Source organism: Enterobacter cloacae complex sp. P24RS, from assembly GCF_014982165.1.
GTDB classification, from domain to species: Bacteria; Pseudomonadota; Gammaproteobacteria; order Enterobacterales; family Enterobacteriaceae; genus Enterobacter; species Enterobacter quasihormaechei.
On record NZ_JADCKU010000007.1, the window covers coordinates 113,592 to 228,338 of the forward strand.

At 57.0% G+C, this 114,747-nt stretch carries 107 protein-coding genes, 1 tRNA gene and 1 riboswitch (2 of these 109 running past the window's edge); of the genes, 60 read left to right on the plus strand and 48 right to left on the minus strand.

The genetic code is table 11. The annotated features are described in order from the left end of the window. From fldA to ybfF, 3 genes are all read right to left on the minus strand, one after another. On the minus strand, nt 1–290 hold the 5' portion of the coding sequence (gene fldA / locus INF58_RS09685; protein WP_003858653.1) for a flavodoxin FldA. It extends 241 nt beyond the left edge of the window; only the first 290 of its 531 coding nucleotides appear in the window; it begins with the start codon at nt 288–290; the stop codon falls past the left edge of the window. 155 nt (nt 291–445) lie between these two features. Then, nucleotides 446–733, minus strand: coding sequence for a LexA regulated protein (ybfE, locus tag INF58_RS09690; RefSeq protein WP_063866095.1), 288 nt, complete (start codon nt 731–733; stop codon nt 446–448). Between the two features lie 128 nt (nt 734–861). Then, entirely contained in the window at nt 862–1,635 is a 774-nt protein-coding gene (gene ybfF, locus INF58_RS09695) for an esterase (protein WP_193527583.1), read from the minus strand. Between the two features lie 183 nt (nt 1,636–1,818). Here ybfF and seqA point away from each other — a divergent pair, with 183 nt between their 5' ends. Together seqA and pgm are read left to right on the plus strand one after the other, a co-directional pair. Beyond that, complete coding sequence (seqA, locus tag INF58_RS09700; protein ID WP_112792607.1) at nt 1,819–2,364, plus strand: replication initiation negative regulator SeqA; 546 nt, start codon at nt 1,819–1,821, stop codon at nt 2,362–2,364. A 24-nt stretch (nt 2,365–2,388) separates the two neighbouring features. Next, nucleotides 2,389–4,029 carry a phosphoglucomutase (alpha-D-glucose-1,6-bisphosphate-dependent) gene (gene pgm / locus INF58_RS09705; RefSeq protein ID WP_063449358.1) on the plus strand — a complete coding sequence of 547 codons (1,641 nt, stop codon included), beginning with the start codon at nt 2,389–2,391 and terminating at the stop codon, nt 4,027–4,029. Nucleotides 4,030–4,120: 91 nt separating this feature from the next. Here the strand turns inward: pgm and potE are convergent, their stop codons facing one another. From potE to kdpF, 9 genes are all read right to left on the minus strand, one after another. Further along, nucleotides 4,121–5,434 carry a putrescine-ornithine antiporter gene (gene potE, locus INF58_RS09710; protein ID WP_193527584.1) on the minus strand — a complete coding sequence of 438 codons (1,314 nt, stop codon included), beginning with the start codon at nt 5,432–5,434 and terminating at the stop codon, nt 4,121–4,123. Next, the gene (gene speF / locus INF58_RS09715; RefSeq protein ID WP_193527585.1) at nt 5,431–7,629 is read right to left on the minus strand and encodes an ornithine decarboxylase SpeF; all 2,199 of its coding nucleotides are present in this window, start codon (nt 7,627–7,629) and stop codon (nt 5,431–5,433) included. The genes potE and speF overlap by 4 nt, the downstream gene beginning before the upstream one ends. Before the next feature lie 254 nt (nt 7,630–7,883). Further along, entirely contained in the window at nt 7,884–7,988 is a 105-nt protein-coding gene (gene speFL, locus INF58_RS09720) for a leader peptide SpeFL (RefSeq protein ID WP_003858645.1), read from the minus strand. Between the two features lie 278 nt (nt 7,989–8,266). Next, nucleotides 8,267–8,944 (minus strand): two-component system response regulator KdpE, encoded by a 678-nt coding sequence (gene kdpE / locus INF58_RS09725; RefSeq protein WP_193527586.1) that lies wholly within the window; start codon nt 8,942–8,944, stop codon nt 8,267–8,269. Beyond that, the gene (kdpD, locus tag INF58_RS09730; protein WP_193527587.1) at nt 8,941–11,628 is read right to left on the minus strand and encodes a two-component system sensor histidine kinase KdpD; all 2,688 of its coding nucleotides are present in this window, start codon (nt 11,626–11,628) and stop codon (nt 8,941–8,943) included. Before kdpD ends, kdpE begins: the two co-directional genes overlap by 4 nt. Continuing rightward, a complete protein-coding gene (kdpC, locus tag INF58_RS09735; protein ID WP_193527588.1) occupies nt 11,629–12,204 on the minus strand; it encodes a potassium-transporting ATPase subunit KdpC in 576 nt (191 codons plus the stop codon). A gap of 11 nt (nt 12,205–12,215) precedes the next feature. Further along, complete coding sequence (gene kdpB, locus INF58_RS09740; RefSeq protein ID WP_193527589.1) at nt 12,216–14,264, minus strand: potassium-transporting ATPase subunit KdpB; 2,049 nt, start codon at nt 14,262–14,264, stop codon at nt 12,216–12,218. 18 nt (nt 14,265–14,282) lie between these two features. Then, complete coding sequence (gene kdpA / locus INF58_RS09745) at nt 14,283–15,962, minus strand: potassium-transporting ATPase subunit KdpA (protein WP_193527590.1); 1,680 nt, start codon at nt 15,960–15,962, stop codon at nt 14,283–14,285. Further along, nucleotides 15,962–16,051 carry a K(+)-transporting ATPase subunit F gene (kdpF, locus tag INF58_RS21095; protein WP_080473261.1) on the minus strand — a complete coding sequence of 30 codons (90 nt, stop codon included), beginning with the start codon at nt 16,049–16,051 and terminating at the stop codon, nt 15,962–15,964. Before kdpF ends, kdpA begins: the two co-directional genes overlap by 1 nt. 307 nt (nt 16,052–16,358) lie before the next feature. On the opposite strand from kdpF, the gene INF58_RS09755 reads away from it, so the two are divergent. From INF58_RS09755 to nei, 7 genes are all read left to right on the plus strand, one after another. Further along, on the plus strand, nt 16,359–16,565 hold the full coding sequence (locus INF58_RS09755) for a YbfA family protein (protein WP_088207675.1): 207 nt from the start codon (nt 16,359–16,361) through the stop codon (nt 16,563–16,565). Between the two features lie 598 nt (nt 16,566–17,163). After that, a complete protein-coding gene (gene phrB, locus INF58_RS09760) occupies nt 17,164–18,576 on the plus strand; it encodes a deoxyribodipyrimidine photo-lyase (protein ID WP_193527591.1) in 1,413 nt (470 codons plus the stop codon). Nucleotides 18,577–18,586: 10 nt separating this feature from the next. Continuing rightward, nucleotides 18,587–19,330, plus strand: a complete 744-nt coding sequence (locus INF58_RS09765) for a type 2 GTP cyclohydrolase I (RefSeq protein WP_064910841.1) — start codon at nt 18,587–18,589, stop codon at nt 19,328–19,330. 14 nt (nt 19,331–19,344) lie between these two features. Beyond that, nucleotides 19,345–20,001, plus strand: a complete 657-nt coding sequence (pxpB, locus tag INF58_RS09770; RefSeq protein ID WP_102750583.1) for a 5-oxoprolinase subunit PxpB — start codon at nt 19,345–19,347, stop codon at nt 19,999–20,001. Further along, nucleotides 19,995–20,927 carry a 5-oxoprolinase subunit PxpC gene (gene pxpC, locus INF58_RS09775; protein ID WP_112792599.1) on the plus strand — a complete coding sequence of 311 codons (933 nt, stop codon included), beginning with the start codon at nt 19,995–19,997 and terminating at the stop codon, nt 20,925–20,927. The genes pxpB and pxpC overlap by 7 nt, the downstream gene beginning before the upstream one ends. Beyond that, nucleotides 20,914–21,654: a 5-oxoprolinase subunit PxpA gene (pxpA, locus tag INF58_RS09780; protein WP_193527592.1), complete on the plus strand. Its 741-nt coding sequence runs from the start codon at nt 20,914–20,916 to the stop codon at nt 21,652–21,654. Before pxpC ends, pxpA begins: the two co-directional genes overlap by 14 nt. An 18-nt stretch (nt 21,655–21,672) precedes the next feature. Then, on the plus strand, nt 21,673–22,464 hold the full coding sequence (nei, locus tag INF58_RS09785) for an endonuclease VIII (RefSeq protein ID WP_193527593.1): 792 nt from the start codon (nt 21,673–21,675) through the stop codon (nt 22,462–22,464). Nucleotides 22,465–22,548: 84 nt separating this feature from the next. On the opposite strand, the gene INF58_RS09790 is transcribed toward nei, so the two are convergent. Then, nucleotides 22,549–23,832 (minus strand): citrate synthase, encoded by a 1,284-nt coding sequence (locus INF58_RS09790; RefSeq protein WP_006809584.1) that lies wholly within the window; start codon nt 23,830–23,832, stop codon nt 22,549–22,551. Between the two features lie 639 nt (nt 23,833–24,471). Here INF58_RS09790 and sdhC point away from each other — a divergent pair. The 8 genes from sdhC (at nt 24,472) to sucD (ending at nt 34,155) form a co-directional block, all read left to right on the plus strand. After that, nucleotides 24,472–24,876 (plus strand): succinate dehydrogenase cytochrome b556 subunit, encoded by a 405-nt coding sequence (gene sdhC / locus INF58_RS09795; RefSeq protein ID WP_026080740.1) that lies wholly within the window; start codon nt 24,472–24,474, stop codon nt 24,874–24,876. Next, nucleotides 24,870–25,217, plus strand: coding sequence for a succinate dehydrogenase membrane anchor subunit (sdhD, locus tag INF58_RS09800; RefSeq protein WP_003858621.1), 348 nt, complete (start codon nt 24,870–24,872; stop codon nt 25,215–25,217). The genes sdhC and sdhD overlap by 7 nt, the downstream gene beginning before the upstream one ends. Further along, entirely contained in the window at nt 25,217–26,983 is a 1,767-nt protein-coding gene (gene sdhA, locus INF58_RS09805; protein ID WP_003858619.1) for a succinate dehydrogenase flavoprotein subunit, read from the plus strand. Before sdhD ends, sdhA begins: the two co-directional genes overlap by 1 nt. A 15-nt stretch (nt 26,984–26,998) precedes the next feature. Beyond that, entirely contained in the window at nt 26,999–27,715 is a 717-nt protein-coding gene (gene sdhB, locus INF58_RS09810; RefSeq protein ID WP_063866112.1) for a succinate dehydrogenase iron-sulfur subunit SdhB, read from the plus strand. A gap of 238 nt (nt 27,716–27,953) precedes the next feature. Continuing rightward, the gene (sucA, locus tag INF58_RS09815; protein WP_063449342.1) at nt 27,954–30,761 is read left to right on the plus strand and encodes a 2-oxoglutarate dehydrogenase E1 component; all 2,808 of its coding nucleotides are present in this window, start codon (nt 27,954–27,956) and stop codon (nt 30,759–30,761) included. Between the two features lie 14 nt (nt 30,762–30,775). Then, nucleotides 30,776–32,002: a 2-oxoglutarate dehydrogenase complex dihydrolipoyllysine-residue succinyltransferase gene (gene odhB, locus INF58_RS09820; RefSeq protein WP_063866113.1), complete on the plus strand. Its 1,227-nt coding sequence runs from the start codon at nt 30,776–30,778 to the stop codon at nt 32,000–32,002. Nucleotides 32,003–32,119: 117 nt separating this feature from the next. Then, entirely contained in the window at nt 32,120–33,286 is a 1,167-nt protein-coding gene (sucC, locus tag INF58_RS09825) for an ADP-forming succinate--CoA ligase subunit beta (RefSeq protein WP_017384968.1), read from the plus strand. Next, entirely contained in the window at nt 33,286–34,155 is an 870-nt protein-coding gene (gene sucD / locus INF58_RS09830; protein WP_006809578.1) for a succinate--CoA ligase subunit alpha, read from the plus strand. Before sucC ends, sucD begins: the two co-directional genes overlap by 1 nt. 86 nt (nt 34,156–34,241) lie before the next feature. On the opposite strand, the gene INF58_RS09835 is transcribed toward sucD, so the two are convergent. The 4 genes from INF58_RS09835 to INF58_RS09850 all read right to left on the minus strand — a co-directional run bounded on the left by INF58_RS09835 (nt 34,242) and on the right by INF58_RS09850 (nt 39,016). Beyond that, complete coding sequence (locus INF58_RS09835) at nt 34,242–35,012, minus strand: hypothetical protein (RefSeq protein WP_193527594.1); 771 nt, start codon at nt 35,010–35,012, stop codon at nt 34,242–34,244. A 10-nt stretch (nt 35,013–35,022) separates the two neighbouring features. After that, nucleotides 35,023–35,946 carry a transporter gene (locus tag INF58_RS09840; protein ID WP_107534938.1) on the minus strand — a complete coding sequence of 308 codons (924 nt, stop codon included), beginning with the start codon at nt 35,944–35,946 and terminating at the stop codon, nt 35,023–35,025. 64 nt (nt 35,947–36,010) lie between these two features. Further along, nucleotides 36,011–37,963, minus strand: coding sequence for an alkyl/aryl-sulfatase (locus tag INF58_RS09845; RefSeq protein WP_193527595.1), 1,953 nt, complete (start codon nt 37,961–37,963; stop codon nt 36,011–36,013). A 336-nt stretch (nt 37,964–38,299) separates the two neighbouring features. Beyond that, on the minus strand, nt 38,300–39,016 hold the full coding sequence (locus tag INF58_RS09850; protein ID WP_063866117.1) for a GntR family transcriptional regulator: 717 nt from the start codon (nt 39,014–39,016) through the stop codon (nt 38,300–38,302). A 175-nt stretch (nt 39,017–39,191) separates the two neighbouring features. Between INF58_RS09850 and mngA the strand changes: the two genes are divergently transcribed. The 16 genes from mngA to pnuC all read left to right on the plus strand — a co-directional run bounded on the left by mngA (nt 39,192) and on the right by pnuC (nt 55,676). Beyond that, nucleotides 39,192–41,108 carry a PTS 2-O-a-mannosyl-D-glycerate transporter subunit IIABC gene (gene mngA, locus INF58_RS09855; RefSeq protein ID WP_193527636.1) on the plus strand — a complete coding sequence of 639 codons (1,917 nt, stop codon included), beginning with the start codon at nt 39,192–39,194 and terminating at the stop codon, nt 41,106–41,108. A gap of 23 nt (nt 41,109–41,131) precedes the next feature. Next, nucleotides 41,132–43,768 carry a mannosylglycerate hydrolase gene (gene mngB / locus INF58_RS09860; protein WP_193527596.1) on the plus strand — a complete coding sequence of 879 codons (2,637 nt, stop codon included), beginning with the start codon at nt 41,132–41,134 and terminating at the stop codon, nt 43,766–43,768. 680 nt (nt 43,769–44,448) lie between these two features. Beyond that, entirely contained in the window at nt 44,449–46,017 is a 1,569-nt protein-coding gene (gene cydA, locus INF58_RS09865) for a cytochrome ubiquinol oxidase subunit I (RefSeq protein WP_063449338.1), read from the plus strand. Nucleotides 46,018–46,032: 15 nt separating this feature from the next. Next, nucleotides 46,033–47,172, plus strand: coding sequence for a cytochrome d ubiquinol oxidase subunit II (gene cydB / locus INF58_RS09870; protein WP_063449337.1), 1,140 nt, complete (start codon nt 46,033–46,035; stop codon nt 47,170–47,172). Nucleotides 47,173–47,186: 14 nt separating this feature from the next. After that, nucleotides 47,187–47,300 carry a cytochrome bd-I oxidase subunit CydX gene (gene cydX / locus INF58_RS09875; RefSeq protein ID WP_006177208.1) on the plus strand — a complete coding sequence of 38 codons (114 nt, stop codon included), beginning with the start codon at nt 47,187–47,189 and terminating at the stop codon, nt 47,298–47,300. Next, nucleotides 47,300–47,590 carry a cyd operon protein YbgE gene (gene ybgE / locus INF58_RS09880; RefSeq protein ID WP_003858596.1) on the plus strand — a complete coding sequence of 97 codons (291 nt, stop codon included), beginning with the start codon at nt 47,300–47,302 and terminating at the stop codon, nt 47,588–47,590. Before cydX ends, ybgE begins: the two co-directional genes overlap by 1 nt. Before the next feature lie 148 nt (nt 47,591–47,738). Next, nucleotides 47,739–48,143 carry a tol-pal system-associated acyl-CoA thioesterase gene (gene ybgC, locus INF58_RS09885; protein ID WP_003858593.1) on the plus strand — a complete coding sequence of 135 codons (405 nt, stop codon included), beginning with the start codon at nt 47,739–47,741 and terminating at the stop codon, nt 48,141–48,143. After that, nucleotides 48,140–48,832 (plus strand): Tol-Pal system protein TolQ, encoded by a 693-nt coding sequence (gene tolQ, locus INF58_RS09890; protein ID WP_072201887.1) that lies wholly within the window; start codon nt 48,140–48,142, stop codon nt 48,830–48,832. Before ybgC ends, tolQ begins: the two co-directional genes overlap by 4 nt. A 3-nt stretch (nt 48,833–48,835) precedes the next feature. Beyond that, nucleotides 48,836–49,264: a colicin uptake protein TolR gene (tolR, locus tag INF58_RS09895; RefSeq protein ID WP_003858589.1), complete on the plus strand. Its 429-nt coding sequence runs from the start codon at nt 48,836–48,838 to the stop codon at nt 49,262–49,264. A gap of 28 nt (nt 49,265–49,292) precedes the next feature. Then, the gene (tolA, locus tag INF58_RS09900; protein WP_063866120.1) at nt 49,293–50,546 is read left to right on the plus strand and encodes a cell envelope integrity protein TolA; all 1,254 of its coding nucleotides are present in this window, start codon (nt 49,293–49,295) and stop codon (nt 50,544–50,546) included. A gap of 129 nt (nt 50,547–50,675) precedes the next feature. Continuing rightward, a complete protein-coding gene (gene tolB / locus INF58_RS09905; protein WP_063866121.1) occupies nt 50,676–51,968 on the plus strand; it encodes a Tol-Pal system beta propeller repeat protein TolB in 1,293 nt (430 codons plus the stop codon). A 34-nt stretch (nt 51,969–52,002) separates the two neighbouring features. Next, nucleotides 52,003–52,524, plus strand: a complete 522-nt coding sequence (pal, locus tag INF58_RS09910) for a peptidoglycan-associated lipoprotein Pal (RefSeq protein ID WP_003858578.1) — start codon at nt 52,003–52,005, stop codon at nt 52,522–52,524. A 9-nt stretch (nt 52,525–52,533) separates the two neighbouring features. Continuing rightward, on the plus strand, nt 52,534–53,322 hold the full coding sequence (gene cpoB / locus INF58_RS09915) for a cell division protein CpoB (protein WP_193527597.1): 789 nt from the start codon (nt 52,534–52,536) through the stop codon (nt 53,320–53,322). 161 nt (nt 53,323–53,483) lie between these two features. Next, nucleotides 53,484–53,559 (plus strand) — tRNA-Lys (locus INF58_RS09920). Nucleotides 53,560–53,890: 331 nt separating this feature from the next. Further along, entirely contained in the window at nt 53,891–54,934 is a 1,044-nt protein-coding gene (nadA, locus tag INF58_RS09925; RefSeq protein WP_193527598.1) for a quinolinate synthase NadA, read from the plus strand. 22 nt (nt 54,935–54,956) lie between these two features. Further along, a complete protein-coding gene (gene pnuC / locus INF58_RS09930) occupies nt 54,957–55,676 on the plus strand; it encodes a nicotinamide riboside transporter PnuC (RefSeq protein WP_112792589.1) in 720 nt (239 codons plus the stop codon). Here the strand turns inward: pnuC and zitB are convergent. Both zitB and INF58_RS09940 read right to left on the minus strand, forming a co-directional pair. Beyond that, nucleotides 55,673–56,611, minus strand: a complete 939-nt coding sequence (gene zitB, locus INF58_RS09935) for a CDF family zinc transporter ZitB (protein WP_102751474.1) — start codon at nt 56,609–56,611, stop codon at nt 55,673–55,675. The two genes, pnuC and zitB, sit on opposite strands and share 4 nt — an antisense overlap. Nucleotides 56,612–56,710: 99 nt before the next feature. Further along, nucleotides 56,711–57,070 (minus strand): protein YbgS, encoded by a 360-nt coding sequence (locus INF58_RS09940; protein ID WP_063449330.1) that lies wholly within the window; start codon nt 57,068–57,070, stop codon nt 56,711–56,713. A 304-nt stretch (nt 57,071–57,374) separates the two neighbouring features. Here INF58_RS09940 and aroG point away from each other — a divergent pair, with 304 nt between their 5' ends. Next, entirely contained in the window at nt 57,375–58,427 is a 1,053-nt protein-coding gene (gene aroG / locus INF58_RS09945; protein WP_193527599.1) for a 3-deoxy-7-phosphoheptulonate synthase AroG, read from the plus strand. 61 nt (nt 58,428–58,488) lie between these two features. Here aroG and gpmA read toward each other — a convergent pair whose 3' ends face one another. The 7 genes from gpmA to modE all read right to left on the minus strand — a co-directional run bounded on the left by gpmA (nt 58,489) and on the right by modE (nt 66,305). Further along, complete coding sequence (gene gpmA / locus INF58_RS09950) at nt 58,489–59,241, minus strand: 2,3-diphosphoglycerate-dependent phosphoglycerate mutase (protein ID WP_006809557.1); 753 nt, start codon at nt 59,239–59,241, stop codon at nt 58,489–58,491. Between the two features lie 273 nt (nt 59,242–59,514). Continuing rightward, a complete protein-coding gene (gene galM / locus INF58_RS09955; RefSeq protein ID WP_193527600.1) occupies nt 59,515–60,558 on the minus strand; it encodes a galactose-1-epimerase in 1,044 nt (347 codons plus the stop codon). Further along, nucleotides 60,552–61,700 (minus strand): galactokinase, encoded by a 1,149-nt coding sequence (galK, locus tag INF58_RS09960; RefSeq protein ID WP_063449327.1) that lies wholly within the window; start codon nt 61,698–61,700, stop codon nt 60,552–60,554. The genes galM and galK overlap by 7 nt, the downstream gene beginning before the upstream one ends. A 2-nt stretch (nt 61,701–61,702) precedes the next feature. Further along, complete coding sequence (gene galT, locus INF58_RS09965) at nt 61,703–62,749, minus strand: galactose-1-phosphate uridylyltransferase (RefSeq protein ID WP_193527601.1); 1,047 nt, start codon at nt 62,747–62,749, stop codon at nt 61,703–61,705. A 9-nt stretch (nt 62,750–62,758) separates the two neighbouring features. Then, nucleotides 62,759–63,775 (minus strand): UDP-glucose 4-epimerase GalE, encoded by a 1,017-nt coding sequence (galE, locus tag INF58_RS09970; RefSeq protein ID WP_063449325.1) that lies wholly within the window; start codon nt 63,773–63,775, stop codon nt 62,759–62,761. A gap of 201 nt (nt 63,776–63,976) precedes the next feature. After that, the gene (gene modF, locus INF58_RS09975; protein ID WP_193527602.1) at nt 63,977–65,449 is read right to left on the minus strand and encodes a molybdate ABC transporter ATP-binding protein ModF; all 1,473 of its coding nucleotides are present in this window, start codon (nt 65,447–65,449) and stop codon (nt 63,977–63,979) included. Nucleotides 65,450–65,516: 67 nt separating this feature from the next. Next, a complete protein-coding gene (gene modE / locus INF58_RS09980) occupies nt 65,517–66,305 on the minus strand; it encodes a molybdenum-dependent transcriptional regulator (RefSeq protein ID WP_193527603.1) in 789 nt (262 codons plus the stop codon). 127 nt (nt 66,306–66,432) lie between these two features. On the opposite strand from modE, the gene INF58_RS09985 reads away from it, so the two are divergent. From INF58_RS09985 to modC, 4 genes are all read left to right on the plus strand, one after another. After that, the gene (locus INF58_RS09985; protein ID WP_193527604.1) at nt 66,433–66,585 is read left to right on the plus strand and encodes an AcrZ family multidrug efflux pump-associated protein; all 153 of its coding nucleotides are present in this window, start codon (nt 66,433–66,435) and stop codon (nt 66,583–66,585) included. 178 nt (nt 66,586–66,763) lie between these two features. After that, a complete protein-coding gene (gene modA / locus INF58_RS09990) occupies nt 66,764–67,540 on the plus strand; it encodes a molybdate ABC transporter substrate-binding protein (RefSeq protein ID WP_193527605.1) in 777 nt (258 codons plus the stop codon). After that, the gene (modB, locus tag INF58_RS09995) at nt 67,537–68,229 is read left to right on the plus strand and encodes a molybdate ABC transporter permease subunit (protein WP_063866136.1); all 693 of its coding nucleotides are present in this window, start codon (nt 67,537–67,539) and stop codon (nt 68,227–68,229) included. Before modA ends, modB begins: the two co-directional genes overlap by 4 nt. Beyond that, nucleotides 68,229–69,287, plus strand: a complete 1,059-nt coding sequence (gene modC / locus INF58_RS10000; protein ID WP_112792583.1) for a molybdenum ABC transporter ATP-binding protein ModC — start codon at nt 68,229–68,231, stop codon at nt 69,285–69,287. The genes modB and modC overlap by 1 nt, the downstream gene beginning before the upstream one ends. On the opposite strand, the gene INF58_RS10005 is transcribed toward modC, so the two are convergent. Beyond that, the gene (locus INF58_RS10005; RefSeq protein WP_063449319.1) at nt 69,288–70,106 is read right to left on the minus strand and encodes a pyridoxal phosphatase; all 819 of its coding nucleotides are present in this window, start codon (nt 70,104–70,106) and stop codon (nt 69,288–69,290) included. A 120-nt stretch (nt 70,107–70,226) separates the two neighbouring features. Between INF58_RS10005 and pgl the strand changes: the two genes are divergently transcribed. Further along, on the plus strand, nt 70,227–71,222 hold the full coding sequence (pgl, locus tag INF58_RS10010; RefSeq protein WP_063449318.1) for a 6-phosphogluconolactonase: 996 nt from the start codon (nt 70,227–70,229) through the stop codon (nt 71,220–71,222). A 90-nt stretch (nt 71,223–71,312) separates the two neighbouring features. On the opposite strand, the gene INF58_RS10015 is transcribed toward pgl, so the two are convergent. Then, nucleotides 71,313–72,596, minus strand: a complete 1,284-nt coding sequence (locus INF58_RS10015) for a putative acyl-CoA thioester hydrolase (RefSeq protein ID WP_063449317.1) — start codon at nt 72,594–72,596, stop codon at nt 71,313–71,315. 223 nt (nt 72,597–72,819) lie between these two features. Here INF58_RS10015 and hutI point away from each other — a divergent pair, with 223 nt between their 5' ends. The 5 genes from hutI to hutH all read left to right on the plus strand — a co-directional run bounded on the left by hutI (nt 72,820) and on the right by hutH (nt 79,065). After that, the gene (gene hutI, locus INF58_RS10020) at nt 72,820–74,043 is read left to right on the plus strand and encodes an imidazolonepropionase (protein ID WP_193527606.1); all 1,224 of its coding nucleotides are present in this window, start codon (nt 72,820–72,822) and stop codon (nt 74,041–74,043) included. After that, nucleotides 74,040–74,978 carry a formimidoylglutamase gene (gene hutG, locus INF58_RS10025; RefSeq protein WP_193527607.1) on the plus strand — a complete coding sequence of 313 codons (939 nt, stop codon included), beginning with the start codon at nt 74,040–74,042 and terminating at the stop codon, nt 74,976–74,978. Before hutI ends, hutG begins: the two co-directional genes overlap by 4 nt. Nucleotides 74,979–74,997: 19 nt before the next feature. Further along, complete coding sequence (locus INF58_RS10030) at nt 74,998–75,732, plus strand: histidine utilization repressor (RefSeq protein ID WP_064910803.1); 735 nt, start codon at nt 74,998–75,000, stop codon at nt 75,730–75,732. A 127-nt stretch (nt 75,733–75,859) separates the two neighbouring features. After that, entirely contained in the window at nt 75,860–77,548 is a 1,689-nt protein-coding gene (gene hutU, locus INF58_RS10035) for a urocanate hydratase (RefSeq protein ID WP_193527608.1), read from the plus strand. Continuing rightward, nucleotides 77,545–79,065 (plus strand): histidine ammonia-lyase, encoded by a 1,521-nt coding sequence (gene hutH / locus INF58_RS10040; protein ID WP_193527609.1) that lies wholly within the window; start codon nt 77,545–77,547, stop codon nt 79,063–79,065. The genes hutU and hutH overlap by 4 nt, the downstream gene beginning before the upstream one ends. Before the next feature lie 86 nt (nt 79,066–79,151). Here the strand turns inward: hutH and INF58_RS10045 are convergent, their stop codons facing one another. Beyond that, nucleotides 79,152–79,628: a kinase inhibitor gene (locus INF58_RS10045; RefSeq protein WP_131636209.1), complete on the minus strand. Its 477-nt coding sequence runs from the start codon at nt 79,626–79,628 to the stop codon at nt 79,152–79,154. Nucleotides 79,629–79,675: 47 nt separating this feature from the next. Beyond that, entirely contained in the window at nt 79,676–80,983 is a 1,308-nt protein-coding gene (gene bioA, locus INF58_RS10050) for an adenosylmethionine--8-amino-7-oxononanoate transaminase (protein ID WP_193033889.1), read from the minus strand. A gap of 68 nt (nt 80,984–81,051) precedes the next feature. Between bioA and bioB the strand changes: the two genes are divergently transcribed. From bioB to bioD, 4 genes are read left to right on the plus strand one after another with little or no spacing between them, the layout of a single operon-like run. Next, a complete protein-coding gene (bioB, locus tag INF58_RS10055; protein ID WP_063866146.1) occupies nt 81,052–82,092 on the plus strand; it encodes a biotin synthase BioB in 1,041 nt (346 codons plus the stop codon). Further along, nucleotides 82,089–83,246, plus strand: a complete 1,158-nt coding sequence (gene bioF / locus INF58_RS10060) for an 8-amino-7-oxononanoate synthase (RefSeq protein ID WP_193033890.1) — start codon at nt 82,089–82,091, stop codon at nt 83,244–83,246. The genes bioB and bioF overlap by 4 nt, the downstream gene beginning before the upstream one ends. Continuing rightward, a complete protein-coding gene (bioC, locus tag INF58_RS10065) occupies nt 83,230–83,985 on the plus strand; it encodes a malonyl-ACP O-methyltransferase BioC (protein WP_193033891.1) in 756 nt (251 codons plus the stop codon). The genes bioF and bioC overlap by 17 nt, the downstream gene beginning before the upstream one ends. After that, entirely contained in the window at nt 83,978–84,679 is a 702-nt protein-coding gene (gene bioD, locus INF58_RS10070; RefSeq protein WP_193527610.1) for a dethiobiotin synthase, read from the plus strand. Before bioC ends, bioD begins: the two co-directional genes overlap by 8 nt. On the opposite strand, the gene INF58_RS10075 is transcribed toward bioD, so the two are convergent. Continuing rightward, nucleotides 84,642–85,364: an ABC transporter ATP-binding protein gene (locus INF58_RS10075; protein WP_193527611.1), complete on the minus strand. Its 723-nt coding sequence runs from the start codon at nt 85,362–85,364 to the stop codon at nt 84,642–84,644. The genes bioD and INF58_RS10075 overlap by 38 nt on opposite strands. 748 nt (nt 85,365–86,112) lie before the next feature. On the opposite strand from INF58_RS10075, the gene uvrB reads away from it, so the two are divergent. After that, nucleotides 86,113–88,128, plus strand: coding sequence for an excinuclease ABC subunit UvrB (gene uvrB / locus INF58_RS10080; protein ID WP_063449304.1), 2,016 nt, complete (start codon nt 86,113–86,115; stop codon nt 88,126–88,128). Between the two features lie 89 nt (nt 88,129–88,217). Here the strand turns inward: uvrB and yvcK are convergent, their stop codons facing one another. Then, the gene (gene yvcK / locus INF58_RS10085) at nt 88,218–89,126 is read right to left on the minus strand and encodes a uridine diphosphate-N-acetylglucosamine-binding protein YvcK (protein ID WP_063866505.1); all 909 of its coding nucleotides are present in this window, start codon (nt 89,124–89,126) and stop codon (nt 88,218–88,220) included. Between the two features lie 226 nt (nt 89,127–89,352). Further along, nucleotides 89,353–89,486, plus strand: a riboswitch (molybdenum cofactor riboswitch). On the opposite strand from yvcK, the gene moaA reads away from it, so the two are divergent. The 6 genes from moaA to INF58_RS10115 all read left to right on the plus strand — a co-directional run bounded on the left by moaA (nt 89,474) and on the right by INF58_RS10115 (nt 92,947). Continuing rightward, nucleotides 89,474–90,463, plus strand: a complete 990-nt coding sequence (moaA, locus tag INF58_RS10090) for a GTP 3',8-cyclase MoaA (RefSeq protein WP_193527612.1) — start codon at nt 89,474–89,476, stop codon at nt 90,461–90,463. (Overlaps the previous riboswitch by 13 nt.) Before the next feature lie 24 nt (nt 90,464–90,487). Then, nucleotides 90,488–91,000: a molybdenum cofactor biosynthesis protein B gene (gene moaB, locus INF58_RS10095; RefSeq protein WP_063449302.1), complete on the plus strand. Its 513-nt coding sequence runs from the start codon at nt 90,488–90,490 to the stop codon at nt 90,998–91,000. A 3-nt stretch (nt 91,001–91,003) separates the two neighbouring features. Then, the gene (gene moaC, locus INF58_RS10100; RefSeq protein ID WP_063449301.1) at nt 91,004–91,489 is read left to right on the plus strand and encodes a cyclic pyranopterin monophosphate synthase MoaC; all 486 of its coding nucleotides are present in this window, start codon (nt 91,004–91,006) and stop codon (nt 91,487–91,489) included. Continuing rightward, the gene (gene moaD, locus INF58_RS10105; protein WP_193527613.1) at nt 91,482–91,727 is read left to right on the plus strand and encodes a molybdopterin synthase sulfur carrier subunit; all 246 of its coding nucleotides are present in this window, start codon (nt 91,482–91,484) and stop codon (nt 91,725–91,727) included. The genes moaC and moaD overlap by 8 nt, the downstream gene beginning before the upstream one ends. Nucleotide 91,728: 1 nt before the next feature. Beyond that, nucleotides 91,729–92,181, plus strand: coding sequence for a molybdopterin synthase catalytic subunit MoaE (moaE, locus tag INF58_RS10110; RefSeq protein WP_193527614.1), 453 nt, complete (start codon nt 91,729–91,731; stop codon nt 92,179–92,181). A gap of 58 nt (nt 92,182–92,239) precedes the next feature. Continuing rightward, a complete protein-coding gene (locus tag INF58_RS10115; protein ID WP_063866155.1) occupies nt 92,240–92,947 on the plus strand; it encodes a Bax inhibitor-1/YccA family protein in 708 nt (235 codons plus the stop codon). 89 nt (nt 92,948–93,036) lie between these two features. Here the strand turns inward: INF58_RS10115 and INF58_RS10120 are convergent, their stop codons facing one another. The 3 genes from INF58_RS10120 to INF58_RS10130 are packed head-to-tail and all read right to left on the minus strand — an operon-like array spanning nt 93,037 to nt 95,995. Further along, nucleotides 93,037–93,999, minus strand: a complete 963-nt coding sequence (locus tag INF58_RS10120) for a YbhN family protein (RefSeq protein WP_063866156.1) — start codon at nt 93,997–93,999, stop codon at nt 93,037–93,039. After that, the gene (gene clsB / locus INF58_RS10125; protein ID WP_063449296.1) at nt 93,999–95,237 is read right to left on the minus strand and encodes a cardiolipin synthase ClsB; all 1,239 of its coding nucleotides are present in this window, start codon (nt 95,235–95,237) and stop codon (nt 93,999–94,001) included. Before clsB ends, INF58_RS10120 begins: the two co-directional genes overlap by 1 nt. Next, nucleotides 95,234–95,995 carry an endonuclease/exonuclease/phosphatase family protein gene (locus INF58_RS10130; RefSeq protein ID WP_063866157.1) on the minus strand — a complete coding sequence of 254 codons (762 nt, stop codon included), beginning with the start codon at nt 95,993–95,995 and terminating at the stop codon, nt 95,234–95,236. Before INF58_RS10130 ends, clsB begins: the two co-directional genes overlap by 4 nt. Before the next feature lie 133 nt (nt 95,996–96,128). On the opposite strand from INF58_RS10130, the gene INF58_RS10135 reads away from it, so the two are divergent. After that, the gene (locus INF58_RS10135) at nt 96,129–96,539 is read left to right on the plus strand and encodes a YbhQ family protein (protein ID WP_006809522.1); all 411 of its coding nucleotides are present in this window, start codon (nt 96,129–96,131) and stop codon (nt 96,537–96,539) included. Here the strand turns inward: INF58_RS10135 and INF58_RS10140 are convergent. Genes INF58_RS10140 through cecR form a run of 5 tightly spaced genes read right to left on the minus strand, consistent with a single transcriptional unit; the run spans nt 96,501 to nt 102,189 of the window. Next, nucleotides 96,501–97,607: an ABC transporter permease gene (locus tag INF58_RS10140; protein ID WP_193527615.1), complete on the minus strand. Its 1,107-nt coding sequence runs from the start codon at nt 97,605–97,607 to the stop codon at nt 96,501–96,503. The two genes, INF58_RS10135 and INF58_RS10140, sit on opposite strands and share 39 nt — an antisense overlap. A 57-nt stretch (nt 97,608–97,664) precedes the next feature. Then, nucleotides 97,665–98,798 (minus strand): ABC transporter permease, encoded by a 1,134-nt coding sequence (locus INF58_RS10145; RefSeq protein ID WP_193527616.1) that lies wholly within the window; start codon nt 98,796–98,798, stop codon nt 97,665–97,667. Beyond that, nucleotides 98,788–100,527 carry an ATP-binding cassette domain-containing protein gene (locus tag INF58_RS10150; protein ID WP_107534967.1) on the minus strand — a complete coding sequence of 580 codons (1,740 nt, stop codon included), beginning with the start codon at nt 100,525–100,527 and terminating at the stop codon, nt 98,788–98,790. Before INF58_RS10150 ends, INF58_RS10145 begins: the two co-directional genes overlap by 11 nt. After that, a complete protein-coding gene (gene hlyD / locus INF58_RS10155; protein WP_193527617.1) occupies nt 100,520–101,515 on the minus strand; it encodes a secretion protein HlyD in 996 nt (331 codons plus the stop codon). The genes INF58_RS10150 and hlyD overlap by 8 nt, the downstream gene beginning before the upstream one ends. Then, nucleotides 101,512–102,189, minus strand: a complete 678-nt coding sequence (gene cecR, locus INF58_RS10160; RefSeq protein WP_193527618.1) for a transcriptional regulator CecR — start codon at nt 102,187–102,189, stop codon at nt 101,512–101,514. The genes hlyD and cecR overlap by 4 nt, the downstream gene beginning before the upstream one ends. Before the next feature lie 203 nt (nt 102,190–102,392). On the opposite strand from cecR, the gene rhlE reads away from it, so the two are divergent. Beyond that, on the plus strand, nt 102,393–103,769 hold the full coding sequence (gene rhlE / locus INF58_RS10165) for an ATP-dependent RNA helicase RhlE (protein WP_193527619.1): 1,377 nt from the start codon (nt 102,393–102,395) through the stop codon (nt 103,767–103,769). A gap of 97 nt (nt 103,770–103,866) precedes the next feature. Continuing rightward, nucleotides 103,867–106,044 (plus strand): ATP-dependent DNA helicase DinG, encoded by a 2,178-nt coding sequence (dinG, locus tag INF58_RS10170; protein ID WP_193527620.1) that lies wholly within the window; start codon nt 103,867–103,869, stop codon nt 106,042–106,044. On the opposite strand, the gene INF58_RS10175 is transcribed toward dinG, so the two are convergent. The 5 genes from INF58_RS10175 to INF58_RS10195 all read right to left on the minus strand — a co-directional run bounded on the left by INF58_RS10175 (nt 106,031) and on the right by INF58_RS10195 (nt 111,400). After that, nucleotides 106,031–106,534: a fimbrial protein gene (locus INF58_RS10175; RefSeq protein ID WP_193527621.1), complete on the minus strand. Its 504-nt coding sequence runs from the start codon at nt 106,532–106,534 to the stop codon at nt 106,031–106,033. The genes dinG and INF58_RS10175 overlap by 14 nt on opposite strands. Nucleotides 106,535–106,539: 5 nt before the next feature. Continuing rightward, entirely contained in the window at nt 106,540–107,529 is a 990-nt protein-coding gene (locus tag INF58_RS10180) for a fimbrial protein (protein WP_193527622.1), read from the minus strand. A 22-nt stretch (nt 107,530–107,551) separates the two neighbouring features. Beyond that, nucleotides 107,552–110,095 (minus strand): fimbria/pilus outer membrane usher protein, encoded by a 2,544-nt coding sequence (locus INF58_RS10185; protein WP_193527623.1) that lies wholly within the window; start codon nt 110,093–110,095, stop codon nt 107,552–107,554. Nucleotides 110,096–110,119: 24 nt separating this feature from the next. Further along, entirely contained in the window at nt 110,120–110,794 is a 675-nt protein-coding gene (locus INF58_RS10190; RefSeq protein ID WP_193527624.1) for a molecular chaperone, read from the minus strand. 69 nt (nt 110,795–110,863) lie between these two features. Continuing rightward, on the minus strand, nt 110,864–111,400 hold the full coding sequence (locus INF58_RS10195; protein WP_063449285.1) for a fimbrial protein: 537 nt from the start codon (nt 111,398–111,400) through the stop codon (nt 110,864–110,866). Nucleotides 111,401–111,655: 255 nt separating this feature from the next. Between INF58_RS10195 and ybiB the strand changes: the two genes are divergently transcribed. Next, nucleotides 111,656–112,618, plus strand: coding sequence for a DNA-binding protein YbiB (ybiB, locus tag INF58_RS10200; protein ID WP_107534975.1), 963 nt, complete (start codon nt 111,656–111,658; stop codon nt 112,616–112,618). 115 nt (nt 112,619–112,733) lie between these two features. Here the strand turns inward: ybiB and ybiJ are convergent, their stop codons facing one another. The 3 genes from ybiJ to mcbA form a co-directional block, all read right to left on the minus strand. Next, nucleotides 112,734–112,994: a DUF1471 family protein YbiJ gene (ybiJ, locus tag INF58_RS10205; protein WP_107534976.1), complete on the minus strand. Its 261-nt coding sequence runs from the start codon at nt 112,992–112,994 to the stop codon at nt 112,734–112,736. Between the two features lie 285 nt (nt 112,995–113,279). Further along, nucleotides 113,280–113,546 (minus strand): DksA/TraR family C4-type zinc finger protein, encoded by a 267-nt coding sequence (locus INF58_RS10210; protein WP_063449282.1) that lies wholly within the window; start codon nt 113,544–113,546, stop codon nt 113,280–113,282. 117 nt (nt 113,547–113,663) lie between these two features. Beyond that, on the minus strand, nt 113,664–113,927 hold the full coding sequence (gene mcbA, locus INF58_RS10215) for a DUF1471 family periplasmic protein McbA (protein WP_193527637.1): 264 nt from the start codon (nt 113,925–113,927) through the stop codon (nt 113,664–113,666). A 241-nt stretch (nt 113,928–114,168) separates the two neighbouring features. Between mcbA and rlmF the strand changes: the two genes are divergently transcribed. Continuing rightward, nucleotides 114,169–114,747, plus strand: partial view of a 23S rRNA (adenine(1618)-N(6))-methyltransferase RlmF gene (gene rlmF / locus INF58_RS10220; protein WP_063866173.1) — the 5' portion only. 333 nt of this gene lie beyond the right edge of the window; 579 of the gene's 912 nt are visible here — the first part of the coding sequence; the start codon lies at nt 114,169–114,171; its stop codon lies beyond the right edge, outside the window.

A 114,747-nucleotide genomic window follows, 5' to 3' on the forward strand; every position in this document is an offset into this window, starting at 1 on the left:
TACTCCGCATAATCTTCCTGATCGCCGCAGCCGAACAGGGCAACCAGCTTGCCGTTGAAGTCAACTTCTTCCAGCGTCGGGAAGAAATCGTCCCAGTCACACTGGGCTTCACCGTAGTACCAGGTCGGGATGCCCAGCAGCAGGATGTCATAGCCCTCGAGATCTTCTTTGCTGCTCTTGGCGATGTCATGCACATCAGCAACGTCTTTACCGAGCTGTTTTTGAATGTTTTTTGCGATATTTTCAGTATTGCCGGTATCACTGCCAAAGAAAATGCCGATGATTGCCATGAGTAAAATAACCTCTTGAAACTTAATGGTATGGTGGCGCAAATTGTCCACGGATAAGGGCAATAATAGCAGAACAGACAACCCTGCGGAAACAGCTATCACGCAGGACTGCACTCTGTGCTACATCAAAAAGGTAATATTGAGGATTTTCTGACTCACGCCTTGCCGCGTAACGTCTCAAGCTGGGCGATCAGCATCTCTTCGATCAGTTCGCTGCGGCTGATGTTGCGCGCGTCAGCTAACGCGTTAAGCGCATCGACGGCATCGGCATTCAGCTTCAGTTCGACACGCTTAAGCCCACGATTTTTATCGCGTTTAAGCTGGTTGCGTTTATTGATACGCAGCTGTTCATCGCGCGAAAGCGGATTCGTTTTCGGTCGTCCCGGTCGACGCTCATTCGCGAACAGATCTAGTGTCGTACGGTCCGTTTGTTCTTTGGCCATGATTCTGAGACTTCGGGGGATACACGCCGCCCTGCTAATGCCCGGGCGATAAGCGCGCCATCATACATCACCCAAATCCACACGCCAACGACTGGAAGCCCGTCGTCTTCCGGTCGCTGGCTTTTTAATCAATTCGCGGTATCAGTGAGATAGCGGCGAATGGCGCGCAGGACGGCGTCAGGTTTTTCTGCATGTACCCAGTGCCCGGCACCGGCAATGACGTGAGCGCGTGCCTGCGGGAATTGCGCCAGCAGCGCGTCACGGTACGCATCAGTAACGTAAGGAGAGTTGCCGCCACGAATGAAGAGGGTAGGGTGCGGCCAGGCGGGGACGGTTTCCCAGCCCACAATATGCGGATACTGATCCCACAGGACCGGAACGTTAAAGCGCCATTGTCCGTCGACAAATGATTTCAGCAGAAACTGCACCACGCCTTCTTCATCGAGATGCTCGCGCATAACGGCAGCCGCCTGCTGGCGTGTGGAGACGCCTGACGCCGTCACGGCGTTGATGGCAGCGAAAATCTCATCGTGACGGCGAACGTCGTAATTGACGGGCGCAACGTCAATGACCACCAGCCCGGAAATCCGCTCGGGGGCCAGGGCGGTGAGCGCCATCACCGCTTTACCGCCCATTGAATGCCCGATGAGCGTCGCTTTCTGAATATTATTCGCATCGAGGGTGTCCAGCAGATCCTGCGCCATGGCCGCGTAGGTCATCGTTTCCGAGCGCCCGGAAAGACCGTGATTTCGCATGTCAACCTGAAGGATCTCATGATCGGTCACTAAATCGCGCGCCAGCACGCCCAGGTTATCCAGGCTACCAAACAGGCCGTGAACCAGTACGATGGGAGAATTATTGTTCGGCGATTGTGCAGTTTGCGCTCGGGTATTCAATTTCATGGCAAAGTTCTTTTTTTAGGTTTGTCAGGTTAGGGTATCATGTTGACCATTCTGCCGCCCGGGGGCAAGGATCCAGTTTAATCTGACTTTTGCCGCCAACCTGGTTTGACGCTATCCGCTGTTGGGATTTGAACCTATAATCTCAACGACTTGTATTCAGATAAGATATCGCACTGGATTAAGATGAAAACAATCGAAGTTGATGACGAACTCTATCAGTATATTGCCAGCCAGACGCGGCATATTGGGGAGAGCGCGTCCGACATTTTACGGCGCATGCTTAAAATTTCCGCCGCCTCACAGCCCACTCCCGTCACTAAAGATGTCGTGTCTCAGCCGAGCGTTGTTGCACAGGTAAAACCTGCCGTCATGCCGGCAAAAGACAAAGTGCGCGCGATGCGTGAACTGCTGCTGTCCGACGAATATGCCGAGCAGAAAAAGGCGGTTAACCGCTTTATGCTGGTGCTGTCTACACTTTACTCACTGGATCACAGTGCCTTTGCTGAAGCGACAGAGTCGCTGCACGGCCGCACCCGCGTTTACTTCGCAGGTGACGAGCAGACGTTGCTGCAAAATGGCAATCAAACCAAGCCCAAACATGTTCCCGGTACGCCATACTGGGTGATCACGAATACCAATACGGGCCGCAAGTGCAGCATGATCGAACATATCATGCAATCCATGCAGTTCCCGGCGGAATTGATCGAAAAGGTTTGCGGTACAATTTAACCCTTGCATCAGAAGGACCAGGCAATGGCAAATCACAGCCGTGCAGGACAACCTGCACAACAACGCGATTTGATTAACGTCGCTCAACTGACCGCGCAGTACTACGTGCTGAAGCCGGTCGTGGGCAACGCAGAACACGCAGTGAAGTTTGGTACATCTGGCCACCGCGGCAGCGCGGCGCGCCACAGCTTTAACGAACCGCACATTCTGGCCATTGCTCAGGCCATCGCGGAAGAGCGCGCGAAAAATGGCGTCACCGGTCCGTGCTATGTTGGGAAAGATACCCACGCCCTGTCTGAACCTGCTTTTATCTCCGTGCTTGAAGTGCTGGCGGCAAACGGCGTAGACGTGATTGTTCAGGAGAACAACGGTTTCACGCCAACGCCTGCGGTGTCTAACGCTATTCTGGTTCACAACAAAAAAGGGGGCGCGCAGGCTGACGGCATTGTGATCACCCCGTCCCACAACCCACCGGAAGATGGTGGCATCAAGTACAACCCACCTAACGGTGGCCCGGCAGATACCAACGTCACGAAAGTGGTGGAAGATCGCGCCAACGCATTGCTGGCAAATGGCCTGAACGGCGTGAAGCGTATCTCGCTGGATGAAGCCATGGCCTCCGGTCATGTGAAAGAGCAGGATCTGGTGCAGCCGTTTGTGGAAGGGCTGGCGGATATCGTCGATATGGCCGCGATCCAGAAAGCTGGCCTGAAGCTGGGCGTGGATCCGCTGGGCGGTTCCGGTATCGAATACTGGAAACGCATTGCCGAGCATTACAAGCTGGATCTGACCATCGTGAACGATCACGTCGATCAGACGTTCCGCTTTATGCACCTGGATAAAGACGGCGCAATCCGCATGGACTGCTCCTCCGAATGCGCAATGGCTGGCCTGCTGGCGCTGCGTGACAAGTTCGACCTGGCGTTTGCCAACGACCCGGACTACGACCGTCACGGTATCGTTACCCCGGCAGGGTTGATGAACCCGAACCACTACCTGGCCGTTGCTATCAACTACCTGTTCCAGCACCGTCCGCAGTGGGGCAAAGAGGTGGCGGTTGGTAAAACGCTGGTCTCTTCCGCCATGATTGACCGCGTGGTCGACGCACTGGGCCGTAAGCTGGTGGAAGTGCCGGTGGGCTTCAAGTGGTTTGTTGACGGCCTGCACGACGGCAGCTTTGGCTTTGGCGGTGAAGAGAGCGCGGGTGCATCCTTCCTGCGCTTTGACGGCACCCCATGGTCAACCGATAAAGACGGCATCATCATGTGCCTGCTGGCGGCGGAAATCACCGCAGTTACCGGTAAGAACCCGCAGGAACATTACAACGAGCTGGCGGAACGTTTTGGCGCGCCAAGCTATAACCGTATTCAGGCGGGCGCCACGTCTGCGCAAAAAGCAGCCCTGTCAAAACTGTCTCCGGAAATGGTCAGCGCCAGCACGCTGGCAGGTGACCCGATCACCGCGCGTCTGACGGCGGCTCCGGGCAACGGCGCGGCCATCGGCGGCCTGAAGGTGATGACCGAAAACGGCTGGTTCGCGGCGCGTCCATCCGGTACGGAAGATGCGTACAAAATCTATTGCGAAAGCTTCCTCGGCGCTGAACACCGTCAGCAGATTGAGAAAGAAGCGGTAGAGATTGTCAGCGAAGTGCTGAAAAACGCGTAAGTGCGGTTTGTGTGCCGGGCGGCATTGCGTTTGCCCGGCCTACAACAGCGATCGTAGGCCCGGTAAGCGTTAGCGCCACCGGGCTTTTTTTTTAACTATGCTTGTTCTTCAGTTCAAATCTCGGCGACACCAGACCGTACAGCGTCCAGCCCATAAAGGTCACCATCGCGCCATACAGCATTGCTTCCTGGCCGGACGAGTAGAGCGCGTAGAAGCTATAGATCGCGCCAATCAGCGCCACGATATTGGCCACCCGGGCTTTGCGCGGATCCACCTTCGCCACCTTCTGAATAATCACCAGCGCCGCCATCGACAGGATGTACGGAATGATGTTCGTCACCACCGCCAGGTTGACCAGCACGTTAAACTGGCTGTTCAGCGACGGGCTGATGGTCATGAGCGACAAACCGCTCTGGAAAATCACAATCGCCAGCATGCCCTGTACCGGCGCATCCGCTTTGGTGACGCGGGAGAAGATTTTCGGGAAATACCCTTCGTCAGCTGAGGATTTAAACACCTGAGCGATGGTGAACTGCCAGCCCAGCAGCGAGCCGCAGCAGGACATCACCATCAGCCCCATGATGACTTTCCCCACCTCCGGCGTAAACATCTGCGCAAACGCCAGCCCGAACGGTGCCGTGGAGTTAGCCAGATCCATGTTGGGCACAATCCCCGCAATCACGTTGGTCGAGATGATGTAGATCACCGCCGCGCCCAGCGTTCCGCCGAGAACCGCGATGGGTACGTTCTTCTCCGGGTTTTCCACCACTTCAGCATTCGCACAGGCCGATTCCAGACCGAGAAAAGCCCACAACGTCATGGCGATGGACGAGCCCACGGCGGTGAAGAACGGCACGTGGTGCGGGTTCCAGGAGTTGGCGTACAGCGTCGGGCTGAACCAGAACCAGCCGATGATGCACAGACCGACCACCGGGATGATCACGCCCCAGACGGTAATGCTGCTGAGTTGTCCGGTGATGCGCGCGCCGCCAAAGTTGGCGACGGTACAGATCCACAGCACGCCGATGGTTGCCAGCCCTATCTGCACCGGGGTCAGCGTCGCGCCAAACAGCTCCGTGCCGTAACCGACAGCGGAAATGGCTATCGCCACGTTAGCGATCAGCAGCGACACGCCGTAGGTGTAGTTCGCCATAAAGTTACCGGATTTACCGAACGCATATTCGGCATAGCCCCCCATCCCGCCTGACTTGCGGCTGAACATTCCGCACTTGGCAAACGCCCACGCCAGCGCCATCGAGCCCACGGCGGTCACGAGCCAGGAGATAATCGAAATGGTCCCCACCTCAGCAAGCTTGGTAGGCAGCATGATGATCCCGGAACCCATCATGTTCACCATGGTGAGAATAGTGAGTTGCACTACGCCCATCTTGTTAGCTTTACTCATAATTTTTCTCCTTTCAGCAGCGCTGGCTGAGCGGCAGGTTGTTTGATGACGTAGCAGCGCACCTCTTTGCGACCGTCACGCTCTTCGACGTAAACCCCCTGTAACTCCGGCGCAAAGCCCGGCAGCAGGTTGATTCCGTCTTCCAGTGCGGCAAAGTAGCGCAGCACGGAACCGCCCCAGACTTCACCCGGCACCACGCACAGCACCCCCGGTGGGTAAGGCAGCGCACCTTCGGCGGCGATACGGCCTTGTGCATCGCGCAGGGAGACCAGTTCGACCTCACCGCGCAGGTACGCGTAGTTCGCCTCCTGCGGGTTCATCATGACGCGCGGGAAGTGAGACTTACGGAACATCTCTTTTTGCAGTTGTTTCACATTGTGGCGGGCATAAAGGTCATGCATCTCCTGACAAATCTGGCGCAGGGTGTAATCCGCGTAACGATCCGGATGTTGCTTACAGAGAGAGGGCAGAACCTCTTTTAGCGGCACATCGCTCTGGAGCAGTTTTTCGAAGCGCACCAGCTGGGCGACGAGCTGCTGCAATTTGCCCATGTCCTCCGCCGGGGTGAGCAGGAAGAGAATGGAGTTGAGGTCGCATTTTTCCGGCACGATGCCGTTTTCACGCAGGAAGTTGGCAAGGATGGTGGCGGGCACGCCGAAATCTTCGTACTCACCGGTACGGGCGTTGATGCCCGGCGTGGTCAGCAGCAGCTTGCACGGATCGATAAAATACTGATGCTCGGCATATCCCTCGAATGCGTGCCAGCGCTCGCCCGGGACGAAATGGAAGAAGCGCAGATCGGTGGCGATTTCCGCCGTATCCCAGCTTTCCCACGGACGGCCGTCCACCGTCTCCGGCACGAACGGGCGAATAAACTGACAGTTCTGAAGGATCAGTTTCCGCGCGTCGATACCCGTCACGACGCAGTCCATCCACATGTTGCGCCCACTTTGCCCCTCGTGCATGCGGGCGTTGATATCCAGGGCGGCAAACAGCGGATAAAACGGGCTGGTGGAGGCGTGCATCATGAAGGCGTTGTTGAGTCGCTTATGCGGGACATAGCGCGGCTGGCCTTTGATATGGCTGTCCTTCTTATGGATTTGCGAGGTTTGCGAGAAACCCGCCTGCTGCTTATGCACCGACTGGGTAACCAGAATGCCCGGATCGTTTTCGTTCAGCTCCAGCAGCAGCGGCGAGCAGTCGGCCATCATAGGGATAAACTGCTCGTAACCGACCCAGGCGGAGTCAAACAGAATGTAGTCACAGAGGTGACCAATCTTATCCACCACCTGACGGGCGTTATAAATGGTGCCGTCGTAGGTGCCCAGCTGGATCACCGCCAGGCGGAACGGACGTTCATCCCGCGCGCGGCCAGGCGCGACCTCTGACACCAGCTCCCGCAGATAGCTCTCTTCAAAGCAGTGCGCGTCAATACCGCCGATAAACCCGTACGGGTTGCGCGCCGTTTCGAGATAAACCGGCGTCGCTCCTGCCTGTAACAGCGCGCCGTGGTGATTAGATTTATGGTTATTGCGATCGAACAGCACCAGATCGCCCGGCGTGAGCAGCGCATTGAGCACCACCTTGTTGGATGAGGAGGTGCCGTTCAGCACGAAGTAGGTTTTATCGGCATTAAAGACCTTTGCCGCATGCTGCTGGGCGATGCAGGGCGCGCCCTCGTGGATCAGCAGATCGCCCATTGCCACATCGGCGTTGCACAGATCGGCGCGGAATAGCGTTTCGCCAAAGAAATCGACAAACTGATTCCCCGCCGGATGGCGGCGGAAGAACTGGCCTCCCTGGTGCCCCGGGCAGTCAAACGCGCTGTTCCCCTGCTGGACGTAATCGACCAGCGCGCGGAAAAACGGCGGGCGAAGCTGGGTTTCGTACTTCTGCGCTGCCGCTTCAAGCTGGCGTCCATAGAATTCATTGCTGGTGTCAGAGTACTCAAAAACGCCGTGAATACGGGACAAATATTCAGCCGGAACCCTTTCTTCTTTATGGGTGGCAATAAACACCGGAATACCAAATCCCGTGGCGTTTATTTCTTCTATGGCGCCAGTGAAAATATCGCTGACGGCCAGCACCACGGCTGCCACATCAATATAGTCCGATGCGCTGACATCCACAATTTCACGCGACGTGGTAAAGCATTCAGGACAGGCACGGCTGACGGCAATTTTTAACGTTTTCATCTTTTTCTCTTTATTTCAGGCAATATGGGGCCCTCGACTTCTTGCAATAAAGAAATCGATTATTTCCGGGAAAAAAAGCAAAGCGTGGCCGCTGATACGAAATCAGTTAATTGCTTTTTGCTGAGTAGAATTCAGTCCGCCCGGTTGCGGAGAATCTGAATGGCAGAAAGTAAGCGCAGGAGTTCACAGGCAAGCGCCTGTAAAATAGCAAGTTTCAGGAAGACCTGTAAGCAGATGCGCCAGAAGTCGAAGGACTACCGGGCGTTGAAGAGATGAAAGTCAAAACAGTTACGGTGGGCAAACATCATGATATGTGTTGTCCGCCTTATATGGGGCATTAAACGATTATTGTTTTCCATGTTCAGTTTCCTTTCAGTAATTGAAAGCACGGTCATTTTATCCAGGAAAAAGGGATTAACTGTGAATCAGATCACCATTAACCGATCATTTAAGAAATAATTAGTCGTTTTTGATGAATAGCGCAGATCAAAATGCTGTTTTGTTGGCTTGATGTTAAATTGGTGTTTGAATTGTGTTTGGGAAGGACGAATATAGCCATGAAAATAACCTCTGCATTATTTTCATGGCATATTCAGGGGGATGGTTTTCTTTATTTAAGGTCGATTTGAATACTTATTCAGATCATAAACCGATAGCCAATACCGGTTTCTGTTAATAAATGACGCGGACGCGCGGGATCGGCTTCAAGTTTCTGGCGAAGGTGTCCCATATAAATGCGTAAATAGTGACTATGCTCAACAGCATTCGGCCCCCAGACCTGGCTTAAGAGCTGTCGCTGCGTTAGCACTTTTCCATGGTTGTTGAGCAGCACGGCCAGCAGACGAAATTCGATGGGCGTGAGGTGAACCTCTTCTTCTCCCCGCACAATGCGGCGGGCAGCAAGATCGACGCGGATATCGCCAAAGGCGTACACCGGATCAGAAGGGGTTGTGGCACTGTGTCGGCGCAGCGCCACACGAAGCCGGGCCTGTAGCTCGCCAATGCCAAACGGTTTAATCAGATAATCATCCGCTCCGGCATCCAGCGCGGCGATTTTATCCGCCTCTTCGGTGCGGGCTGAAAGCACCAGAATCGGCATCTGGCTCCACTGACGCACTTCGCGAATAAAATCAATGCCGTCGCCATCCGGGAGCCCCAGATCCAGAATCGCCAGGTCCGGCTTGCGGGTCGCGGCTTCGATTAACCCCCGTTGAAGCGTACCGGCTTCATGAACGCGCAAACCGTCGCCTTCCAGCGCGGTACGCAGAAATCGGCTGATAGCGAGCTCATCTTCAACAATCAGAACGTTAATCACATATCCTCTGGTAAATCATCAAGTTCTGGTGGAGTTTCAAGAGGAAGTGTAACACAAAAGCGTGCGCCACCTTCCGGGCGGTTCTCGGCTGAAATGGTGCCGCCATGCACGTCGACAATCGCCTGGCAGATCGCGAGCCCCAGCCCAACGCCCGGAATGGCGGATTCCTTATTGCCGCGCGCAAATTTTTCGAAAATGGCGCGCTCCTGACCCGCCGGAATACCCGGCCCGGTATCCCAGATCTCAAGCCGCAGCGTCTGCGTATCTACCCCGGCGGCGATCCCAATCTGCGCTTTTGCTCCGGCGTATTTAGCCGCGTTTTCCAGAAGATTAATCAGGACGCGCTCAAACAGCGGGCCATCGACGTGAATCAGCGTCAGGGGTTCCGGCATGTCCAGCGCAATATGGCGTCCACCCAGACCCGGCTCCAGCATCTTCAGCGCGCTGCCGACAACCTCTTCAAGCGTAAGCCACTCTTTTTTGAGGTTAAAACCGCCGGACTGAATGCGCGCCATGTCCAGCAGGTTATTCACCAGGCGCGTGGTATTCAGCACGTGCTGGCGAATTTCGCTGGCCTGTACCGCGTGATTCGACCCTTCCGCCGCCAGATCCAGCGTGAGAATTTCGGACTGACCAAACAGCACGGTGAGCGGGGTGCGCAGGTCGTGGGAAAGCGCCGCCAACAGCGAGTTGCGGATGCTTTCACGCTCGCTTGCCAGCCGCGCCTGCTCTTCGCTGGCGGTAAGCGCCAGCCGCTCAAGGGCGCTGGCGACCAGCAGGGTGAAGGTTTCCAGCAGGCGCTGCTGCTCGGGGATCATCAGCTGGCGTTGGTTAGACGGCTCCACGATGACCAGCCCGTGGTTTTTATCCGCGCTGCGCAGCGGCAGGATCTGGTAAGGCACGCCGGGCAGGGTGTCGGTTCCGGCACCGGCGGGTAACCCTTTGTCGAAGCTCCAGCGGGCAATCGCTTCATCCCACGGCGTCATGCCCGAAGGCGAGGTAAGCGGGCGAAGATGTCCGTGCTCGTCAGGGAGTAAAATCAGGTTGCTGGCATGAAACGTTGAGCGGATAAACTGCTCGCTGGTCTGGACGATATCCTGCTGCGTGCGGCCGACCGCCAGCGATTTTGACATTTCGTAAAGATGTCGCGTGCGCTGCTCGCGGTAGCGGGCAATGCGCGCCTGGTAGCGCACGCCCGCCGTCAGGTTCCCGATCACCAGCCCGACGGTAAGCATCACGGCAAAAGTCAGAATGTACTGCACGTCCGAGACGGCAAGCGTCCCGCGTGGCGCAATAAAGAACAGATCGAAGCTGACGACGTTGATCACCGTTGCCAGAACCGACGGCCAGCGGCCGTAAAAGAGGGCGACCACGACGACGCCCAGCAGATAAATCATGACCAGATTGGCGGCGTCGAAGGCGATCAGCCACTGGCTGGCAATCACCGTAATCAGGGCGCAGAGCACCACGGCCACCAGGCAGCCGCGGATCTGCATGCGCCACTTATCGCCAAAAGCGCGGGCGTCCGGCGCGCGGTTGGGCAGGGGAGCGGGTCTGTCATCCAGCGCGACGATGACTAAATCGAGATCCGGCGCGCGGCGGGCCAGCCTGTCGGCGAAAGATTCCCGGCTAAACCAGCGGCGATGCTGGCGACGCCCAATGACAATCTTGCCCAGGTTGTGCTCACGCGCGTAGCGCAGAATGGCTTTATCTTCCTGCGGATCGGAAAGGGTTGCGGTTTCCGCGCCCAGCTCCTGAGCCAGCCGCAGCGCGCTCAGAATGGCGCGGCGCTGATTCTCAGGCAGGGCGTGAAGCTGCGGCGTTTCGACGTATACCGCGTGCCAGACGCTGCCAAACTTTGCCGCAAGCCGGGCGGCGGTGCGGACCAGCTTTTCATTGCCGCTGCCGTGGCCAATGCATAACAGAATGGCGTCCCGCGTGTGCCAGACGCGCTCTCGCCCCTGTAGGTCTCGCCAGGCGCGCATCTGATCATCAACGCGATCGGCAGTGCGGCGCAGGGCCAGCTCGCGCAGAGCAATCAGGTTTCCCTTGCGGAAGAAATGTTCGATGGCGCGTTCGGCCTGGCCGGCAATATACACCTTGCCTTCGTGCAGGCGCTGGCGCAGGTCATCCGGTGGCAGGTCAACCAGAACGACCTCATCGGCAGAATCAAAAAACGGATCGGGAACGGTCTCCCGTACCTGAATGCCGGTGACGCCGCTCACCACGTCGTTCAGGCTTTCCAGATGCTGAACATTCACCGTGGTGAAGACGTCGATACCGGCTTCAAGCAGCTCCTCAACATCCTGCCAGCGCTTCGGATGACGCGAGCCCGGCGCGTTGCTGTGCGCCAGTTCGTCCATCAGAATGAGCGCAGGTCGGCGGGCGAGGGCGGCATCCAGATCGAACTCCATGACCAGCCGCCCGCGATGGTTAATGCGCTGGGGCGGCTGCGTCGCCAGCCCCGTCAGCAGCGCCGCCGTCTCTTTGCGACCGTGGGTTTCCACCACGCCGATGAGAATATCAAGCCCCTGCGCCCGCAGCCGCTGGGCTTCCGTCAGCATGGCGAAGGTTTTCCCGACGCCCGCACAGGCACCGAAAAAAATTTTCAGCTTGCCGCGATGGGCTTCCGCCGTCTGTTCAAGCAGCCTGTCCGGATCCGGGCGCATGGGCTCGTCGGTCATTTAGTTTTTCCTTAGCGCGTCCAGCGCCAGATTCAGCTCAACAATGTTCACTACCGGCATGCCGATGAAGCTGACCAGCGGCTTTTGCGTGTGCTCTGCGACCAGCTTGCTCACCTGTTCGACGGTCAGCTGGCGGGCGGCGGCCACGCGCGGAATTTGCCACGCCGCCGCGTCCGGCGTCAGGCTGTAGTCCAGCCCGCTGGCCGACGCGGTGACCAGTTCAACCGGCACCTCACGGCTGGCCTGCGGATTGGCGGCGCGCAGGGCGGCAACGCGTTCAGCGATGGCTTTATCCAGCGCGGGATTGCTGCCTGCCAGATTGCTGCCGCCGGACGCCATTGGATTATACGGGCTTTCCGCAGTGGCGGAAGGGCGTCCCTGGAAGTAGCCTGCGCCCGTGAAGTTCTGCCCAATCAGGCGCGAGCCCCGGTTTTCACCGTTCTGGATAATCAGCGAGCCGTTGGCCTGGTCCTTAAACCACCACTGGCCGAGCGCCGTGGTCACCAGCGGGTAAAGTCCGCCGGTAATCAGAGACAGCAGAATAAACAACAGTATAGCGGGACGTAACATCGTCATTTGATTCACCTTTAAACCAGCCCAAACAGCGTTAACAGCACGTCGATAACCTTGATCCCGATAAAGGGCACCACCAGTCCACCCAGGCCGTAAATCCACAGGTTGCGGCGCAGCATGGCGGCGGCGGTCAGCGGCTTATAGCTCACCCCTTTCAGCGCCAGCGGGATGAGGAAGACAATGATCAGGGCGTTGAAAATCACCGCGCTCATGATGGCCGACGCCGGGGAGTGCAGGTGCATCACGTTCAGGGCGTTTAGCTGCGGATAGGTCGCCGCAAACGCTGCCGGGATAATGGCGAAATACTTCGCCACGTCGTTGGCGATGCTGAATGTGGTCAGCGAGCCGCGCGTCATCAGCATCTGTTTGCCGATGTGCACCACTTCGATCAGCTTGGTCGGGTTCGAATCGAGGTCGACCATGTTGCCCGCCTCTTTTGCTGCCTGCGTACCGGAGTTCATCGCCACCGCCACGTCGGCCTGCGCCAGCGCCGGGGCGTCGTTAGTGCCATCGCCCGTCATCGCCACCAGACGGCCTTCCGCCTGATACTGGCGAATGAGTGCCAGCTTGGCTTCCGGCGTCGCTTCGGAGAGAAAATCATCCACGCCCGCTTCAGCGGCAATGGCGGCCGCGGTGAGGCGGTTATCCCCGGTGATCATCACCGTTTTGATGCCCATCTTGCGCATTTGGGCGAAACGCTCCTTGATACCGCCTTTAACGATATCCTTCAGGGCTATCACGCCCAGCACGCTTGCTCCTTCCGCCACCACCAGAGGTGTCGCCCCCTGACGCGCCACGTTTTCAACCAGCTTGTCCACCTCAGGCGGGAAGTGGCCATTGTTTGCCTCAATATGTCGACGAATGGCGTCAACCGACCCTTTACGGATCATCCGGTCCTGAATGTTGATCCCACTCATCCGGGTTTGCGCGGTGAACGGCACGAAGGTGGCGTGCAGGCTCTGCACGTCGCGCTGGCGCAGGTTGAAGCGCTGCTTGGCCAGGATCACGATGCTGCGGCCTTCCGGCGTTTCATCGGCCAGAGAGGAGAGTTGCGCCGCATCCGCCAGCGTTTTTTCATCCACGCCGGGGGCGGGTAAAAATTCAGATGCCTGACGATTCCCCAGGGTAATGGTCCCGGTTTTATCCAGCAGCAGCACGTCTACGTCACCCGCCGCCTCCACGGCGCGTCCGCTGGTGGCGATAACGTTCGCGCCCAGCATGCGGCTCATCCCCGCCACGCCAATCGCGGAAAGCAGGCCGCCGATCGTCGTGGGGATAAGGCACACCAGCAGGGCCACCAGCACGGTAACGCTGACCGCCGTGCCGCCGTAGGCGGAGAACGGCCACAGGGTCGCCGTTGCCAGCAGGAAGACGAGGGTAAGCGCCACCAGCAGAATGGTCAGGGCAATTTCGTTCGGCGTTTTACGACGCTGTGCGCCTTCGACCATAGCGATCATCCGGTCGAGGAAAGTTTCGCCCGGGTTAACGCTGCACTGGATCACCAGCCAGTCGGAAAGAATGCGGGTCCCGCCCGTTACGGAGGCGAAGTCGCCGCCGGACTCGCGGATCACCGGGGCGGATTCCCCGGTGATGGCGCTTTCGTCCACCGATGCGCCGCCTTCAATGACCTCCCCGTCGCAGGGGATGATGTCGCCGGCTTCCACCAGCACCACGTCACCTTTACGCAGTTCATCCGCAGGAACGTGATCTATCTCCGCGCCATATTTCGGTTCACGTAATTTGCGCGCGAAAGCGGTCTTTTTTACCCCTTTCAGGCTGTTGGCCTGCGCTTTACTGCGGCCTTCTGCCAGCGCTTCGGCGAAGTTGGCGAACAGCACGGTAAACCACAGCCACAGGCTGATGGCGCCCGTAAAGGCTGCATTGCCTGCCAGGTGGCCCGTTCCCATGGCAATCGCCAGCGCGGTGGTGAGTAAGCTCCCCATCCAGACGATAAACATCACCGGGTTATGCCACTGCACGCGCGGGCTCAGTTTTTTTACCGCATCCATAAGGGCCTGACGAACTAAGGACGGTTCGAGCAGGGCCAGTTGTTTACGACTCATGACAAATTCTCCGCAAAATCAGCGTAAAGAGAGAGTTTCCGCAACCGGGCCTAACGCGAGGGCGGGGATAAAGGTCAGGGCGCCCACCAGCAGGACGGTGCCAATCAGCAGGCCGACGAACAGCGCGCCGTGGGTCGGTAACGTACCGGCGGTGGTCGGCTGGATTTTCTTATTCACCAGTGCTCCAGCGATTGCCATGACGGGAATAATCACGCCGAAACGACCAACGAACATGCAGAACGCCAGCAGACAGTTCCAGAACGGCGAGTTGGCGCTTAGCCCGGCAAAGGCGCTGCCGTTGTTGTTGGCGGCGGACGACACGGCATACAGCACTTCGCTAAAGCCGTGGATGCCCGGGTTAAAGATGCCGCTGCGGCCTGCCTCGGTCATCAGCGCCAGGGCGGTACCGAGCAGCACAAGGGCGGGGGTGACCAGGATTGCCAGCGCGGTTAACTTCATCTCGCGAACGTCGATTTTTTTACCGAGATACTCCGGCGTGCGGCCAATCATCAGCCCGGCGATAAACACCGCCAGCAGAACGAACAGCAGCATGCCGTACAGCCCCGAGCCGACCCCACCGAAGACCACTTCGCCAATCTGCATCAGCCACATCGGAATCATGCCGCCGAGCGCGGTGAAAGAGTCGTGCATGGCGTTCACCGCCCCGCAGGAGGCCGCCGTGGTGACCACCGCATAAAGGCTGCTGGCAAGAACGCCGAAGCGGCTCTCTTTGCCTTCCAGGTTAATATTGCTGTTGGCCCCCAGCGGCATGAAGTGGCTGTTGCCGTTCCATTCGGCCCACATCACCAGGGCTACGCAGACCACGAAGATGAGCGTCATCGCCCACAGCAGCGTGCGGCCCTGGCGGCGATCGTTAACCACATCACCAAAGGCGAAACAGAGCGCGGTGGGGATCAGAAAGATCGCCAGCATCTGCACAAAATTGGTCAGTGCCGTTGGGTTTTCAAACGGATGTGATGAGTTGGCGTTGAAGAAGCCGCCGCCGTTGGTGCCCAGCATCTTGATCGCTTCCTGCGATGCCACCGGCCCCATCGGCAGAAGTCCCCCGGTTCCTTCAAGCGAAGTGTAAGGGGTATAAGGCAGCAGGTTTTGCAGGGTGCCTTGCTGAATAAAGAACAGGGCAATAAGCAGCGCAACAGGAACCAGGATCCAAAGGGTAATGCGCGTGACATCAACCCAGGCGTTGCCGAGCGAGCTGACATTCTGGCGGGCAAACGCGCGCGTCAGGGCGAAGATCACCGCGATACCGCTGGCCGCAGACAGAAAGTTTTGCACGGTTAACCCGACCATCTGGCTGAAGTAGCTGAGCGTCGTTTCACCGGCGTAAGACTGCCAGTTAGTGTTGGTCACAAAGCTGACCGCCGTGTTCAGCGCCAGGTGCCAGGATAAACCCGGTAGCCGTTGCGGGTTCAACGGCAGGCTCCCCTGGAGCATGAGCATCGCAAAAAGGGCAATAAGCCCCACGATATTCAGCAGCAGTATCGCCATCAGATACTGACGCCAGTTCATTTCCCGGTCGTTTATACCTGAAACGCGCCAGAGCACATTTTCAATCGTTCTCGTGCCCGGCAATGGCGCGTTGCCGATCAGCCGCGCCAGCGCGGTTCCCAGCGGCCTGGAGAGCACAAACAGCACCAGTAAAAAGCTGGCAATAAGCAAAAACGCCTGAGCAGCCATCAGAATGCCTCCGCATTAATCAGGGCATAAATCAGATAAGCCATTAACAGGAACACCAGCACGATGCCGGCAATCAGACCTGCACTCACACTCCACCTCCGGGTGACATTTGTAATGGTGCTAACGGTAGGATTTACGGCGCAAAGATTTCGCAAAAATCGGGGGGAGGGGTGTAAAAAAAGTATAAAAATGGAAAGCCCACAATTTAACTATTGATAAGTAAATCGTTAACTTTTTTGTAACTTAATTACGGCGTGAGTGTAAATATTCACTAAATGGATGAAAATAAGTGGTCGGATGAGTAGTAAAATTACACGCAAAGCGATATTATTTTATCCAGCTCACAAATTTTGAATTTTCCGGATGACGTTTCCGGCCAACTATAGGGGAGAAAATATGGATCTTTATAAAGAGTATCCGGCTTATATCGTGTTCATGCGTCGCACTTTCGCCGTAGTGGCTGGCGTGCTGGCCCTGCCGGTGATGCTATTCTGGAAAGATCGCGCACGTTTTTACAGCTACCTGCACCGCGTCTGGGCGAAAACCAGCGAAAAGCCGGTGTGGATGGATCAGGCCGAGAAAGCAACCTGCGATTTCTACTGATACGACGCGACATCGTAGCCATAAAAAAACCGCCAACGACAATGTGGCGGTTTTTTTGTCCCTCGGCATTCGCGGTCCGTTGGGTAATCTTGCAGCCCCTACCCGGGATTTTTATCATACCCTTCTTTGAAAAGTTCGCAATCCACTGCACCTTTATAAATTCCTAATTTTATTGAAATAACTTACTTTTGGCGTTGGTGTTAATTATGATGCCACGTCCCTTTCCGCCATCTCGCAAATGGGCATCGGTCCTGGGAAAGGTGTATCCATAGCCGTAAAGCAGCCCGCCTACCCGGGCTTGTGTCCACCGATTGATCACCGGTGGTGATAGGTGGAGCGGTTAGCAGCAGGGACCGCATAGTGAAACGCTATTTATGCATTGCGTTCATTGTCGCCAGCGTACTCGTTGTAAAGAGTGATAAACCAGATGTGTTTGTTGCCTTTACCTCGATAGCGCAGGACAAGTAGCGTTAAGGCCGCCTCGGGCGGCCTTTTTTATTTCATCCCGTCTACACTTCATGGCAAAGTAGTTCAATGCGTGCCTTTTTCCTTTTACGGCATGCCCTTACGGACATAATGGACAATTGCCAGGAGTTTTATGCCCACCCATCTGGTTTGGTTTCGCGCGGATTTACGCATTCACGACAACATCGCTCTCGCGGCGGCCTGCCGCGCCAAAGACGCGAATGTGCTGGCCCTGTTTATCGCCACGCCAGAGCAGTGGCAGCAGCATGATATGGCGCCCCGGCAAGCGGCTTTGCTCAGCGCGTATCTGAATGACCTGCAACATTCTCTGGCCGAAAAAGGCATCCCGCTTATCTATGAAGAGGTGAACGATTTTGCCGCACAGCTTCAGACGGTGCAGGCAATCTGTAAGCAGCACGCGGTAACGCGTCTTTTTTACAACTACCAGAACGAATTTAACGAGCAGCAGCGCGACCGTCAGCTGGAGAAAACCCTTACGGGCGTGGTTTGTGAAGGCTTTGATGACAGCGTGATGCTCGCGCCGGGCAGCGTGATGACCGGCAATCACGAGATGTATAAAGTTTTCACGCCGTATAAAAATGCGTTTATCAAGCGCCTGAAAGAGGGGCTACCCGAGTGCGTTTCCGCGCCAGCCGTGAGAGGGGATACGATAACGGATCTGCCTGAAATCACAGTGAATTATCCTCAGCAGTCGTTTGATGAAGCGTTATTTCCTGCCAGCGAGAAAGCGGCTATTGCCCAGTTGCGTCAGTTCTGCAAGCAGGGGGCGGCACAATACGAGGCGCGTCGGGATTTTCCAGCGATTGAAGGCACCAGCCGCCTGTCGGCCTGTTTAGCGCTGGGCGTGCTCTCTCCGCGCCAGTGTTTGCATCGGCTGCTGGCGGAACAACCTCAGGCGCTTGACGGGGGCGCGGGCGCTGTGTGGCTGAACGAACTGATTTGGCGTGAGTTTTACCGTCACCTGATGACGTATCATCCTGATTTATGTAAACATCGCCCCTTCATTCGTTGGACCGAACAGGTACAGTGGCAGTCGAATGATAAGCTGCTTCAGGCATGGCAGCGTGGACTCACCGGCTTCCCGATTGTTGATGCGGCTATGCGGCAGCTCAACGAAACCGGGTGGATGCATAACCGTCTGCGAATGATTACCGCCAGCTTCCTGGTGAAGGATCTGCTTATCGACTGGCGAACCGGAGAGCGTTATTTTATGTCTCAGCTGATCGATGGCGATCTGGCGGCGAATAACGGCGGCTGGCAGTGGGCGGCCTCCACCGGAACGGATGCGGCTCCCTATTTTCGGATCTTCAATCCGACCACGCAGGGACAACGATTTGATGCTGACGGCGAGTTTATCCGTCGCTGGGTACCTGAGCTTAAGGATGTTCCCGCCAAAGCCATTCATGAACCCTGGACATGGGCGGATAAACAGCGCGTTACCCTGAACTATCCCCGTCCGATTGTCGACCATAAACAGGCGCGCGTCGCCACGCTGGCGGCGTACGAAGCCGCCCGAAAAGCTTGAGAGAGTGATGATGAAAAACAGTGAACTGGAACGCCTGATTAACGAAAAACTTAACACCGCCTCGTTTAGCGACTACGGCCCGAATGGCTTGCAGGTTGAGGGACGCGACACGGTGCAAAAAATCATCACCGGCGTGACGGCAAGCCAGGCGCTGCTGGATGAGGCGGTGCGTCAGGAAGCCGATGCGGTGATCGTCCATCACGGTTACTTCTGGAAAAACGAATCGCCGATTATTCGCGGCATGAAGCGCAACCGCCTCAAAACGCTGCTGGCGAATGACATCAACCTGTACGGGTACCACCTGCCGCTCGACGCGCATCCTGAACTGGGTAATAACGTCCAGCTTGCGCAGCTGTTGGGGATTACCGTGATGGGGGAAATTGAACCCCTGGTGCCGTGGGGCGAGCTGTCGATGCCGGTACCGGGGCTGGAGCTGGCCTCGTGGATCGAAGCGCGCTTGGGACGTCGTCCGCTGTGGTGCGGCGACACCGGGCCGGATACCGTGAAGCGCGTGGCATGGTGCACCGGCGGCGGTCAGGGCTTTATTGACAGTGCGGCACGCTTCGGTGTCGATGCGTTCATTACCGGCGAAGTCTCCGAGCAGACCATTCATTCCGCGCGTGAACAGGGCCTGCATTTTTACGCGGCAGGCCATCATGCTACCGAGCGCGGCGGCATCCGCGCCCTCAGTGAGTGGCTGACGGAAAATACCGATCTGGATGTGACGTTTATTGATATCCCTAATCCGGCCTGATGAGAGGTAGTTAAGTGCAGCGAGCGCGTTGTTATCTTCTGGGTGAAACTGCGGTAGTTCTGGAGCTTGAGCCTCCGGTGACGCTTGCCACGCAAAAGCGTATCTGGCGCCTGGCTCAGCGGCTGCCCGAGCTACCCGGCGTGGTTGAAGCTATTCCGGGTATGAATAATATCACCGTGGTGCTACGCGATCCGCACACCGGGGCGCTGGATGCCATTGAGCGTCTGCAACGCTGGTGGGAGGAGAGCGAGGCGCTGGAGCCGGAATCGCGGGCAATTGAGATCCCGGTTGTCTATGGCGGCAAAGGTGGCCCTGACCTTGGCGTGGTGGCGGAACACTGTGGATTAACGGAAAAGCAGGTCGTCGAGCTGCACAGCTCAGTCGACTATGTTGTCTGGTTTTTAGGTTTCCAGCCGGGCTTCCCCTATCTTGGCGGGTTATCGCCCCAGCTGCACACCCCGCGCCGGGCTGAGCCGCGCCTGAGCGTACCGGCGGGCAGCGTGGCGATTGGTGGCGAACAAACGGGAATTTACCCGCTCGCTTCGCCGGGCGGCTGGCAGCTTATCGGGCACACGTCCACGCCGTTATTTGAACCCGGCCATGACGCGCCCATACTCCTGCGTCCGGGGGATACCCTGCGCTTTATCCCGCAGAAGGAGGGGGTATGTTAACGCTTATTCGTGCAGGGCTTTACACCTCGGTACAGGATGCTGGCCGTTTTGGCCTGCGTCAGTCCGGCGTGAGCTACTGCGGCGCGCTCGATCGTCCTTCGCTGGAGATTGCCAACCTGCTGGTAGGCAACCCAGGCAGCACGGCGGCGTTAGAAATTACGCTGGGCCAGTGCGTTATTGAGTTTGGTGAGGAAACCTGGTTTGCCTTAACCGGCGCGGGCTGTGACGCAACGCTGGACGGCAAAGCGGTGTGGACCGGCTGGCGATTGCGGGCAAAAGCCGGGCAGCGTCTGACGCTTAAGCGTCCTCTGCACGGCGTGCGCAGCTATCTTGCCGTGGCGGGGGGCATCGACGTGCCGGAGGTGTTGGGCTCATCCAGCACTGACCAGAAAGCGGGAATGGGCGGCCATGAAGGACGGCTGCTGCGCGACGGCGATCGTCTGGCGATTAAGCCCTCAGCGCGCCATTTCACCACCACGCAGGGCGTGAAGCAGCTGCTGTGGGGGAATGTGATCCGCGCCTTGCCGGGACCGGAATATCAGGAGTTTGATGAAGCCTCAAAAGAGTCTTTCTGGCGCTCGCCGTGGAAGATCAGCCCGCAGAGTAACCGTATGGGTTACCGGCTTCAGGGCCAGCCGCTGACCCGAACGACTGACCGGGAGCTGCTTTCCCACGGGCTGCTGCCGGGGGTGATTCAGGTGCCGGGCAACGGGCAGCCCATCGTACTGATGAACGACGCGCAAACCACCGGCGGCTATCCGCGTATTGCCTGCATTATCGAAGCGGATCGCTACCATCTGGCGCAAATCCCTCTCGGCCAGCCGATTCATTTTGTGCAGTGTACGCTGGAGGAGGCGCTGAAGGCCCGGCAGGATCGGCAGCGCTATCTCGAACAGCTGGCGTGGAGGCTCGATGGTAAAGATTGATTTAAACGCCGATCTGGGGGAGGGCAGCGGCGCTGATGCGGCGCTGATGACGCTGGTCTCCTCGGTCAACATCGCCTGCGGTTTTCATGCCGGCGATGCGCAGACCATGCTGGAAAGCGTACGCAATGCTATGAAAAACGGCGTGGCGATTGGCGCTCACCCCAGCTTTCCCGACCGGGAGAACTTTGGCCGCACGGCGATGGATCTCCCGCCAGAGACGGTCTACGCTCAGGTGCTCTACCAGATCGGCGCGCTGGAGGCGATAGTGCGCGCTGAGCATGGCGTACTGCGTCACGTCAAGCCGCACGGCATGCTCTATAACCAGGCGGCGAAAGATCCGGCGCTGGCGGAGGCGATAGCCAGCGCGGTGCGGGACTGCAATCCTCAGCTGATTCTGGTTGGCCTGGCGGGTAGCGAGCTTATTCGTGCCGGAGAGCGGCTGGGGCTGTCGACGCGGCAGGAAGTCTTTGCCGATCGGGGATACATGCCGGACGGCAGCCTGGTGCCGCGCACGCAGGCCGGTGCGCTGATTACCGACGAAAATAAAGCGCTGGCGCAGACGCTGGAGATGGTGCGCGCCGGGCGGGTGACCGCCGTGGATGGAACATCCGCAAATGTTCAGGCCGATACGGTGTGTTTACACGGCGACGGGGAGCATGCGCTCCAGTTTGCGCGACGCCTGCGGGCGGCGTTCTCTGAAGAGGGCATTCTCGTCAGCGCAGATTGATGATAAAAGGACAATAACATGCCTGAAGGTCCGGAGATCCGCCGCGCGGCGGATAGCCTGGAGGCGGCGATAAAGGGTAAACCTCTGACCGATGTCTGGTTTGCCTTTCCTCAACTAAAACCGTTTGAAACAGAGCTTGTGGGACAGACGGTGACCCACATTGAAACGCGCGGCAAAGCGTTGCTCACGCACTTTTCCCATAACCTGACGTTATATAGCCATAATCAGCTTTACGGCGTCTGGCGCGTGGTGGAGGCGGACGAGCAGCCGCAAACGACGCGCGTGCTGCGCGTCCGGTTACAAACGGCGGATAAGGCGATCCTGCTCTACAGCGCCTCTGATATCGAAATGTTAACGCCGGAGCAGCTGCTGACGCATCCGTTCTTACAGCGCGTCGGGCCGGACGTGCTGGACATGCGCCTGACGGCGAGCGATGTTAAAGCCCGGCTATTGTCTCCCCAGTTCCGCAACCGCCAGTTTTCCGGGCTGTTGCTCGATCAGGCGTTTCTTGCCGGTCTGGGAAACTACCTGCGGGTGGAGATCCTCTGGGAAGTGGGGCTGGCGCCGCAGCGCAAGGCGTCGCAGCTGAGCGATGAAAAGCTGGAGGCGCTGTCGCAAGCGCTGCTGGACATTCCGCGGCTGTCATACAATACGCGCGGCATCGTAGATGAAAACAAGCATCACGGGGCGCTGTTCCGCTTTAAGGTGTTCCATCGGGCGGGGAAAAAGTGCGAGCGGTGCGGCGGAGTGATTGAGAAGGCTACGATCTCTTCCAGACCGTTTTACTGGTGTCCCCGGTGCCAGATGTAAAAAAGCCGGGTGGCGGCTACGCCTTACCCGGCCTACATTTCGCACTTGTAGGCCCGGCAAGCGAAGCGCCGCCGGGCGTGTTTTTTAGCGCTTAATGTCAGACTTAAAATCACGCTGCTCGTAGCCGGTGTACAGCTGACGAGGACGGGCGATTTTCATGCCTTCGCTGTGCATTTCGTTCCAGTGCGCAATCCAGCCCACGGTACGCGCCATGGCGAAGATCACGGTGAACATGGAAGACGGAATGCCCATCGCTTTCAGAATAATGCCAGAGTAGAAATCGACGTTCGGGTAGAGTTTCTTCTCGATGAAGTACGGGTCGTTCAGTGCGATGTGTTCCAGCTCCATCGCCACTTCCAGCAGATCGTCTTTGGTGCCCAGCTCTTTCAGCACTTCGTGGCAGGTCTCACGCATAACGGTCGCGCGCGGATCGTAGTTTTTGTAAACACGGTGACCGAAGCCCATCAGACGGAAGGAGTCATTCTTGTCTTTCGCACGACGTACGAACTCGGGAATGTGCTCCACAGAGCTGATCTCTTCCAGCATCTTCAGCGCCGCTTCGTTCGCGCCGCCGTGCGCCGGTCCCCAGAGGGAGGCGATGCCCGCAGCGATACAGGCGAACGGGTTCGCGCCTGAAGAGCCTGCGGTACGAACGGTAGACGTTGACGCGTTCTGCTCGTGGTCAGCGTGCAGGATCAGAATACGGTCCATCGCGCGTTCCAGCACCGGGTTCACTTCATACTCTTCGCACGGCGTGGAGAACATCATGCGCAGGAAGTTGCCGGCGTAGGAGAGGTCGTTACGCGGATACACAAACGGCTGGCCGATGGAGTATTTGTAACACATCGCCGCCATCGTAGGCATTTTGGAGAGCAGACGGAACGCCGCGATATCACGATGACGTGGGTTATTCACGTCCAGAGAATCGTGGTAGAACGCCGCCAGCGCACCGGTGATACCGCACATGACCGCCATCGGGTGAGAGTCACGACGGAACGCATGGAACAGACGGGTAATCTGCTCATGGATCATGGTGTGACGGGTCACGGTGGTTTTGAATTCATCGTACTGCGCCTGCGTCGGTTTTTCGCCGTTCAGCAGGATGTAGCACACTTCCAGATAGTTGGATTCGGTGGCTAACTGATCGATGGGGAAGCCGCGATGGAGCAGGATACCTTCGTCACCGTCAATATAGGTGATTTTGGATTCGCAAGATGCGGTGGAGGTGAATCCAGGGTCAAAGGTGAATACCCCTTTGGAACCCAGCGTACGGATATCAATAACATCCTGACCGAGCGTGCCTTTTAGCACATCCAGTTCAATAGCATCATCACCATTTAGGGTGAGTTTTGCCTTTGTATCAGCCATTTACGGTCTCCTTAGCGCCTTATGCTTAAGACTGCTTTTCACCGGATTTGCCTTCAGCTGTTAATCACCGTTACCAGATTGTTATTTGGCTTACCGCTCAGCTCACGAGGAGAAACCAGGGTACAGAGCTATGGCGCCTTGCAGGTAAACGAATGAAATATCAGTGAAACAACAGCAAATCAGCGTTTTTGCAGTCCGAATTATTCAAACCTGTATATCACTAATAACTGTCCTGATAACTTCGGTCAATACCATCACACTGTTACATAACTATTTGTCAGGTGAAAGAGAGACCTCATAACTTTTGCGCATTATATGCCTTTTCTGATGACGTTTGTAACAATATTGTTTAACATTTGTCAAATCAGATGATTAAAATTTAAAAAGATGTTGTTATCGTGACCCCGATCACTGTTCCAGAGAAAACCCAACAAACTGTATGTAGGTTAATTGTAATGATTTTGTGAACGGCCTATACTGCCGCCAGGTCTCCGGAACACCCTGCAATCCCGAGCCACCCAGCGTTGTAACGTGTCGTTTTAGCATTTGGAAGCAATGTTTTGCATGACGCGCAGTTATAGAAAAGGAACGCTGTCTGACCCGCATCGCAGTCCGGAGGAAGGAAACAATAAGAACAGCATGTGGGCGTTATTCATGATAAGAAATGTGAAAAAACAAAGACCTGTCAATCTGGATCTGAAAACGATCCGATTCCCTGTAACAGCAATAGCGTCCATTCTGCACCGCGTTTCTGGTGTGATTACGTTTGTGGCGGTCGGTATTTTGTTGTGGTTACTGGGAACCAGCCTCTCCTCTCCTGAAGGATTCCTCCAGGCCTCTGCCATCATGAACAGCTTCTTCGTGAAATTTATCATGTGGGGCATTCTGACCGCGCTGGCCTATCACGTTGTTGGCGGTGTACGCCACATGCTGATGGACTTTGGCTATCTGGAAGAGACGTTCGAGGCCGGGAAACGTACCGCGAACATTTCATTTGTGATCACTGTCGTGCTTTCACTTCTCGCAGGAGTTCTCGTATGGTAAGCAACGCCTCCGCATTAGGACGCAACGGCGTACATGACTTTATTCTGGTCCGCGCTACCGCCATCGTCCTCACGCTTTACATCATCTATATGATCGGTTTCTTCGCGACCAGCGGGACGCTGACGTGGGAAATCTGGAGTGGTTTCTTCGGATCGGCCTTCACCAAAGTGTTCACCCTGCTGGCCCTGTTCTCCATCCTTATTCATGCCTGGATCGGCATGTGGCAGGTGTTGACCGATTACGTTAAACCGCTGGCGATTCGCCTTCCGCTGCAACTGATTATTGTTGTTGCTCTGCTGGTTTACGTCATTTATGGATTTGTTGTGGTGTGGGGTGTGTAATGAAACTGCCAGTCAGAGAATTTGATGCTGTTGTGATTGGTGCGGGTGGCGCAGGTATGCGCGCCGCACTGCAAATTTCCCAGAGCGGCCAGACCTGTGCGCTGCTCTCTAAAGTTTTCCCGACCCGTTCCCACACTGTGTCTGCGCAGGGCGGTATCACCGTAGCGCTGGGTAACTCCCATGAAGATAACTGGGAATGGCACATGTACGACACGGTAAAAGGTTCCGATTACATCGGCGATCAGGATGCCATCGAATATATGTGTAAAACCGGCCCGGAAGCGATTCTGGAGCTGGACCATATGGGTCTGCCGTTCTCCCGTCTGGAAAACGGTACCATCTATCAGCGTCCGTTTGGCGGCCAGTCGAAAAACTTCGGCGGCGAGCAGGCGGCACGCACCGCGGCGGCGGCTGACCGTACCGGTCACGCGCTGCTGCACACGCTGTACCAGCAGAACCTGAAAAACCATACCACCATCTTCTCCGAGTGGTATGCGCTGGATCTGGTGAAAAACGCCGATGGCGCCGTGGTGGGGTGTACCGCACTGTGCATCGAAACCGGTGAAGTGGTTTACTTCAAAGCCCGCGCGACCGTGCTGGCGACCGGCGGCGCAGGCCGTATTTATCAGTCCACCACTAACGCCCACATCAACACCGGTGACGGCGTCGGTATGGCTATTCGCGCCGGCGTGCCGGTGCAGGACATGGAGATGTGGCAGTTCCACCCAACCGGTATTGCCGGCGCGGGCGTGCTGGTCACCGAAGGTTGCCGCGGTGAAGGTGGCTACCTGCTGAACAAACACGGCGAGCGCTTCATGGAGCGTTATGCGCCAAACGCGAAAGACCTGGCGGGTCGCGACGTGGTGGCGCGTTCCATCATGATCGAAATCCGTGAAGGCCGCGGCTGTGACGGTCCATGGGGTCCACACGCGAAGCTGAAGCTCGACCATCTGGGTAAAGAGGTGCTGGAATCCCGTCTGCCGGGCATCCTGGAGCTGTCCCGCACCTTCGCCCACGTCGACCCGGTTAAAGAGCCGATTCCGGTTATCCCAACCTGCCACTACATGATGGGCGGTATCCCGACCAAAGTGACCGGTCAGGCGCTGACCGTGAACGAGCAGGGCGAAGACGTGGTCATTCCTGGCCTGTTCGCGGTAGGCGAAATTGCCTGCGTATCCGTTCACGGCGCAAACCGTCTGGGCGGCAACTCCCTGCTGGACCTGGTGGTATTTGGTCGTGCGGTGGGTCTGCATCTTCAGGAGTCCATTGCCGAGCAGGGCGCACTGCGTGATGCAACCGACGACGAAATCGACGCCTCTCTCGAACGCCTCAACCGCTGGAACGGCAACCGTAACGGCGAAGATCCGGTGGAAATCCGTAAGGCGTTGCAGGAATGTATGCAGCACAACTTCTCGGTATTCCGTGAAGGTGACGCAATGGCCAAAGGGCTTGAGCAGCTGAAAGCGATTCGCGAGCGTCTGAAGAATGCCCGTCTGGACGACACCTCCAGCGAGTTCAACACCCAGCGCGTCGAATGCCTGGAGCTGGATAACCTGATGGAAACCGCCTTCGCGACCGCGATGTCGGCAAACTTCCGTACCGAAAGCCGTGGCGCCCATAGCCGCTTCGACTTCCCGGATCGTGATGACGAAAACTGGCTGTGCCATTCCCTGTATCTGCCAGAGTCGGAAACCATGACGCGCCGTAGCGTTAACATGGAACCGAAACTGCGTCCGGCGTTCCCGCCGAAGATTCGTACTTACTAATGCGGAGACAGGATAATGAAACTCGAATTCTCAGTTTATCGTTATAACCCGGATGTAGACGATGCTCCGCGTATGCAGGATTACACCCTCGAAGCGGAAGAAGGTCGTGACATGATGCTGCTGGATGCGTTAATCCAGCTGAAAGAGCAAGATCCTACGCTGTCGTTCCGCCGCTCCTGCCGTGAAGGGGTATGTGGCTCTGACGGTGTGAACATGAACGGCAAAAACGGCCTGGCCTGCATCACGCCAATTTCAGCGCTAAACCGTCCTGGCCAGAAAATTGTTATCCGTCCTCTGCCTGGCCTGCCGGTCGTGCGTGATTTGGTGGTGGACATGGGACAATTCTATGCACAATATGAGAAGATTAAGCCTTACTTATTGAATAATGGGCAAAATCCACCCGCTCGTGAGCATTTACAGTCTCCTGAGCAGCGTGAAAAACTCGATGGATTGTATGAGTGTATTCTCTGTGCATGTTGTTCAACGTCGTGTCCGTCATTCTGGTGGAACCCGGACAAATTTATCGGCCCTGCGGGTCTGCTGGCTGCCTATCGCTTCCTGATCGACAGCCGCGATACCGAAACCGAGAACCGTCTGGAAGGATTAAGTGACGCTTTCAGCGTATTCCGCTGCCATAGCATCATGAACTGCGTCAGTGTGTGTCCTAAGGGGCTGAACCCGACGCGCGCTATCGGCCATATTAAGTCGATGCTGTTGCAACGCAGTGCGTAAGTAACAACGCCGGATGGCGCTGCGCTTATCCGGCCTACGAGACGGTAGGCCCGGTAAGTGCAGCGCCAGCGGACAGATTGCAGAAACCTTTAAAAACTGCCCTGAAGTTTAGACAGTTTCTAAAGGTTCCTTCGCGGGCCAAATGAAAAGAGCTCGCAGGTGAACCCCGGCACGTACACGGTGTGTGCGTGGTAGTTTCTACGGCGAAAGTAAGCATAAAAATGCTTAAGGGATCACGATGCAGAACGGCGCAATGAAAGCCTGGCTGGACTCTTCTTACCTCTCTGGTTCAAACCAGAGCTGGATAGAACAGCTCTATGAAGACTTCTTAACCGATCCTGACTCAGTGGACGCAAACTGGCGTTCCATGTTCCAGCAGTTGCCTGGTACAGGGGTCAAACCGGATCAATTCCATTCAAAAACACGTGATTATTTCCGTCGTCTGGCGAAGGATGCCTCACGTTACTCTTCTGCGATTTCCGACCCTGACACCAATGCGAAGCAGGTTAAAGTCCTGCAACTTATCAACGCTTATCGCTTCCGTGGTCACCAGCATGCGAATCTCGATCCGCTGGGACTGTGGCAGCAGGAACGTGTGGCGGATCTCGATCCGGCCTATCACGATCTGACCGAGGCCGATTTCCAGGAAAGCTTTAACGTAGGTTCTTTTGCTATCGGCAAAGACACGATGAAGCTGGGCGATCTGATTGACGCGCTCAAGCAAACCTACTGCGGCTCCATCGGCGCGGAATATATGCACATTACCTCCACCGAAGAGAAACGCTGGATCCAGCAGCGTATCGAATCCGTGGCAGGCCACGCGAATTTCTCAGCAGATGAGAAAAAACGTTTCCTGAACGAACTGACCGCAGCGGAAGGCCTTGAGCGCTATCTGGGCGCGAAATTCCCGGGCGCGAAACGCTTCTCACTGGAAGGCGGCGATGCGTTAGTCCCGATGCTGAAAGAGCTGATTCGTCATGCCGGCAAGAGCGGCACGCGCGAAGTGGTGCTGGGCATGGCGCACCGTGGTCGTCTGAACGTGCTGGTGAACGTGCTGGGTAAAAAACCGCAGGATCTGTTCGACGAATTTGCGGGTAAACACAAAGAGCACCTCGGCACCGGTGACGTGAAGTACCACATGGGCTTCTCCTCGGATATCGAAACCGAGGGCGGTCAGGTTCACCTGGCGCTGGCGTTTAACCCGTCGCACCTGGAAATCGTCAGCCCGGTGGTTATCGGTTCCGTGCGCGCGCGTCTGGATCGTCTGGACGAGCCGAGCAGCAATAAAGTGCTGCCAATCACCATTCACGGTGATGCGGCGGTCACAGGGCAGGGCGTGGTTCAGGAAACCCTGAACATGTCGAAAGCGCGTGGTTATGAAGTGGGCGGTACCGTTCGCATCGTGATCAACAACCAGGTGGGCTTCACCACCTCTAACCCGCTGGATGCGCGTTCTACCCCGTACTGCACCGACATCGGTAAAATGGTTCAGGCACCCATCTTCCACGTTAACGCGGATGACCCGGAAGCCGTTGCTTTCGTTACCCGTCTGGCGCTGGACTTCCGTAACACCTTCAAGCGCGATGTGTTCATTGACCTCTTCTGCTACCGCCGTCACGGCCACAACGAAGCGGATGAGCCAAGTGCAACCCAGCCGCTGATGTACCAGAAAATCAAAAAACACCCGACGCCGCGTAAAATCTACGCTGACAAGCTGGAAAGCGAAAAAGTGGCGACGCTGGAGGATGCGACCGAGATGGTCAACCTCTACCGCGACGCGCTGGATGCGGGTGAATGCGTAGTGAAAGAGCTGCGCCCAATGAACATGCACTCCTTCACCTGGTCGCCGTACCTCAACCACGAGTGGGATGAGAGCTACCCGAACAAGGTCGAAATGAAGCGTTTGCAGGAGCTGGCTAAACGCATCAGCACCGTGCCGGAAGCGATCGAGATGCAGTCTCGCGTGGCCAAAATCTACGGCGATCGCCAGGCAATGGCGGCGGGCGAGAAGCTGTTCGACTGGGGCGGCGCGGAAACGCTGGCTTATGCGACGCTGGTAGACGAAGGCATTCCGGTTCGTCTGTCCGGTGAAGATGCGGGCCGCGGCACCTTCTTCCACCGTCACGCCGTGGTGCACAATCAGTCTAACGGTTCAACCTATACCCCGCTTCAGCACGTGCATAACGGTCAGGGCCAGTTCAAGGTCTGGGACTCCGTGCTGTCAGAAGAAGCGGTTCTGGCCTTTGAATACGGCTATGCCACCGCAGAACCGCGCACCCTGACCATCTGGGAAGCGCAGTTCGGTGACTTCGCCAACGGCGCGCAGGTTGTTATCGACCAGTTCATCTCCTCCGGCGAGCAGAAGTGGGGCCGTATGTGCGGCCTGGTGATGCTGTTGCCGCACGGTTACGAAGGACAAGGACCGGAGCACTCCTCCGCGCGTCTGGAGCGTTATCTGCAACTCTGCGCCGAGCAGAACATGCAGGTTTGCGTGCCGTCCACCCCGGCTCAGGTCTACCACATGCTGCGTCGTCAGGCGCTGCGCGGTATGCGCCGTCCGCTGGTGGTCATGTCACCAAAATCACTGCTGCGCCATCCGCTGGCGGTCTCCAGCCTGGAAGAGCTGGCAAACGGCACCTTCCTGCCGGCCATCGGTGAAATTGACGAGCTGGATCCGCAGGCCGTTAAGCGTGTCGTAATGTGTTCTGGTAAGGTTTATTACGACCTGCTGGAACAGCGCCGTAAGAACGATCAGAAAGATGTCGCCATTGTGCGTATCGAACAGCTTTATCCGTTCCCGCATCAGGCGATGCAGGAAGTGCTGAAACAGTACGCTCACGTTCATGATTTTGTCTGGTGCCAGGAAGAGCCGCTTAACCAGGGCGCATGGTATTGCAGCCAGCATCATTTCCGTGAAGTGATTCCATTTGGGTCTGCTCTGCGTTATGCAGGTCGCCCGGCCTCCGCCTCTCCGGCGGTAGGGTATATGTCCGTTCACCAGAAGCAGCAACAAGATCTGGTCAATGACGCGCTGAACGTCGATTAATTAAAGGATACATAATGAGTAGCGTAGATATTCTTGTTCCCGACCTGCCTGAGTCCGTAGCAGATGCAACCGTCGCCACCTGGCACAAAAAACCAGGCGACGCGGTAACCCGCGACGAAGTGCTGGTAGAAATCGAAACTGACAAAGTGGTACTGGAAGTACCGGCTTCAGCGGATGGCATTCTGGATGCAGTCCTGGAAGATGAAGGTACGACCGTCACCTCTCGTCAGATCCTGGGTCGCCTGCGTGAAGGCAATAGCGCAGGTAAAGAGTCCAGCGCAAAATCTGAAGAGAAAGCGTCTACGCCGGCCCAGCGCCAGCAGGCTTCTCTGGAAGAACAGTCTAACGACGCCCTCAGCCCGGCGATCCGTCGTCTGCTGGCTGAACACAGCCTTGACCCGGCAGCCATCAAAGGCACCGGTGTGGGCGGTCGTCTGACGCGTGAAGACATCGACAAGCATCTGGCTAAAGCGCCTTCTGAGGCGAAAGCCGAAGCCAAAGCGCCTGCGGCAGCGCCAGCGGCACAGCCTCAGCTTGGCGCACGTAGCGAAAAACGCGTGCCGATGACCCGCCTGCGCAAGCGCGTGGCCGAGCGTCTGCTGGAAGCGAAAAACTCCACCGCGATGCTGACCACCTTCAACGAAGTCAACATGAAACCTATCATGGACCTGCGCAAGCAGTACGGTGACGCGTTTGAAAAACGTCACGGTATCCGTCTGGGCTTCATGTCCTTCTACGTGAAGGCGGTGGTTGAAGCGCTGAAACGCTACCCGGAAGTGAACGCGTCTATCGATGGCGATGACGTGGTTTACCACAACTACTTCGACGTCAGCATGGCGGTTTCTACCCCGCGCGGCCTGGTAACACCAGTTCTGCGTGATGTGGATACCCTGGGCATGGCTGACATCGAGAAGAAAATCAAAGAGCTGGCCGTGAAAGGCCGCGACGGCAAGCTGACCGTAGAAGACCTGACCGGCGGTAACTTCACCATTACCAACGGCGGCGTATTCGGCTCGCTGATGTCTACCCCGATCATCAACCCGCCGCAGAGCGCGATCCTGGGTATGCACGCCATTAAAGATCGCCCGATGGCGGTAGACGGTAAAGTGGAGATCCTGCCGATGATGTACCTGGCACTCTCTTACGATCACCGCCTGATCGACGGCCGCGAGTCCGTGGGCTTCCTGGTCGCGATTAAAGAGCTGCTGGAAGATCCAACACGTCTGCTGCTGGACGTCTAGTGACTATTTAGCATCACCTGCCCTGTAGGCCGGATAAGCGTAGCGCTATCCGGCGCACAGACCGCGCCGGTCTACAGGTTTGAAGATAACGATTACCCTGAAGGATGGATAGAACACATGAACTTACATGAATATCAGGCCAAACAGCTGTTTGCCCGGTATGGCTTACCGGCTCCGGTGGGTTATGCCTGTACTACCCCGCGTGAAGCAGAAGAAGCCGCGTCTAAAATCGGTTCCGGCCCGTGGGTAGTTAAATGTCAGGTTCACGCTGGTGGCCGTGGTAAAGCGGGCGGTGTGAAGGTCGTTAAGAGCAAAGAAGAGATCCGTGCGTTTGCTGAACATTGGCTCGGCAAGCGTCTGGTAACCTACCAGACAGACGCAAACGGCCAGCCGGTTAACCAGATCCTGGTGGAAGCGGCGACCGATATCGCGAAAGAGCTGTACCTGGGCGCAGTCGTAGACCGTAGCTCCCGTCGCGTGGTGTTCATGGCGTCTACCGAAGGCGGCGTGGAAATTGAAAAAGTGGCGGAAGAAACCCCGCACCTGATCCATAAAGTGGCTATCGATCCGCTGGCGGGCCCAATGCCTTACCAGGGTCGCGAGCTGGCGTTCAAGCTGGGTCTGGAAGGTAAGCTGGTTCAGCAGTTCACCAAGATCTTCATGGGTCTGGCAACCATCTTCCTGGAGCGCGATCTGGCGCTGATCGAGATCAACCCGCTGGTGATCACCACCCAGGGCGACCTGATCTGCCTCGACGGCAAGCTGGGCGCTGACGGCAACGCGCTGTTCCGCCAGTCCGATCTGCGTGAAATGCGCGACCAGTCTCAGGAAGATCCGCGTGAAGCGCAGGCTGCACAGTGGGAACTGAACTACGTGGCGCTGGATGGCAACATCGGCTGCATGGTTAACGGTGCGGGCCTGGCGATGGGCACCATGGACATCGTTAAGCTGCACGGCGGCGAGCCGGCGAACTTCCTCGACGTGGGCGGTGGCGCAACCAAAGAGCGCGTAACCGAAGCGTTCAAAATCATTCTCTCTGACAGCAACGTTAAAGCCGTTCTGGTTAACATCTTCGGCGGTATCGTCCGTTGCGACCTGATCGCCGACGGTATCATCGGTGCGGTAGAAGAAGTGGGCGTTAACGTTCCGGTTGTTGTCCGTCTGGAAGGAAACAACGCTGAACTCGGCGCGAAAAAACTGGCTGACAGCGGCCTGAATATTATTGCAGCGAAAAGTCTGACGGATGCAGCTCAGCAGGTTGTTGCCGCAGTGGAGGGGAAATAATGTCCGTTTTAATTAATAAAGATACCAAGGTTATCTGCCAGGGCTTCACCGGTAGCCAGGGGACTTTCCACTCCGAACAGGCGATTGCCTACGGCACGCAGATGGTTGGCGGCGTAACGCCAGGTAAAGGCGGCACCACGCACCTGGGCCTGCCGGTGTTCAACACCGTGCGTGAAGCCGTAGAAGCGACCGGCGCAACCGCGACCGTGATCTACGTTCCGGCGCCGTTCTGCAAAGACTCCATTCTGGAAGCGATCGACGCAGGCATCAAACTGATCATCACCATCACCGAAGGTATCCCGACGCTGGATATGCTGACCGTGAAGGTGAAGCTGGATGAAGCGGGCGTGCGCATGATCGGCCCGAACTGCCCAGGCGTGATCACCCCGGGCGAATGCAAAATCGGCATCATGCCGGGCCACATTCACAAGCCGGGTAAAGTGGGCATCGTGTCCCGTTCCGGTACCCTGACCTATGAAGCGGTTAAGCAGACCACCGACTACGGTTTCGGCCAGTCTACCTGTGTAGGCATCGGCGGTGACCCGATCCCGGGCTCTAACTTCATCGACATCCTGAAGCTGTTCCAGGAAGATCCGCAGACCGAAGCGATCGTGATGATCGGCGAGATCGGCGGTAGCGCCGAAGAAGAAGCGGCGGCTTACATCAAAGATCACGTCACCAAGCCGGTAGTGGGTTACATCGCGGGTGTGACCGCGCCGAAAGGCAAGCGTATGGGTCACGCGGGCGCGATCATCGCTGGCGGTAAAGGTACGGCGGATGAGAAGTTTGCCGCGCTGGAAGCCGCAGGCGTGAAGACCGTTCGCAGCCTGGCGGATATCGGCGAAGCGCTGAAATCCATCATTAAGTAAATCCTCTCTGCTCCCCGGATGGGGAGCGCTAAAGTATAAAAATGTCCGTTTCGACATGGTTGGCCGCTGAATAGCGGCCTTTTTTTTTACATGACGACGCTGAAACCGGCAAAGAGGGTGAATTTCGGCAGATTGTCCCCGTCGTGCGCAACCGTCCACTGCGGCTCGACAAAGGCGCTGACCACTTTTCCTCCCACTCCCCAGGCGCGCCCGCCGCCAATGCCAACCGGAATGTAATAATCATCCGACTCCCGATCCCAGGTCCAGATGCCCGAGCTGCGCAAGTACCAGCCGCCCTGAAACTTATAGATGAAAATCGGCTGGAACGTCGCGGTCTCTACGTCGTCGCGCGCGTCGTCTCCGGCAAAGCTTTTCTGCCATTGCACCAGCGTGCCCGCCATCCAGCCGGGGGTGGATTTGATCGCAACGGCAGAGAGCCCGCCCTGCCATTTGCCGCTGCCCAGCGCGTCATCGCTGGCGGAGTCTGCCGTGATGAGCGGCCCCACGCCAATTTTTACCCCTTCCTGTTTGAGCAGGAAAATATCAAATAAGTTGATATCGCCAGGCCCGGTCTTATAGCCCTGCGGCTGTGGGCGGGTTGCCATCGGAACGGTTAAACGAAGGATCTGCGGCACGGGCACCCAGTCGTTGGCGGCTAACGGAACGGTTGCGCGGAAGAGCGTATCGTTGAGATGCCGATCGCTGTTGTAAAGCTCAGGCGTGTAGTAATCCTGAAGCGCAACGGAGGTCGAAAGGTGTAACGGGTTGGTGGCTTTTTCAATGGCATCCTCTACCGTGGCGTGGCCGAGAGCCGGCATCAGTATCATCAGGCCGGGTAACAGTAAACGGTTTCGCATGTTGTCCTCCTTACCATAGATATTGCAGACGGAATGACCAGGTGGTGACGTCCGGCGAGCCATCCCGCTGATGCGTGGTATCGGTGTAGGCGATCATCCCCCCAAAACGCGGGCTCAGCATGAAGCCCAGAGAGCCCCCAAGCAGCACGTTCTCCTGTTCGTCGTCCTGCAACGTTCCGTCAACGCGGGTTTCGCCGCCTTTCGTCCAGCTGGAGTCCAGCGAGAGCCAGAGCGCGGGCGAGAGGGTATAGCTCCAGTGGCCTTCGAGGGTGTAGAGCGGGCGCTGTTCCAGGCGGCTGTTTTGCTGGTAGTCGTTATTGTCGGTGAAGAAACTGACCCAGCTGTTGAGCTCCAGCCAGGTCGGACCGAGCGGCACGCCGAACGCCAGCTCGGGCTTAAAGGCCCAGCGGTTCGCGCCGATGTTGATCGCGTTATCGCTGTCATAGTCTCCCGTGGGAAGGGTGAGCCAGAGCGCGCCCGTCAGGAACATCTCCGGCTGCCAGCGCTTAAATTCCTCCACGCTGAGCGCCGGGCCGCCGAACAGGTTATGGGCAAAGACCACCTGGGTATCGCCAAGATTTTCATGATTGAGCGAACCGGTAAGGTAATTGGCATTATCCAGCGAGGCCGTCACGCTGGCGTAGGGCTGGATGACCTGTATCGCTGAAACGCGTCCGTCGATATCGAACGAATGCGCGTAGCGTAAAACGTACACGTCCGCGTCCACGCTGGCGCCATCGGCGGGAAGGTTTCCGTCGAGCGAGGTATTGGTATGAACATTGTTGTAATAGCCGAAGATGAGATTGGTGTCCTTCGGCAGGTTTTGCCAGTCGCGGGCGTTATCGGCCCGCACGTACAGCGGCAACAAAACCAGCAGCAGGCCAGCGATCAGAACGATAATGGCCACCACGAGATGACGTTCAGATTTTTGCATAACATTGTCCCGTTATGTTTTTGCAATAAGCGCCCCCGCCCGCGCGGGCAGGGGCGGGCAAGGGTCAGGGGGTGACGATGTTGAACATCTGCGGGAAGGTATCCAGCAGGTCCAGCAGCTCCTTCAGCTTCTGGGTGCTGCCGTCGACGCTGAGCTCGCCATCAGCGATACTCTTGTCCAGCGGCTGCTGGTGGTTTATCAAATGGGACATCCCGGCCACGCTGGTCTTCACGCTGAAGTCAGGGTCGCTGAAGGGGAGATCCTTGTGGTACATGATGACGCTGTTGTTAAGCGCGATTCCCCACTTGTCGCCGTCAGGCAACGTCCAGTTGAAGCGCAGCTGCTTGCCGTTGGCCTTCGGCCCGTTAAGCGCCACGCCCATATAATCAAGCAGGGCTTCAGGGGCAATGCTGGCGGTTAAATCGCTGTCCATTGTCGACCCGGCCGGGATAACCGGAACGCCGTCGCGCAGCTCTTTCGCGCCGCTCAGGTACTCGTTACGCCAGAGGGCGTTCTCGCTCTGCCAGCCGAGCTGGGAGAAGACGTCCGCCTGTAGCGTCTTAGCCTGCTTGTTCTCCGGGTTGGCGAAGATCAGATGGTTAAGAAGCTGTGCGGCCCAGCGATAGTCTCCGCTGTTCACCGCCTGCTGCGCCTGCTGGTAGACCTGCTTCTCGCCGCCCATCAGGTGAATGTATTTAGGCGCGGCCTCTTTTTCGGGGAGAGGATTCAGGTTAGCGGGGTTACTGTCGTACCAGCCCATGTAATACATGTACATGCCTTTGGCATTGTGGCTGACCGTGCCGTAGTAGCCCTGGTTGGCCCAGTTTTTCGCGAGGCTGTCCGGCAGGCGGATGGTCTCGGCGATTTCATCCATGGTATAGCCCTTGTTGATCAGATTAAGCACCTGATCGTTCAGGTATTTATACATGTCGCGCTGGTCGCCCATGTACTTCCTGATGCGGGCGTTATCCCACATAGGCCAGAGGTGCTGGCTGATGGTGATTTGCGCTTTATCGCCGTAGGTGATGAGCGCTTTGTCCAGCGCTTTCCACCAGTTCACCGCGCTACGCGCCTTGGCGCCCCGCAGGGTATAGAGGTTGTGCATGCTGGGGTTCAGCAGCTCCGTGGTGTCCAGCACGTTGAACTGCGGGAACCACATCATCATCTCGGACGGCGCCTCCGTACCGGGAACCAGCAGGAACTCTATATCAATACCGTCTATGTTCACCCGGTCGCCGGATTTGTTCACGATATACGTCGGAGCGATTAAGCTGTTTTTGCCGGTTGCCAGCGATTTGCCCATGCCGTTATCCACGTGGCCTTCTGGCCCGGGTTTCAGCATCATGCCGTACATATAGAGCGCCCGGCGGCTCATCGCGTTTCCCGCCAGCAGGTTTTCGCTGGTGGCTTCCTCCATGAATCCATCCGGCGCGTAGATTTTCACCTTGCCGCTCTTGACGTCGCTCTCGGAAACGACGCCCTTCACGCCGCCGAAATGATCGACATGGCTATGCGTATATATGACGGCAACAACAGGCTTTTTCGGACGGTGCTGATAATAAAGCTCAAGCGCCGCACGGGCGGTATCGGTCGCCACCAGCGGATCGATAATAATAATGCCGCTGTCGCCTTCAACAATGGTCATGTTGGAAATATCCAGCCCGCGCACCTGATACATTTTATCGGTGACTTTAAATAACCCCGAAATATTGTTGAGCTGGGCGTGGCGCCATAAAGAAGGGTTAACCGTTGCAGGGGCATCCCCCTTGAGGAAAGACCAGCCGTCAATATTCATTACGGTTTTGCCGCCGTCGGTTTTAATTACCGGCGCGGTGAGCGTGGCGATAAATCCGCGTTTCGCGTCAGCGATACCCTGCTGGTCGGTGAAGTCCAGCGTTTTATAGACGGCGGCATTGCGCTCTTTCGTATAGGCAGAAGGGCTGGGGGCGCTGACGTTTGCGCTGGCCTGAAAAGCGAACAGCGTGAAAAGACTAACTGCAATCAGAGTCGGTTTCATATCCTGCATCCTTAGGTGATAAATCTCACGCTAAGAGTGCGGCATAGCAGATTCGGAAAAGACAAATTATATCCGCAGCTACTATAAATCGGCGGAAATAAAAACAAAAGTGACGGTAATTATTGATTATTTGTATGAGACTGGCGAAACAGCCACCACAAGGGATGCGCGCGCTGATGGTGTCGCGCGTCGAAAAATAAATGTGATGCACTGCACAGAATTCTATTCATGAAATAAATAGCCGGAAAATGCATTTTTACAATAAACCACGAAATGCAATGGCAAATAATTAAATGTCAGCGATATCCTAACGCGAAGCTATTAGGACATCGCCTCTTAATGATGGCGCCGGGCAATTAAGGTGAAGCGATAGTCGTCGCTTTTAAAGCTGTTGCGGCTGTACTCAAACAGCGTTCCGTCATTAAGAAAGCCGCGGGAGATTTTTTCAAGAATCGGGCGGGAAGGATCGATTCCCAGTGCCTCGATGGTTTCTGGCGTAGGGTTTACCGCGACGATCTCCTGCTCGCTCCGGTCAATGACCATCTTCTTTATTTGCTCAATGTAGTGATACTTGGAGTTTTCCATCACTTCCCAGGTGAGATCGGGAAAAAGCGCCAGCGGCATCCACGTCTCTTCCAGCGTAACCGGCTTTTGCTTGATAAAGCGGACGCGCTTAACGTGCCAGACCTTATCGCCTTCGGCGAGCGCCATCGTTGCCGCCAGCGCCGCATCGGCTTTAATCACTTCGAACACCCGTACGTCGCTGTGGGTTTCCACGCGTCTGTCCGCCAGCTTTTCGTAAAAGCTGGTGAGCTGGTAGATGTCGTAATTAACCCGTTCCTCTTTAACGTAGGTGCCGCTGCCCTGAACGCTCTCCACGATGCCCTGCTCGGTCAACAGCTTCAGGGCCTGCCGAACGGTTACGCGGCTCACGCCGTAGGTGGCCTGGAGCGCGGATTCGGTCGGCAGCGCGTCCCCGGCGGCCAGCACGCCCTGCTGGATCTGATCCCGCAGGGTATCCGCGATCTGACGATATTTCGGTTTTCCGCTCATGCACGCTCGTTGTCTTGTTCCGTTAATACCATTGATGACGATTATGCCTCGGCGGATGAAATTGTAAATAATACAAATTGAATACAAATGATCGCTAAACATGAAAATGATCACATAATCGTCTTATTCGCTCTGCGATACTCTCGCCAGTCTGTTTACGGGAGTAACAATAATGATGAACCTGACGGCGTTAACGCATCCAGATGCGCTCTGCCTGAACGCGCGCTTCCGCAGTCGCGATGAGGCCATAGACGCGCTGGCCGGCAGGCTGGCCCGGTGTGGCGCAGTCTCCGATCTGGCGCTTTTTTTGCGTGATGTCCACCAGCGTGAGGCCCAGGGGCCGACGGCGCTGGGAGAGGGGCTTGCCGTTCCGCACGGAAAATCCGTGGCCGTGAGCAGGGCTGCGTTTGCCGTGGCGACGCTCGCCGATCCGCTGGAGTGGGAGGGGGTGGATGGCCCCGAACGCGTGGAGCTGATTTTTCTGCTCGCCATCCCGCCAGCCGAAGCGGGATCGACGCACATGCAGCTATTAACCGCGCTCACCACCCGTCTGGCGGACGATGCGCTTCGCGCGCGTGTCATGAGCGCCACCACCGCGGACGCGCTGCTTGCTGCCCTGGACGATGCGCCGCAGCCAGAGGAAAGCGCGCGTTTGGCCGACGCCCCGACGGTTGTGTGCGTAACCGCCTGTCCGGCAGGGATCGCCCATACCTATATGGCCGCAGAATATCTCGAAAAAGCGGGACGTAAGCTCGGCGTCAATGTGGTGGTTGAGAAGCAGGGGGCGAACGGCGTTGAGGGGCGCATTACCGCTCAGCAGCTGCGGGAAGCCAAAGCGTGTATCTTCGCGGCGGAAGTGGCGATCAAAGAGAGCGAACGCTTTCAGGGGATCCCCGCCATTTCCGTAGCCGTGGCTGAACCCTTACGTCATGCGGAAGCGCTCATTAAGCGCGCGCTGGCGCTAGAGCCAGTATCCGATGCGCGCCCTGCGCATGTCGACACAGACACCAAAAAGCGCGTTAAAACCGAACTAAAGCAGGCGCTTCTCAGCGGCATCTCCTTTGCGGTGCCGCTGATTGTCGCTGGCGGCACGGTGCTGGCCGTGTCGGTACTGCTGGCGCAAATCCTGGGCTTGCAGCATCTGTTCGATCAGGAAAACTCGTGGCTGTGGATGTACCGCAAACTGGGCGGCGGGATGCTCGGTATTCTGATGGTTCCTGTCCTCGCGGCCTATACCGCTTACTCGCTGGCGGATAAACCTGCGCTTACGCCAGGTTTTGCTGCGGGTCTGGCCGCCAATATGATTGGTTCTGGTTTTTTGGGGGCCATCGTCGGCGGGCTGATTGCGGGTTACCTGATGCGCTGGGTGAAAAACCACATCCGGCTGAGCAGCCGCTACAACGGCTTTCTGACCTTTTATCTCTATCCGGTGATGGGCGTGCTGGGCGCAGGAAGCCTGATGCTGTTTGTGATTGGCGAACCGGTGGCCTGGATCAATAACGCCCTGACAGCCTGGCTTAACGGGCTGTCCGGCGCGAACGCGCTGCTTCTGGGCACGATTCTGGGCTTTATGTGCTCGTTCGATCTGGGCGGCCCGGTCAACAAAGCCTCTTACGCGTTCTGCCTGGGGGCGATGGCTAACGGCGTCTACGGGCCTTATGCGATCTTTGCCTCCGTCAAAATGGTATCGGCCTTTACCGTGACGGCGTCAACGATGCTGGCCCCGAGCCTGTTTAAACAGTTCGAAATTGAGACCGGCAAATCCACCTGGCTGCTGGGGCTGGCGGGCATCACCGAGGGGGCAATTCCGATGGCTATCGAGGATCCGCTGCGGGTCATCGGCTCATTCGTTCTGGGATCAATGGCGACCGGCGCGATTGTCGGGGCGATGGGCATTGGGCTTTCCACCCCGGGAGCGGGCATTTTCTCGCTCTTCTTACTGCATGATGCCGGGCTGGGTGGCGTGATGGCCGCTGCGGGCTGGTTTGGCGCCGCGCTGGTTGGCGCCGCCATCTCTACGCTCATGTTACTGCTCTGGCGACGTCACGCCGTGAAGCGCGGCACCTACGTGACTGAAGACATTACATCCTAAACACGCACCGACAGGAAACGAAGATGAAAGCTGTATCTCGCGTTCATATCACGCCACATATGCACTGGGACCGTGAGTGGTACTTCACCACCGAAGCGTCACGTATTCTTCTGGTCAATAATATGGAAGAGATCCTCACCCGTCTTGAACAGGATGCAGAGTACAAATACTACGTCCTCGACGGCCAGACGGCGGTGCTGGAAGATTATTTTGCCGTGAAGCCGGAAAGCAGGCCACGCGTGAAAGCGCTGGTGGAGGCCGGGAAGCTGATCGTGGGTCCGTGGTATACCCAGACGGATACCACCCTTGTCTCCGGCGAGTCGATCGTCCGCAATCTGATGTACGGCATGCGCGACTGCATGGCCTTTGGCGAGCCGATGAAAATTGGCTATCTGCCGGACTCCTTCGGCATGTCTTCCCAGCTGCCGCACATTTATAACGGTTTTGGCATCACGCGCACCATGTTCTGGCGCGGGTGCTCCGAGCGGCACGGTACCGATAAAACCGAATTTCTCTGGCAAAGCCTGGACGGCAGCGAAGTGACGGCACAGGTGCTGCCCTTGGGCTACGCGATTGGTAAGTACTTACCGGAGGATGAAGACGGGCTGCGGAAACGGCTCGACGCCTGGTTAGAGGTGCTCGAAAAAGCCTCCGTGACGAAAGAAATTTTGCTGCCTAACGGCCACGACCAGATGCCGCTCCAGCAGAACATTTTTGCGGTGATGGATAAGCTTCGCGAAATCTATCCGCAGCGTCAGTTTGTGATGAGCCGCTTCGAGGAGGTATTTGACCACATCGACGCGCACCGCGATGAACTGGCAACCCTGAAAGGGGAGTTTATTGACGGTAAATACATGCGGGTGCACCGGACCATCGGCTCCACGCGGATGGACATCAAAATCGCCCACGCCCGGATAGAAAACAAGATCGTCAACGTTCTTGAGCCGCTGGCCACGCTTGCCTGGACGCTGGGCTTTGAGTATCACCACGGCCTGCTGGAAAAAATGTGGAAAGAGATCCTCAAGAATCACGCCCACGACAGTATCGGCTGCTGCTGTAGTGACAAGGTGCATCGCGAGGTGATGTCCCGCTTCGAGCTGGCGGAAGACATGGCCGATAACCTGACGTGCTTCTATATGCGCAAGATTGTCGACAACATGCCGCAAAGCGATGAAGACAAACTGGTGATGTTTAACCTGACGCCCTGGCCGCGCGAGGAAGTGATTAACACCACGATACGTCTGCGCGCCAGCCAGTTCCGCCTGCTGGACGATAAGGGGAATGACATTCCTTATTACCTCCGCAGCGCGCGCGAGATCGACCCCGGGCTGATTGACCGGCAGATTGTGCATTACGGCAACTATGAGCCCTTTATGGAGTTTGACATTCAGCTCAACCAGATCCTGCCATCAATGGGTTACCGCACGCTGTTTATCGAGCCGCACGTGGCCGGCAAGCTGCGGGTGCCAGAAAATGCGTCGGCGGCGCTGCTGGAAAATGCGTTCTGGGAAATTACGTTAAATGAAGACGGGTCGCTGCGCCTGCGCGACAAAGAGTCCGGGCTGATTTATGACCGCGCGCTGGAAATAGAAGAGAGCTCGGATGATGGCGATGAGTACGACTACTCGCCCTCTCGGGAAGAGTGGCGGCTCACTTCCGCGCAGGGCGAGCACGACGTTGAGGTGATCCACGAGGCCTGGCAGAGCAGGGCGGTGATCCGCCATCGCATGGCGGTGCCGGCGAATCTTGCCGAACGTTCTGCACGTCAGCAGACGGGGATGCTTGAGGCAGAACTGACGGTCACGCTCGGCCATAACAGCCGGCGTATCGACGTTGAGGCGCGCCTCGGCAATCACGCGGATGACCATCGCGTGCGGGTGCTGATCCCGACGCCGTTCACCACGGAGGCGGTATTAGCCGATACCCAGTTCGGTTCGCTGACGCGCCCCGTACGGGATGAAGCGATGGCGAACTGGCAGGAGGAGGGATGGAAGGAAGCGCCGCTGCCGGTGTGGAACCTGCTCAACTACGCGGTGCTCCAGGAACGGCGTAACGGGATGGCGCTGTTCACCGAAGGGTTGCGCGAATTTGAGGTGACCGGCGAGCGTCAAAAAACATTTGCCCTGACGTTGCTTCGCGGCGTGGGGCTGCTTGGAAAAGAGGATTTACTTTTGCGCCCGGGCAGGCCGTCCGGGATCAAAATGCCGGTGCCGGATTCGCAGGTGCGGGGCCAGCTACGCTGTCGCTTCAGCTTGTTCACGTTTACCGGCACGCCCGTGAGTGCCGGCGTTGCGCAGCAGGCGAAGTCGTGGCTAACGCCGGTGCACTGCTATAACAAAATCCCCTGGGACGCAATGAAGCTTAACCGCACCGCCTTCACCACGCCCGGCAGCTACAGTCTGCTAACGCTTTCGCCAAACGGATGCGTGCTCAGCGCGCTGAAGAAAGCAGAGGATCGTGACGAGATGATAGTGCGTCTCTACAACCCGTCCGAAACGCAATCCTGCGACGTCGCCCTGTCAGTGAACCGCGTGGTGCTGGCCTGTTGCGAAACGAACATGAATGAGATGCCCGATCCGGCAGGGGAGGAGAGTGCGGGCATTTCTGGTCCATTCCGTCCGTGCCAGTCCCGAACCTTTAGCGTCAGGATAGAGAGGTAATACCTGGCTTAACAAAAGGTCGCAGGGGGTGCGGCCTTTTTTTTCATTAAAAAGTCACACAGGGGTGTTAATTTTAATGCCGCTAAAGGTGAATAAAATGTAATCATTTATTCTGAAGGCAAAGTAATAAAAAAATACTGTGAAGCGGATAACAGAATATGTTTCGTCGTCCATAAAATACGATTTTCCTGTCGCGTTAATAAAAATCACAACTGTTTATATTATCTTCTGCCTTTTATAACGCTGCGCGCCTAAAAATATACATGTCATTAACAAGGTCTTTACTATGTATACCACAAAGAAACATCGTTAACAGATGCCGGCGTTTTTGATTTAAATCAATGTTTAATGCTTGGAGAAAGGCTCCAAAAGGCGTTAAATTGTTCCCGATCAAAATGGCCGAAAAGTGGTAATTTTGCTATAAATTGATCGCCGTCGAAAAACGTAAATCTGTTCGAATAAAAACCTGTTTATTGTAAGGGTTTTGCAGCGTATTATATTTACGGGATCAATTTGGTTTTTTCTTAACGTATTTGTAACCTTTCATCGTTGCTTTTTCCCCCTCCGGAGAATAAGCAACGAAGAAGGGACGCAGATAACTTTGTATTGGGGCATGCGTGTGGATCCTTATCTAACGGGGTTCACTCTCGGAGTCTTCATGCGATGAGCAAGGAGTCATAATGTTAGACGTAGTCGAACTGTCGCGCTTACAGTTTGCCTTGACCGCGATGTACCACTTCCTGTTTGTGCCGCTGACGCTGGGTATGGCGTTCCTGCTGGCGATCATGGAAACGGTTTACGTCCTCTCCGGCAAACAGATTTATAAAGATATGACCAAGTTCTGGGGCAAGTTGTTTGGCATCAACTTTGCGCTGGGCGTGGCAACCGGTCTGACCATGGAGTTCCAGTTCGGGACTAACTGGTCTTACTATTCCCACTACGTTGGGGATATTTTTGGTGCGCCGCTGGCCATTGAAGGTCTGATGGCCTTCTTCCTCGAATCCACCTTTGTAGGTCTGTTCTTCTTCGGTTGGGACCGTCTGGGTAAAGTCCAGCATATGGCGGTAACCTGGCTGGTGGCATTAGGCTCCAACCTGTCCGCGCTGTGGATCCTGGTGGCGAACGGCTGGATGCAAAACCCCATCGCGTCTGATTTCAACTTCGAAACCATGCGCATGGAGATGGTCAGCTTCGCTGAACTCGTCCTGAACCCGGTTGCTCAGGTGAAATTCGTCCACACCGTGGCGTCTGGCTACGTCTGCGGCGCGATGTTCGTGCTGGGCATCAGCTCCTACTATATGCTGCGCGGTCGTGACTTCGCGTTTGCGAAACGCTCCTTTGCTATCGCAGCAAGCTTCGGCATGGCGGCGATTCTGTCCGTTATTGTTCTGGGTGATGAATCCGGTTACGAAATGGGCGACGTGCAGAAAACCAAGCTGGCCGCGATTGAAGCGGAATGGGAAACCCAGCCGGCGCCTGCCGCGTTTACCCTGTTCGGCGTGCCTGACCAGGATGCGCAGGAAAACCGCTTCGCCATTCAAATTCCTTACGCTCTGGGTATTATCGCCACGCGCTCCGTCGACAAACAGGTCACTGGCCTGAAAGATCTGATGGTGCAGCATGAAGAGCGTATCCGTAACGGGATGAAAGCCTACTCGCTGCTGGAACAGCTGCGCGCCGGTTCTACCGACCAGGCCGTTCGCGATCGCTTTAACGACGTGAAAAAAGACCTGGGCTACGGCCTGCTGCTGAAACGCTATACCCCGAACGTCTCCGACGCGACGGAAGAGCAGATTCAGATGGCAACCAAAGACTCCATTCCACGCGTTGCGCCGCTGTACTTTGCGTTCCGCATCATGGTCGGTTGCGGCATTATTATGCTGCTGATCATCGCGGCCTCGTTCTGGTCCGTCATTCGTAACCGCATCGGCGAGAAAAAATGGCTGCTGCGCACGGCGCTGTACGGCATTCCACTGCCGTGGATTGCAATCGAGTCCGGCTGGTTTGTCGCGGAGTATGGCCGTCAGCCGTGGGCGATCGGTGAGGTGCTGCCAACCGCGGTAGCGAACTCCTCCCTGACCGCAGGCGACCTGATCTTCTCCATGCTGCTCATTTGCGGTCTGTACACCCTGTTCCTGGTGGCTGAACTGTTCCTGATGTTCAAGTTCGCGCGCCTTGGCCCAAGCAGCCTGAAAACCGGTCGCTACCACTACGAGCAGTCTGCTGTGACGACTCAGCCGGCACGCTAAGACAGGAGTCATCAAATGATCGATTATGAAGTATTGCGTTTTGTCTGGTGGCTGCTGATCGGCGTTCTGCTGATTGGATTTGCGGTCACCGATGGTTTCGACATGGGCGTGGGCATGCTCACCCGTTTCCTCGGTCGTAATGACACCGAACGTCGAATCATGATTAACTCCATCGCCCCGCACTGGGACGGTAACCAGGTGTGGCTGATCACCGCAGGCGGCGCGCTGTTCGCTGCCTGGCCGATGGTCTACGCGGCTGCGTTCTCCGGCTTCTATGTGGCGATGATTCTGGTGCTGGCCTCTTTATTCTTCCGTCCGGTGGGTTTTGACTACCGTTCCAAGATTGAAGACACCCGCTGGCGTAACATGTGGGACTGGGGCATCTTTATTGGTAGCTTCGTTCCACCGCTGGTCATTGGTGTGGCGTTCGGTAACCTGTTGCAGGGCGTACCGTTCCACGTCGACGAATATATGCGTCTGTTCTACACCGGTAACTTCTTCCAGCTGCTGAATCCGTTTGGTCTGCTGGCGGGCGTGGTGAGCGTGGCGATGATTATCACCCAGGGCGCAACCTACCTTCAGATGCGTACCGTGGGTGAACTGCACCTGCGTTCCCGCGCAACCGCTCAGGTTGCAGCGCTGGTGACGCTGGTCTGCTTCGCTCTGGCAGGCGTGTGGGTGGTGTACGGTATTGATGGTTACGTGGTGACCTCCGCGATCAACCATACTGCACCGTCTAACCCGCTGACCAAAGAAGTGGCGCGTCAGGCCGGTGCATGGCTGGTGAACTTCAACACGACCCCTGCGCTGTGGGCTATCCCGGCTCTGGGTGTGCTGCTGCCGCTGCTGACCGTGCTGACGTCTCGTCTGGAGAAAGGCGCTCTGGCGTTCGTGTTCTCCTCCCTGACGCTGGCGTGCATCATCCTGACCGCGGGTATTGCGATGTTCCCATTCGTGATGCCGTCCAGCACCATGATGAATGCTAGCCTGACCATGTGGGATGCAACCTCCAGCCAGCTGACGCTGAACCTGATGACGTATGTTGCTTGCGTATTCGTACCGATTATCCTGCTCTACACCAGCTGGTGTTACTGGAAAATGTTCGGTCGTATTACCAAAGAACATATCGAAAGCAACACCCACTCTATGTACTAAGTAAGGAGCTGAATATGTGGTATTTCGCATGGATTTTAGGGACGCTTCTTGCCTGTGCATTTGGTGTCATCACTGCCCTGGCGCTTGAGCATGTTGAAGCGTCCAAAGCAGGTGAAGAAAAGCACTAATGAACATTATCGCAACGTTATATGCGGTAATGGATAAGCGCCCCCTGAGGGCGCTTTCCCTCATTATGGCATTACTGCTGGCGGGCTGTATTTTCTGGGACCCGTCGCGCTTCGCGGCAAAAACCAGCGAGCTTGAGATCTGGCACGGCTTCCTGATTATGTGGGCGGTGTGTGCAGGGGTCATTCACGGCGTTGGCTTTCGTCCGAAAGCGCTTCACTGGCAGGGCATCTTCTGCCCGCTGATTGCCGATCTGGTACTCCTCGCCGGTTTGATTTTCTTCTTCTTCTGAATAAGAAATGTCCGTTAACGATATGGGCTTACCCGAGCCCATAAAAATTTACTCTCCGTTTACTTTCCCCCATTCCAAACCATCATTCCCGCGCGTATAGTAGCGAAGTTTGAAAGCTCCAACTTTTCTTGTATTACCGGGATGTAAAGTGAATACAACGCTGTTTCGATGGCCGGTACGTGTCTACTACGAAGATACCGATGCCGGTGGTGTGGTCTACCACGCCAGCTACGTTGCTTTTTATGAACGGGCACGCACAGAGATGCTGCGCCATCATCACTTTAGTCAACAGGTGCTGTTGGCTGAGCGAGTTGCCTTTGTGGTACGCAAGATGACGCTTGAGTATTTTGCGCCTGCCAGACTCGACGATATGCTCGAAGTCCAAACAGAAATTACATCAATGCGCGGAACTTCACTGGTTTTCACGCAGCGGATAGTCAATGCAGAGAACACGGTACTGAACTCAGCTGAAGTCCTGATTGTCTGTGTTGATCCAACCATAATGAAGCCTCGTGCGCTTCCTAAGTCTATTGTCGCGGAGTTTAAGCAGTGACTGACATGAATATCCTTGATTTGTTCCTGAAGGCAAGCCTTCTGGTTAAACTTATCATGTTGATTTTGATTGGTTTTTCAATCGCATCCTGGGCCATCATCATCCAGAGAACGCGTATCCTCAATGCCGCTGGCCGCGAAGCCGAAGCGTTTGAAGATAAGTTCTGGTCGGGTATCGAGCTTTCTCGTCTGTACCAGGAAAGCCAGGGACGCCGTGATAGCCTTTCAGGCTCTGAACAAATTTTCTATAGTGGTTTCAAAGAGTTCGCTCGCTTACACCGTGCTAACAGCCATGCGCCGGAAGCCGTAGTAGAAGGTGCGTCCCGTGCGATGCGCATCTCCATGAACCGCGAACTGGAAAATCTTGAAACGCATATTCCGTTCCTTGGCACCGTGGGTTCCATCAGCCCGTATATCGGCCTGTTTGGTACGGTGTGGGGGATCATGCACGCCTTTATCGCGCTGGGCGCGGTGAAGCAGGCGACGTTGCAGATGGTTGCACCGGGTATCGCAGAAGCACTGATCGCGACCGCAATCGGTCTGTTCGCCGCAATTCCGGCGGTGATGGCGTACAACCGTCTGAACCAGCGCGTGAACAAACTGGAACTGAACTACGACAACTTTATGGAAGAGTTCACCGCGATTCTGCATCGTCAGGCGTTTACCAGCACCGAGAGCAACAAGGGGTAAACCATGGCCAGATCGCGTGGACGAGGTCGTCGCGAGCTCAAGTCCGAAATCAATATCGTTCCGTTACTGGACGTGCTGCTGGTGCTGCTGCTGATCTTTATGGCCACAGCGCCCATCATCACCCAGAGCGTGGAAGTTGATCTGCCGGATGCGACAGAATCACAGGCGGTTAGCACCAATGACGATCCTCCGGTCATCATTGAGGTTTCCGGCGTAGGGCAGTACAGCGTGGTGGTGGAGAAAGATCGTATGGATCAGCTCCCGCCAGAGCAGGTTATTGCTGAAGCGCAACGACGCCTGGAGTCAAATCCGAAGACGGTCTTCTTAATCGGTGGTGCGAAAGACGTACCATATGATGAAATTATCAAAGCGCTGAACTTGCTACATAGCGCGGGCGTTAAGTCAGTTGGCTTAATGACTCAGCCTATTTGATCATCTGCGTAGTTTTTGGGAACCGATAGTGTCAAAGGCAACCGAACAGAACGACAAGCTTAAGCGAGCGATAATCGTCTCCGCAGTGCTGCACGTGATTCTTTTTGCAGCGCTGATCTGGAGTTCGTTCGATGAGCACATTGATGCATCGGGCGGTGGTGGAGGCTCATCCATCGACGCCGTCATGGTAGATCCCGGTGCGGTAGTGCAGAACTATAATCGTCAGCAACAGCAGCAGGCGAGCGCAAAGCGCGCGGAAGAACAGCGTGAAAAACAGGCGCAACAGCAGGCGGAAGAGTTGCGTGAAAAGCAGGCCGCTGAGCAGGAACGTCTGAAGCAGCTTGAGAAAGAACGTTTGCAGGCGCAGGAAGCGGCGAAAGAGCAGGCGGAGCAGCAGAAACAGGCTGAAGCCGCAGCGAAGCAAGCCCAGGAACAGCAGAAGCAGGCGGAAGAGGCGGCAGCCAAAGCCGCAGCAGACGCGAAGGCGAAGGCAGATGCTCAGGCTAAGTTAGCCGCAGACGCGGCGAAGAAAGCGGCTGCTGATGCTCAGAAGAAAGCGGAAGCGGAAGCGGCGAAGAAAGCGGCTGCTGACGCGAAGAAGAAAGCGGAAGCGGAAGCGGCGAAAAAAGCGGCTGCCGACGCACAGAAGAAAGCCGAAGCGGAAGCCGCGAAGAAAGCTGCGCAGGAAGCCGAGAAGAAAGCGGCTGCTGATGCTGCGAAAAAAGCGGCCGCCGCCGAGAAAGCTGCGGCAGAAAAAGCCGCCGCTGCGGAAAAAGCTGCCGCTGACAAAAAAGCAGCCGCTGAGAAAGCCGCTGCCGATAAAAAAGCGGCTGCCGAAAAAGCCGCGGCTAAAAAGGCCGCAGCCGCTGAGAAAGCTGCCGCTGCCGCCGGTGTAGACGACCTGCTGGGTGACCTGAGCTCCGGTAAGAATGCACCGAAAACGGGCGGTGGGGCCAAAGGAAATGGACAGCCGTCAAAAGACAGCGGTACCTCCGGAGCCAACGGTGGGGCAACAGGTGCAGATATCAGCGCTTATGCCAAGCAGATCCAGGTTGCGATTCAGAGCCGACTCTTTGATGCAGGCCTGTATCAGGGCAAGCAGTGCGTACTGCACATCAATCTTGCGCCAGACGGCAGGTTGAAAAGCGTGACGTCTGAAGGGGGCGATCCTGCGCTCTGTCAGGCTGCGTTGGCCGCAGCCAGATCGGCGAACATTCCTAAACCGCCTAGCGAGGCTGTTTATGAAAAGATAAAAGATGCCAAACTGGACTTTAAGCTGTAATCAACTCTTCTAACGGAAGTCTGAAAAACAGTCTATGGTCGTAAACAGGATAAGTAGTTTTGTCTATTTGGGTTTGTTAACATTCTGCTAAATTATCGTGGGTAAGGTTACCCAGATAAGGGAGATATGATGAAGCAGGCATTACGTGTAGCAGTTAGTTTTTTAATGCTGTGGGCAGCTGTACTGCACGCAGAAGTACGCATTGAGATCACCCAGGGGGTGGACTCAGCGCGTCCAATCGGCGTCGTTCCGTTCCAGTGGGCAGGCCCGGGCGCTGCGCCTGAAGATATTGGCGGCATTGTGGCAGCTGACCTGCGTAACAGTGGTAAATTTAACCCGTTAGATCGTTCTCGACTGCCGCAGCAGCCGGGTACCGCGCAGGACGTTCAGCCTGCTGCATGGTCTGCGCTGGGGATTGATGCGGTAGTTGTCGGCCAGGTTACCCCTGCACCAGACGGCGGCTATAACGTTGCGTATCAGCTGGTGGATACCGGCGGTGCGCCGGGTACCGTTCTGGCTCAAAACACCTATAAAGTGAACAAGCAGTGGCTGCGTTATGCAGGCCACACGGCGAGTGACGAAGTGTTTGAGAAGCTGACCGGGATTAAAGGTGCGTTCCGTACACGTATCGCGTACGTTGTGCAGACCAACGGCGGCCAGTTCCCTTATGAGCTGCGCGTCTCTGACTACGATGGTTACAACCAGTTCACCGTACACCGTTCTCCGCAGCCGCTGATGTCTCCGGCATGGTCTCCAGACGGCTCCAAGCTGGCGTACGTGACCTTCGAGAGCGGCCGTTCCGCGCTGGTTATCCAGACGCTGTCTAACGGTGCCGTGCGTCAGGTTGCGTCATTCCCGCGTCACAACGGTGCGCCTGCGTTCTCTCCGGACGGGACTAAACTGGCGTTTGCCCTGTCTAAAACCGGTAGCCTGAACCTGTACGTCATGGACATTGGCTCTGGCCAGATCCGCCAGGTAACCGATGGTCGTAGCAACAACACGGAGCCAACCTGGTTCCCGGACAGCCAGAATCTGGCCTTTACGTCTGACCAGGCCGGTCGTCCACAAGTTTATAAAATGAATATCAACGGCGGAGCAGCGCAGCGCATTACCTGGGAAGGTTCTCAGAACCAGGATGCTGACGTCAGTGCCGATGGTAAAACAATGGTAATGGTCAGCACTGCGGGTGGTCAGCAGCACATTGCCAAACAAGATCTGGTAACGGGAGGCGTACAAATACTGTCGTCAACGTTCCTGGATGAAACGCCAAGTCTGGCACCTAACGGCACCATGGTAATCTACAGCTCTTCTCAGGGGATGGGATCCGTGCTGAATCTGGTTTCTACAGATGGGCGTTTCAAAGCGCGTCTTCCGGCAACTGATGGACAGGTAAAATCACCTGCCTGGTCGCCGTATCTGTAATAATAATTAATTGATTACTAAAGGAATCTTAGAAATGCAACTGAACAAAGTGCTGAAGGGGCTGATGATCGCTCTGCCTGTAATGGCAATCGCAGCGTGTTCTTCTAACAAGAACGCAAGCAATGACCAGAGCGGCGAAGGCATGATGGGTGCCGGCACCGGTATGGACGCTAACGGCAATGGCAATATGTCTTCTGAAGAGCAAGCGCGTCTTCAGATGCAGCAGTTACAGCAGAACAACATCGTTTACTTCGATCTGGATAAATACGACATCCGTTCTGACTTCGCTGCAATGCTGGATGCGCACGCAAACTTCCTGCGTAGCAACCCGTCTTACAAAGTCACCGTAGAAGGTCATGCGGACGAACGTGGTACCCCAGAGTACAACATCTCCCTGGGTGAACGTCGTGCAAACGCTGTTAAAATGTACCTCCAGGGTAAAGGCGTTTCTGCTGACCAGATCTCCATCGTTTCTTACGGTAAAGAAAAACCAGCAGTACTGGGTCACGACGAAGCGGCTTACTCCAAAAACCGTCGTGCCGTACTCGTTTACTAAGAGAATTGCATGAGCAGTAACTTCAGACATCATCTGATGAGTCTGTCGTTACTGGTTGGAATAGCGGCCCCCTGGGCCGCTTTTGCTCAGGCACCAATCAGTAGTGTCGGCTCAGGCTCGGTAGAAGACCGGGTCACTCAGCTCGAGCGTATTTCTAACGCTCACAGTCAGCTTTTAACTCAACTCCAGCAGCAACTTTCCGACAACCAGAACGATATCGATTCCCTTCGTGGTCAGATCCAGGAGAGTCAGTATCAGCTTAATCAGGTTGTGGAGCGCCAGAAGCAAATTTTGTCGCAGATGGATAGCCTGAGCAGCGGCGGTGCGGCTGCACAGCCCGCAACAGGCGATCAAAGCGGTGCGGCGACGCCTGCACCAGCGGCCGATGCCTCAGCGTCGTCTGGAGCGCCTGTACAGAGCGGTGACGCGAATACGGACTATAACGCGGCCATTGCCCTGGTGCAGGACAAATCGCGCCAGGACGATGCTATCGTTGCGTTTCAGAACTTCGTGAAGAAGTACCCTGATTCCACTTACCAGCCCAATGCGAACTACTGGCTGGGTCAGTTGAATTACAACAAGGGTAAAAAGGATGATGCGGCGTTTTATTTTGCCTCTGTGGTGAAAAATTACCCGAAATCACCGAAAGCGCCGGATGCGATGTTTAAAGTTGGCGTGATCATGCAGGACAAAGGCGACACGGCTAAAGCCAAAGCGGTTTATCAGCAGGTGGTTGCTAAATTCCCGGGCACCGACGGCGCCAAACAAGCGCAAAAACGTTTAAGTTCGATGGGTTGATTACCGCATGACCAGAAATCGCGTTATTTCTGGTCGTGCAGCATGATTCCTAAGCAGTTAAGTGATCTTCATCGAAATTTTTGTTGCGCAGAATTCTTAAATCAGTAATATATGCCGCCGTTGCCACGGGATATCAAACAACGTGAAAGCAGCGCAAAAGTGGGTCGTTAGCTCAGTTGGTAGAGCAGTTGACTTTTAATCAATTGGTCGCAGGTTCGAATCCTGCACGACCCACCAATTTTAATGTCTTACTCAGATGTTAAACGTTAAGGATAACGTTGCTTTAGCAACGGCCCGAAGGGCGAGGCGAAGCCGAGTCATCCTGCACGACCCACCAATGTAAAAAGGCGCCCTAAAGGCGCCTTTTTGCTATCTGTCGTTCCCCAGTGCTTTGTAGGTCGGGTAAGGCGAAGCCGCCACCCGACAAATGCTGCTGGCACCAATTCCCGATGACATTCCACCTAATATTCGCTATCTTGTTTAGTATATAAAACACCATTGCCGTCATTTTTGCTATCTTCCGCAAAACAAAGGCAATATTGTTAAGCCAGTAAAACGAGAAGCCATAATGAGTGTGATGTTTGATCCCGAAGCCGCAATTTATCCCTTCCCGCCGAAGCCAGCGCCGCTAAACCGGGATGAGAAGCAGTTCTATCGTGAGAAAATTAAGCGCCTTCTTAAAGCGCGTGATGCGGTGATGGTGGCGCATTACTACACTGACCCGGAAATTCAGCAGCTGGCAGAAGAGACGGGCGGCTGTATCTCAGACTCGCTGGAGATGGCGCGTTTCGGCGCTAAACATCCTGCCTCTACGCTTCTCGTTGCGGGCGTTCGTTTTATGGGTGAAACGGCAAAAATCCTCAGCCCGGAAAAAACGATTCTGATGCCGACGCTGAATGCCGAATGCTCCCTCGATCTCGGCTGCCCGATTGATGAGTTCACCGCCTTCTGTGATGCTCACCCTGACCGTACCGTCGTGGTCTACGCCAACACCTCCGCTGCCGTCAAAGCCCGGGCAGACTGGGTAGTGACGTCCAGTATCGCCGTTGAGCTGATTGAACATCTGGACAGCATGGGTGAAAAAATCATCTGGGCGCCCGATCGCCATCTGGGAAACTACGTGCAAAAACAGACCGGTGCGGATGTGCTGTGCTGGCAGGGTGCCTGTATCGTCCACGATGAGTTCAAGACCCAGGCGCTGACCCGGATGAAAGCCTTATACCCGCAGGCCGCGATTCTGGTGCACCCGGAATCCCCGCAGTCGATCGTCGAGATGGCGGACGCCGTCGGCTCAACCAGCCAGTTAATTAACGCGGCAAAAACGCTGCCACACAAGCAGCTCATCGTGGCGACCGATCGCGGTATCTTCTACAAAATGCAGCAGGCCGTGCCGGAAAAAGAGCTGCTTGAAGCGCCAACCGCCGGAGAAGGGGCGACCTGCCGTAGCTGCGCGCACTGCCCGTGGATGGCGATGAATGGCCTCAAAGCCATTGCGGAGGGGCTGGAGAACGGTGGCGCTGCGCATGAGATCCACGTGGATGCTGCCCTGCGTGAAGGCGCGTTAATTCCGCTTAACCGCATGCTGGATTTTGCGGCTACACTACGTACTTAACTTATTACGCCCCGGAGAAAAAATGGATTTTTTTAGTACACAGAACATCCTGGTTCACATCCCCATCGGTGCGGGCGGCTATGACCTGTCGTGGATTGAAGCGGTAGGTACGCTGGCCGGTTTACTCTGTATCTGGCTGGCTAGCCTTGAGAAGATCAGCAACTATGCGTTCGGGCTGATTAACGTTACGCTGTTTGCGATCATCTTCTTCCAGATCCAGCTCTACGCCAGCCTGCTTCTACAGCTGTTCTTCTTCGCGGCCAACATCTACGGCTGGTATGCCTGGTCGCGGCAAAACAGCCAGCAGGAGGCGGAGCTGCAAATCCGCTGGCTGCCGTTGCCAAAAGCCCTCGCCTGGCTCGCGGCCTGCGTGGTGGCTATCGGCCTGATGACCGTCTTTATCGATCCGGTATTTGCCTTCCTGACGCGCGTGGCGGTCTCGGTGATGTCGGGGCTGGGATTGAATGTCACCCTGCCACAGCTTCAGCCGGATGCCTTCCCGTTCTGGGATTCCTGCATGATGGTACTGTCGATTGCGGCGATGATCCTGATGACGCGTAAATACGTTGAGAACTGGCTGTTGTGGGTGGTGATTAACGTGATTAGCGTGGTGATTTTTGCCCTTCAGGGCGTTTATGCCATGTCGCTGGAGTACATGCTGCTGACCTTCATTGCTCTCAACGGCAGCCGCATGTGGATTAACAGCGCGCGTGAGCGTGGCTCTCGCGCGCTTTCCCGTTAATGGTGATGTGCGTGTGAGTGGCCGGACTGCGCCTCGTTAAGGTGGCAGTCTGGCCCGCTGCAAGGCTGGTACTCCATCTGGATAGTGGAGTGCGCAATCTCATAGTGATGCTCAAGGAAATGCTGAATACGTTCAAGGAGCGCGTCGTGATCGTGGGGCGGAACAACCTGAACGTGCAGCGTCATAAGCGGTTTTTCGCCAACCAGCCAGACGTGAACGTGATGGACGTTACGAACCTCAGGAATGGAGCGACTCAGGTTGCGCTTCAGTTCGCCAATATCCAGTGACGTGGGCGCGCCTTCCAGCAGCTCATTTACGCTCTCCTTCAACAGCCGCCAGGCGCTGCGCAATACCAGGCACGATACCAGCACGGAAAGAATCGGGTCGATAGGGGTCCAGCCCGTGCCCATAATGATCAGCGCGGCCACAATCGCACCAACAGAACCCAGCAAATCACCGAGCACGTGAAGCGCCGCGGCCCGCACGTTCAGATTTTTTTCGCTGCTGCCGCGGTGCAATATCCAGAACGCCAGAATATTGGCAACCAGGCCGGCAATGGCAATCACCATCATCGTTGTCCCGGCTACCGGTTGAGGATGCCGAAAGCGCTGAAAAGCCTCCCAGACGATGAGTATGGTAATCACCACTAAGGCAATCGCATTCACAAAGGCGGCAAGCGTGGTCAGCCTGAGCCAGCCAAACGTGTGGCGAGCATTGGGCGGGCGGCGGGCAAACTGCACGGCCAGCAGCGCGAAGAGCAGCGCCGCGGCATCGGTAAGCATGTGTCCGGCATCGGCCAGCAGCGCCAGCGAGCCGGAAATAAGACCACCGATGACCTCAATAACCATAAACGTGGCGGTGACCGCAAATGCCAGCAGAAGCCGTTTGGCGTTTTCATCGCCGGAAGAGGGAGAATGGGAGTGGGAATGCGCCATGATATCTTTCCTGATTTATTATTATTTTTAGTGTAGCGTTTTTAAGTGCTTAAATAAAAAAGGAGAGCATGCGCTCTCCTTATTTCTTCTTAGACAGGCTTACTGGGTGGTGCCGTCCGTTTTGGTATTGGCATCGCTACCCACTTTGTCATTGGGGTCCGGACATTTACCGTCTTTACACATCGAGTTTTTATGAACCTCATCGTTGGTCATGCCGTCGTGGTTCATGGTGCCGGTATTCGTACCGCCGGTGTTAGTATTGCCCGTGTTGATATTGCTGTTATCAACATTATTTGGCGCAATATTCTGTTTTGCATCCGGCGCAACCTGGCCTGCTTCGGCAGCAGCATTCGCGTCACCGTTGCTGCCGGATGAACCTGCATCGGCTGCCAGCACGCTGCCGCTTGCCAGGGTAAGGGTTGCCGTCAGGAAAAGCGTAGTCAGTTTCGTCATTTTCATCATGGTGCTCCTGTTCTTATCGTTACGCTGGATAACATTCTCCAACAGTGCATCTTGTTCAGTGGCGAAAGATCCCGGATTTCTGCGTGAGGGCAGAATGGAATCGCGTATAAATATTTAAATTCAGCTGTTACAAATAAAAAGTTTAGGCCAGATCTCATTTTTCGCTATTTTGTGGTGAATTTTAGGCGAATTCCAGGAATTATCTGCGTGAAGTGTAAAAGCCCGTTTACACTTCAAGGCCGACAAGTTAGATTGAAAGCATTGCTTTCATTACTAAAGATATGGCAGAGCCGGAAAGAAGATGAATTATCAGAACGACGATTTACGTATTAAAGAGATCAATGAGTTATTACCTCCCGTAGCGCTCCTTGAAAAATTCCCCGCCACTGAAAATGCCGCCAACACGGTGTCTCATGCCCGCAAGGCGATCCACAAGATCCTCAAAGGTAGCGACGATCGTCTTCTGGTGGTGATCGGGCCGTGCTCTATTCACGATCCTGCTGCGGCCAAAGAGTATGCGTCACGACTGCTCACCCTGCGTGAAGAGCTGAAGGACGAACTGGAAATTGTGATGCGCGTCTATTTCGAAAAACCGCGTACCACCGTGGGCTGGAAAGGGCTGATCAACGATCCGCACATGGACAACAGCTTCCAGATCAACGATGGCCTGCGCATTGCGCGTAAGCTGCTGCTGGAAATTAACGACAGCGGGCTGCCGGCGGCGGGAGAATTCCTGGATATGATCACGCCGCAGTATCTGGCTGACCTGATGAGCTGGGGCGCCATCGGCGCGCGCACCACGGAATCTCAGGTTCACCGCGAGCTGGCGTCTGGTCTCTCATGCCCGGTCGGCTTCAAAAACGGCACGGATGGCACCATCAAGGTCGCGATTGATGCCATCAATGCGGCTGGCGCGCCGCACTGCTTCCTGTCGGTGACCAAGTGGGGCCACTCGGCTATCGTGAATACCAGCGGTAACGGCGACTGCCATATCATTCTGCGCGGCGGTAAAGAGCCTAACTACAGCGCAAAACACGTGGCGGAAGTGAAGGCGGGTCTGGAGAAAGCGGGACTGGCGCCGCAGGTGATGATCGATTTCAGCCATGCGAACTCCAGCAAACAGTTCAAAAAGCAGATGGAAGTCGGGGCAGATGTTTGTCAGCAAATCGCCAACGGTGAACGCGCGGTGATTGGGGTGATGATCGAGAGCCATCTGGTGGAAGGCAACCAGAATCTTGAGGGCAGCGAACCGCTGGTCTACGGTAAGAGCGTGACGGATGCCTGCATTGGCTGGGAAGATACCGATACGATCCTGCGCCAGCTGGCGGATGCGGTAAAAGCGCGTCGCGGCTAAGTCTGTCGCGGGCAATAAAAAAGCGTGGATTGCTCCACGCTTTTTTTATGTCCGGCGAAAATTATTTCGCTTTACCCTGGTTCGCCACTGCCGCCGCTTTTGCAGCGATTTCGTCGGCGTTACCCAGATAGTAATGTTTAACAGGTTTGAAGTTCTCGTCGAACTCGTACACCAGCGGTACGCCGGTAGGGATGTTCAGCTCGAGGATCTCATCTTCACCCATGTTGTCCAGGTATTTCACCAGCGCGCGCAGGGAGTTACCGTGAGCAGCGATAATAACGCGCTCGCCGCTTTTCAGGCGCGGCAGAATGGTTTCGTTCCAGTAAGGCACCACGCGGTCGATGGTCAGCGCCAGGCTTTCGGTCTGTGGCAGTTCAGCCTCAGTCAGCTTCGCGTAGCGCGGATCGTGACCCGGGTAGCGCTCGTCATCTTTGCTCAGCTCTGGAGGCGTTACCGCGAAACCGCGACGCCACTGCTTAACCTGCTCGTCACCGTATTTCTCTGCGGTTTCCGCTTTGTTCAGACCTTGCAGCGCACCGTAGTGACGCTCGTTCAGTTTCCAGGATTTCTCAACCGGCAGCCAGGCCTGATCCAGCTCGTCCAGAACGTTCCACAGGGTATGGATGGCACGTTTCAGCACAGAGGTGTAAGCAAAGTCAAAGGTGAAGCCTTCTTCTTTCAGCAGTTTACCTGCCGCTTTTGCTTCGCTCACGCCTTTCTCGGACAGATCAACGTCATACCAGCCGGTGAAGCGGTTTTCATTGTTCCACTGGCTTTCGCCGTGGCGCACCAGGACAAGCTTAGTATTAGCCATTTCTTACTCCTCAAGCATTTTGAATGATAACAATTCTCATTATATTGCCGTGACTGTGCCAGCAGCAACGCTTAACCCTAACCATAGCGAAAATAGTTGGAGAGTGTAAGATGCATGTGAATCCAGGGTTATGATTTTGTCTGCGATCGCCGCTATTTTCAGCAAGCGGAGATAAAAAAGCCCTCGCGGTGAGGGCCTGGCTTTTTTGCCGGACGGCGCTTCGCTTATCCGGCCTGCATTCATAGGCCCGTGCAGGCGCAGCGCCGCCGGGCGTTAAGCGCGCGGAATGAAATGATACTCGGTGACGCTCGTGTACTCTTCACCCGGACGCAGTACGCAGTCCGGCTGCGGCCATTCTGGATGGTTAGGGCTGTCCGGCAGGAATTCGCTCTCCAGCGCCAGACCTTGCCAGGCGGCGTAGTCGTTATGTTCACGCGCCGTGGTGCCCTCCAGGTAGTTGCCGGAGTAGAACTGAAGGGCAGGGGCGGTGGTGTAGACCGTCATCTGTAACTTCTCATCCGCGGACCAGACCTGTGCGGCAGGTTGAGAAAGATCGCCTTTCGCCTGCAACAGGAAAGCGTGGTCGTAGCCTTTCACCTTGCGCTGATCGTCATTACTCAGAAAATCCTGGGCGATGGTTTTCGGCTGACGGAAATCAAAGCTATTGCCGCTTACCGGTTTCAGCCCCTGGTACGGGATACCCATCTCATCGACCGGCAGATACGCGTCCGCCAGGATCTGGAGTTTGTGGTTACGGACATCGGTCTGGTTGCCGTCAAGGTTGAAGTAAGCGTGGTTAGTCAGGTTAACCGGGCACGGCTTGTCGACCGTCGCGCGGTACTCAATAGCGATGCGATTATCCCCGGTCAGGGTGAAGCGCGCGGTTGCGGTCAGATTGCCCGGGAAGCCCTGGTCACCGTCGAGGGAGTCCAGAGAGAACCAGACCTCACCGTCATTTTGCTGCACAATCTTCCAGCGGCGTTTATCAAACCCTTCCGGACCGCCGTGCAGCTGATTTTCACCCTGGCTTGAAAGCAGGGAATATTCTACGCCGTCCAGCTCAAACCGGCTTCTGGCGATGCGGTTGGCGTAGCGGCCTATGGACGCGCCAAGAAAAGCGTTTTGCTCAATATACTGCTCGGGGGATGCGCAGCCGAGCAGGGTTTCGCGCACGCTGCCGTCAGGCATGGGGACGCGGGCAGAAAGTAGGGTTGCGCCCCAGTCCATCAGCGTAACCACCATCCCGGCGCTGTTGCGCAGGGTTAACAGGCGATACGGCAGACCATCCGGTGCGAGTGTAGGTATTTCGTTTAGCACTGTCCGGCTCCTTGTGATGCTTTGCAGACATAGAAAGTTTCTTTGATGCCCGTTTTGGCTTCGTACTGTTTCGCCACGGCGTCCTGAACGGCAGGGACCAGCTCTTCCGGCACCAGGGCGACGACGCAGCCGCCAAACCCACCGCCGGTCATACGCACGCCGCCTTTGTCGCCAATCGTGGCTTTTACAATTTCAACCAGGGTGTCGATTTGCGGCACGGTGATTTCGAAATCGTCGCGCATGGAGGCATGCGATTCTGCCATCAGTTCGCCCATGCGCTTCAGGTCACCTTTCGCCAGCGCGGAGGCGGCTTCTACGGTACGGGCATTTTCCGTCAGCACGTGACGCACGCGCTTCGTTACGACCGGATCCAGCTCGTGGGCAACCTTGTTAAATTCATCGAGAGAAACATCACGCAGGGCCGGCTGCTGGAAGAAGCGCGCGCCGGTTTCACACTGCTCGCGGCGGGTGTTGTACTCGCTGCCCACCAGGGTGCGTTTGAAGTTACTGTTGATGATCACCACCGCCGCACCTTTTGGCAGCGGAACCGCTTTGGTGCCGAGCGAGCGGCAGTCAATCAGCAACGCATGCTCTTTCTTGCCCAGCGCGGAAATAAGCTGATCCATAATGCCGCAGTTGCAGCCCACGAACTGGTTTTCCGCTTCCTGACCGTTGAGGGCGATCTGCGCGCCGTCCAGCGGCAGATGATAAAGCTGCTGGAAGACGGTGCCGACCGCCACTTCCAGCGATGCAGAAGAGCTTAATCCTGCTCCCTGCGGCACGTTGCCGCTGATAACCAGATCGGCCCCGCCGAAATCCTTGTTACGCTTCAGAAGATGCTTCACCACGCCGCGCACATAGTTCGACCACTGCTGGCTGTCGTGGGTCACGATCGGCGCGTCGAGGGAAAATTCGTCCATTTCGTTGCCGTAATCCGCGGCGATCACCCGCACCATACGATCTGAACGTTTCGCGCAGCCGATCACCGTCTGGTAGTCAATGGCACAGGGCAGCACAAAACCGTCGTTATAGTCGGTGTGCTCGCCAATTAAATTAACGCGGCCTGGCGCCTGAATAACGTGGGTGGCAGGGTAGCCAAATTTTTCAGCAAACAGGGATTGTGTTTTATCTTTCAGATTCATTTTTAGACTCCTGATTCGCGGTAATGGACGTCGCTAACGGCACGCAGACGTTCTGCCGCCTGTTCCGCCGTCAGGTCGCGCTGGGTTTCCGCCAGCATTTCATAGCCCACCATGAATTTACGTACCGTTGCTGAGCGCAGCAGCGGCGGGTAGAAATGCGCATGCAACTGCCAGTGTTGATTCTGTTCGCCGTTAAACGGCGCGCCGTGCCAGCCCATGGAGTAAGGGAAGGAGCACTGGAAGAGGTTATCGTAACGGCTGGTCAGTTTTTTCAGCGCCAGGGCAAGGTCGTCTTTCTGCGCGTCGCTGAGGTCGGTAATGCGCTGGACGTGGGCTTTTGGCAGCAGCAGCGTTTCAAACGGCCACGCCGCCCAGTACGGCACCACGGCAAGCCAGTGCTCGGTTTCCACCACGGTGCGGCTGCCGTCCGCCAGCTCACGCTGGGTGTAATTCACCAGCATCGGCGACCCGTTCTCTGCGAAATAGGCTTTTTGCAGCCGGTCTTCACGTTCGGCTTCGTTCGGCAGGAAGCTGTTCGCCCAGATCTGGCCGTGCGGGTGCGGGTTAGAGCAGCCCATCGCCGCGCCTTTGTTTTCAAACACCTGCACCCACGGATAGGTCTGGCCCAGCTCCGCCGTTTGCGCCTGCCAGGTGCTGACAACCTCTTTCAGCGCCTCAACGCTCATCTCCGGCAGCGTTTTGCTGTGGTCGGGAGAGAAGCAGATCACGCGGCTGGTGCCGCGGGCGCTTTCGCAGCGCATCAGCGGGTCGTGATTTTCCGGCGCGTCCGGCGTGTCGGTCATCAGCGCCGCGAAATCGTTTGTGAAAACGAAGGTGCCCTTGTAGTCCGGGTTTTTATCGCCCGTCACGCGCGTGTTGCCCGGACAGAGGAAGCAGTCCGGATCGTGCTGTGGCAGCGTCTGTTTTGCAGGCGTCTCTTGCGCCCCCTGCCAGGGGCGCTTGGCGCGATGCGGTGAAACTAAAATCCATTGCCCGCTGAGCGGGTTAAAACGACGATGCGGGTGATCGACGGGATTAAATTGCGTCATGACAAATCCTTAATCCGGATAGCCCTGCGGATGGCGTGACTGCCAGTGCCAGGTATCCTGTGCCATTTCATCGAGCGTGCGGGTGACACGCCAGTTAAGCTCTTTATCCGCTTTGGAGGCATCGGCCCAGTAAGCCGGAAGATCGCCATCGCGGCGCGGCGCGAAGTGGTAGTTCACCGGCTTGCCGCAGGCTTTGCTGAAGGCATTCACCACATCCAGCACGCTGCTGCCGACGCCGGCGCCGAGGTTGTAAATATGCACGCCCGGTTTATCTGCCAGCTGCTGCATCGCCGCCACGTGGCCGTCGGCCAGATCCATCACGTGAATGTAATCGCGCACGCCGGTGCCGTCTTCGGTGGGATAATCGTTACCAAAAATCGCCAGTGAGTCGCGACGCCCCACGGCCACCTGCGCGATATACGGCATCAGGTTATTAGGAATGCCCTGCGGATCTTCGCCCATGTCGCCTGACGGATGCGCGCCAACCGGGTTGAAGTAGCGCAGCAGCGCAATGCTCCACTCAGGCTGGGCTTTTTGCAGGTCGGTCAGGATCTGCTCCACCATCAGCTTGCTTTTGCCATACGGGCTTTGCGGCGTACCGGTCGGGAAGCTTTCAACGTAAGGAATTTTTGGCTGGTCGCCGTAGACGGTCGCGGAGGAGCTGAAGATAAAGTTTTTCACGTTTGCCGCACGCATGGCGGAGATCAGACGCAGGGTACCGTTGACGTTGTTGTCGTAGTACTCAAGCGGTTTTGCTACCGATTCGCCCACCGCTTTCAGGCCTGCGAAGTGGATAACGGTTTCAATCGCGTGATCGTGAAGGATTTCAGTCATCAATGCTTCATTGCGAATATCGCCTTCCACGAAAGTCGGCTGTTTTCCCGCAAGGCGTTCAATGACCGGCAGCACGCTGCGCTTACTGTTGCACAGGTTATCAAGAATGACGACGTCGTGACCGCTTTGCAGCAGTTGCACACAGGTATGACTACCTATGTAACCGCTACCACCTGTTACCAGAACTCGCATATTTCGCTCCATTAGGCTTATGGTATGAATTAACCATAGCATATCAGAGACGCGAAAAGTGTGACATGGGATAAAATAGTGGTATCGTTTACACAGGATTTCACACGCGCTTTTTCACAGACTTCGTGCATTTTAGATCAAAGAGATAGAGAAGTATTGTTGCGGGTTGTCTGAAAAGCGGAGGGCGGCGCCCTCCACGGGTTAATCGATTTTGCTCAGCAGGTAGCGGTAATGCTCGCCGTCAGGCACAAATTCCAGCCGATGGGTCATGCAGGACGGGGCGTCTTCAGCATGGTGGGAGACAAACAGCAACTGGGTTTCACCTTCGCTAATCAGTACATCCACAAAGCGGCGGATCAGCTGTCGGTTAAGCGGATCCAGTCCCTGCAACGGTTCGTCCAGGATCAGCAACGTAGGGTGTTTGACCAGCGCGCGGACGATCAATGCCAGCCGCTGCTGCCCCCACGACAGGCTGTGGAAGGGCGCATCGGCTACCCGATGATCCATGCCCAGAATATCCAGCCACTCCTGCGCCAGCTTGTGCTGCTTGTCCGATACCGCCTGATAAATACCGATAGAATCAAAGAAGCCGGACAGGATCACGTTGCGCACCGTGGTGCTCACGCGGTAGTCCAGATGCAGGCTGCTGCTGACATAGCCGATATGCTTTTTGATATCCCAGATGGTTTCCCCGCTGCCGCGGCGACGACCGAAGAGGGTCAGATCGTTGCTGTATCCCTGCGGATGATCCCCGGTGATCAGGCTCAGCAGCGTGGATTTACCCGCCCCGTTGGGGCCGACGATCTGCCAGTGCTCACCGGGATTAACCGTCCAGCTGAGGTGATTAAGAACAGGGCGATCGTCGTAGGCAACCACGCCATCGCGCAGCACGATGCGCGGCTGATCGGGATCAAGCCCGTGTCGCGCCGATGGCGCATCCGGCTCCGGCAGGGCGATACCGTCCAGCTTTTCGCTGTGCGCCAGCTGCGCAATCAGCGCCTGCCGGAGCAGTCCGGCTTTCTCGCCGGTTTCGGTCAGGCTACAGTCAGCCAGCACGCCCGCATAATGGACAAAATCAGGGATCTCATCAAAGCGGTTAAGGACCAGCACAAGCGTGTATCCCTGCTGGTTAAGCGTTGCCAGCAACGCGGCCAGCTGCGCGCGGGATTGCACATCCAGCCCGTCAAACGGTTCATCCAGAATCAGGAGTTCCGGCTCGCTCATCAGCGCCTGGCAAAGTAGCGTTTTGCGCGTCTCGCCGGTAGAAAGGTATTTGAAACGGCGGTTAAGCAGGGCGGTAATGCCAAATTGCTCCGCCAGCTGCTGGCAGCGGACAGGGTCTTTGATTTCATCCTGGATAATCTCCGCCGTCGTGCGGCCGGTATCTTCTTCACCGGGGCTGAGCAAATCAGTATTGTTACGCTGCCACTCATCGCTGACCAGCTTTTGCAGCTGTTCGAAGGAAAGGCGCGTCAGCCGGGTAAACGTGCACCGACGCTCACCCTCCAGCTGGGTTAATTCACCCGCCAGGGCGCGGGCCAGCGCCGATTTTCCGCTGCCGTTCGTGCCCACAAACGCCCAGCTTTCTCCGGCGCGCAAGGTTAACTCTGGCAGCGATAAGGTACGGGTATCGCTAAGACGAAACGTGCCTTGCGAAATATGCAATGATGACATGTGTTATCCCATTTTTTGCAGCAACAGATGTCAGGGATACCCAGAGTCGTCAGGGTTGTCAATGCGCTTAGCATAATGTGGCGATAATTACCCGGTCAGCATTGAAATATGCGGTCACCACAGCACCTTCGACTAATTCAGCCGCGTCGTTCACCGGAACGGTGGCGCAGAGCGACTGTCCATCCGGCAGGGTCATCAGCACTTCACACTGTTCTGCGCCGCGTTCAATGTGGCTGATTTCACCGCGTAGCTGGTTGTCGGCCTCTGCGGCCTGCTCAGGGTTCAGCGCGATGCCGATCCAGGGCGCTTTAAGTAATACCAGCACCTTCTGACCTTCATTCAGCCCGAGGCGCTGACCGCTTTGCGCGGTGATGGCGGCTTTAAGGCGCGTCGTACCGTCCGCGAGCAGGATCTCAATATGCTCCTGCACCTGCGAATGGTCGCGTCCCGTCACCGTACCAAACCACTGATTGCGGGCGCTGGTCTGTAATGAGAAACGGGAGATGGCGCCCAGCAGGCTGTCCAGCGGCAGATTGTCGTCATCGCTCAACACATCAAAGGCTTTTTGCTGGATCTGCGCCAGTAAATCGTAGAGCTGGATCAGACGTTGCCCGTAACGCGTCAACACGGCGCCGCCGCCGCCTTTTCCGCCTGTGGCGCGGTCAACCAGCGTTTGTTCGCTCAGGGTGTTCATGTCGTTAATCGCATCCCAGGCGCTTTTATAGCTGATACCGGCGTTTTTGGCGCCCTGGCTAATCGAGCCAGTTTGTTCTATTTGTTTTAACAGGGCGATGCGTCGCGGATCGGCGAAAAGCTTCTGCTGAAGGCGTAGGGTGAGGAGAATTTCAGCCTGCATAACGGTGTCCCGGCAAAAAGGCTATTGTGACCCAAATGCCCTGATGCGAAAAGCGCACCGCACAAAAGGGGATGTTTTTCTTACTTTTCAGGGTAGAATAAGCCGTTCACAAGATCTGGAGAAAACCATGTTAGAGTTGTTGAAAAGTCTGGTATTCGCGGTAATCATGGTGCCAGTAGTGATGGCTATCATCCTCGGTGCCATCTACGGCCTGGGTGAAGTGTTCAACGTCTTTTCGAACATTGGTCATGGTCGTGACCAGCCTAAAAAGCAGCAATGATTTCCTCCAAAACGCCCGGTCAGTCCGGGCGTTTTGCTCTCAAGTTTATTTCTCTCCCGCCGATATCTTTTACAACGTTCCTTGAGTTTACGCACTAATGGGTACGATTTAACGCTATGAACGCCTGTGATATATCGTTATATTTATTTGTATATAACGAAACGCACAGGAGCTTCAAATGGCACGTTCATGGGTACGCCTTTTCGCAGGGGCAACGCTGACACTCTCACTCACCGGCCACGCGCTGGCGGATGAAGGAAAAATCACGGTCTTTGCGGCGGCGTCGCTGACTAACGCGATGCAGGATATTGCTGCGGAATACAAAAAAGAGAAAAACGTCGAGGTTGTCTCGTCATTTGCCTCCTCTTCCACGCTGGCCCGCCAGATCGAAGCGGGGGCGCCTGCGGATCTGTTCATCTCTGCCGATCAGAAATGGATGGATTACGCGGTGGACAAGAAGTCTGTTGAAACGGCTACCCGCGAAACGCTGCTGGGCAATAGCCTGGTGGTGGTCGCGCCCGCAAACAGCAAGCAGGGCGACATTGCCATTAACAAACAGACGGACTGGACCCGTCTGCTGAACGGTGGCCGTCTGGCGGTGGGCGATCCGGAGCATGTTCCTGCCGGAATTTATGCGAAGGAAGCGCTGCAAAAGCTGGGCGCATGGGAGACCTTATCGCCTAAGCTGGCACCCGCAGAAGATGTGCGTGGCGCGCTGGCGCTGGTGGAGCGTAACGAAGCCCCGCTCGGGATTGTTTACGGCTCCGATGCCGTCGCCAGTAAAGGCGTGAAGGTAGTGGGTACCTTCCCGGAAGACTCGCATAAGAAAGTGGAATATCCTGTTGCGATAGTTGATGGACATAAAAATGCGACCGTGACGGCCTTCGTTGACTACCTGAAGGGGCCGGAAGCGTCCGCTATCTTTAAACGTTACGGATTTACGACTCACCAATGATATTGACCGAACCTGAATGGCAGGCCGTGCTGCTGAGCCTGAAAGTCTCTTCCCTGGCGGTTGCGCTGAGTTTGCCCTTTGGGGTGTTCTTTGCCTGGTTACTGGTTCGCGTGAAGTTTCCAGGCAAAGCCCTGCTCGACAGTGTTCTTCATCTTCCGCTCGTCTTGCCGCCTGTGGTGGTCGGTTATCTGCTGCTGATCTCCATGGGGCGACGCGGCGTTATCGGCGAATGGTTGTACGACTGGTTTGGCCTGACCTTTGCTTTCAGCTGGCGCGGCGCGGTGCTTGCCGCGGCGGTGATGTCTTTCCCGCTGATGGTGCGCGCTATCCGTCTGGCGCTGGAAGCGGTGGATATCCGGCTGGAACAGGCCGCCCGCACGCTGGGCGCAGGCCGCTGGCGGGTATTTCTGACCATCACCCTGCCGCTCACGTTACCGGGCATTATCGTCGGTACGGTGCTGGCCTTCGCCCGCTCGCTGGGCGAGTTTGGTGCGACTATTACTTTTGTATCAAACATTCCGGGCGAGACACGGACCATCCCGTCGGCGATGTATACCCTGATTCAGACGCCGGGCGGCGAAGGTGCGGCGGCCCGGCTGTGTATTATTTCGATTGTGCTCGCGCTGGTCTCGCTGCTGGTGTCGGAGTGGCTGGCGCGCCTCAGCCGTGAACGGATGGGGAAACCGTGATGCTGGAACTCAACTTTACGCAAACCCTGGGCAACCACACCCTGACGCTGAACGAAACGCTGCCTGCCAGCGGTATCACCGCGATTTTTGGCGTTTCCGGGGCGGGAAAAACGTCGCTGATAAATGCGATTAGCGGCCTGACGCGCCCCCAGTCTGGCCGCATTGTGTTAAATAACCGCGTCTTAAACGACGCGGAAAAGAAGGTATGCCTGTCACCGGACAAGCGCCGCATCGGCTATGTATTTCAGGATGCGCGCCTGTTTCCACACTACAGCGTGCGCGGTAACCTGCGCTACGGCATGGCAAAAAGCATGGCCGGACAGTTCGATAAGCTGGTGGCGCTGCTGGGTATCGAATCGCTGCTGGATCGTCTGCCTTCTTCGCTGTCGGGCGGCGAAAAACAGCGCGTGGCGATTGGCCGCGCTCTGTTAACCGCGCCGGAACTGCTGCTGCTGGATGAGCCGCTGGCCTCGCTGGATATTCCGCGCAAGCGCGAGCTGCTGCCTTACCTGCAACGTCTGGCGCGGGAAATCAACGTGCCCATGCTGTACGTCAGCCATTCGCTGGATGAGATCTTACATCTGGCCGATAAAGTGCTGGTGCTGGAAGCGGGGAGGGTGAAGGCCTTCGGCAATCTGGAAGAGGTGTGGGGCAGTAGCGTTATGCACCCGTGGCTGCCAAAGGAGCAGCAGAGCAGCATTCTGAAGGTGAGCGTACTGGAGCACCATCCGCACTATGCGATGACCGCCCTGGCGCTGGGCGATCAGCATCTGTGGGTTAACAAAATCGACACGCCGATTCAGTCGACGTTACGCATCCGCATTCAGGCGTCAGATGTCTCACTGGTCCTGCAACCGCCGTTGCAAACCAGTATCCGCAATGTGTTGCGCGCAAAAGTGGCGCAGTGTTTTGATGATAACGGCCAGGTAGAAGTGCAGCTGGAAGTGGGCAGCAGAACGCTGTGGGCGCGCATCAGCCCGTGGGCCAGGGATGAGTTAGGCATCAGGCCTGGCCTGTGGCTTTACGCGCAAATCAAGAGCGTCTCCATCACCGCCTGATTACAGCAGGTGGGTATAGATAAACTGCGCGATGCTGTCGGTGGTGTTATCGCCAATTACTACGTCAGCACGCGCTTTCACCGCGTCATCGGCGTTGCCCATCGCCACGCCCGTGCCGGCGGCTTCCAGCATGCTGATGTCGTTATAGTTATCGCCAAAGGCAATCACGTCCCGCATCGATCCGCCCTGAGATTCAACGAACTGGGTCAGACGTTTGCCTTTGCTGTTGCCTTTGCGGGCGATATCCACCTGATCGTGCCAGGACCATTCACATTCCAGACCCAGCGTATGCTCGACATGCTTCGCGAAGGTATTGAGTTTGCTGGTATCCTCATCGGTCAGGGCAAATTTCCAGATAGCCTCAACGTCTTCCGCCGCCCGGCGCAGGGAGGCAACCTGAGTGAACACCGGACGCTGCGCTTCCGGCAGGGACAGAGCCCAGTTGCTGGTGCGAATCACATGACCGGTAGGGCGTTCATACAGCATGGCGTTATCCACATACATCAGGCCATGAATTGCGTGCTCATCCAGTAAATCAATCAATTGCAGTGCCTGAGAAACAGGAAGCGGATCGGAGGTTAAAACCTTTTTTGCCTGATAATCATACAAATAGGTGCCATTACAGCAAATTGCAGGTGTATCTAAGCCCAGTGCCTGATAAAAAGGATGAATGGCAACGTGATGTCGACCCGTTACGATGAGGAGTTGATACCCCGCTTCCTGGGCTCGTTTGAGGGCTTCAAGGGAAGAGGGGAGCAAGGTTTTCTGCGGGGTAAGCAGTGTTCCGTCTAAATCCAGTGCAATCACTCGCGAGGTCATTTTTTCTTCCGGGTTAACGTTGAATTTAAGGTCTGTCGGGATGGTACACCGAGAGCGGAACCCTGCAAAATCCCGGACTACAATTCAGCATTCACCGTTAAAAAATAATCAGGAGTATTCATGAAACAAACCGTTTATACCGCCAGTCCTGAAAGTCAGCAGATCCATGTCTGGCGTTTGAATACAGAAGGTTCGCTTACGCTGGTTCAGGTTGTTGATGTGCCAGGCCAGGTTCAGCCGATGGTCGTCAGCCCGGATAAACGTTTTCTTTATGTCGGCGTGCGCCCGGAATTCCGCGTGCTGGCCTACCGAATCTCCCCGGATGATGGCGCCCTGACCTATACCGCAGAAGCCCCGCTGCCGGGCAGCCCGACCCATATTTCTACCGACCACAAAGGCAACTTTATCTTCAGCGGCTCCTACAATGCAGGTTGCGTGAGCGTTACCCGCCTGGAAGACGGTATTCCCGTTGAAACCGTCGACGTGGTCGAAGGGCTCGAAGGATGCCACTCCGCCAACATCTCGCCGGATAACCGTACGCTGTGGGTGCCCGCGCTGAAGCAGGATCGCATCTGCCTGTTTACCCTGAGCGATGACGGCCATCTGGTCGCGCAAAGCCCGGCGGAAGTCACCACCGTGGAAGGGGCAGGCCCGCGCCACATGGTCTTCCACCCTAATCAGCAGTATGCCTATGTCGTTAACGAGCTGAACAGCTCGGTAGACGTGTGGGAACTGAAAGATCCTAACGGGCAGATTGAGTGCGTACAGACGCTGGATATGATGCCATCTGACTTCTCCGACACGCGTTGGGCGGCAGACATTCATATCACGCCGGATGGCCGTCACCTGTATGCCTGCGATCGTACCTCCAGCCTGATCACTGTGTTCAGCGTCTCAGAAGACGGCAGCGTCCTGGCAGTTGAAGGCTTCCAGCCGACAGAAACCCAGCCGCGCGGCTTTAACGTCGACCACAGCGGCAAATACCTGATTGCTGCGGGGCAGAAATCCCACCACATCGCGCTGTATGAAATCACAGGCGTGCAGGGGCTGCTGGAAGAGAAAGGCCGCTATGCGGTCGGACAAGGTCCAATGTGGGTTGTGATTAACGCGCACTGATCCGCAGACGAAAAAAAACCTCGCCCATGCGAGGTTTTTTTATGTCTGGAGTAGGCCGGGTAAGGCGAAGCCGCCACCCGGCAAAACAGCTTACTGCTTCGGCTCAGCAACCACTTTACTGCCCAGACCGCGGTTGTTGTATTCCCACATGCGGTTGAAGTTAGCGTCGTTCAGGTTGCGCTGCACGTTCTCTTTATCATCCACCGTGCCCGTGTTGCCGGAGAATGGACGTTTCGAGATCGCCGCATCCGCCCACGGTTTCGCCATGTTAAAGCCTTCATTAATCACGCTGTCGCGGATCACGACCTGGCCATTGGTGGCAGAGTCTACGTCCAGAGAGCGACCAAGCTGGGCAACGCCATCGCCAGCCGCAGTAAAGCGGCTATTCACGGCCAGGAAACCATAGAACAGGTTGGACTGCGTGGCCGGCGCGAACACGTAACCTTCCTGCTGAGTACGTGAATTCACCACGCGGAAATCGGTGTTCTCAAACACCACCGCACCGCGGCCAGAGACCATATCCACGTCGCCTTCAACGTAGCTGTTGGTCACCAGAGTACGCGTCAGACGGTTGTTCTGAAGGGTGTTCTGCACGCCGCTGTTGGTCACGAAGAAGGTGTTCTGGCGGCCCAGAATATTGACGTTGTTAATCTGTACCTTGTCGCCATCGCTGCGCAGCGCCACGGCCTGGTGATTACCCGCGTCAACGCTGTCCCCCAGGGTGTTCTGAATGGTCAGGTTCTGCAATTGCAGGCCGTTGTTCTGTGACCAGAATACCGCAGAGCACATCACGCCAATGGTGGCGGCACGCTTGCTCTGGCAGTTATCAAACATATACCACGCCGGTTTACCTGGCATGTATTTACCGGCCGGGTTCACCAGATGACGCCAGGTGGTACTGTCGATTTCGGAATCAATCGCCAGGCCAATTTTCACGTCGACCGCTTTTTCACCCAGGCCGTAAAGCGTAATGCTTCCCGGCGCGGCAGGAACGTAAACGGTTCCTTCGTATTCACCCGGCAGGATGGCAATGTACTGACGAGATGCGCTGTGTTTGGTAATGGCAGCATCCACGGCTGCCTGAATGGAGGTGTGCGTCACGCCCTGCGCCCCGGCCGGACCCACGACGAAGTCTGGCTGTTTCGGCAGATTAATAGAAGAAGGCGTCCACGGGGCTGCATTAGGATCCATCGCCGAGAAGTAGTGCGCACGGGTGAAGTTCTTCGCTTCATCCGCTGACAGGATCGGACGGGAAGCGGTGCCCGGAGCAACCTGCTCAGAAGGTTGCTGATCCGGTGGAGTTGAACTGCAAGCGGATAAAGTCACGCCAAAGGCAAGTGCCAACGCCAGACGGGAAATCCTGGATATAGTCAAGGTAATGCTCCTGGGTATGCAAGTCTTATCTGGATAGACGAAATAGCCTGCTTTTTTATACTAAGTTGAGCGAAACGGGAAGATAAAAAGGGCAAAAGTTGCATTTTTGCCCTGAGGTGACGGGAAAGTCATCACAAATAAATAACATTTTCCCACAAGGCGGTTGACAGCAGGCGACAGATGAAAATAAATGTCTATACAACCCATGACAAGTGGAAGGCACATGCAGCAGCTTCATCCCGACGATGTGATATGGCGAAATGCGCGACTGGCAACCCTGGCCGCAGGCGAGCCGGAACCCTATGGCCTGAAGGAGCATCATGCCCTCGTCGTGCGCGGCCAGACGATCCTGGCCGTTATCCCTGATTCAGAGGTTCCCTCCGGGCATTCCCAGTGTGTCGATCTCCATGGACGTCTGGTGACACCCGGCCTGATTGATTGCCACACCCATCTGGTGTTCGGCGGCGATCGCGCAGCGGAATGGGAGCAACGGCTTAACGGCGTGTCGTATCAGCGTATCAGCGAGCAGGGCGGCGGCATTAACGCCACGGTCACGGCCACCCGCAACAGTTCGCCGGAAACGCTGCTGACCGTGGCACAGCAGCGGCTCCAGCGGCTGATGAATGAAGGCGTAACGACCGTTGAAATCAAATCGGGATACGGACTGAATGCCGAAGCCGAAGAGAAAATGCTGCGGGTTGCCCGCCAGCTCAGCCTGAACAATCAGGTCGATATCAGCCCGACGCTGCTGGCCGCGCACGCCGTCCCCGCGGAGTACCGACAGGATCCGGATGCTTATCTGACGCTGGTCTGTGAGCAGATCGTGCCCGCGCTGTGGCAAAAGGAGTTGTTTGAAGCGGTGGACGTGTTTTGTGAAAACGTTGGCTTTACGCCGGCGCAAACCGAGCGCCTGTTCCGGGCCGCCACCGCGCTCGGTATTCCGGTAAAAGGGCATGTGGAGCAACTGTCGAATCTGGGCGGTGCGGCGCTGGTCAGCCAGTATAAAGGGCTGTCGGCCGATCATATTGAGTATCTCGATGACGCGGGTATTCAGGCAATGGCGCAAAGCGGTACGGTGGCGGTATTGCTCCCCGGCGCGTTCTATTTTCTTCAGGAGCGCCAGCGTCCACCGGTGGCGCAGCTCAGAAAGCAGGGCGTGCCGATGGCCGTCGCCACCGACTACAACCCGGGCACCAGTCCGTTTGCCAGCCTGCATCTTGCGATGAACATGGCCTGCGTCCAGTTTGGCCTCACGCCGGAAGAGGCCTGGGCTGGCGTGACGCGTCATGCGGCGCAGGCGTTAGGACGTGGTGAGACGCACGGGCAGTTAAGGGCGGGTTATGTGGCTGATTTCGTCGTCTGGGAGGCGGACCATCCGGTTGAGATGGTTTATGAGCCGGGGCGGAATCCTTTATATCAACGCGTGTTTCGGGGGCAGGTAGCATGAAATTGTGGCATCCCGTTTCCCCTCAGGTGTGGCAGGGACGTGACGACAGCGCCGAGTCCAGCACCGCAAAACGTCTCTTCCAGACCATACAGCAGCGCGAACGCTTTTCACCCGTACCGTCGGGCATCGCCCTGATGGGCTTTGAATGTGATGAAGGGGTTAAGCGTAACCAGGGCAGGCCCGGCGCTGCACGGGCGCCCGATGCATTGCGCGGCGCGCTGGCGAACATGGCAAGCCATCAGGGACATGCGCGCCTCGTGGATATGGGCTCCATTTACGTTGAGGGCAACGCGCTGGAGGCGGCTCAGCAGGCGCTGAGCGAGGCCATAACCGCGTGCCAGCAATCCGGGATGCGTACTCTTGTTTTCGGCGGTGGACATGAAACCGCCTGGGCGCACGGGCGCGGCGTACTGGACGCTTTTCCACAGGATCGCGTTGCGGTGATTAACCTGGATGCGCACCTCGATTTGCGCAAGGCCGAGCGGGCCACCTCCGGCACGCCGTTCCGCCAGCTGGCGCAGTACTGCGCGTCGCAGTCGCGGGACTTTCTCTACGCCTGCCTGGGGGTCAGCCGCGCGGCGAATACTCAGGCGCTGTGGGAGGAAGCCGGGCGGCTGAACGTTACGCTGGTTGAAGATCTTGATTTTCGCCGCGACGCGTTATCCGCGCTGGATAGCGTGCTTGCGCAGGCAGATCGGGTTTATCTTACCGTTGACCTCGATGTGCTGCCCGCCGCAGAAATGCCCGCCGTGTCGGCCCCTGCGGCGTTGGGGATCCCGGCGCTGGATCTGTTACCAGTGATTGAGCGTATCTGCCGAAGCGGTAAACTACAGGCGGCGGATCTGGTGGAATATAATCCGCACTACGACCGGGACGGTCAGGGGGCGAAACTTGCAGCCCGACTGGCCTGGCAAATTGCTCACTGGTGGGCATAACCACATTACAGGAGTCAGCATGTTTTCACGCTCACCGCAGCAACCCTCCAGCCCACCCGCACCTTTTTATGAGAAGGTGAAAAAGGCGATCAGCGAAAAAATTGCTGCCGGCGTCTGGCGTCCGCACGATCGTATTCCCTCCGAAGCCGAACTGGTCGCACAGTTTGGCTTTAGCCGGATGACCATCAACCGGGCGCTGCGGGAACTTACCGATGAGGGATTGCTGGTGCGTTTGCAGGGCGTCGGGACCTTCGTGGCCGAGCCCAAAGGGCAGTCGGCGCTGTTTGAAATCCGCAGCATTGCCGATGAAATTGCCGCCCGTAACCATCAGCACCACTGCGAGGTGCTGGTGCTTGAAGAGACGCAGGCCAGCGCCGAGCAGGCCATCGAGCTGAACGTTAAAGAGGGCACGCGAATTTTTCATTCGGTGATGGTGCATTATGAGAACGACATTCCGGTCCAGATTGAGGATCGCTGCGTCAACGCGGAGCGGATACCGGACTACCTGAACCAGGATTACACCCAAACCACGCCGCATGCGTATCTCTCGCTCGTCGCCCCGCTGACGGAAGGGGAGCATATCGTGGAGGCCGTGCGTGCGACCCCGCAGGAGTGCGAGCTGTTGCGCATTAAAGAGCACGATCCCTGCCTGCTGATCCGCCGTCGAACCTGGTCGTCCACGCACATTGTGTCGCATGCGAAGCTGCTGTTCCCGGGGGATCGCTACCGGTTACAGGGCCATTTTATGTCATAAGTTTTATAAGCGTGATCGCTAACGCAATATAGCAAAATTGTATCTTTTTTGTTAAATCCGGCCTTGTGTGTGCTTGTCTATACAAGTATATCTAAATGCATCACCTGTCCCGAATGAGGAACACACAATGTCGTCAGATAAATACCGCAAGCAGGATGTCCGCGCCCCGCGCGGCACCACGCTCACCGCAAAAAGCTGGCTCACCGAAGCACCGCTGCGCATGTTGATGAACAACCTCGATCCTGAGGTGGCTGAAAATCCCCACGAGCTGGTGGTCTACGGCGGTATTGGCCGCGCCGCGCGCAACTGGGCGTGCTATGACGCCATTGTCGACTCTTTGACGAATCTCGAAAACGACGAAACGCTGCTGGTGCAGTCCGGCAAGCCGGTCGGCGTATTCAAAACCCATAAAAATGCGCCACGGGTGCTGATTGCTAACTCCAACCTGGTGCCGCACTGGGCGACGTGGGAGCACTTTAACGAGCTGGACGCGAAAGGGCTGGCCATGTACGGCCAGATGACCGCTGGCAGCTGGATCTACATCGGCAGCCAGGGGATTGTGCAGGGCACCTATGAAACCTTCGTGGAAGCGGGGCGTCAGCACTATAACGGCTCGCTGAAAGGCCGCTGGGTGCTTACCGCCGGACTGGGCGGCATGGGCGGTGCCCAGCCGCTGGCCGCAACGCTGGCGGGCGCGTGTTCGCTGAACATTGAATGCCAGCAGAGCCGCATTGATTTCCGTCTGCGTACCCGTTACGTCGATGAACAGGCCGACAACCTCGATGACGCACTGGCGCGCATCAAACGCTACACCGCCGAAGGAAAAGCGGTGTCGGTTGCCCTGTGCGGCAACGCGGCGGATATCCTTCCTGAACTGGTCGCGCGCGGCGTGCGTCCGGACCTGGTTACGGACCAGACCAGCGCCCACGATCCGCTCCACGGCTATCTGCCAAAAGGCTGGACGTGGGAAGACTACCAGCAAAAAGCAGAAATCGACCCTGAAGGTACGGTGCTGGCGGCGAAGCGTTCGATGGCGGAACACGTCTCCGCGATGCTGGCCTTCAGCCAGATGGGTATTCCAACCTTTGATTACGGGAATAACATCCGCCAGATGGCGAAAGAGATGGGTGTGAATAACGCCTTTGACTTCCCGGGCTTCGTGCCCGCCTATATTCGTCCGCTGTTCTGTCGCGGCATCGGGCCGTTCCGCTGGGTTGCCCTGTCCGGCGACCCGGAAGATATCTACAAAACCGATGCCAAAGTGAAGGAAATTGTTGCCGACGACGAACACCTGCACCGCTGGCTGGATATGGCGCGCGAGCGCATTAATTTCCAGGGCTTACCGGCGCGTATCTGCTGGGTCGGGCTGGAGTGGCGGCAAAAACTCGGCCTGGCCTTTAACGAAATGGTGCGCAGCGGTGAGGTCTCCGCGCCGATTGTTATTGGTCGCGATCACCTGGACTCCGGCTCCGTCGCCAGTCCGAACCGTGAAACCGAAGCCATGCGCGACGGCTCGGATGCGGTCTCCGACTGGCCGCTGCTGAATGCTTTACTGAATACCGCCAGCGGTGCGACCTGGGTGTCGCTACACCACGGCGGCGGCGTTGGGATGGGCTTCTCCCAGCACTCGGGGATGGTTATTGTCTGTGACGGTACCGACGAAGCGGCGGCGCGTATTGCCCGCGTACTGCATAACGACCCGGCAACCGGCGTGATGCGCCATGCGGATGCGGGTTACGAGATTGCCATTGATTGTGCCAAAGAGCAGGGTCTGAACCTGCCGATGATCCACGCCACACAAGGAAAGCCTGCATGAACGCCTTAACACTGACTCCCGGCTCTCTGACGCTCAAACAGCTGCGTAACGTCTGGCGTAAGCCGGTCACGCTCTCCCTTGACGAAAGCGCCCACCGTGCCATTAACGACAGCGTGGCTTGCGTAGAGGCGATTGTGGCAGAGGGACGCACCGCCTACGGGATTAACACCGGGTTTGGCCTGCTGGCGCAGACCCGCATCGCTACGCACGATCTGGAGAATCTACAGCGCTCGCTGGTGCTGTCGCACGCGGCGGGGGTTGGCCAGCCGCTGGATGATGAGATCGTCCGCCTGATGATGGTATTGAAAATCAATAGCCTGGCGCGCGGTTTTTCCGGCATTCGCCTGAGTGTGATCCAGGCGCTGATGGCGCTGGTCAATGCGGAAGTTTACCCGTGGATCCCGGCGAAAGGTTCCGTCGGGGCCTCCGGCGATCTGGCGCCGCTGGCGCATATGTCGCTGCTGCTGCTGGGGGAAGGCAAAGCGCGCTGGCAGGGCGCGTGGCTGCCTGCGAAAGAGGCGCTGGCAAAAGCCGGCTTAACCCCAATCACCCTCGCGGCAAAAGAGGGGCTGGCGCTGCTTAACGGCACCCAGGCGTCGACCGCTTTCGCGCTGCGCGGCCTGTTTGAAGCGGAAGATCTGTTCGCCTCCGCGGTGGTCTGCGGTGCGCTGACCACCGAAGCCGTGCTCGGCTCACGTCGTCCGTTTGACGCGCGTATTCACGCGGTGCGCGGCCAGCGCGGGCAGATTGATGCCGCCGCCATGTACCGCCACGTGCTTACCGACACGAGTGAGATTGCGGATTCACACCATAACTGTGAGAAGGTGCAGGATCCGTATTCCCTGCGCTGTCAGCCGCAGGTGATGGGCGCATGCCTGACGCAGTTGCGCCAGGCGGCAGAGGTGCTGCTGGTGGAGGCCAATGCGGTCTCCGACAACCCGCTGGTGTTTGCTCAGGAAAATGAGGTGGTTTCCGGCGGCAACTTCCACGCCGAGCCGGTGGCAATGGCGGCGGATAATATCGCGCTGGCGATTGCCGAAGTGGGCGCGTTGTCCGAACGTCGCATCGCGCTGATGATGGATAAACATATGTCCCAGCTGCCGCCGTTCCTGGTGCGCAACGGTGGGGTGAACTCGGGCTTTATGATCGCCCAGGTGACCGCCGCGGCGCTGGCAAGCGAGAACAAAGCGCTGTCGCATCCGCACAGCGTGGATAGCCTGCCAACCTCCGCGAACCAGGAAGATCACGTGTCGATGGCCCCGGCTGCCGGGCGTCGACTGTGGGAGATGGCCTCTAACACCCGTGGCGTGCTGGCAGTAGAATGGCTGGCGGCGTGTCAGGGTATCGATCTGCGCGAAGGGCTTAAATCCAGCCCGCTGCTGGAGCAGGCGCGTCATACGCTGCGCGAGCACGTTACGCACTACGATGATGACCGCTTCTTTGCGCCGGATATTGATAAGGCGATGCAGCTTCTGGAAGAAGGAACCCTTGCAGGACTGCTACCTTCCGTGCTGTGATTTTTTTGCCCGGTGGCGCTGCGCTTACCGGGCCTGCGAATGCGAAATGTAAGCCGGGTAAGGCGTAGCCGCCACCCGCCTTTTTTTTATGAATACATCGCCGTAATCGACGCGCTGCCCAGCGTATGGAAATGGACGTTGAAACCGACCATCGCGCCGCTTGCCTCTTCGTCGACCTCAATCTTGTCCACGTCCAGCGCGTGCACCGTGAAGATATAGCGGTGGGTTTCCCCTTTTGGCGGCGCCGCGCCGCCGTAGCCCGCTTTACCAAAGTCCGTGCGCGTCTGTATCGCGCCGTTTGGCAGGGCGACCAGGTCGGAGCCCGACCCCTGCGGCAGCACGCGCGTATCCGCAGGCAGGTTTGCCACCACCCAGTGCCACCAGCCGGAGCCGGTCGGGGCGTCCGGATCGTAGCAGGTCACCACAAAGCTTTTGGTTCCCGGCGGCACGTCGTCCCACGCCAGATGGGGAGAGATGTTATCCCCCTGATAGCCCATCCCGTTAAACACGTGACGTTCCGGCAGCTTTTCGCCGTCGCGCAAATCTTTACTGATGATTTTCATCCGATTTCCCTCGTTACTGACTCATTCAGAAAGTGTAACGCATGGGGCTAAATCGTGAAATGCGCTGGCATGTGAACGGCTTTGACCACTGCGTCGGTCAGTTTGCGTAACTGCTCCGGAGAAATGGTGTATGGCGGCATGAGGTAAATCAGCTTGCCGAAGGGCCGCACCCACACGCCCTGGTCAACGAAGAAGCGCTGCAATGCGGCCATGTTTACCGGATGCGTTGTCTCGATCACGCCGATGGCGCCCAGCACGCGGACGTCCGCAACGTATTCCGCTTTCGCCGCCGCGCTTAGCTGCTGCTTCAGCTGCGCCTCAATCGCCGCCACCTGCGCCTGCCACTCGCCGCTTTCCAGAATGGCGAGGCTTTCGCTTGCCACGGCGCAGGCCAGCGGGTTGCCCATAAACGTCGGGCCGTGCATAAAGCAGCCCGCGTCGCCGTCGCTGATGGTGTCGGCAACATGCCGGGTGGTGAGCGTGGCGGAGAGCGTCATGGTGCCGCCGGTCAACGCTTTACCCAGGCACAAAATATCCGGTGCGATCCCCGCATGTTCGCAGGCGAAAAGCTTCCCGGTGCGGCCAAAGCCGGTGGCAATCTCATCGGCAATCAGCAGAATACCTTCGCGGTCGCACATCTTGCGAATGCGCTTCAGCCACTCGGGGTGGTACATCCGCATTCCGCCCGCGCCCTGCACAATCGGTTCGAGAATAACGGCGGCAATTTCATGGCGATGGGCCGCCATCAGCCGCGCGAAGCCCACCATGTCCCTCTCGTCCCATTCGCCGTCAAAGCGGCTTTGCGGAGCCGGGGCAAACAGGTTTTCCGGCAGATAGCCTTTCCACAGGCTGTGCATGGAGTTGTCCGGATCGCACACCGACATCGCCCCGAAGGTGTCGCCGTGATAGCCGTTGCGGAAGGTGAGAAACCGCTGGCGCGTTTCGCCCTTCGCATGCCAGTACTGCAACGCCATTTTCATCGCCACCTCCACGGCTACCGAGCCGGAATCTGCAAGGAACACGCACTCCAGCGCGTCGGGGGTCATTGCGACCAGGCGGCGACACAGATCGACCGCAGGCTGATGGGTGATCCCGCCAAACATCACGTGTGACATCCGGTCAATCTGCGCCTTCATCGCCGCGTTCAGCCGCGGGTGGTTGTAGCCATGGATCGCCGCCCACCAGGAGGACATTCCGTCAACCAGCCGCTCGCCGCTGGCGAGATGCAGCTCGCAGCCGTGGGCAGAGGCCACCGGATAGACGGGAAGGGGGCGGGTCGTAGAGGTGTAAGGGTGCCAGATATGCTGCTTGTCGAAGGCGAGATCGTCCTGGGTCATAATCGACTTGTAAACCATTTTGAAAAGTTTTAGGTTTACAAGTATAAACCGAACCGACAATTAACAAAACCCTTTGGAGAAGCCCGATGGCTCACCACGCACGCTGGACGATGTCGCAAGTCACTGAATTATTCAATAAACCTTTTCTGGAGCTGATGTTTGAAGCGCAACAGGTGCACCGCCAGCACTTCGATCCTCGGCATGTGCAGGTCAGCACGCTGCTGTCGATCAAAACCGGGGCCTGCCCGGAAGACTGCAAATATTGCCCGCAAAGCGCGCGCTACAAAACCGGTCTCGAATCCGAACGCCTGATGGAAGTTGAGCAGGTGCTCGACTCCGCGCGTAAGGCCAAAAACGCCGGCTCGACCCGCTTCTGCATGGGCGCCGCGTGGAAAAATCCACATGACCGCGACATGCCCTATCTGGAGCAGATGGTGAAGGGCGTGAAGGAGATGGGGCTTGAGGCCTGCATGACCCTCGGCACGCTGAACGAGGAGCAGGCGCAGCGCCTCTCGGCGGCGGGGCTGGATTACTACAACCACAATCTTGATACCTCGCCAGAATTTTACGGGAATATCATCACCACGCGCACCTATCAGGAGCGTCTGGACACGCTGGATAAAGTGCGCGATGCGGGGATCAAGGTCTGTTCCGGCGGTATCGTGGGGCTGGGCGAGACGGTAAAAGATCGTGCCGGCCTGCTTTTACAGCTGGCGAACCTGCCGACCCCGCCGGAAAGCGTGCCCATCAACATGCTGGTGAAGGTAAAAGGCACGCCGCTGGCGGATAACGAGGACGTGGATGCCTTCGATTTTATCCGCACCATCGCGGTGGCGCGCATCATGATGCCGACCTCCTACGTGCGCCTCTCTGCCGGTCGCGAGCAGATGAGCGAGCAGACCCAGGCGATGTGCTTTATGGCCGGGGCCAACTCTATTTTCTACGGCTGCAAGCTCCTGACCACGCCGAACCCGGAAGAGGACAAAGACGTCCAGCTGTTCCGCAAGCTGGGGCTGAACCCGCACCAGACAGAGGTGCTGGCGGGGGATAATGAGCAACAGCAGGAGCTGGAGCAGCAGATTTTCAACGCCGACACCGACCAGTTCTACAACGCGGCAGCCGTATGACCTGGCAGGCACGTATCAATTCCGCGCTCGACGAGCGTCGGGCAGCGGATGCGTTTCGGGTACGCGGGGTAGTGGAAAACGGCGCAGGCCGTTTTCTCACCCGGGAAGGCCGGCGGTTCTGTAATTTCTCCAGCAATGATTATCTTGGCCTGAGCCAGCACCCGCAGATCGTTCGCGCCTGGCAGCAGGGCGCGGAACGATACGGCGTGGGCAGCGGTGGCTCCGGGCACGTCAGCGGCTACACCACGGCGCATCAGGCGCTGGAGGAGGCGCTGGCCGACTGGCTGGGTTACCCGCGAGCGCTGCTGTTTATCTCCGGTTTTGCCGCGAATCAGGCGGTCATTGCCGCCCTGATGGGCAAAGACGACCGCATTGTCGCGGACCGCCTGAGCCATGCCTCCCTGCTTGAAGCGGCACACCTCAGCCCGGCACAGCTGCGGCGTTTTGCCCATAACGATGCCGCTCAGCTGAACGTCCTGCTGGGGAAACCCTGCGCAGGGCTTCAGCTGGCGGTAACGGAAGGGATCTTTAGCATGGATGGCGACAGCGCGCCCCTTGCCGCGCTGCACGACGCCGCAAAGCAGCAGAACGCCTGGCTGCTGGTTGACGATGCCCACGGCATTGGCGTTACCGGCGAGGAGGGACGCGGAAGCGCTTATCAGCAGGGCGTCAGGCCGGAACTGCTGGTGGTCACCTTTGGAAAAGGCTTTGGCGTCAGCGGCGCCGCGGTGTTATGCAGCGAGCCGGTGGCCGACTACCTGATGCAGTTCGCCCGACACCTGATCTACAGCACCAGCATGCCCCCGGCGCAGGCCGTGGCGCTGTCTGCCTCGCTGGACGTGATCCGCGGCGAGGATGGCGCTGAACGCCGCGCGCGCCTGGCTGAACATATTCAGCGTTTTCGTCGGGGAGTCAGCGAGCTTTCTTTCCGGCTAACCGACTCCCGCAGCGCCATTCAGCCCGTAATGGTGGGTGAAAACCCGCGCGCGCTGGCGCTGGCACAGATGCTGCGAGAACGCGGGCAGTGGGTAACGGCGATCCGTCCGCCCACCGTGCCGCCGGGTACGGCGCGTTTGCGTCTGACGCTCACGGCAGCGCACGAGCCGCAGGATATCGATACGCTTCTGGAGGCTCTGCATGTCTCCTGTCAATAAACAGGCCATTGCCGCCGCGTTTGGCCGTGCAGCGCAAAGCTATTCCCGGCACGATGAGCTGCAACGCCTGAGCGCGCGCGGGCTGCTGGCCGCGCTCGGCGAGAGCCGGTTTGCGCAGGTGCTGGACGCTGGCTGCGGGCCAGGAGGCAACAGCCGCTACTGGCGCGCAGCGGGCAGCCACGTGACGGCGCTGGATTTATCCGCGCAGATGCTGGATGAAGCCCGCCAGCAGCAGTCAGCAGACCGCTATCTGGTGGCCGACATCGAGGCCATTCCGCTGGAGGATGCCCAGTTTGACCTCGTCTGGAGCCATCTGGCGGTGCAGTGGTGCGCCAGCCTGCCGCAGGCGCTACGCGAGCTTTACCGCATGGCGCGTCCCGGCGGAACGGTGGCCTTTACCACCCTGCTGGAAAGTTCGTTGCCGGAGCTGAATCAGGCGTGGAAGGCGGTGGACGAGCAGCCGCACGCCAACCGGTTTCTCGCTCACGAGCAGGTCATTCAGGCGCTGGCAGGCTGGCGCTATCGCAGCGTGGTCCAGACCGTCACCCTCGAATTTAGCGATGCGTTAAGCGCCATGCGCTCTCTTAAGGGCATAGGCGCTACGCACCTGCACGCCGGGCGGGAGAAGAAACCCCTTACCCGCGGCCAGCTCCAGCGTCTGGAGCTGGCGTGGCCGCAGGAACGGGGCCAGTTCCCGCTCTCTTATCATCTTTTTCATGGGATTATTGAACGTGACTGAACGTTATTTTGTTACCGGCACGGACACTGAAGTCGGTAAAACCGTTGCCAGCGCCGCGCTGTTGCAGGCGGCGCGTCTGCTGGGAAAAACGACGGCGGGGTATAAGCCTGTGGCCTCCGGCAGCGAGATGACGCCGGAAGGCTTACGCAATACCGATGCGCTGGCGCTACAGCGTAACAGCAGCCTTGCGCTGGCCTATTCTGCGGTAAATCCTTATACCTTTGCTGAACCCACCTCGCCGCACATCGTCAGCGCTGATGAAGATCGGCCGATTGATTTTTCGGTTCTCTCTTCCGGGTTACGCGCTCTGGAAACGCAGGCCAGCTGGGTGCTGGTGGAAGGGGCCGGTGGCTGGTTCACCCCGCTGACTGACGAGCAGACGTTTGCTGACTGGGTGCAGGCCGAACAGCTTCCGGTCATTCTGGTGGTGGGCGTGAAGCTTGGCTGCATCAACCACGCCATGCTGACCGCGCAGGCGGTGCAGCAGGCCGGGTTGCGTCTGGCTGGGTGGATTGCCAACGACGTGGTTGCGCCGGGCAAACGTCATGCTGAGTATCTGGCGACGCTGAAGCGAATGCTGCCTGCGCCGTTCCTCGGGGAGATCCCGTGGCTTGCCGACGGCGCAGAGCAGGCGGAAACCGGACGCTATCTTGACCTCAGCGCCTTATGTCCCGCGCCATCCAATGCGCAATAAGATCGTCATCCAGCTCGTTAACGTGGCCCTGCGCCACGTTACGCCCGCGATAAAGCATGCAGAAGCGATCCGCGACCCGGCGGATGAACGACAGCTGTTGCTCTGCTAACAGCACCGTCATGCCCAGCTCCCGATTTAGCCGCACCAGCAGTTGCCCGAGCCTGCGGGCAAAACGTTGACCTGCGCCATGCATAGGCTCGTCCAGGATCAGCACGCGCGGGCGATTAACCAGCGCGCTGGCGAGGGCGAGCTGATACTGGTCATCAGGGGATAGCGTAGAGGCCCGCATCTGTCGCAGCGTATAAAGCTCCGGAAACAGGGCGTATACCTCATTTTTTAATGCCGGATCGGGTTTCCCCGTCGCCCGCATGGCGATATGCAAATTTTCATCGACGGTCAGTTGGGAAAATATCCGCCGGTCCTGCGGGACGTAGCCTATCGTTGGCGTCGCAGGACATTCTGAGGCAGGGCTGAGCAAATTTCGCGGCGGTGCACCGGCCTCGTGCCAGATGATGGTGCCGCTCTCGACGGGCACTTTCCCGGTAATGCAGTTCATGAGCGTGGATTTACCCATACCAGGCAGGCCAACGATGCCTGTACAGATGCCTTGCGGGAAATCGATGTTTACGTTCCATAGCGTATGTTGGCTTCCGTAAAACTGATTTACAGCACGCAGACTCAACATCTTTCTCTCCTTAAAAATGTGTGGGGTGATGCTCAGATTGATATCTGCAAAACGCCTGCCAGGAACTTCATAATGATTAAAAAAAGGCCGTTTTTAGGAATAACTCACTACTAAAAGCGCAACGTTTGTTCGAAATGCACGCTTCCGGTGCCGTGCATGTCGAATTGTGGTGCAGTGAAAATGACGGAAATGTGATTAAGATCTCGCCAGACGCTTATGAAAAAATGAACGTTTTCCAGGCAAAAAAGAGTGATAAAAATATTTTATTGCCGCTTCGTGGGAAAAACCGGGAATTTGCGGGAGTGCATGCTGTACGGGCTGGAGGCAGTTATCCACTATTCCTGTGGATAACCTTGTGCATTAGAGTTAGAAAACACGCGATAAGCGAGAGAATACGCGGGTTACGCCCAAATTGATGCGAAACGCGGCTTTAGGAAATAGTCTATATTTTTTAACGAATTAGATAAAAGCAATTCCCTCAATCCTGGCGAGACCTGTTGCCATAAAACTTTCATAACTGCCCTTGACAAATGTTAAAAAAGTAATAGTTCTGGGGATAACCCCCTGAGGCTGGTGTTTTATAGGGTCACAGTCGAAATTTGGCTCGCGAACGCACTCATCCTCTCCGTGCTACGCTAAATATCCTGACACGCTACTGGTTTTTCATCCAGTGTTTTTTACTGGCAATCCTGGCCACAACGAGTAAAATTACTCACCTGCCGCTTATTCTGTCATCAGGTCGTCGCCAATGAGTAAACCGTTCAAACTGAATTCTGCTTTCCGTCCTTCCGGGGATCAGCCCGAGGCCATTCGTCGCCTGGAAGAGGGGCTGGAAGACGGGCTGGCGCACCAGACCCTGCTGGGGGTAACCGGTTCGGGTAAAACCTTCACCATTGCCAACGTCATTGCCGATCTCCAGCGTCCGACGATGGTCCTCGCGCCGAACAAAACGCTGGCGGCGCAGCTGTATGGTGAGATGAAAGAGTTCTTCCCGGAGAACGCGGTGGAATATTTCGTCTCTTACTACGACTACTACCAGCCGGAAGCCTACGTTCCCAGCTCTGACACGTTTATCGAGAAAGATGCCTCGGTGAACGAACATATCGAGCAGATGCGTTTGTCTGCGACCAAGGCGCTGCTTGAGCGTCGCGATGTGGTGGTGGTGGCCTCGGTGTCGGCGATTTACGGCCTGGGCGATCCGGATCTCTATCTCAAGATGATGCTGCACCTGACGCAGGGGATGATCATCGATCAGCGGGCGATTTTGCGCCGTCTGGCGGAGTTGCAGTACACCCGTAACGATCAGGCGTTCCAGCGCGGGACCTTCCGCGTGCGCGGTGAGGTGATTGATATCTTCCCGGCGGAATCGGACGACATGGCGCTGCGCGTTGAGCTGTTCGACGAAGAGGTTGAACGCCTGTCGCTGTTCGATCCGCTGACCGGCCACGTCGAGTCGGTGATCCAGCGCTTCACCATCTACCCCAAAACGCACTACGTGACGCCACGCGAGCGTATCGTGCAGGCGATGGAAGAGATCAAAGGCGAGCTGGCGGACCGCCGCAAGGTGCTGCTGGCGAACAATAAGCTGCTGGAAGAGCAGCGCCTGAGCCAGCGTACCCAGTTCGATCTGGAGATGATGAACGAGCTGGGCTACTGCTCCGGCATTGAAAACTACTCGCGCTACCTCTCCGGGCGCGGGCCAGGTGAAGCGCCGCCAACGCTGTTCGACTACCTTCCGGCGGACGGCCTGCTGGTGATCGACGAATCTCACGTTACGATCCCGCAGATCGGCGGGATGTATCGCGGTGACCGGGCGCGTAAAGAGACGCTCGTGGAGTACGGCTTCCGTCTGCCGTCGGCGCTGGACAACCGTCCGATGAAGTTTGAAGAATTTGAGGCGCTCGCCCCGCAGACCATCTACGTATCGGCAACGCCGGGCAACTACGAACTGGAAAAATCCGGTGATGACGTGGTGGACCAGGTGGTGCGTCCGACCGGGCTGCTGGATCCGATTATCGAGGTGCGGCCCGTGGCGACGCAGGTGGACGATCTGCTCTCGGAAATCCGTGCCCGTTCCGCCATCAACGAGCGCGTGCTGGTGACCACGCTCACCAAACGTATGGCGGAAGATTTGACGGAGTATCTGGAAGAACACGGCGAGAAGGTGCGGTATCTGCACTCGGATATTGATACCGTGGAGCGTATGGAGATCATCCGCGACCTGCGCCTGGGCGAGTTCGACGTGCTGGTAGGTATCAACCTTCTGCGAGAAGGTCTGGATATGCCGGAAGTGTCGCTGGTGGCGATTCTGGACGCCGACAAAGAGGGTTTCCTGCGTTCTGAGCGCTCGCTGATCCAGACCATTGGCCGCGCCGCGCGTAACGTCAACGGGAAGGCGATTCTGTACGGGGATAAAATTACCCCGTCGATGGCCAAAGCCATTGGCGAAACGGAGCGCCGTCGCGAGAAACAGCAGCGCTACAACGAAGAGCACGGCATCACGCCGCAAGGGCTGAACAAGAAGGTGGTGGATATCCTGGCGCTGGGTCAGAACATAGCGAAGACCAAAGCGAAAGGCCGCGGCAAGGCCCGTTCAGTGGTGGAAGAGGATACCGTTGCGCTGACGCCGAAAGCGTTGCAGCAGAAGATCCACGAGCTGGAAGGGCAGATGATGCAGCACGCGCAGAACCTGGAGTTCGAAGAGGCTGCGCAAATCCGCGATCAGCTGCATCAGCTGCGGGATCTGTTTATTGCGGCATCGTGAGTTTTTTGCCCGGTGGCGCTGCGCTTACCGGGCCTACAGGTTTCGCGTCTTTTGTAGCCCCGGTAAGCGCAGCGCCACCGGGGTTTTTGTTAACCCAATTCCTGAATCGCTTTCTCCAGCGCCTCGCGCAGCAGGTGGCGGTCGTGACGATATTTAATATCGCTGGCTTCCAGCGGCTCCTGCACCACCACGCGATCGCCAATCCCTGACACATCCACTTTCGGCCCAACCACGACACCGTCGATAATTTTCTTACCGACGTACTGTTCCATCAGGTTCAGCTTGTCCGCCAGCGACAGGCTCGCCGCCGCCGGGCTAAGTTCGCGGCCTAAATTACCGATATAGACCATGGGTGCAGGCGTTCTGCGCAGCGCCTGCGCCAGCTCTTTGACCAGCAGGAGCGGCATCAGGCTGGTGTAAAAACTCCCCGGCCCAATCAGGATCAGATCGGCCTCGCCAATCGCTTCAACCGCTTCCCGCGTCGCGGGTACGCTGGGGTAGGTCATCAGCTCTTTTGGCGGCAGGAGAAGCTGGTCGATATTCACTTCACCATACACTTCGTGATCGTCGGCATCGATCGCCATCAAATCTACCGGCTGTTCGGACATCGGGATCAGAAACGCATCCACCTTAAGCAGGTTACGAATTAAATTGATCGCTTCCAGAGGGCGCACGCTCAGGTGGTCCAGGGCCTTTAACATCAGATTTCCAAGGTTATGGCCGGAAAGTTCGCCATTACCGCCAAAACGGTACTCAAACATCGCTGAAGCCACGCTGGGCTCCGTAATGAGCTGGTTAAGGCAGTTGCGCATGTCACCCCAGGCGATCCCGCCTTCAGCACGTCGGATCCGCCCGGTTGAGCCGCCGTTATCCGTTGTTGTCACAATGCCCGTCAGGCGTGAACCCAGTGACGATAACGACGACATGACCCGTCCCAGACCGTGACCCCCGCCAAGAGCGACCACGCGGTCCAGATCCGCAAAAGTGCGATTGCGCATACCCATTCCTTATCCTGTTTAGCTTGCGTCACAGTAACGCAACTACTCCTAAAAGACGATGCCTCTCACAATCCATAATGACGTATATCAATGCGAAAGCGCGGTTTTTGCGTATTCTGTAGGGAAAATGCACGATAACATCGTTATGTATAAGATTATATAGCGAAAAGCGACAATGGCGAAGTGGCGATTTCCACGCTACTATCGCCATAACCACGTTTTCAAAACTGAAAACATACACTCTAGCCCTGGCGCCTGTGTCGAGAGATATGGCGCCCTGGCCGTGGCGGATTTGCCACCAGGGTACAGAAAGAAATGACTGTGCCTCCCGATCTGGAAAGGTGTACATGGCTTCACAACTTACTGATGCTTTCGCGCGTAAGTTTTTCTACTTACGTTTGTCGATTACCGACGTGTGCAACTTCCGTTGCACCTACTGCCTGCCCGATGGCTACAAGCCCGGCAGCGTCACCAACAACGGCTTTCTCTCCGTGGATGAAGTACGCCGCGTCACGCGTGCGTTCTCGGAACTCGGCACGGAAAAAGTGCGTCTGACCGGGGGAGAGCCTTCCCTGCGTCGTGATTTCCCTGACATCATCGCCGCCGTGCATGAAAACGAACGTATCCGCCAGATTGCGGTGACCACCAACGGCTACCGCATGGCGCGTGACGTAGCGAACTGGCGCGATGCGGGTCTGACGGCGATTAACGTCAGCGTTGATAGCCTTGACGCCCGTCAGTTCCACGCGATTACCGGCCAGGACAAGTTCCGCCAGGTGATGGACGGCATCGATGCCGCGTTCACCGCCGGTTTCGATAAGGTCAAAGTCAATACCGTGTTGATGCGTGATGTGAACCATCATCAGCTGGACACCTTCCTGGCGTGGATCAAACCGCGCCGCATTCAACTGCGTTTTATTGAGCTGATGGAGACCGGTGAGGGCAGCGATCTGTTCCGTCGGCATCACATCTCCGGCATGGTGCTGCGCGACGAGCTGCTGAAACGCGGCTGGATCCACCAGATCCGCCAGCGCAGCGACGGCCCGGCGCAGGTCTTTTGTCACCCGGACTACGAAGGCGAAATCGGCCTGATCATGCCCTATGAGAAAGACTTCTGTGCCAGCTGCAACCGCCTGCGCGTCTCCTCCGTTGGCAAGCTGCACCTCTGCCTGTTCGGGGATGGTGGCGTAGAACTGCGCGATTTGCTGGAAGACGATGCCCAACAGGGCGCACTTGAAGCACGCATTTCCGAGGCGCTGACGCACAAAAAGCAGACCCATTTCCTGCATCAGGGCAACACCGGCATTACTCAGAACCTGTCCTATATCGGCGGGTAATCAGGCTTTAGAAGGAACCAGAAGATGAGTCAGGTAAGCGCGGAATTTATCCCGACACGCATTGCTATTCTTACCGTTTCCGATCGTCGTGGTGAAGAGGATGATACCTCCGGCCACTGGCTGCGCGAGGCGGCACACGAAGCCGGACACCAGATTGTTGATAAAGCGATCGTCAAAGAGAACCGTTACGCCATTCGTGCGCAGGTTTCGCAGTGGATTGCGAGTGACGACGTCCAGGTGGTGCTGATCACCGGCGGCACCGGCTTTACCGCAGGCGACCAGGCGCCAGAAGCGCTGCTTCCGCTGTTCGATCGCGAAGTGGAAGGCTTCGGCGAAGTGTTCCGCATGCTCTCGTTTGAAGAGATTGGCACCTCTACGCTCCAGTCCCGTGCCGTAGCGGGGATGGCGAACAATACGCTGATTTTCGCCATGCCGGGCTCGACCAAAGCCTGCCGCACCGCGTGGGAAAATATTATTGCCCCGCAGCTGGATGCCCGCACCCGTCCGTGTAATTTCCATCCTCATTTAAAGAAATAAGCTATGTCACAACTGACCCACATTAACGCCGCTGGCGAAGCGCATATGGTGGATGTCTCCGCCAAGGCCGAAACGGTGCGCGAGGCGCGTGCTGAAGCATTCGTCACTATGCTGCCGGAGACGCTGGCGATGATAATCGACGGCAGCCATCACAAGGGTGATGTGTTTGCGACCGCCCGCATCGCCGGTATTCAGGCCGCGAAGCGTACCTGGGACCTCATCCCGCTCTGTCATCCGCTGATGCTCAGCAAGGTGGAAGTGAATTTGCAGGCGCAGCCGGAGCATCACCGCGTGCGCATCGAATCTCTGTGCCGCTTAACCGGGAAAACCGGCGTGGAGATGGAGGCGTTGACGGCTGCCTCCGTGGCGGCGCTGACCATCTACGACATGTGTAAAGCGGTACAGAAAGATATGGTGATTGGCCCGGTGCGTCTGCTGGCAAAAAGCGGCGGCAAATCCGGTGATTTTAAGGTGGAAAACCATGATTAAGGTGCTCTTTTTTGCCCAGGTCCGTGAGCTGGTCAATACCGACAGCCTGACGCTGGACGGCGCTTTTGCAAATGTCGCCGCTCTGCGTGCGCACCTGGCGGCGCAGGGTGACCGCTGGGCGCTGGCGCTGGATGAAGGCAAGCTGCTGGCCGCCGTGAATCAGACGCTGGTTGAATTTACGCACCCGCTGGCTGACGGCGATGAAGTGGCGTTCTTCCCGCCGGTCACAGGGGGTTAAGATGACGGACACCCGAATTCTGGTCGGCCCTGAACGCTTTAGCGTCGGTACCGAATACAGCTGGCTGGCAGAGCGCGATGAAGACGGCGCGGTCGTGACGTTTACCGGGAAAGTGCGCAATCATAATCTCGGCGACAGCGTAAAAGCGCTGACGCTGGAGCATTATCCGGGGATGACCGAAAAATCGCTGGCGGCCATTGTCGAAGAGGCGCGAGGCCGCTGGCCGCTGGGGCGCGTGACGGTTATCCATCGCATCGGCGAAATGTGGCCCGGTGAAGAGATTGTCTTTGTCGGCGTCACCAGCGCACACCGCACAAGCGCCTTTGCGGCGGGGGAGTTCATCATGGATTACCTCAAAACCAAAGCGCCGTTCTGGAAGCGTGAAGCGACGCCGGAAGGGGAACGCTGGGTGGAATCGCGGGACAGCGACACACAGGCTGCCAGCCGCTGGTAACAGGTTTATGAGGATGTGTTAGTCTTAACGTGTGTCTTTACTTAATCAGGAGTGAATCATGGACCGATTTCCGCGTTCCGATTCGATAGTACAGCAGACCCGTAGCGGGCTGCAAACCTACATGGCTCAGGTGTATGGCTGGATGACGGTCGGCTTGCTGCTTACCGCGTTTATCGCGTGGTATGCGGCAAACACGCCTGAACTGATGATGTTCGTCTTCTCCAGCAAAATCACCTTCTTTGGGCTGATCATTGCTCAGCTGGCGCTGGTGTTCGTTCTCTCCGGGCTGGTACACAAGCTCAGCGCGGGCATGGCGACTACGCTGTTTATGCTCTATTCAGCGCTGACCGGGCTGACGCTCTCCAGTATTTTCATCGTCTACACCTACTCCTCCATTGCCAGCACGTTTGTGGTAACCGGCGGGATGTTTGGCGTGATGAGCCTGTACGGCTACACCACTAAACGCGACCTGAGCGGTTTCGGCAGCATGCTGTTCATGGGGCTGATCGGGATTGTGCTGGCGTCGCTGGTGAACCTGTGGCTGAAGAGTGAAGCGCTGATGTGGGCGGTGACCTATATCGGGGTGGTGATCTTCGTTGGCTTAACCGCCTACGACACCCAGAAGCTGAAAAACATTGGTGAACAAATTGATGTTCGCGACAGTTCAAACCTGCGCAAACACGCTATTCTGGGCGCGCTGACGCTTTATCTGGACTTCATCAACCTGTTCCTGATGCTGCTGCGTATTTTCGGCAACCGTCGCTAGGATTGTTATGCCGGGTGGCGGCTTCCCCTTACCCGGCCTACGAAAGGCGAACCGTAGGTCGGGTAAGGCGAAGCCGCCACCCGACTTATTCACTTCGCTAACATCCTCTCATTCTTCGCGCGCAACTTCTTCGCCCGACTCTCCAGCACCAGATAACAGACCGTTGCCAGCGCCAGCGGCAGGAAATAGTAGATCATGCGGTACGCGAGCAGGGCGGCGATAATCGTTCCCTGAGAGACATGCTCACCCGCAAGCAGCGCGATAAACACCGCTTCCAGTACGCCAATCCCCGCCGGAATGTGCACAATCACGCCAGCAATACTGCTTACCAGCAGCACGCCCAGCACGAAGAAGTAATTCACATCTTCCCCAATCAGCAGCCAGATAATGGCCCCCATCGCCATCCAGTTGGCGCTGGATACCACCATTTGCAGGACGGCAAACTTCCATGAAGGCAGCACCAGCTTCTGCCCTTTAATGGTCATATGGCGACGTTTGGCAAAGGCGCAGGCCCACACGTAGGCCGCGATAATCAACAGCAGCACGATGCCAAGAATGCGCAGCGTCGCTTCATCGATGTACCAGTGCGCAGGCAGCTGTACCACGCCAATGGTGAAAATCACCCCGCCCAGCAGGATATACCCCAGCCAGTTGGTGGTAATACTCAGCGAGAAAATGCGCGTGATGGTGCCGCCCGGCAATCCGAGGCGGGAGTACAGGCGATAGCGCATGCCAATCCCGCCCACCCAGGTGCTCAGCGTCAGGTTAAAGGCGTAGCAGATGAACGACACCAGCATGACCTGCCGCTTTGCCAGCTTGTGCCCGCAGTAGGCGCGCCCTAACAGGTCATAGCAGCCGTACATCAGGTAACTTACTATCACCAGCCCAATGGCGCCCAGCAGCACCGTCCGGTTGTAGTTGCGGATAACTTTCCACACCTCTTCCCAGTCTACCTTTTGCGCGTACACCACCAGCAGTACCGCGACGGCGATGAAGAACAGCCACGTCAGGATTTTTTTCGCCAACCGCCAGCGAGGATGAGATTTCGACATCAGGTTTTCCCTCCATCTTCCGCCTCTACGCGGTCCTGGGTTTCCATTTCGGGTTGCACGGGCGGATCCACCAGCGCCAGTTTCGGCGTATGCGCCGGTAGCCAGCCCACCATGGCCGGGAAGTGGCGCAGGAAGTGGAACACCACCACGCCGATGCCCACGTTCCACCAGCTGCGTTTCGGCACCATGGATTCATCCACCCGCACGCAGTCTTTATTGATCAACCCCTGAAGGTTATCGCGCAGGGTCTGATTAAACTGACGATCGTGGATAATCAGGTTCGCTTCCAGGTTGAGCGATAAGCTCAGTGGATCGAGGTTACTGGAGCCGACGGTCGCCCAGTGGTCATCCATCACCGCCACTTTGCCGTGCAGCGGGCGGCGGCGATATTCATAGATCTGCACGCCGCTTTTAACCAGATAGCGATAGAGCAGACGCGCGCCCACCTTCACAATCGGCATATCGGGCTCGCCCTGGACGATGAGCTTCACGCTCACGCCGCGTCGGGCCGCGTTGCGCATGGCGTGTAAAATCCGGTAGCCTGGGAAGAAATAGGCGTTGGCGATAATCACCTCGCGCTTCGCGTTCGCCAGCATCTTCAGGTAATGACGCTCGATATCGTCCCGGTGCTCCTCGTTATCCCGCCAGACAAACAGCGCCTGCGCCTCGCCGGGCTTGCGGTTCTCTTCCGGGCGATGACGGCGTCGCCACCAGCGGCGAGCGGCCTCTTTGCCGGGTAGGTTTTCCAGCACGAACAGCTGGATGTCCTGTACCACCGGTCCCTCAATGCGGATCGCATAATCCTGTTTGGCCTCAGGGCCGTAATCCGACATATGCTCGGCTGAGTAGTTGATGCCGCCCACGAAGGCCACCGTTTCGTCCACCACCACAATTTTGCGGTGCATTCGGCGGAACAGGTTGGTGCGCATGCCGAACAGACGCGGGCCGGGATCGTAATAGCGGAACACCACCCCTGCGGCGGTGAGTTCGTTAACAAATTCGTCGCTCAGATCCGGCGAACCATACCCGTCGAGCAGAACCTCAATTTTTATACCGCGACGGGCGGCATGCAGCAGCGCGCTGTGCAACTGCCTGCCCACGTCGTCTTCAAACCAGATGAACGTTTCCAGGAATACTTTCTGCTGTGCGTGGCTTATCGCCTCAAAGACCGCCGGATAAAAATTATCGCCATTTTCCAGCAGCGTAATACGGTTACCTTCCTGCCATGTGCATTTCATAAGTGGATCTCCGCGCTGAGTGGGGCATGGTCGGAGAGATGTCGCCAGTTGAGCAAGGCCAGCGCCGTCGGGCTACTGGCGTGGGCATTTTTTACGTAGATGCGGTCAAGGCGCAGCAGGGGGAAGCGCACCGGAAACGTCCGCGCGGGACGACCGCGGGCGCGGGTAAAAATCTCCTCCAGCCCCGCATTGACCTTCAGCGGATGGTTGGCGCGCTGACGCCAGTCGTTAAAATCACCGGCTACCACCACGGGTTCGCCCTCGGGCAGCGCATTCGTCCACTCGGCCAGCATCTGAAGCTGAGCCTGACGGTGGGCTTCACGCAGGCCGAGGTGAACGCAGCCCACGTGAACAGGAAAATCGAGATCCGGCGGCGCGATGCGGCAGTAAAGCAACCCACGCTTTTCGCTCTCGCCGACCGACACGTCGCGATTTTCATAATGTTCAATAGGATAGCGCGACAGCACCGCGTTGCCGTGATGCCCCTCCGGGTAGACCGCATTGCGCCCGTAGGCGTAATCGCTCCACATCGTGTCCGCCAGAAATTCGTAGTGTGGCGTGTCGGGCCAGTTTTCGAAATGCATCGGGTGCACCTCGTGCGCGCCCATGACCTCCTGAAGGCAGACAATATCGGCGCTGACGGTGCGTACCGCGTCGCGCAGCTCCGGTAAAATGAAGCGGCGGTTAAATGCTGTGAAGCCCTTATGAATGTTAATCGTCAGCACCTTGAGTGAGAAATGCTGCGTTTTTTTGCTCATAAACACCTTCCTGGGTGACTATCCCGATGAAAATAAAGTGTAGTAGGCGTCACAAAAAGATGCGGCGTTACGGAATTTTCCGTAAAGTGCGGTAGTCTGAACTAGCAGAGAAAAATCCTTCAGGAGAGAAGCCATGAAGTGGCAACAACGCGTTCGTGTCGCAACCGGTTTGAGTTGCTGGCAGATAATGTTGCATTTACTGGTCGTGGCCGTACTTGTAATGGGCTGGATGAGCGGCACGCTGGTGCGTGTGGGCTTAGGGCTATGTGTGCTTTACGGCGTGACCGTGCTGTCGATGCTGTTTTTACAGCGTCACCACGACGCGCGCTGGCGTGAAGTGGGTGATGTGCTCGAAGAGCTCACCACGACCTGGTATTTTGGTGCGGCAATGATCGTCCTGTGGCTGCTGTCACGCGTGCTGCAAAATAACCTGCTGCTGGCCCTGGCGGGTCTGGCTATCCTCGCAGGGCCGGCAGTGGTGTCGTTGCTCACCAAAGAGAAAAAGCTACGCGATGTTTCGTCTAAACATCGCATAGGCCACTGAGCCCGTTGTGGCCGCGATGACCAGTAGCGGCCACAAACTTCCCCACACAATATCCAGACTCGCATCCTTCAGATAGATTTGCTTGGTGATATCCGTGAAGTGACGAATCGGGTTTACCCACGTCAAATCCTGTAACCACACCGGCATGTTCTCAACAGGCGAAACGTACCCAGATAGCAAAATCGCCGGCATCATAAAGACAAACACCCCGATAAACGCCTGCTGCTGGGTTGAGCAGAGCGCGGAAATCAGCAGTCCAAACCCGACCAGCGACAGGCCGTAAATCACCATCGTGAAGTAAAACAGCGCCAGCGATCCGGCAAACGGGATCTGGTAGGCCCAAATCCCGACGCCCAGCACGATGGTGGCCTGGAAGGTGGCGACGATCAGCGCCGGCACCGCCTTGCCGACAAATATTTGCCAGGTGGCGAGCGGAGAGACCAGCAGCTGATCCAGCGTGCCCTGTTCACGTTCGCGCGCCACGGACAGCGAGGTGACGATCATCACGCCAATGGTGGTGATCATGGCGATAAGCGACGGGACCACAAACCACTTGTAGTCCAGATTCGGGTTGTACCAGTTGCGCACCACCAGCTCGCTGTTGTTCGGCTTCGGTTTGCCCGTCATCAGCTCCTGCTGATAATCCTTCACCACCTGTTGCAGGTAGTTTGCCGCAATCTGGGCGCTGTTGGAGTTGCGCCCGTCGAGGATAAGCTGCATCGGCGCGGTCTGGAAGGTGTCCAGGTTCCGGGAGAAATCCGCCGGGAAGCGCACCAGCAGTAACGCTTCCTGCGTGTCGATGGTGGGCTGGATCGCCTGCGGGCTTTTCAGCAACAGGACATGGGTAAAGGCCTTAGCGCGGGCGAAACGCTGGGTCAGCTCGACGGAATGCTTGCCGTTGTCTTCGTTGTAAATCGCGATGGTGGCGTTAGTGACCTCCAGCGTGGCGGCAAACGGAAACAGTACAACCTGAAGCAGCACCGGCAGCACCAGAATGGCGCGGGTCTGCGGCTCACGCAGCAGCGATTGCAGCTCTTTGCGGATCAATGTCCATAAACGGTGAAACATCGCGTCGTCCTCCTGTCGGTTGGCGCTTGCGCTTACCCGACCTACAAAATCCGATGGCTAATCTAATCTTCTTTTCGTTTTCATCCACGTCAGGCCGATAAACATCACCGCCGACGCCAGCAAAAACAGGGTGTTGATAATCAGTACCACCGGGATATTCCCCGCCAGGAACAGGCTTTGCAGGGTGCTGACAAAGTAGCGCGCCGGAATGATGTAGGTCACGGCGCGGATCACCGCCGGCATGCTGTCTATCTGGAAGATAAACCCGGAGAGCATAATCGACGGCAGAAAAGCCGCGTTCAGCGCCACCTGCGCGGCGTTAAACTGGTTGCGAGTGATGGTGGAAATTAACAGGCCCATCCCCAGCGTGCTCAGTAAAAACAGGCTGGTAATAAAGAACAGCACCACCAGCGAGCCGCGGTACGGCACGCCGAGGATAAAGACGGCGACCAGCATGCACAGCAGCATCGCCAGCATGCCGAGAAAGTAGTAGGGGATAAGCTTACAGAGCAAAAGCTCGACGCGCGTCACTTCGGTTGAAAGCAGCGCCTCCATGGTGCCGCGCTCCCACTCGCGGGCGATGACCAGCGAGGTGAGGATCGCGCCAATCACCGTCATGATGATGGTCACCGCCCCCGGAATAATAAAGTGCTGGCTGATGGCGGCGGGGTTAAACCAGTAGCGCGTCTGCACGTCAATCAGCGGTTCAAACGTCTCCCCCCGGTCTTCGGCGCGCTGCATCTGCCACAGCTGCCAGATCCCCTCCGCATAGCCCTGCACGAAGTTGGCGGTGTTCGGCTCGCTGCCGTCGGTAATTACCTGGATCGGCGCATCGGCGCCCGGGCGCGCCATGTTGGCGGCAAAATCCACCGGGATGACGATCAGGCCGCGAATTTTCCCGGCCTGCATTTTCTGGATCAGTTCCTGCCGGCTGTCGCTGATGGTGGCGTCGATGTAAGGCGAGCCGGTCATGGCGTGGGTGAAGTCCAGCGCCTCTTCGCTCTGCTGCTCCAGCAAAATCCCGACCCGCAGCTTGCTGGAGTCGAGGTTAATCCCGTAGCCAAAGATAAACAGCAGCAGCAGGGGGATCACCACCGCAATCAGCCAGCTGCTGGGATCGCGCACGATCTGCCGCGTTTCTTTGATGCACAGGGCGCGCACCCGGCGCCAGGAAAGGGCGTTACTGCGCATGAGCATTCTCCTTATCCCAGTCGTGGATGAGGGTGATAAAAGCCTGCTCCATGGTCGGGTCTGGCTGTGCGTCGTCGGCGGCCTGCGCTTTCAGGTCGTCCGGCGTGCCGTGGGCAATCAGCTTGCCGCGATAGACCAGCCCGATGCGGTCGCAGTATTCCGCCTCATCCATAAAGTGGGTGGTGACCATCACGGTCACGCCTTTTTCCACCATGCTGTTGATATGCAGCCAGAATTCGCGGCGGGTGAGGGGGTCCACGCCTGACGTGGGTTCATCAAGAAACAGGATATCCGGCTCGTGCATCAGTGAGCAGGCCAGCGCCAGCCGCTGCTTGAAGCCAAGCGGCAGCGCGTCGGTAGCGTGTGACGCGATATCGGTCAGACCGAAGGCCTCGCACATGCGGTCGATTTTCTCGTTCTGCGCCCGCCCCCGCAGGCCGTAGACGCCGGAGAAAAATCGCAGATTTTGCTCAACCGTCAGGTTGCCGTAGAGCGAAAACTTCTGCGCCATATAGCCCAGATGCTGGCGCGCCTTGCCGGAGCTGACTTTAAGATCCATGTCCAGCACCAATGCTTTGCCGGACGTCGGCACCAGCAGGCCGCACATCATTTTAAAGGTGGTGGATTTTCCCGCCCCGTTCGGCCCGAGCAGGCCGAAAATCTCGCCACGCTTCACGGCAAAATTGACGTTATCGGTGGCGGCGAAATCGCCGAATTTTTTGGTCAGCGATTTCGCCTCGATGACCGTTTCGCCCGGTGTGCCTTCCACCGTGTGCAGAATGGCGCCAAGCGGTGATTCTGAGGTTCCCGCCCCGCCCAGAAGGTCGATAAACGCATCTTCAAAGCGCGGGGCGGTTTCCTGCATCTCAATCTCAGGCATCCCCTGCGCCTGGCGGATACTCTCGGCGGTCGCCTCTTTGCTGAGGATCACGCGCACCGAGCGGCCCTGAATCATGCCGTCGCTGATCTGCGGCAGCTTCAGCACCCGTTGCAGCAGCGTGCGGTTGGACTCCTGCGGACTATGCAGCAGAAAACTTCGCCCGGCCATGGTGTGCGTCAGCTCGGTGGGCTCGCCCTGATAGAGCAGTTCGCCTTCGTTCATCAGCAGCACGTCGCGGCACTGCTCCGCTTCATCAAGGTAAGAGGTGCTCCAGAGGATCAGCATGCCGTCACCCGCCAGCTCGTGCACCATCTGCCACAGCTCGCGGCGGGAAATCGGGTCCACGCCCACGCCGGGTTCATCCAGCAGCAGCACTTTTGGCTCGCCCACCAGCGTACAGGCCAGCCCCAGCTTCTGCTTCATCCCGCCGGAAAGCTTGCCCGCCAGCCGGTCGGTGAACGGGCCGAGGGAGGTAAATTCGAGCAGTCGGGCAAAGGTTTTCTGCCGGGTTTCGCCGGTGACGCTGCGCAGGTCGGCGTACAGATTGAGGTTTTCCATTACCGTCAGATCTTCGTACAGGCCAAACTTCTGCGGCATATAGCCGAGTATGCCGTGGAGCGCCGCGTCGTCTTTGATCGGATCGAGGCCAAGCACGCGGGCCGATCCCTCGTCCGGCTTCAGTAAGCCCGCCAGCATCCGCATCAGCGTGGTTTTACCCGCGCCGTCCGGCCCCACCAGCCCGGTCACATAGCCTTTCTGAATGGTGCAGTTCAGCGGTGCGACCGCCGGTTTGTCCATTCCCGGGAAGCGTTTGACCAGATTATTGAGCTGGATAACCGCATCATTCATGTCGTTCCCCGTCGTTTAAGGTCACGGTAACAGGCATGCCCTGACGCAGCGCGTCGTCCGCGTCGGTGACGATGATGCGCAGGCGGTACACCAGGTCGGTGCGCATGTCCGGCGTTTCAACGGTCTTCGGCGTGAATTCGGCGGTAGGGGAGACGAAGCCCACTTTACCGTGATACGGCTTGTCCGGGCGACCGTCGGTATAGAGCAGCAGCTCGCGGCCCGGCTGCATCTGGCCGAGATTCGGTTCATCAATGTAGGCCCGCACCCAGACCGGACGGGTTAAGGACAGCGTCAACACGGTGCTGCCTGCGCTGAGCATGCTGCCCGGCTCCACGGCGCGGGTCATCAGCGTGCCGTCAGACGGGGCGATGAGCGTGGTATCGTGCAGATCCAGCTCCGCCTGGGCTAACTGCGCCTGCGCCTGCTCGAGGCTGGCCTTCGCCTGGGCGATGTCTTGCGCGCGGTTACCGGAGCGGTACTGGCTGAGCTTATCCTGTGCCGATTTCAGCGTCGCCTGCGCCTGGTCACGGGATGAACGCGCGTTTTCCAGGTCGTTGGCGGAAATGGTGCGGCTTTTCCACAACCCCTGCTGGCGGTTGTAGAAGTTCTGCGCGTAGTCATAGGCGGCTTTGGCCTGCTTAACGGCAGCCGCCGCCTGGGAGATCTCTTCGTCACGATAGCCCGCCAGCATCAGGTCGTACTGCGCCTGGGCGACGGAGACGCCTGCTTTTGCCTGCATCAGCGCGTTCTCAAACGGGGCTTTGTCCAGCATCCCCAGCGTCTGCCCGGCTTTGATGGCGTCGCCTTCGTCAACGCTCAGCGAGGTGAGACGCCCGCCAACGCGGAAGCTCATATTCACGGTGCGGATATCCACGTTGCCGTACAGCGTCAGGCCGCGATCCTGCTGGCTCTGATACCACAGCCAGCCGCCGATTCCCGCAGCAAGCAAAACAACAACCACCAGTATGATGGCGACAGGTTTTTTCATGACTTATGGCTCCTTTGCGTTAAGCCTTGCAGGATAAGATCAACGTGACAGGTAATGACCTGGCTAATTTGCCCGGCTTTATCCTCATCGAACTGTGTCCAGCCCGTACGTAACAGGATGGTCTCGCGCCCCAGACGGAAGGCGAGCACTTCGCCCAGCAGGGCGTGGGTATGCAAAATGGTGTCGGTATCGCCGGCGTCCCGTCCGGTATAGGCGGCGATCAGCCGGGTCAGATGGCTATGCATCGGGGCGATCACCTGATCGTGCACCAGCTGGTAGGCGGCAGTGGGGGAGAGCTGCTCGCGGGAGATAAATTTGCTCAGGTTCAGCGTATCGTCGTGCGTCAGCAGGCGGATCATATTGTGGCAGGCGTTAAGGATCAGCTGGCGGATGGTCGCCCGGTCCGGCTCTGGCTGGCTGAATAACGCGGTGGCCTCTTCCACGTGCGGACGAAAGCTGGTGTCGATAAAATCCGCGATCCACTGGGCGCAGGCGAGATATAAATCCTCTTTTGAACCAAAATAGTAGGTAATGGCCGCAATATTCTGCCCGGCCTGGGCGGCGATATCCCGCGTGGTGGCATGCAGACCATACTCGCCAAACTGTGCCAGCGCGGCGGCAATCAGCTGACTTTTCGCCTGTTCGCCTTTGGTCGTCGTTGGGGTTGTATTCATAGCGTCATTAAAAATTAATCAATCGATTGATTAAGATTATGCCTGATTTCCGCAAACGTCGAGCCATCACCGGGGATATTTATGCGCCACGTCACAAAAGCTGCTACACTCCGCACCTTCGCGACATTGTGGTTTTTGTCCTCTTATTCGTTATATCTCCCTGAAAACTACACCTGTGATGGTCGGGGCGGTTCGGAGTTTTTATGTCTTTTGATTCCCTTGGTCTGAACCCGGAAATTCTGCGCGCCATCGCAGAGCAGGGCTACGTTGAGCCAACCCCTATCCAGCAGCAGGCCATTCCGGCCGTGTTGCAGGGCCGTGACCTGATGGCCAGCGCGCAGACCGGTACCGGTAAGACTGCGGGCTTTACCCTGCCGCTGCTAGAGCTGCTGGTAAAAAACCAGCCGCACGCCAAAGGACGCCGTCCGGTGCGCGCGCTGATCCTCACCCCAACCCGCGAGCTGGCAGCCCAGATTGGCGAGAACGTGCGTGAGTACAGCCGCTACCTCAATATTCGCTCGCTGGTGGTGTTCGGCGGGGTGAGCATTAACCCACAGATGATGAAGCTGCGCGGCGGCGTGGACGTACTGGTGGCAACGCCGGGTCGTCTGCTGGATCTGGAGCACCAGAACGCCGTGAAGCTCGACAGCATTGAAATCCTGGTGCTGGATGAAGCCGATCGCATGCTGGATATGGGCTTTATTCACGACATTCGCCGCGTGCTGGCCAAGCTGCCGGCGCGTCGCCAGAACCTGCTGTTCTCCGCGACCTTCTCCGATGAGATCAAGGCGCTGGCGGAAAAGCTGCTGCATAACCCGCTGGAAGTGGAAGTGGCGCGCCGCAACACCGCCTCCGAACAGGTGACGCAGCACGTGCACTTCGTTGATAAGAAGCGCAAGCGGGAGCTGCTCTCCCAGATGATCGGTCAGGGCAACTGGCAGCAGGTGCTGGTCTTTACCCGCACCAAGCACGGCGCCAACCATCTGGCGGAACAGCTGAATAAAGACGGCATCCGCAGCGCGGCGATCCACGGCAACAAGAGCCAGGGTGCGCGTACCCGCGCGCTGGCGGACTTCAAATCTGGCGATATTCGCGTGCTGGTGGCGACCGACATCGCTGCCCGTGGCCTCGATATTGAAGAGCTGCCGCACGTGGTGAACTACGAGCTGCCAAACGTCCCGGAAGATTACGTTCACCGTATCGGTCGTACCGGCCGTGCGGCGGCCACCGGTGAAGCGCTCTCTCTGGTTTGCGTGGATGAACACAAACTGCTGCGCGACATTGAACGCCTGCTGAAGAAAGAGATCCCGCGCATCGAAACCCCGGGATATGAAGTTGACCCGTCAATCAAAGCCGAGCCGATTCAGAACGGTCGTCAGGGCGGCGGTCGCGGTCAGGGCGGTCGCGGCCAGCAGCCGCGTCGTTCCGAAGGCGGCGCGCCAAAATCCGCGGGCAAGCCGCCGCGTCGTAATAACGACGGCAAACCGGCCGGTGAAAACCCGTGGCGCAGCGGTGAAGGTAAACCGGCAGGCGAGGGGCAGCGCCGACGCCGTCCGCGCAAGCCTGCTAACCCGCAGTAATCTGGAAGCCCGGTCGTAAAGCCGGGCTTTTCTTTTTGCGACGGCGAAGAGAAAGTGCCACAATAGTGGCTGTTTATACAGTATTTCAGGTTTTCCAATGGCTTTAACCGCCGCGCTGAAAGCGCAAATAGGCGCCTGGTATAAGGCGCTACAGCAGCAGATCCCCGACTTTATCCCCCGAGCGCCGCAGCGGCAGATGATTGCCGATGTGGCAAAAACGCTCGCCGGGGACGACGGGCGACATCTGGCGATTGAAGCCCCGACCGGCGTCGGGAAAACCCTGTCGTATCTCATTCCCGGCATCGCCATCGCGCGGGAAGAAGACAAAACGCTTGTGGTCAGCACCGCGAACGTGGCCTTGCAGGATCAGATCTTCAGCAAAGATTTGCCGCTGCTGCGCAAAATCATCCCCGATCTTCGCTTCACTGCCGCCTTTGGGCGCGGGCGGTATGTCTGCCCGCGCAATCTGGCGGCACTGGCCAGCAGCGAGCCCTCGCAGCAGGATCTGCTCGCGTTTCTTGATGACGAGCTGACGCCCAATAACAAGGCGGAGCAGGAGCAGTGCGCAAAGCTGAAGGCCGATCTTGATGGCTACAAGTGGGACGGCCTGCGGGATCACACCAGCCAGGCGATCGGCGACGACCTGTGGCGCAGGCTCAGCACCGATAAAGCCAGCTGCCTGAACCGCAACTGTCACTACTACCGGGAATGCCCATTCTTCGTCGCCCGACGTGAAATTCAGGAAGCGGAGGTGGTTGTCGCCAACCATGCGCTGGTCATGGCCGCGCTGGAGAGTGAGGCGGTGCTGCCGGAGCCGAAAAACCTGCTGCTGGTGCTTGATGAAGGCCACCATCTGCCTGACGTGGCGCGGGATGCGCTGGAGATGAGCGCAGAAATCACCGCCCCGTGGTTTCGTCTTCAGCTGGATCTGTTCTGCAAGCTGGTGGCGACCTGCATGGAGCAATTCCGCCCGAAAACCACGCCGCCGCTGGCGGTCCCGGAGCGGCTGAGCGAGCACTGCGAAGAGGTGTACGGCCTTATCTCTTCGCTCAATAACATCCTCAACCTCTATCTTCCCGCCGCCCAGGAAGCGGAACACCGCTTTGCGATGGGGGAGCTGCCGGAAGAGGTGATGGACATTTGCCAGCAGCTGGCGAAGTACCTCGAAAAGCTGCGCGGGCTGGCGGAGATGTTCTTAAACGATCTCAGCGAGAAAACCGGTAGCCATGACGTGGTGCGTCTGCACCGCATTCTGCTGCAAATGAACCGCGCGCTGGTCATGTTTGAAGCCCAGAGCAAGCTCTGGCGGCTGGCCTCCATGGCGCAGGCATCGGGCGCACCGGTCACCAAATGGGCCACCCGCGAGGTGCGGGACGGGCAGGCCCATCTGGTCTTCCACTGCGTGGGCATCCGCGTGGCCGATCAGCTGGAAAAGCTCATCTGGCGCAGCGTGCCGCACGTGGTGGTGACGTCGGCGACCCTGCGCTCCCTGAACAGTTTTTCACGGTTGCAGGAGATGAGCGGCCTGAAAGAGAAAGCGGGCGACCGCTTTGTGGCGCTGGACTCGCCGTTCAACCACTGCGAGCAGGGCAAGCTGGTCATTCCACGCATGCAGTACGAGCCGCTCATCGACAACGAAGAGCAGCATATTGCGGAGATGGCGGCCTACTTCCGCGAGCAGGTCGAGAGCAAAAAATACCCCGGCATGCTGGTGCTGTTTGCCAGCGGACGGGCGATGCAGCGCTTCCTGGAGCACGTCACCGATCTGCGTTTACTCCTGCTGGTGCAGGGCGACCAGCCCCGTTACCGGCTGGTGGAAACCCATCGCAAGCGCATCGACAGCGGCGAGCGCAGCGTGCTGGTGGGGCTACAGTCCTTTGCTGAAGGGCTGGATTTGAAGGGAGATTACCTGACGCAGGTGCATATCCATAAAATCGCCTTCCCGCCCATCGACAGTCCGGTGGTGATCACCGAGGGCGAGTGGCTGAAAAGCCTCAACCGCTATCCGTTTGAGGTGCAAAGCCTGCCCGCCGCCTCGTTTAACCTGATCCAGCAGGTGGGGCGTCTGATTCGTAGTCACGGCTGCTGGGGGGAAGTGGTGATCTATGACAAGCGTCTGCTCACCAAAAGCTATGGTCAGCGGCTGCTGAACGCGCTGCCGATCTTCCCGATTGAGCAGCCGGAGGTGCCGGAGGTAAAAAAACGCCCGGCAAAACTGGCCGCCGGGCGCAGGAAAAGCATCCGTGCTAAGGGGCGCGGTCCTACTGGTAAGTGAAGGTCACCTGAATCACGCTGCTGAACGTGCCGGCGGTGACGGGCATGGCCGTGGCGTAGTAGCGTGCGGACAGTGGGAACGTGGCCGTATGATCGCTCGGGTTAATGGCGGCGTTAAAGGCGGCCTGCGGGGCAATCAGGATCTTGTCCTGACGGTCGGCCAGCTCCAGCGCCAGCCCTTTTGCGCTGCCGATATTGGCGAATTTCGTCGGGTGCACGCTGTCGGCCTGGCCGTAGAAATAGGCCGTGGCAAGCGCAAGCGTGGCCGGGCAGTGCGACACCGAGAGCGAAAAGTCTTTCCACTCGCCGGTATCCCCCACGTCTTTAAAACTGCCCGACACCGCCTGGCCTAAATCTACCGTCAGGTTGCGGCTGGCGCTGTCAATGATGCAGGTGTTGGCGTAAATATTCCCGTTCATCTGGATCTGGATATCGTCGGCGTGAGCTTGGGCGATCAGCCCCAGCGCCAGAATCGCAATACGCTTTTTCATGTCGGTCACTTATAGGCGAGGGTAATGGTGGCAACGGTGTTGGCAGGTCCTGGCGTAACAACATCGCTGACCTGCTCGTAACGAACCTCAAACGGGATCACCAGCGTTTCGTTGGCAATGGCCTCGCTTTGCGTGTTCACATAGGTATCAAAGGTGGCGATATGGTCATCAAACAGCATTCTCACCCCGACGCCGGTTGCCACGCCGGTCTGCTGCGTGAGCTTAAGCACCCCTTCGAACGCCGATTCATAGCCGTTGGCGCTGGTGACCTTAACCTCTGGCTGCACGGTGCTGTTGCAGTTCACCGTAACGTCAAAGTTTTGCGCCGGACTTGACAGCATCCCGACGCTGACAAAATCGCTCACCGGGAAATCGCCCAGGTTTACGGACAGGTTTTTCGGCAGGACGGAGCAGGTCACGTTCTGAAGTTCAACGTTCCCGGCATAGGAAAGGGTGTTCGGATCGCTGATGCCTTCATGTTGATAAACGCCGATGCCAAACTTTGACTGCGCCTGAGAAAGCGAACCGGATTTCACCGTATTGCTCGTTTTAACCAGCTCCAGCGTCACGTTAAAATTGAACGCCTCGCTGGAGTCCGTTGAGACAAACCCGAGCGGCGTGGCGGTGGAATTACAGTACATGCCGCCCGCGCCGGTAATTCGCTGACCTTTATCATTCATCAGCGCCACGCCAACGCCCTCAACGCCCGACTCATAAACGCCGGAGAGCCCCGGTATTTCGAGACCCGAGCCGTAGTAGCACGCCACAATCGGCAGCCCGTAGTCAGAAGGGTTATAGCAGTTACCCGCCACGTGAACGGTTTGTTCCGTACCCGGGATAGTGGCGCCCACGGGCAGGGTGCTGGAGACGGAGATGGCGGCGACGTTAATCTGCCGGGGCAAATCGGACGACGTACAGGTTGCCTTCGCGTGCGGCATAAATAACGCCGCGGTCCCGAGAACCAGTAAGAAAAAGCACTGTTTAATCATTTGCATAATCGTTAGCCTGAACGGTGGATCAGTGACACTGCGCGGCAGCGTTAATGATGCTGGTTTTCTCTTTCTCATCCGTTAGCGCATAGTCAGCGATGCAGCGCTCGCTCGCGTCCTGTCCCCAGGAAACGGCGAGATGCCCCTGCTGCGGCAAACCTGAGAGATAGGTCTGGCCGTCATTACCGACGATAAATTCGCTGTCCTTATCCTCCGTGGTGACCGTCGCGCCGAACGGCAGCGGTTTGCCGTTGTGCGTGAGCGTCATCAGTACGCGGTTGCCCACGCGGGTGTTAAAGCTGGCGCGCACCACGGCCCCGCGGGTTGGGGTGACGATCTGCGCCGCGTGGGTGACGTCGGCGTCGTCCGGCAGCGTTTCGGTATCCAGCGCAATGGTGTTGTGGCGGTACGCGGTGACGAACGGCACGACGGTGTAGCCGCGGAAGTCGGTTTCAACGCCTGTCTGGTTAGTAATGTGCGTCCCGTGCGTGCCCGGTGCTTTCACCAGCGCGATGGTTTCACCGAGCGGCTGGCTCAGGGTTATCCCGTTGGCGTGGGCCACCACGCCGCCCTGTAGCCCGACGTTCACGCTCTGCTGATATTTATCCTGACTGACGCCGCCGCTCAGTTCGCCGTACGTTGCTTTGTAATCGGCGTTAAGGCTGGTGGAGTTACCGCTGCCGGTACTGCTCAGCCCTTCCTGAATATTCCAGTTCAGGTTGTCCTCTTTCAGGGCCGTACCGTTCAGACCGATGTTCTGCGTGGTGCCCTCTTTGGTGTTGTTCAGGTTGTAGGTGGCCCAGGTGTTATGCATCCAGCGATCCAGCGGAACCGAGACGCTCAGCGCGAACTGGTTATCGTTCGTCACCTCATTGCCGTCTTCGTCACTGTCGTTGGTGTTTTTGTTCATGCTGTAGCTGAGGCTGTAGCTCACGCCGTGCCAGCTGTTGTTGTAGCTGACGCTCACGGAGGTCATGTTCTGGCTCTGACTCCAGTAGGTCTCTTTCACCAGGCTCAGGGTCAGGGACCCCCAGCCTTCTGGCAGCGTCTGGTCAACGGTGGCTTCGGTGCGGGCGCGGCGCTGCTGCGGTGCAGACCAGTCGTCAGCGCGGGTATAGGACTCCATGGTGTCTTCCAGGGTGTAAAACCCTTTGCTGTTATAGCGATAGCCGGCCAGCGAGAAGTTAGTGCCCGAGCGGACGATATCTTTGCTGTAGCGCACGCGCCACGACTGGCCTTTGCTGGCCTGCTGTTTTTTCAGCAGGGCTTTGGCACGGGTGACGTCAATCGAGAAGGCGCCTAAATCGCCCATGTTTTTCCCGACGCCGACCGCCTGAGACTGATAATGGCTGCTCTGCTGCACGCCACCGTAGGCGGTAACACCGTAGGGTAAACCGTAGATGGCGCTCCCCTGGGCAAACGGGGACTTTTCCACGTCTTTGTCATAAGAACGATAGCGCCCGGCGGTCACGCTGTAGCGCAGGTTTTTCTCACGCTGCAATACCGGCACGGAGGCAAACGGCACCACGAAATGGCTTTCGCTGCCGTCGGTCTCTTTCACGGTCACCTGGAGGTCGCCGCTGCTTCCGGTGGGATAAAGATCGTTAATTTCGAACGCGCCCGGCGCGACCGTGTTTTGATAAATGACGTAGCCGTTCTGGCGAACCACCACCAGCGCGTTGCTGTGGGCGGTGCCGCGAATAATGGGCGCATAGCCTTTCTCACTGTCCGGCAGCATGTCGTTGTCGGATTTCAGCTCCACGCCGGTGTAGGGCACGCTGTCAAAAACATCGGCAGGCGATGAGCTCTGGCCGACGGTGATGTCGCTTTTCATCGCCACAATATCGCGCTGCGCATAGGTATAAACGGAGGTGAATTTTTGCTCCTCCTCCTTACCCGTGGTGCTGCGATTCCAGGTGGAATAGTTGCGAACGCGCCATGCGCCAACGTTCAAACCCGGACGCAGGTTAACGTACTGGCTGCTGTTATCCTGCTCGCCGTGCTGGCGTGCACGGCTGTGGCTGGCATTTGCGCTGTAGTTAAGCAGGCCCGCAGTGATGCCTTCGTCAAACGCTTTCGGGTCAATGTAACCGCGAGGCACCTGGCCCAGCGCCGTTTGGGGAATGCTCAGCAGCAGCTGCTGGTTGCGAACGCGAAAGGTTGCGGATGCCGCAGGGATGACGCGTAAATTGGCGCACTGGCCTTTGGCCATCAGCTGCGGAAATTTTTTGGTCTTGATACCGAGGCTTTTTAAATCGTCCAGGCTAAAACAAGGTTGCAGCGTGCCGTTGCCCTGCGGATCTTTCTCAAGCGTAAAGGTCACGTTGCGGGTATCAATTTTATTATTATTGATAAACACCGCGACCTCATATTTTCCCGGTGCCTGGCCGGGCCCTTTTTCATAAACGGACAGATCGGTTTTTCCCTGCTGGGGATTATCAATATCCAGCAGGGCAGGGTTAAAATAATCATCAGCCATTACCTGCTGGGCAAAGATCGCCATTGCCAGGCCACAAAGAATGACCAGCAGTGATGAAATTCGGCAGGTGAACGGCTTTTTATCGCTGTACATGATTATTTTATTACCGGGGAAGTATTAATGAACGGATTTCGACAACGTATGGCTGATGCTGCCGTAATCAGTAATAATGGAATACGTCACGTTCGAGCCCCCGACATTACCCGGTAAGGCAAAATGCGTTTCCGTTTTCGGAACGGCCCAGGTCGCTTTCGTGACTTTCTGACCGTTCAGCGTGACGGTCTGGAAATTCATATAGAAGGGCGTAGGGTTATTCACCACCAGGTCGTTGCCTTCGCGATGCCATTCAAGTTTATCGGCCACATCTTCCGGTCGGCCTTTTACCGCAGACGGGCGATACAGCAGTTTAATGCGGGTGTTGATTGCAATTTGCAGCGTATTCACGCCCTCAACGTGCTTTGAGGAAGGGATCGCTTTAATGTTCAACCAGTACAGGGATTCCCTGTCTTCCGGTAAATTTCCGCCCGTACGCACCACGCGCAGAACGTTATCTTCCTGCGCATCCAGACGGAAAAGCGGCGGGGTGATCAGGAACGGGGCTTTGGCCTGGTTTTTACCGCCGGAATCGACCCAGGACTGCACCAGATAATCCGTCGCATCTGGATTTGAAAGACCAAGAGAAGATTCCTTCTTATCTCCCTGATAGACCAGCCGGGTGCCATTAATAATGACGCCTGCATGTGAAGTGGCGGCTACCAGTAAAAGCGTGCTCAGTAAATAACCGTGGCGCATAAAGATTTCTCAATTAATAGAGGAGAGAGTAATGCTCGCAAAAGCATTACTCTCTCCGGATTGATAAGATCAGTTATAAATAACGGTGAAGGTCGATACAGAGTTAGCGGGGCCTGCGGTAATTGCCGCGCCGGTTTGAATATAGCGCGCGCCGAACTCCAGATCGTTAACCGCCGTACCGGAGGTTAATTGATACTGCTGCGACGGTGTATACAGGCTGACCGGCTGCTCGGACGCATCCACCAGCTGAATCGCCACGCCCGTCGCCGCATCGGTATCTGGCGTTAAGGCAAGCGTTGAATTGTTATTCGCATCCGGCTTACCGCCGAAATTAATCGCAGCGGAGGTGACCGTGTCAGGGCAATTCGTTAACTTAATATCAAACCGCGTTAAGGTGCTGGTAGAGCCTGCACCGGTAAATACCGTTTTAGACACTTTACCCAACTGCACATTTAATGGATTACTTAATCCATTCACGACCTGACAAGCCGAATCGATAATTTCACCGGTGAAGTTTATTTGTCCTTCACCGTTTGTTGCCGCAAACGTGGATGCAGAACATCCCACCGCTGCGGCGATGATTAAACCTAAAGCAACCTTGTTCATAGCAAATCCTGATATGTTTCTGGCGAGAACGTTGCCTGGACGTTTCACCGTTGACCCTTAATGACTTTTCGTGGGTTATTTAATCAAAAAATGTATGGTTATGAATTAGCCATAGAAATCACAAATAATTGAAAAAAAGGTTGTGTTTATTTTTTATCATCAAAACAGAAGGTTGCCTTGCCTGATAAAAAACTAACGGCCAGCCAGTCATCAGGGCTATATTGTTAACAAGATGATGCAGTCAGGAGAAATGTCGTGGATTACCGCAAAATTATCAAAGAGGTAGGGCGTGGAAAAAACCACGCTCGCGATCTGGACCAGGAAACAGCCCGTGCGTTGTACACGCACATGCTGAATGGCGACGTGCCGGAACTGGAAATGGGCGGCATACTGATTGCGCTGCGTATTAAAGGGGAAGGTGAGGCGGAGATGCGCGGCTTTTATGAGGCCATGCAGTCGCAGACAATGCGCTTAACCCCGCCCGTCACGAAGCCGATGCCGATTGTGATCCCGACCTATAACGGCGCGCGTAAACAGGCAAACCTCACGCCGCTGCTGGCTATTCTGTTGCAGAAGCTCGGTTTCCCGGTGGTGGTCCATGGCGTGAGCGAAGATCCGACGCGCGTGCTGACAGAAACCATACTTGAGTTGTTAGGCATCGAACCGACCCTCCATGCCGGCCAGGCGCAGGCAAAGCTGGAAGGGAACCAGCCGGTCTATATCCCCGTGAGTGCGCTCTGCCCGCCGCTGGAAAAGCAGCTGGACATGCGCTGGCGCATGGGCGTACGTAACAGCGCTCACACGCTGGCAAAGCTGGTGACGCCGTTTGCCGAAGACGCCGCGCTGCGTCTTTCCAGCGTCTCCCATCCGGAGTACGTGACGCGCGTCGGGCAATTCTTTGCCGAAATCGGTGGGCGGGCGCTGCTGATGCATGGAACCGAAGGGGAGGTTTACGCCAATCCCCAGCGATGTCCGCAGATGATGCTCATTGAGCCTGCCGGGACCCGCGTTGTGCTTGAACGTGGGGAAGAAAGCAGCGATGTCATTCTGCCTGAATCGAAAGATCCGCAGGTTACCGCGCACTGGATCGTGCAGTGTCTGGCCGGAAAGGTGCCGGTTCCGCAGTCGATCCGGCTGCAAATGGCCTGCTGCCTGCTGGCTACGGGAGAAGTGGAAACGGTAGAAGCCGGAATGCAGCGCGTGGCGCAGTCCTTTTAAATAAAAAAAGCCCGTCCAGTGGCGGACGGGCAAACAAAGGGTAACAACAACAGGGTCAATGAGGGTTGGAGCATCTCACCAGAGGGAGGGTGAGGGTGGAGCAAAATTCGTTCGATTATTTGTAGATAACCGCAGTACCGCTCAGTTTGTTATTACCGTTAGCGGAGGTAATGGTGTATCCACTTGCGCCGGCAGCCGCTGCTTTCTCAGCCAGTTTTGCTTCCAGACCGTCCAGCGTGGTTGCGCCTTCTGCACTCACCACACCGATTTTATTCAGATTCTGTGCCTGAGTAGAAGAAACAGGCTCTACAGCGAAAGCGCCGAAAGAGAGGGCGGACAGGGCAACAGCAGCAACAGCATATTTGATCGTTTTCATGGCTAAATTCTCGCAGGTTATTCTGTTAAGGGGACGATGTTCCGTCGATGTGATAAGTATCACGCTTTTTTGCGAGAGATAAAATCGAAGAGAATTGACGTGGTTGCTCAAAAAATTTGAATGACAAATAACTTATTGATTATTAATAAATTCATACGCACGATTTACACTTCTTGCTGAAGCGCTTTACAGAACGGATGACAAGGGCACGTTTTGCTACGCGCTTCGCTAAAAGTCGTGAGCGTAAAGGAAGCGGCAAGTGGGGTTAGCTTCGGTAAAGGAAAGTCAACGTAACTGGCTGTCTTTCGATCCTCTGCGATTATATCCTGAATGTGAAGCGTTTTTTGAATCTTTCTCCTGCTGGCAGGCGATGCAAAGCCGTACGCCGGGAATGGCTTTACGCCGTGCCTCGGGAATGGGTTCCCCGCACTCTTCGCATTCCGTCAAGCTTTCGCCGCGCGGAATTTCGCCGCGAGCACGCGCGACCGCATCTTCAATGGTACTGTTGATCTGTTCGTTAACGGCGTCGTCATTCGCCCAACCGGAAGCCATACTGTTCCCCTGAGTGGTTAAAGCCATATTATCAATATGGGGTTAAAAAACGCACAGTCAAGGCGCAGAGAAAGAGAACTGCATCCGCAGGACGGATGCAGTCCGGAAGGAGGTAGGTTATTTATAGATAGTCGCGGTGCCGTACATATGGTTATCGCCACCGGCGGCATTTACCACGAAGCCTTTAGACCCTTCCTGACGGGCTTTTTCGGCCAGCTTGTCCTGAAGGTCATCAAGGTTGCTTGCCCGGCTGACGGAGACAGTCCCGGCAGCGCGTAGCTGGCCGGTGTCGGTGCTGTCGGTCAGAGGCTGAACGGACCAGGCAGAGAATGATGCGCCTGCCAGCGCACCCGCAATAATAAAGGTCAGATACGTTTTCATCATCACATCCTCAGGGAAACAACAGGTGATTCCTTTTTAGTTTAGAAGCCTGACGAGTGTGATTTAACGCAAAAATTTGATGATGATCTGCGTGTTTTTTGAACGATAAATACTGACAATTTGCTGACAGATCATAGACATACAGGTGGCTGATTTTTGTCGTTTTTTTGTGCGGCTCAGAGAGATATTTACCCCCGCGCCGTCACAGGGTATCTTACGCGGCTGTTTAAAGGAGAATGCCATGACTTCCCAAAAGCCGGGATTGCACCCGCGTAACCGCCACCGTAGCCGCTACGACATGAAAGCCCTGTGCCAGAGCTGCCCTGAGTTGCAGGATTTTATCGTTCAGACCCCAGCCGGTGAACCGTCGGTCAACTTCGCCGATCCGCTGGCGGTTAAAACGCTGAACAAAGCGCTGCTGGCCCATTTTTATGGCGTTACGCACTGGGACATCCCTGAAGGCTTTCTCTGCCCGCCGGTGCCGGGGCGTGCGGATTACGTCCACCACCTTGCCGATCTGCTGGCGGAGGACCACGATGGCGTAGTGCCGAAACAGGCTACCGTTCTTGATATCGGTACCGGCGCAAACCTGATCTATCCCCTGATAGGCGCGCATGAGTACCAGTGGCGATTTACCGGCAGCGAGATCGGTAACGAAGCGTTCGCCAGCGCGCAGGCCATTATTAACGCTAACCCGGGGTTAAGCCGAGCCGTTCGCCTGCGTCGTCAGAAGGATGCGGCTGCTATTTTCAACGGCATTATTCACAAGAACGAAAATTATGATGCCACCCTGTGCAACCCGCCGTTCCACGACTCCGCC

Coding starts and splice junctions, on each gene's coding strand:
- nei (WP_193527593.1), top strand. CDS start 21,673: ATGCCTGAAGGTCCGGAGATCCGCCGCGCGGCGGATAGCCTGGAGGCG.
- hutG (WP_193527607.1), top strand. CDS start 74,040: ATGAAATTGTGGCATCCCGTTTCCCCTCAGGTGTGGCAGGGACGTGAC.
- INF58_RS09765 (WP_064910841.1), top strand. CDS start 18,587: ATGAAAAACAGTGAACTGGAACGCCTGATTAACGAAAAACTTAACACC.
- phrB (WP_193527591.1), top strand. CDS start 17,164: ATGCCCACCCATCTGGTTTGGTTTCGCGCGGATTTACGCATTCACGAC.
- ybiJ (WP_107534976.1), bottom strand. CDS start 112,994: ATGAAAACGATCAAATATGCTGTTGCTGCTGTTGCCCTGTCCGCCCTC.
- sucA (WP_063449342.1), top strand. CDS start 27,954: ATGCAGAACGGCGCAATGAAAGCCTGGCTGGACTCTTCTTACCTCTCT.
- bioB (WP_063866146.1), top strand. CDS start 81,052: ATGGCTCACCACGCACGCTGGACGATGTCGCAAGTCACTGAATTATTC.
- mcbA (WP_193527637.1), bottom strand. CDS start 113,927: ATGAAAACGTATCTGACCTTTATTATTGCGGGTGCGCTGGCAGGCGCA.
- speFL (WP_003858645.1), bottom strand. CDS start 7,988: ATGGAAAACAATAATCGTTTAATGCCCCATATAAGGCGGACAACACAT.
- sdhD (WP_003858621.1), top strand. CDS start 24,870: ATGGTAAGCAACGCCTCCGCATTAGGACGCAACGGCGTACATGACTTT.
- hutU (WP_193527608.1), top strand. CDS start 75,860: ATGTCGTCAGATAAATACCGCAAGCAGGATGTCCGCGCCCCGCGCGGC.
- INF58_RS10075 (WP_193527611.1), bottom strand. CDS start 85,364: ATGTTGAGTCTGCGTGCTGTAAATCAGTTTTACGGAAGCCAACATACG.
- moaA (WP_193527612.1), top strand. CDS start 89,474: ATGGCTTCACAACTTACTGATGCTTTCGCGCGTAAGTTTTTCTACTTA.
- INF58_RS10175 (WP_193527621.1), bottom strand. CDS start 106,534: ATGAAAAAGCGTATTGCGATTCTGGCGCTGGGGCTGATCGCCCAAGCT.
- INF58_RS09840 (WP_107534938.1), bottom strand. CDS start 35,946: ATGCAAAAATCTGAACGTCATCTCGTGGTGGCCATTATCGTTCTGATC.
- yvcK (WP_063866505.1), bottom strand. CDS start 89,126: ATGCGCAATCGCACTTTTGCGGATCTGGACCGCGTGGTCGCTCTTGGC.
- cpoB (WP_193527597.1), top strand. CDS start 52,534: ATGAGCAGTAACTTCAGACATCATCTGATGAGTCTGTCGTTACTGGTT.
- seqA (WP_112792607.1), top strand. CDS start 1,819: ATGAAAACAATCGAAGTTGATGACGAACTCTATCAGTATATTGCCAGC.
- pxpA (WP_193527592.1), top strand. CDS start 20,914: ATGGTAAAGATTGATTTAAACGCCGATCTGGGGGAGGGCAGCGGCGCT.
- moaC (WP_063449301.1), top strand. CDS start 91,004: ATGTCACAACTGACCCACATTAACGCCGCTGGCGAAGCGCATATGGTG.
- tolB (WP_063866121.1), top strand. CDS start 50,676: ATGAAGCAGGCATTACGTGTAGCAGTTAGTTTTTTAATGCTGTGGGCA.
- sdhC (WP_026080740.1), top strand. CDS start 24,472: ATGTGGGCGTTATTCATGATAAGAAATGTGAAAAAACAAAGACCTGTC.
- uvrB (WP_063449304.1), top strand. CDS start 86,113: ATGAGTAAACCGTTCAAACTGAATTCTGCTTTCCGTCCTTCCGGGGAT.
- cydA (WP_063449338.1), top strand. CDS start 44,449: ATGTTAGACGTAGTCGAACTGTCGCGCTTACAGTTTGCCTTGACCGCG.
- potE (WP_193527584.1), bottom strand. CDS start 5,434: ATGAGTAAAGCTAACAAGATGGGCGTAGTGCAACTCACTATTCTCACC.
- moaD (WP_193527613.1), top strand. CDS start 91,482: ATGATTAAGGTGCTCTTTTTTGCCCAGGTCCGTGAGCTGGTCAATACC.
- kdpB (WP_193527589.1), bottom strand. CDS start 14,264: ATGAGTCGTAAACAACTGGCCCTGCTCGAACCGTCCTTAGTTCGTCAG.
- INF58_RS09790 (WP_006809584.1), bottom strand. CDS start 23,832: ATGGCTGATACAAAGGCAAAACTCACCCTAAATGGTGATGATGCTATT.
- INF58_RS10180 (WP_193527622.1), bottom strand. CDS start 107,529: ATGCAAATGATTAAACAGTGCTTTTTCTTACTGGTTCTCGGGACCGCG.
- pnuC (WP_112792589.1), top strand. CDS start 54,957: ATGGATTTTTTTAGTACACAGAACATCCTGGTTCACATCCCCATCGGT.
- INF58_RS10120 (WP_063866156.1), bottom strand. CDS start 93,999: ATGTCGAAATCTCATCCTCGCTGGCGGTTGGCGAAAAAAATCCTGACG.
- cydB (WP_063449337.1), top strand. CDS start 46,033: ATGATCGATTATGAAGTATTGCGTTTTGTCTGGTGGCTGCTGATCGGC.
- kdpD (WP_193527587.1), bottom strand. CDS start 11,628: ATGACCGACGAGCCCATGCGCCCGGATCCGGACAGGCTGCTTGAACAG.
- bioC (WP_193033891.1), top strand. CDS start 83,230: ATGTCTCCTGTCAATAAACAGGCCATTGCCGCCGCGTTTGGCCGTGCA.
- INF58_RS10150 (WP_107534967.1), bottom strand. CDS start 100,527: ATGAATGATGCGGTTATCCAGCTCAATAATCTGGTCAAACGCTTCCCG.
- aroG (WP_193527599.1), top strand. CDS start 57,375: ATGAATTATCAGAACGACGATTTACGTATTAAAGAGATCAATGAGTTA.
- INF58_RS09985 (WP_193527604.1), top strand. CDS start 66,433: ATGTTAGAGTTGTTGAAAAGTCTGGTATTCGCGGTAATCATGGTGCCA.
- sucD (WP_006809578.1), top strand. CDS start 33,286: ATGTCCGTTTTAATTAATAAAGATACCAAGGTTATCTGCCAGGGCTTC.
- mngB (WP_193527596.1), top strand. CDS start 41,132: ATGAAAGCTGTATCTCGCGTTCATATCACGCCACATATGCACTGGGAC.
- INF58_RS10115 (WP_063866155.1), top strand. CDS start 92,240: ATGGACCGATTTCCGCGTTCCGATTCGATAGTACAGCAGACCCGTAGC.
- INF58_RS10005 (WP_063449319.1), bottom strand. CDS start 70,106: ATGACCTCGCGAGTGATTGCACTGGATTTAGACGGAACACTGCTTACC.
- moaE (WP_193527614.1), top strand. CDS start 91,729: ATGACGGACACCCGAATTCTGGTCGGCCCTGAACGCTTTAGCGTCGGT.
- tolR (WP_003858589.1), top strand. CDS start 48,836: ATGGCCAGATCGCGTGGACGAGGTCGTCGCGAGCTCAAGTCCGAAATC.
- INF58_RS10145 (WP_193527616.1), bottom strand. CDS start 98,798: ATGCGCAGTAACGCCCTTTCCTGGCGCCGGGTGCGCGCCCTGTGCATC.
- hutI (WP_193527606.1), top strand. CDS start 72,820: ATGCAGCAGCTTCATCCCGACGATGTGATATGGCGAAATGCGCGACTG.
- galE (WP_063449325.1), bottom strand. CDS start 63,775: ATGCGAGTTCTGGTAACAGGTGGTAGCGGTTACATAGGTAGTCATACC.
- modF (WP_193527602.1), bottom strand. CDS start 65,449: ATGTCATCATTGCATATTTCGCAAGGCACGTTTCGTCTTAGCGATACC.
- sucC (WP_017384968.1), top strand. CDS start 32,120: ATGAACTTACATGAATATCAGGCCAAACAGCTGTTTGCCCGGTATGGC.
- modE (WP_193527603.1), bottom strand. CDS start 66,305: ATGCAGGCTGAAATTCTCCTCACCCTACGCCTTCAGCAGAAGCTTTTC.
- galT (WP_193527601.1), bottom strand. CDS start 62,749: ATGACGCAATTTAATCCCGTCGATCACCCGCATCGTCGTTTTAACCCG.
- rhlE (WP_193527619.1), top strand. CDS start 102,393: ATGTCTTTTGATTCCCTTGGTCTGAACCCGGAAATTCTGCGCGCCATC.
- cecR (WP_193527618.1), bottom strand. CDS start 102,189: ATGAATACAACCCCAACGACGACCAAAGGCGAACAGGCGAAAAGTCAG.
- clsB (WP_063449296.1), bottom strand. CDS start 95,237: ATGAAATGCACATGGCAGGAAGGTAACCGTATTACGCTGCTGGAAAAT.
- INF58_RS10185 (WP_193527623.1), bottom strand. CDS start 110,095: ATGTACAGCGATAAAAAGCCGTTCACCTGCCGAATTTCATCACTGCTG.
- INF58_RS10030 (WP_064910803.1), top strand. CDS start 74,998: ATGTTTTCACGCTCACCGCAGCAACCCTCCAGCCCACCCGCACCTTTT.
- zitB (WP_102751474.1), bottom strand. CDS start 56,611: ATGGCGCATTCCCACTCCCATTCTCCCTCTTCCGGCGATGAAAACGCC.
- cydX (WP_006177208.1), top strand. CDS start 47,187: ATGTGGTATTTCGCATGGATTTTAGGGACGCTTCTTGCCTGTGCATTT.
- INF58_RS10195 (WP_063449285.1), bottom strand. CDS start 111,400: ATGAACAAGGTTGCTTTAGGTTTAATCATCGCCGCAGCGGTGGGATGT.
- sdhA (WP_003858619.1), top strand. CDS start 25,217: ATGAAACTGCCAGTCAGAGAATTTGATGCTGTTGTGATTGGTGCGGGT.
- kdpA (WP_193527590.1), bottom strand. CDS start 15,962: ATGGCTGCTCAGGCGTTTTTGCTTATTGCCAGCTTTTTACTGGTGCTG.
- INF58_RS09835 (WP_193527594.1), bottom strand. CDS start 35,012: ATGCGAAACCGTTTACTGTTACCCGGCCTGATGATACTGATGCCGGCT.
- INF58_RS09940 (WP_063449330.1), bottom strand. CDS start 57,070: ATGAAAATGACGAAACTGACTACGCTTTTCCTGACGGCAACCCTTACC.
- pgl (WP_063449318.1), top strand. CDS start 70,227: ATGAAACAAACCGTTTATACCGCCAGTCCTGAAAGTCAGCAGATCCAT.
- ybgE (WP_003858596.1), top strand. CDS start 47,300: ATGAACATTATCGCAACGTTATATGCGGTAATGGATAAGCGCCCCCTG.
- pxpC (WP_112792599.1), top strand. CDS start 19,995: ATGTTAACGCTTATTCGTGCAGGGCTTTACACCTCGGTACAGGATGCT.
- INF58_RS10135 (WP_006809522.1), top strand. CDS start 96,129: ATGAAGTGGCAACAACGCGTTCGTGTCGCAACCGGTTTGAGTTGCTGG.
- modB (WP_063866136.1), top strand. CDS start 67,537: ATGATATTGACCGAACCTGAATGGCAGGCCGTGCTGCTGAGCCTGAAA.
- bioA (WP_193033889.1), bottom strand. CDS start 80,983: ATGGTTTACAAGTCGATTATGACCCAGGACGATCTCGCCTTCGACAAG.
- nadA (WP_193527598.1), top strand. CDS start 53,891: ATGAGTGTGATGTTTGATCCCGAAGCCGCAATTTATCCCTTCCCGCCG.
- kdpC (WP_193527588.1), bottom strand. CDS start 12,204: ATGACGATGTTACGTCCCGCTATACTGTTGTTTATTCTGCTGTCTCTG.
- INF58_RS09845 (WP_193527595.1), bottom strand. CDS start 37,963: ATGAAACCGACTCTGATTGCAGTTAGTCTTTTCACGCTGTTCGCTTTT.
- INF58_RS09755 (WP_088207675.1), top strand. CDS start 16,359: ATGGATCTTTATAAAGAGTATCCGGCTTATATCGTGTTCATGCGTCGC.
- pgm (WP_063449358.1), top strand. CDS start 2,389: ATGGCAAATCACAGCCGTGCAGGACAACCTGCACAACAACGCGATTTG.
- bioF (WP_193033890.1), top strand. CDS start 82,089: ATGACCTGGCAGGCACGTATCAATTCCGCGCTCGACGAGCGTCGGGCA.
- odhB (WP_063866113.1), top strand. CDS start 30,776: ATGAGTAGCGTAGATATTCTTGTTCCCGACCTGCCTGAGTCCGTAGCA.
- mngA (WP_193527636.1), top strand. CDS start 39,192: ATGAACCTGACGGCGTTAACGCATCCAGATGCGCTCTGCCTGAACGCG.
- moaB (WP_063449302.1), top strand. CDS start 90,488: ATGAGTCAGGTAAGCGCGGAATTTATCCCGACACGCATTGCTATTCTT.
- hlyD (WP_193527617.1), bottom strand. CDS start 101,515: ATGAAAAAACCTGTCGCCATCATACTGGTGGTTGTTGTTTTGCTTGCT.
- galK (WP_063449327.1), bottom strand. CDS start 61,700: ATGAATCTGAAAGATAAAACACAATCCCTGTTTGCTGAAAAATTTGGC.
- INF58_RS09850 (WP_063866117.1), bottom strand. CDS start 39,016: ATGAGCGGAAAACCGAAATATCGTCAGATCGCGGATACCCTGCGGGAT.
- INF58_RS10140 (WP_193527615.1), bottom strand. CDS start 97,607: ATGTTTCACCGTTTATGGACATTGATCCGCAAAGAGCTGCAATCGCTG.
- INF58_RS10130 (WP_063866157.1), bottom strand. CDS start 95,995: ATGAGCAAAAAAACGCAGCATTTCTCACTCAAGGTGCTGACGATTAAC.
- hutH (WP_193527609.1), top strand. CDS start 77,545: ATGAACGCCTTAACACTGACTCCCGGCTCTCTGACGCTCAAACAGCTG.
- speF (WP_193527585.1), bottom strand. CDS start 7,629: ATGAAAACGTTAAAAATTGCCGTCAGCCGTGCCTGTCCTGAATGCTTT.
- ybfE (WP_063866095.1), bottom strand. CDS start 733: ATGGCCAAAGAACAAACGGACCGTACGACACTAGATCTGTTCGCGAAT.
- pal (WP_003858578.1), top strand. CDS start 52,003: ATGCAACTGAACAAAGTGCTGAAGGGGCTGATGATCGCTCTGCCTGTA.
- sdhB (WP_063866112.1), top strand. CDS start 26,999: ATGAAACTCGAATTCTCAGTTTATCGTTATAACCCGGATGTAGACGAT.
- INF58_RS10190 (WP_193527624.1), bottom strand. CDS start 110,794: ATGCGCCACGGTTATTTACTGAGCACGCTTTTACTGGTAGCCGCCACT.
- INF58_RS10210 (WP_063449282.1), bottom strand. CDS start 113,546: ATGGCTTCCGGTTGGGCGAATGACGACGCCGTTAACGAACAGATCAAC.
- modA (WP_193527605.1), top strand. CDS start 66,764: ATGGCACGTTCATGGGTACGCCTTTTCGCAGGGGCAACGCTGACACTC.
- dinG (WP_193527620.1), top strand. CDS start 103,867: ATGGCTTTAACCGCCGCGCTGAAAGCGCAAATAGGCGCCTGGTATAAG.
- gpmA (WP_006809557.1), bottom strand. CDS start 59,241: ATGGCTAATACTAAGCTTGTCCTGGTGCGCCACGGCGAAAGCCAGTGG.
- ybfF (WP_193527583.1), bottom strand. CDS start 1,635: ATGAAATTGAATACCCGAGCGCAAACTGCACAATCGCCGAACAATAAT.
- modC (WP_112792583.1), top strand. CDS start 68,229: ATGCTGGAACTCAACTTTACGCAAACCCTGGGCAACCACACCCTGACG.
- INF58_RS10045 (WP_131636209.1), bottom strand. CDS start 79,628: ATGAAAATCATCAGTAAAGATTTGCGCGACGGCGAAAAGCTGCCGGAA.